Origin of the sequence: Proteus sp. G2675 (assembly GCF_963886535.1) — a bacterium.
GTDB classification, from domain to species: Bacteria; Pseudomonadota; Gammaproteobacteria; order Enterobacterales; family Enterobacteriaceae; genus Proteus; species Proteus mirabilis.
The window spans coordinates 1-109172 of the sequence record NZ_CAWPCB010000054.1 but is presented as its reverse complement, the minus strand read 5'-3'; the positions used below and the strand labels follow the sequence as shown (position 1 = coordinate 109172).

Genomic DNA, 109172 nt, shown 5'->3' with positions numbered 1-109172 from the left:
GCAAATGCTTGAACCAAAATGATCCAAGCACCCGCCTGTATACTAACAGAAAATAGCCGTGTGTCTCTGTTTATTTTGCCAAAATAAAGCTAAAAAGATTTATTAAATCAATAGGTTATTTTGTTTTATAAGTGGGGTTTATAATGCGTTGTTTGATTTATGATCTATTTAAAAACGTCCGTGATATATATTGAACGCAAGTGATATGATTGTTTAAAGTAGGGTGCTTGTGAACACAAGGCGCAACAACGTTGGGCGAGAAATTGTGGGGGAAAATTCCCCCACAAAGCTATTTATCGCAAGATAAATTCGCTTGAACTAGGGTGTTAGCACTGCTGATATTAAAAGAGCACAATCTTTCATGTCTCAGTAGGGTAAAACACAAAACTGTAATACATACAGTAATCAGCCCAATAAGGGCAAGCTTAGTCATTTCTCTTGACACTCCTTGTTAAAGGAGACAGAATCAAGTTGTTTGGGACTTGAGACTGCCTCGAATTTTATGTAAATAGAATTCGGGGCTTTCGTCTTTTTGGTCCTTGCAAATGCTTGAACCAAAATGATCCAAGCACCCGCTTGTATACTAACAGAAAATAGCCGTGTGTCTCTGTTTATTTTGCTAAAATAAAGCTAAAAAGATTATTAAATCAATGAGTTATTTTGTTTTATAAATGGGGTTTATAATGCGTTCTTTGATTTATCAACCATTATAAAAAAACGCCAGTGATAATCTGGCGTTTTTATAATTTATTGAAGTGAATTCAATAATTAGGCATTTTCTTGTTGGCTTGCTTGAATTGCAGTTAATGCAACAGTGTAGACGATATCATCGACTAACGCGCCACGAGAAAGGTCGTTAACAGGTTTACGCATACCTTGTAACATTGGTCCAATGGAAACCAAGTCTGCTGAACGTTGTACTGCTTTATAGGTAGTGTTACCGGTGTTTAGATCAGGGAAGATAAACACAGTTGCTTTACCCGCAACAGGTGAGTTTGGTGCTTTAGATTTAGCAACGTCAGCCATTACAGCCGCATCATATTGTAAAGGACCATCAATAATCAGATCTGGACGTTTTTCTTGTGCTAAACGAGTTGCTTCTCGCACTTTTTCAACGTCACTGCCAGCACCTGAGTTACCTGTAGAGTAAGAGATCATCGCAACGCGTGGGTCGATACCAAACGCTTTTGCTGAGTCTGCAGATTGAATAGCGATTTCAGCCAGTTGTTCTGCGGTTGGATCTGGGTTAATTGCGCAGTCACCATAAACATAGACTTGTTCTGGTAATAGCATAAAGAACACAGAAGACACTAATGAGCTACCGGGTGCAGTTTTAATTAACTGTAGTGGTGGGCGAATAGTGTTAGCGGTTGTATGAACAGCGCCAGAAACAAGACCATCAACGACGCCTTTTTCTAACATTAAGGTACCGAGAACAACGTTATCTTCTAACTGTTCACGAGCAACAACTTCTGTCATACCTTTGTTTTTACGCAGTTCAACTAAGCGAGGTACATAAATTTCACGTACTTCTTTAGGATTGACGAGTTCAATACCTGTACCTAATTCAACACCTTGTGCTGCAGCAACACGACGAATTTCTTCAGGATCACCTAACAGTACACAGGTTGCGATACCACGTTCAGCACAAATAGACGCGGCTTTAACGGTACGAGGTTCATCACCTTCAGGTAATACGATGCGTTTTTTCGCCTTACGAGCTAATTCCGTTAATTGATAACGGAATGCTGGTGGTGATAAACGATTAGGACGTTCAGAGTTTGCTGTCAGTGAATCAATCCATTGGTTATTGATATGTTGAGCAACATAGTTCTGAATTTTTTCGATACGCTCATGGTCATCTGCTGGCACTTCTAAGCTAAAGCTTTGCAGATTTAATGAAGTCTGCCAAGTGTTTGAATTAACCATAAAGATAGGTAGACCAGTTTCAAATGCACGCTCACACAATTGTTTAATTGGTGCATCGATTTGGTAACCACCTGTGAGTAAGATAGCACCGATTTCAACGCCATTCATTGCAGCAAGACATGCTGAAACTAACACATCTGGGCGATCGGCAGAAGTGACAAGCAATGAACCTGGGCGGAAATGCTCTAACATATGTGGAATACTACGAGCACAGAAAGTCACAGACTTAATACGACGAGTTTCAATATCACCCTTATTGATGATAGTCGCATTTAAGTGTTTTGCCATATCTGTAGCACGAGTAGCGATTAAATCGAAGTTCCATGGAATGCAACCCAATAAAGGAAGTGGGCTATTTTTTTCGATGGTATTTAAATCGATATTAGAGATAATCGCTTTGCTTGAGTCATCAAAAATTTCTGATAAATCAGGGCGAGTACGACCTTGATCATCCACAGGGGCATTTAATTTATTAACAATCACACCTGTGATATTTTGATTTTTTACACCACCAAATTCAGCACGAGCAAATTCAATGCGCTCTTTTAACTGCTCAGCGGTGTTGTTGCCTAATGCAGTAACGAAAACAATTTCAGCACCTAATGTTTTGGCAATCTCATAGTTTAAAGATTGTGCAAAAGGGTGCTTACGCATTGGCACTAAGCCTTCAATCAGTACAACTTCTGCATCAGCAGTATTTTCGTGATATCTAGCAACAATTTCTTCCATCAGAACATCTTTTTTATTGGAGCTGAGTAATGACTCAACGTAATCCATATTTAAAGGTTCTGCGGATTGAATTGTGGAGTGAGAGCGGATAATCGCAGTGGTTTGATCTAATGCGCCTTTAACACGAGGCTGTGCGATAGGTTTGAATACACTAAGGCGAACGCCTTTTTGTTCCATAGAACGGATTACACCCAAGCTGACGCTGGTTAAACCTACACGTGTATCAGTTGGGACTAGCATAATTGTACGGGACACGGAAACCTCTTTAAATATCGGTTGCTCGTTATGTGAAACAGTACTGCCAGCATAACACTGGCAGTACATCAAAAAACTTAAGCGGTCAGGCGGCTAGCATCCTGAGCGATAACTAACTCTTCGTTAGTTGGGATAACAACAGCAAGACGGCTGTTATCGGTAGTGATGGTGCCTGATTTACCGAAACGTGCATCTAAGTTACGCTGATGATCAACTTCAAAACCTAATAGAGCGAGTTTTTTCAGTGATAATTCACGAACCATTGCTGCATTTTCACCGATACCACCAGTGAAGATAATGGCATCTAAACGACCTTCCATCAGTGCACAATAAGAACCGATGTATTTCGCTAAGCGATGGCAGTAAACGTCCATTGCACGTTTAGCATCAGCTTTTGTTTCGTAGTTATCTTCAACATAACGGCAGTCACTAGTAACTTCCGTTAAACCTAATAAACCAGATTCTTTAGTGAGCAGTTTATTAATATCTTCAACGCTCATACCTAAAGTGTCATGTAAATGGAACACGATAGCAGGATCGATATCACCACTACGAGTACCCATGACTAAACCTTCTAATGGTGTTAAACCCATAGAAGTATCAACACATTTACCGTTAACAATAGCAGAAACAGAACCACCATTACCTAAATGGCAAGTGATTACGTTCAGTTCATCAACAGGTTTATTTAACATTTTAGCTGCTTCACGGGAAACAAAGAAATGGCTAGTTCCGTGAGCACCGTAACGGCGGATGCTGTGATCTTTATATAAGCTGTATGGCAGAGCATACAGATAAGCTTCTTCTGGCATTGTTTGGTGGAATGCAGTGTCAAATACTGCCACCATTTTATTAATTAAATGAGGGAAGGCTTTACGCGCTTCTTCAATACCAATAAGGTGAGCTGGGTTATGTAATGGGGCAAATGGAATAGCCGCCTCAATACCTTTGATGACTTCGTCAGTAATGACGACAGATTTAGTAAATTTCTCGCCACCGTGAACAATACGATGACCAATTGCTGCGATTTGTTGTGAAAGTTCTGGTTTTTCAGCCAGAATAGTATTAACAATAAAGTTTAATGCTTCGCTGTGGGCAGCACCAGCGCCTAAAGCCGCTTCATGTTTCTGACCATCCATTTTCCACTTCAGGCGGGCTTCAGGAAGGTTGAAGCACTCAGCCAAGCCTGAAAGGAATTCTTCACCATTTTCTGGGTTAATAATTGCAAACTTAAGAGAAGAACTACCGCAGTTCAGTACCAGCACCAGCTTACTTGACATGGAATTACCTATTTATCTTGTTGTCGTAGTGTCTTTTATATTATAAAGACGATGGTTAATAAAACGTCACTCATAAAAGCCTATCGCATTACTATGATGACATTAATGATACGCATCATGCTTAGGGTAAAAAACTTGATGCTAATTATAGTTGCCAATCATCAATTGGACGATTTTTATTCACCCCAAAATTTTTGCCCGAAAATCGGCGAAAAGGGTTGAAAATCACGCCGGCAAACAAAATATAGCGCTTTATTGCCACAAACCTTTAGAATGAGCACAGGATACAGAGTAAAGGCAACAAAGACAAAATATACTTAATTCTACTAAAAGATTTTTATTCTTTATAGATGTTTTTTAAAAGTTATAGAAAAAATTGATTGAGGTCATTATGAACGAACCGACAGTGACTCCCCCAGGTTTCTTCAAAAAGTTACGCCTAGGGAACGAGTATCTAAAAACCTGGCCGGTTGAGAAGCAATTAGCCCCAGTTTTTCCTGAAAATAGAATGATAAAAGCAACGCGTTTTGGCATACGTTATATGCCTCCTATCGCTATTTTTACATTAACCTGGCAAATTGCATTAGGTGGCGATTTGGGGCCGGCGATCACTACTGCACTTTTTGCCTGTAGCCTGCCAATGCAAGGATTATGGTGGTTAGGAAAACGCGCTGCAACGCCATTACCCGCTGTGTTACTCAATTGGTTTTATGAAATTCGTGAAAAATTTGAGCAAGCGGGTATTGCATTAGCCCCAGTAGAAAAGACGCCAACCTATCTCTCATTAGCGCATTTGCTTAAACGTGCTTTTAAGCAACTTGATCGCTCTTTTCTTGATGATGTGTAGAACATTTGTTCTACCTTCTTCATGGGTTATTTAATGGATTAAAATTACCCCTGTTTAGATCAAAAAACGTGTTGTTAGCACTACTCAAGTGTTTTGATTAATGCCATGCTCTCTCCAATAATTTCTTTGGAGAATTAATGATGGAAATGACACACGCACAACGCTTGATCCTCTCTAATCAATATAAAATGATGACCATGATGGATCCTGATAACGCTGAACGTTATCGTCGCTATCAGACAATTATTGAACGTGGTTATGGATTACAATTACGTGAATTAGACCGCGATTTTGATGAGATGTCAGAAGAGACCTGCCGAACCATTATTAACATCATGGAAATGTACCATGCATTGCAAGTTTCTCGAGAAAATTTAAAATCACCAGAAATGCCGGATGCTCGTCGAGTGGCATTTATGGGTTTTGATGCAGCAACAGAATCTCGTTATCTTAGCTATGTACGCTTTATGGTCAATACTGAAGGGCGATATACGCATTTTGATAGTGGTAGTCATGGTTTTAACTCTCAAACGCCTATGTGGGAGAAATACCAAAGAATGCTGGCTGTTTGGTTAGCCTGTCCACGTCAATATCACCTAAGCAGTGTTGAGATCCAACAAATACTGAATGCGTAATTATTAACGCATCACGATAAGGTAGGCATAAAATATGACAATCACCTGTAAAGGCTTTCTTTTTGATTTAGATGGTACATTAGTTGATTCATTGCCTGTTGTTGAATACTGTTGGGCACTATTTGGTGAGCGAGTAGGGGTATCAACACAAGAAATTAATAACTATATCCATGGAAAGCCGGCCATTGAGTCGATTCGCCATTTTATGCCTAATGCTACGCAAGCACAGATTGAAGAGACTTTTCGTTGGCTAGAAAAGTTAGAAGCGACACAAACAGAAGGATTAGCCCCTCTTCCGGGGGCTATCGAACTCATTAATCGCTTAAACGACTTAGCGATCCCTTGGGCAATTGTCACCTCAGGCACAGTACCAATTGCCTCTACTCGTCAGTCAGTTACAGGTATTCCTGAGCCTAAACATTGGGTGACGGCAGAATGTATCACTCAAGGGAAACCCAACCCTGAGCCTTATCTTTTAGGGGCAAAAAAATTAGGCTTAGCTCCCAAAGAGTGTGTGGTTTTTGAAGATGCTGCTGCAGGTATTTATTCTGGTTTAGATGCCGGGTGTCAGGTTATTGCCGTACATGCTCCGATTTCCCTTCCTCGTCGTAATGAAATTGATTTAATCATTGATTCATTAAATGATTTACAAATTGACAAAGAAAATCAGCAAGTCGTTATTAAGCATAAATGTTAATCATTTATTTGATCATATAACGAGATTTATATTGGTAAAAATGGTCTACTTATCAATGCAGTGAATTGACGTATTAATCTGTTTTCACTTATTGCTGATCGAGGCCATTTTGAATAGCGAATTATTATGGGTTTTAAGCCTGCTATTGATAGCTATTGTCCTTTTTACGACCAACAAAATCCGCATGGATGTGGTCGCTTTACTTGTCATCGTCGCTTTTGTTCTTAGCGGCACTCTCTCATTAAATGAAGCCACGGTAGGATTTAGCGATCCGAACGTATTACTGATTGCGGCCCTTTTTGTTATTGGGGAAGGATTAGTAAGAACAGGTGTGGCATATCAAATGGGAGATTGGCTAGTACGAGTTGCGGGTAGTAGTGAAGTAAAAATGCTGGTGCTATTAATGATCTGTGTTGCAAGTTTAGGGGCTTTTATGAGCTCGACAGGGGTGGTGGCTATTTTTATTCCTGTGGTGCTCAGTGTGGCGGCACGGATGAAAACTTCTCCCAGTCGATTAATGATGCCTCTTGGCTTTGCGGGGTTAATTAGTGGTTTAATGACCCTAGTTGCGACACCGCCTAATATGGTGGTTAATAGTGAATTAGTTAGGGAAGGGCTACCCAGTTTTCAGTTTTTCTCTATTACCCCAATAGGGATCGCTGTATTAGTTGCGGGTGTGTTATATATGCTGGTGGTACGTCGTTGGTTAGGTTCAAGTGAAGGGGGTAAGCAAAAAGAGGTTTATCGTCGTACTTTTCGTGATCTTATCCGTGATTACCAATTAGCAGGGCGTGCACGTCGCTTAGCCATACGTAAAGGTTCACCACTGATTGGTCACTCTCTAGATGAATTACATTTACGCTCTCGCTATGGAGCAAACGTTGTCGGTATTGAACGCTGGAGGCGTTTTCGGCGTGTTATGGTCAGTGCGACGGGAGGCACTGAATTAAGAGAGCGAGATGTCCTATTAGTGGATATGTCAGCAAGTGAGGTAGATTTACGAGAGTTCTGTCGTGAACAAATGTTAGAGCCGATGGTGTTACGTGGAGAGTATTTTTCTGAGCAATCTCGTGATGTGGGATTAGCAGAAGTCTCTATGAACCCTGACTCAGAATTATTAGGAAAATCATTAAGAGAAATCAAATTCCGTACACGTTATGGGCTAAACGTTGTGGCTATTCGCCGTGAAGGGAGTGCTTTACCGGGGAAAATTGTTGATGAGCCATTACGTCTAGGAGATGTGTTACTGGTTATTGGTGATTGGAAATTAATTCGTATACTTTCGACAAAACCGCGTAATTTTATTGTATTAAATTTAGCGGCTGAAATTGATACTGTTGCACCGGCCTCATCGCAAGCACCACATGCACTTTTTTCATTAGCATTAATGGTTGCATTAATGGTGACCAATGAAGTACCTAACTTTATTGCCGCGTTAATTGCTTGCTTATTGATGGGAAAATTTCGCTGTATAGATATGGAAAGTGCTTATCGTTCTATTCATTGGCCAAGTATTATCTTGATTGTCGGGATGATGCCTTTTGCGGCTGCATTGCAAAAAACTGGGGGTATCGAGCTTATCGTTAATGGACTTATGGATGTAGCAGGGAATGCTGGGCCACAGGTTATGTTAGTCTGTTTATTTGTACTTTGTGCCACTATTGGTTTATTTATCTCTAATACGGCAACGGCGGTGTTAATGGCACCGATTGCAATAGCAGCGGCCCATCAAATGGATGTCTCTCCGTTACCTTTTGCAATGGTCATTGGTGTTGCTGCATCGGCGGCGTTTATGACACCTGTATCATCCCCAGTTAATACCCTGATCCTTGAGCCTGGTGGTTATAAATTTGCTGATTTTATTAAAATAGGGGTGCCTTTTACCATTATTGTGATGTTGATTAGCGTTTTCTTAATACCGCTATTATTCCCATTTTAATCGGTTATCTTTTGCAAAAACGCCGTTTAGTTTCATTTATTATAAACGGCGTTTTTACTACTTACTCACTGATCTCATCTAGCGATAAACTAAAGCCTGGTACAAACACTTTCATAAAATAGTCCATCTCAGGGCTATGTCTTTCTGCTAACGTTTTTTCTAAACGATTTTTGGCCAAATTAAATTCGCTATTACCCGCAGCTAACTCTTCAAGGCATTTTAAATAGGCACATAAACTATCAGCTTGTTTGACAATAAAAGTTTCTTCCTCACTATGTAATTGCTCATCGATAAGAGGGCGAAAATCTTCTTGTAACTCTTCGGGTAACATTTCAATCAATTTTTGCTGAGCATATTTTTCTATTTTTTTATATTCATGAGCAATTTGTGGATTGTGGTATTTAATAGGAGTTGGCATATCACCGGTGATAACCTCACTGGCATCATGATACATTGCTTGTAGTGCAATACGCTCGGCGTTGACATTGCCATCAAATTTACGATTTTTAATCACCGCTAATGCATGGGCAACAAAAGCCACTTGTAAACTATGCTCAGAGACATTTTCTTGGCGAATATTACGCATCAGAGGCCAGCGTGTAATTAGCTTTAAACGAGAAAGGTGGGCAAAAAAGTAACTCATAATATCTCCCAATAGCGTGATTGAAGAGATTATTGTGAGTGGATAGACACTAGATGTAAACGGTGATCAGTAAGAAAATAAAAAAACGCAATATAACCTCAGTGATATTGCGTTTTATCTTTATTAATAATAACTATTGATGGTAGCCGACAATAAAACGACCAAATTTTTGAATCGCCATCTCTAAATCATTCTCACGAGGGAGTGTCACAATACGGAAATGATCAGGGTGGGGCCAGTTAAATGCAGTACCTTGCACTAATAAGACTTTTTCTTGTAATAGTAAATCGAGGATCATTTTTTGGTCATCTTTAATACTATAACGATTTAAGTCTATTTTAGGGAACATATACAACGCTCCCATTGGTTTAACGCAAGAAACCCCTGGGATTTGATTGATAAGCTCCCATGCGCGGTTGCGTTGCTCGTATAAACGGCCTCCAGGTAGAATAAATTCACTGATACTTTGATAGCCACCCAATGCCGTTTGGATCGCGTGTTGCATCGGCACGTTGGCACATAAGCGCATAGATGCCAGCATATTTAAGCCTTCAATATAGCCTTTTGCTTGTTTTTTCGGGCCATTAAGTACCATCCAACCTTGGCGGAATCCTGCAACACGATAGGTTTTTGATAAACCGTTAAAGGTAACAGTTAATAAATCAGGTGCCATTGCGGCAATAGAGTGATGTTGGGCATCATCATAAAGAATTTTGTCATAAATTTCGTCGGCAAAAATAATCAAATTGTGTTGACGGGCAATTTCAACAATTTCCAGCAAAATCTCTTTGCTATATACCGCGCCGGTTGGATTGTTAGGGTTTATAATCACAATACCGCGCGTTCTGGGGGAGATTTTACGACGGATATCATCTAAATCAGGAAACCAACCTTGTTGCTCATCACACATGTAATGAACAGCATTACCCCCAGAAAGAGAAACCGCAGCGGTCCATAATGGGTAATCAGGCGCTGGAACTAGCATTTCATCGCCATCATTTAATAATGCTTGCATAGCTTGTACGATAAGCTCTGAAACACCGTTACCAATATAGATATCTTCAACAGTTACATCACGCATATCACGGGCTTGGTAATGTTGCATGATGGCTTTACGTGCTGAAAAAAGCCCTTTAGAGTCGCTATAGCCTTGAGAGCTAGGTAGGTTACGAATAACATCTACTAAGATTTCATCTGGCGCTTCAAAACCGAAAGGTGCTGGGTTACCAATATTGAGTTTTAATACTTTATTACCTTCTTCTTCCAGACGTTTTGCTTCTTGCAAAACCGGTCCTCGAATGTCATAACAAACATGGTCGAGTTTACTTGATTTTTTTATTTGATTCATAGCACGTTTACCTAATCGGGTATGACTTTATCTACATAGCGACATTTATATTTCTCATACACATCTCGGGAAGATATAAATGAAAAGGCTGTCCCAGCAAATTAACTGTTCTATCACTCTACTCTTACACTACAAACTTTTGAAGATGCTAGATAATTTTTGGTGTAAAAGGTCAGTTTATTCTAAAGAACTTATTTTGATGACTGAAAGTATCACTTAATCTGGTGGTATGTTCTTATTTTGAATAAAAATAAAAAATATTATGCTGGTGAAGGGAGGGTTTTTAGTGCGTTTTTTAACAATAACCAGATGTGAGAGGGACGTTGATAAGATGTTGCATAATCAATTATTGAATAATTTTATCGGATTTGTATTATCTTACTTAATATATTAAATTTTCAAATAATATGGTTAAATCTATTTTTATTCATATCAATCAAATAGTTTTTATATAAATTAAATTGAAATCTTAAATATATTTTATAAGGGTGGATACTTAAAATAGCATACACAGTTAAGGTAATTTAAATTATTTTAAAAATGTTAAAATTTATGTATTCCTAGAGAGCATTGTATGATCTACATCTAACTTGTAATGATGGTATACAGTTCTTTCTTGTAGATCCTTAGAATGATAATAAAATTTAATTTGTTACAAAAAAATGCAGTTGCTTGCGAACTAGGAGGTGTAAACGACAACAAACAAATGTAAAGTATTCAGTATGTCTTTGCTCTCTTTTTCAGAGTAAGGTACTGTCTGAATCGGAAGTCCAATTTAGACTTTTGATAAAAAACACCAGGTATATGTAATTTAAAAATCAAAAATAAGTGAAGAATAAACAATGATTAATGCAAATCGTCCGATAATGAATCTCGACCTCGATCTGCTTAGAACGTTTGTTGCTGTAGCAGATTTGAATACTTTTGCAGCCGCTGCAGCCGCTGTATGTCGAACTCAATCTGCAGTCAGTCAGCAGATGCAACGTTTAGAGCAATTAGTCGGCAGAGAACTCTTTGCCCGTCATGGTCGTAATAAACTGTTAACAGAGCATGGCTTACAATTATTAGGCTATGCACGTCAAATTCTCCGTGCTAATGATGATGCAACTGCTTCATTAACATATAGTGATGCTGAAGGTGAGTTACGTATTGGTGCATCTGATGATTCCGTCGATACACTACTACCATTTTTGTTAAATCGTATCGCATCAGTATATCCACGTTTAGCGGTTGATGTGCGTATTAAGCGTTCTCAATTTATTGAGACTATGCTTGATAACCACGAAATCGACTTAGCATTAACCACTGCACGTATTGGACATCATCCACGCACAGCGTTACGTACAGCGCCTGTTTTGTGGCATTGTGCCCCTGATTTCCAATTACAAATGAATGAGCCTATTCCTTTAGTGGTCATGGACGAAACTAACCCATTCCGTCAGTTGGCAACAAATACACTAGATGACGCAGGTATTCAATGGCGTATTGCGTATGAAGCGGCTTCTTTATCTGCGGTTCGTGCTGCTGTAAATGCCGAAGTGGGGATCACAGCTCGTCCATTAGAAATGCAAAATGCTGATTTACGTATATTAGGCGAAAGCGAAGGGTTACCTCGTTTGCCTGAGACTCAGTACTGGTTATATCGTAATTTTGATGAGCAAAACGAAGCTGTATTAACGGTATTCAATGCCATCGAAAATAAGAAAACGCCTTATACTGTCACTTCAGTTGAAGAAGCGCATTCTTTAGATTTAGAGTAAGGCGCAGAGTGATATTGTTATCATGATTATTTGGATAACCCATATTAACGGTTAAAAATAGTCAAACGAAACAATAAAGTGATATATCACAATCAACGGAAACAGGTGCTATAAACGCATTTGTTTCCGTTTTTTTATGCTTTATTTTTAAATAGTCACATTGGTTTAATATTTATAGAGATTAATGTATATCACAGTGTGATCCACCTCTCTTTTCCCGCTCAGTCGCTTTGTTAAAAAATTGTATGCAGGTGTGATGGGTTACACGCTTGTAGAAATTGTTAACAAATAAAAGGTTTGTCTAGGTTTTCAGGGAATAAATAGTCAAATGAAAACGGATATTTGACCTTCTCCACATTATTGGAAAGTTAATTTGTTAAAATTTGGATAAAATTTAAACTGATTATGTATTTTTTCGACTATTTTGTGAGTTTGATCAAAAAAATAAGGCACATTTGCCTATATAGAGTCAGGTTTTTCCTGAGATACTGGTGTAGTAAAATCGAATTATCGGTTAGACTAAGCGTGTTAGCAGAAAATTTGTAGGTTGACTGACACGTTTTAGCATTGGCCAGTAATTGGGTGTTAAAAATGAGTGTTAAATTTGTTAAGAAGCGACGGAAAACTGAGTGAGTTATCACAATGTTTTCCTTAAAAGAAGAAAGGTTTAAATAGATTGTTATCATTTATTTAATTAGCAAGTCTGTTGTTTTACCTTTTTTTTCGTATTAATAAATGTGGTGTAAACCGCCGGATAAGAGTTGGTTAATTGACACCACCTTTGATGAGTAAGCAATGAGTATGTCTACGACCACCGAAGTTATCGCCCACTATTGGGCATTTGCTGTCTTCTTAATAGGCGCATTGGGGTTATGTTCGCTCATGTTGCTGGGTGCCCGCTATTTAGGCGGCCGTGCACAAGCAAGGGCTAAACATGTTCCTTATGAATCTGGCCTTGATTCCGTTGGCAGCGCTCGTCTGCGCATGTCAGCTAAATTCTATTTAGTTGCCATGTTTTTCGTAATTTTCGATGTTGAAGCACTGTTTCTTTATGCTTGGGCCGTTTCCGTACGTGAAGTGGGCTGGTTAGGCTTTATTGAAGCAGCTGTCTTTATCGCAATTTTATTAGCTGGATTATTCTATTTGGTTCGTATTGGTGCATTAAATTGGACACCAGTTCGCTCTCGCCGTGAAACCGCGGGTAAAAGCCATGTCAGATTAACCAGCGGCAAACATCCGCAGCAGTAATAAGCGAGGCATTAAAAATGGATTATACGCTCACCCGCATAGATCCGAACGGTGAGAATGACCGTTATCCCCTGCAATCACAGGAAATTGTCAGTGACCCGTTAGATGCTCACGTTCATCGCAGCGTGTATATGGGAAAACTGGAACATGCGTTACATGACGTTGTGAACTGGGGCAGAAAAAACTCTTTATGGCCATATAATTTTGGTCTTTCCTGTTGTTACGTTGAAATGGTGACGTCATTTACTGCGGTCCATGACGTAGCGCGTTTTGGTTCTGAAGTATTACGAGCTTCCCCTCGTCAAGCTGACTTTATGGTGGTTGCAGGAACCTGCTTTACAAAGATGGCGCCCGTTATTCAGCGTTTATACGATCAGATGCTAGAGCCTAAGTGGGTTATTTCCATGGGAGCTTGCGCTAACTCTGGTGGTATGTATGACATCTATTCGGTAGTGCAAGGTGTCGATAAATTCATCCCTGTTGATGTGTATATCCCAGGATGCCCACCTCGTCCAGAAGCTTATATGCAAGCATTGATGTTATTACAAGAGTCCATTGGTAAAGAACGTCGCCCATTATCTTGGGTGGTGGGCGACCAAGGCGTTTACCGTGCCAATATGCAGTCAGAACGAGAAAGAAAACACGGTGAGCGGATCGCAGTAAAAAATCTGCGTACTCCAGACGAAATTTAAAGGCTTTTGCCTAAGACGTAACCAGAGCAATGTGTTGCGATCATAGTAACCCTGATCAAAGTTGTGGTGAATAGAAATGACCGATCAGATAGCGCAAAATAGCGCACGGCCAGCGTGGGAAACCAGCGATCATATTGATGATCAGGTGGTTAACGAACTGCGTCAGAAATTTGGGCCAGATGCGTTTACATTCCAGCCGACTCGTACCGGCATGCCAGTGGTATGGGTTAAGCGGGAACAACTTATTGAGGTTATGCAATACCTCAAATCTTTACCAAAACCATATGTCATGCTGTACGACTTGCATGGCGTTGATGAGCGTGTACGCACGCATCGTCAAGGCTTGCCGGCAGCTGATTTTTCCGTTTTCTATCATCTGATATCACTCGATCGTAATAAAGATATCATGCTGAAAGTCGCATTAAGTGAAAAAGATCTTAATCTACCGACTCTCACTTCTATCTTTCCGAACTCGAATTGGTATGAGCGTGAAGTGTGGGATATGTTTGGGATCGTCTTTAACGGACACCCTAATCTACGCCGTATTATGATGTTGCCGAATTGGGAAGGTCATCCACTGCGTAAAGATTATCCCGCTCGTGCGACAGAATTTGATCCTTATGTGCTGACTAAGCAGAAAGAGGATCTGGAAATGGAATCACTGACCTTTAAACCAGAAGAGTGGGGAATGAAACGCGGTACTGAGAATGAGGACTTTATGTTCTTAAACCTTGGTCCTAATCACCCATCTTCTCACGGTGCATTCCGTATTATTTTGCAACTTGATGGCGAAGAAATCGTCAACTGTGTACCTGATGTTGGTTATCACCATCGTGGTGCAGAGAAAATGGGCGAGCGTCAATCATGGCATAGTTATATTCCTTATACCGACCGAATTGAATACCTTGGTGGTTGTGTTAACGAAATGCCTTATGTACTGGCGGTGGAAAAGCTTGCCGGTATTGAAGTACCTGAGCGCGTTAAAGTCATTCGTGTCATGCTGTCTGAGCTATTTCGTATTAATAGCCATTTACTGTATATCAGTACCTTTATCCAAGATGTTGGTGCGATGACACCGGTATTCTTTGCCTTTACTGATCGTCAAAAAGTTTACGATATTGTGGAAGCAATTACCGGTTTCCGTATGCATCCGGCATGGTTCCGTATCGGTGGTGTTGCCCACGATTTACCAAAAGGGTGGGAGCGCTTACTACGTGAATTCTTAGATTGGATGCCAAAACGTCTTGATTCTTACGTTAAAGCCGCCTTGCAAAACAGCATTTTAAAAGGCCGTACCATTGGTGTTGCCTCTTATAACGCTAAAGAAGCGTTAGATTGGGGGGTAACGGGTGCCGGGCTTCGTGCTACAGGGGTTGAGTTTGACGTGCGTAAATGGCGTCCATACTCAGGGTATGAAAACTTTGAGTTTGAAATTCCAGTAGCAAGCAATGGTGACTGTTACGATCGTGTCATGCTGAAAGTCGAAGAATTACGTCAAAGCTTACGTATTCTCGAGCAGTGTTATAAAAATATGCCAGCAGGGCCATTTAAAGCCGACCATCCACTGACGACTCCGCCACCAAAAGAGCGCACATTACAGCATATTGAAACCATGATTAACCACTTCTTACAGGTTTCATGGGGCCCTGTTATGCCTGCGAATGAATCATTCCAGATGGTGGAAGCCACTAAAGGGATCAACAGCTATTATTTAACCAGTGATGGCAGCACGATGAGCTATCGTACGCGTATTCGTACGCCAAGTTTTGCTCACCTGCAACAAATCCCAGCGGTTATCCGCGGTAGTCTGGTTTCTGACTTGATTGTCTATCTGGGAAGTATCGATTTTGTAATGTCGGATGTGGATCGTTAATCATGCAAAATGAATTAAACCATAAAGAGGATGCCGCGAAGATTGAAATCGTTGATGTAACTCATTCAAAGAAAAACACGTTTGTTTTAACGCAAGAAGAGCGTGCTGAAATTGAACAAGAAAAACATCACTATGAAGATCCCCGTGCTGCATCGATTGAAGCGCTGAAAATAGTGCAAAAAAATCGAGGTTGGGTTGAAGACGGTGCTATCTATGCTATTGCCGATGTGCTTGGTATACCGGCTAGCGATGTAGAAGGGGTAGCAACCTTTTATAGTCAAATTTTCCGCCAACCCGTCGGCCGTCACATTATTCGTTTTTGTGACAGTGTGGTTTGCCATATTACAGGTTATCAAGGCATTCAGGCAGCTATTGAGAAGCACCTCAATATCCTTCCTGGTCAAACAACACCAGATGGTCGTTTTACCTTACTGCCAACCTGTTGTTTAGGTAACTGTGACAAAGGTCCTACTATGATGGTAGATGACGATACTCACAGTTTTGTTAAACCTGAAGAGATTGAAACGTTACTGGAGCAGTATCCATGACAGCAATTTCAGGAGCAAAACCGATTATTCGTAGCGCAGAAACGCATCCGCTAACGTGGCGCTTACGTGATGATCGTCAGCCAGTATGGCTGGATGAATACCGTGCAAAAAACGGTTATAAAGCGGCAGAAAAAGCATTAAAAAGCATGGCACCTGATGAGGTGACCTCTGAAGTTAAAGATGCAGGCTTAAAAGGACGTGGTGGTGCTGGATTCTCAACAGGCTTGAAATGGAGCCTGATGCCAAAAGATGAAAGTATGAATATCCGTTACATCCTTTGTAATGCAGATGAAATGGAGCCGGGAACCTATAAAGACCGCCTGTTAATGGAAGAACTGCCACATCTGTTAATCGAAGGGATGATTATCGGTGCGCATGCATTGAAAGCTTATCGTGGTTATATTTTCCTACGCGGTGAATATATTGAAGCGGCTAAGCACCTGCGTCATGCTATTGAAGAAGCCAAAGCAGCGGGTTTTTTAGGCAAAAATATCTTCGGCTCTGGTATCGATTTTGAGCTATTTGTTCACACAGGAGCAGGTCGTTATATCTGTGGTGAAGAAACAGCACTGATCAACTCACTGGAAGGTCGTCGTGCTAACCCTCGCTCGAAACCGCCATTCCCTGCAACCTCCGGTGCTTGGGGAAAACCTACCTGCGTGAATAACGTTGAAACGCTGTGTAACGTACCCGCGATTATTGAGCATGGCAAAGATTGGTATATCGGTTTAAGCGCCGGTAAAAGTCCAGATGCAGGTACCAAATTAATGGGATTCTCTGGTCGCGTGAAATATCCAGGCTTATGGGAATTACCTTTTGGTACTACAGCTCGTGAAATCTTAGAAGATTATGCGGGGGGGATGCGTGATGGGCTGAAATTAAAAGCTTGGCAACCCGGTGGTGCAGGAACAGATTTCTTAACAGAAGATCATCTCGATCTCCCTATGGATTTTGGCACGATCGCCAAAGCTGGTAGCCGTTTAGGTACTGCGTTGGCGATGGCGGTAGATAATGAAATTAACATGGTTTCATTAACCCGTAACTTGGAAGAGTTCTTTGCGCGTGAATCTTGTGGCTGGTGTACACCTTGTCGTGATGGCTTGCCATGGAGTGTCGAAATCTTACGCGCGATAGAAAAAGGTCAAGGTCGTCCTGGTGATATTGAGACTCTTGAGCACCTCTGCCGCTCTTTAAGCCCAGGGCACACATTCTGTGCTCACGCACCAGGGGCAGTAGAGCCTTTACAAAGCGCAATCAAATATTTCCGTGAAGAATTTGAGGCTGGCATTATTCAAGAAGACTATACCAATGCCAATCTTATCCGTGGTATTCAGCCTAACTTGCTGAAAAGCCGCTGGTAGTTTTTCACGATACATTCTAGGTTTAACGCCTGCAATGCAGGCCTTTGGGAAGCATGCTGACTATGGCTACGATTCATGTAGACGGCAAAGAATATGAAGTTAACGGGGCTGATAACCTGTTAGAAGCCTGTCTTAATTTAGGCTTAGATATTCCTTATTTTTGCTGGCACCCAGCGCTGGGAAGCGTTGGCGCTTGCCGCCAGTGTGCGGTTAAGCAGTATCAAAATGCTGAGGATACCCGCGGTCGTTTGGTAATGTCTTGTATGACACCTGCGGCTGATGGCACGTTTATCTCCATTGATGACGAAGAAGCGAAAAAATTCCGCGAAAGCGTTGTTGAATGGTATATGACTAACCATCCTCACGATTGTCCTGTTTGTGAAGAAGGGGGGAACTGCCACCTTCAAGATATGACCGTTATGACAGGTCATACTATGCGTCGCTATCGCTTTACTAAGCGTACACATAGAAACCAAGAGTTAGGGCCGTTTATTTCTCATGAAATGAACCGCTGTATTGCTTGTTACCGCTGTGTTCGTTACTACAAAGATTATGCTGATGGCACTGATCTGGGGGTCTTTGGTGCACATAACAACGTGTTCTTTGGACGGATTGAAGATGGCACATTAGAGAGCGAATTCTCAGGTAACTTAGTTGAGATTTGTCCAACGGGTGTCTTTACTGACAAAACTCACTCATCACGTTATAACCGTAAGTGGGATATGCAGTTTGCCCCAAGTATTTGCCAAGGTTGTAGTATGGGTTGCAATATCAGCCCAGGTGAGCGCTATGGTGAATTGCGTCGTATTGAAAACCGTTATAACGGTACAGTAAACCGTTACTTCCTTTGTGATCGTGGTCGTTTTGGCTACGGTTATGTCAATTTAGCGAGTAGACCTCGTCAACCTAAAAAACGTTTAGGCAGTAACTGGCTTGAAATCAGTGCAGCACAAGCAACGCAAGCCGCTGCAGAAATGCTGAAGAAAGGGCAACGTGTTGTCGGTATCGGCTCACCACGAGCCAGTATTGAAAGCAACTTTGCTTTACGTGAAGTGGTTGGTGCTGAAAATTTCTATAGTGGTATTTCAGCTGCAGAGCAGGCTCGCTTGACCTTAATGCTGGATATTTTACAAAAAGGTGGCGTTTATACTCCATCTCTCCGTGAGATTGAAGACTATGACGCAGTACTGGTGTTAGGTGAAGACTTAACACAGACAGGTGCTCGTATGGCACTGTCAGTACGTCAAGCCGTAAAAGGTAAAGCACGTGAGATGGCAGCCGCACAAAAAGTGGCTGATTGGCAAATTGCCGCCATCATGAATATCGGTCAACGGGCGAAATATCCACTGTTTGTCACTCATGTTGATGAAACTCGTCTGGATGATGTTGCCGCTTGGAGTTATCGTGCGCCGGTGGTTGAACAAGCGCGTTTAGGTTTTGCCATTGCTCATCATATTAATGGTGAAGCCCCTGCGGTTGATGGCTTAGATGAAGCATTGAATAAACAGATTGACATGATTGTTCAAGCCTTATCGCAAGCGAAAAAACCGTTAATCATTAGTGGTAGTCATGCCGGTAGCGAAGAGGTTATCAAAGCGGCTGCTAATATCGCTTTTGCCTTAAAAGCCAAGGGGAGCGAAGTTGGTCTCTCTTATGTGGCAGATGATGCCAATAGCATGGGGCTGGCGATGATGAAAGCGAAACCACTGGATGACGCATTGAAAGTGATGCGTAGTGGTCAAGCAGATAGCGCTATTGTGATGGAAAACGACTTGTATCGCCATTTTGCCGCCGACGTCATTGATGACGCGATTGCTAAAGTGGATCACCTAATTGTGATTGACCATCAGCAAACTGAGATCATGGAAAAAGCACACCTTGTGTTACCTGCTTCCTCCTTTGCTGAAAGTGATGGCACTATGGTGAGTCAAGAGGGCAGAGCGCAACGTTACTTCCAAGTGTTTGAACCTTCTTTCTATAACAAAGAAGTGGTGATGCATGAAAGCTGGCGTTGGCTAAGTGCTGTTGATTCACAATGGCATGAAGGTAATCTTGACTGGACGCAATTAGATCATGTGATTGAGCTATGTGCAACGCGTCTACCGCAATTTGCCGGTATTGTGAATGCGGCACCTAATGCATCATTCCGTATTCGTGGTCAAAAATTAGCCCGTGAACCGCATCGTTATAGTGGTCGTACTTCCATGTTGGCAAATGTTTCAGTACATGAACAGCGTCAACCGAAAGATATCGATAGCCCATTTGCTTTCTCTATGGAAGGAAACAACAGCCCAACGGCTCCTCGCCAGCAAATTCCATTTGCATGGGCACCGGGTTGGAACTCACCACAAGCATGGAATAAGTTCCAGTCTGAAGTCGGGGGAAGCTTACGTTTTGGTGATCCGGGTGTACGCTTAATCGAATGTAGTGATAACACATTAGGTTATTTCACTGATATTCCACCAGCCTTTAACCTAGTTGAAAATCAATGGGTTGTAGCTCCTTACTATCGTCTGTTTGGTAGCGAAGAGTTATCGCAACGTTCACAAGTGATCCAACAACGTATGGACAACGCTTATTTAACCGTGAGTGAATCTGATGCCATCGCATTAGCATTATCTCAAGGTCAACAAGCGATGTTTACTTACGAAGGTCGTGAATTCACCTTACCTGTGAAAATCAGTGCTCACTTAACTCGAGGTCAAATTGGCCTTCCGTTAGGGATGGCTGGCATTTCGCCATCACTGGTGGGTGTATCGGTTCGTCAACTGCGGGGTATTGCATAATGAGCTGGTTATCTCCTGAAGTTACAGAGATTTTACTCACTGTTTTAAAAGCCGTGGTGATCTTGCTGGTGGTTGTCACTTGTGGTGCTTTTATGAGTATGGGGGAGCGTCGTCTACTGGGATTATTCCAAAACCGTTATGGGCCTAACCGTGTAGGTTATGCTGGTTCAGCACAGTTAATTGCGGATATGATCAAAATGTTCTTTAAAGAGGACTGGATCCCAAAATTTGCTGATCGCTTTATCTTTACCATAGCACCAGTGATTGCCTTTTCTTCCTTATTATTGTCATTTGCTATTGTGCCAGTTAGCTCAACCTGGGTTGTGGCTGATTTAAACATCGGTATTTTATTTTTCTTGATGGTAGCGGGTTTAGCGGTGTATGCCGTTTTATTTGCTGGCTGGTCAAGTAACAATAAATATTCGTTATTAGGTGCAATGCGTGCTTCAGCACAAACAGTTAGTTATGAGGTTTTCTTAGGACTTTCTATTTTAGGTGTTGTGGCACAAGCGGGTTCGTTTAACTTAACGGATATTGTCAATTCGCAAGCCCATATGTGGAACATTATCCCACAATTCTTTGGCTTTATTACCTTTGCGATTGCTGGCGTTGCCGTTTGTCACCGTCATCCTTTTGACCAACCCGAAGCAGAGCAAGAGTTGGCTGATGGTTATCACATTGAATATTCCGGTATGAAATTCGGTCTGTTCTTTGTCGGTGAATATATCGGTATCGTTGCCGTTTCTGGCTTAATAGTGACGTTATTCTTCGGTGGTTGGCAAGGTCCTTTCTTACCGTCATTCGTTTGGTTTGCACTGAAAACAGGATTCTTCATGATGATGTTTATTCTGATCCGTGCATCATTACCGCGTCCGCGTTATGACCAAGTGATGGCTTTTGGTTGGAAGATCTGCTTACCGTTAACTTTAATCAATCTGTTGGTCACTGCTGCAGTGATCCTCTACAACGCTCAATAAGGGGTGATTGAACCATGACTTTAAAAGAGTTAGTGACTGGTTTCGGCACCCAGGTACGCAGCATTTGGATGATTGGCTTACACGCCTTTGCCAAACGCGAAACGCAGATGTACCCGGAAGAACCTGTCAATGTTGCACCGCGTTATCGTGGACGTATTGTATTGACCCGTGATCCTGATGGTGAAGAGCGTTGTGTTGCTTGTAACTTGTGCGCAGCGGTGTGCCCTGTTGGTTGTATCTCATTACAAAAAGCAGAACATGAAGATGGGCGTTGGTATCCTGAGTTTTTCCGTATCAACTTTTCGCGTTGTATCTTTTGTGGCTTATGTGAAGAAGCATGTCCAACAACGGCTCTACAATTAACCCCTGATTTCGAAATGGGTGAATTTAAGCGTCAAGATCTGGTTTATGAAAAAGACGATTTATTAATTTCAGGGCCTGGTAAATATCCTGAATATAACTTTTACCGTAAAACAGGTATGGCGATTAATGGCAAAGATAAAGGTGAAGCAGATGATGAAGCGAAACCTATCGATGTCAAAAGCCTGTTACCGTAAGGAGCGATATTCATGGAATTTGCATTTTATATTGCAGGACTGATTTCAATCCTTGCCACTTTAAGAGTAATAACGCATACCAATCCGGTACACGCACTGCTGTATCTGATTGTTTCATTAATTGGCCTTTCAGTAGTGTTCTTCTCGTTAGGTGCCTATTTTGCAGGTGCTTTAGAGATCATCGTTTACGCCGGCGCGATTATGGTGCTATTCGTATTCGTTGTGATGATGCTTAACTTAGGAAAATCGGTCGTTGAGCAAGAGAGAAAATGGTTACAGCCTAGATTTTGGATAGGGCCAGCGATTTTGTCTCTGGTACTGTTAATTGTATTGGTTTATGCAATTAGTAGTGTCACTCATGGTGAGATTAGTGGTGAGATTATTGGGGCGAAAGAAGTCGGTATTAGCTTATTTGGGCCTTATATTCTGGCTGTTGAGTTAGCATCCGTTCTCTTATTGTCAGGATTAATTGTTGCTTATCACATCGGTCGTGATCAGAGCCATGACGATCTCGTCGAAAACGAAAAAGTAGGGGAGCCAAAATGATACCTCTTCAACATGGTTTGATCTTGGCTGCGGTACTATTTGTGTTAGGTTTTACTTGCTTAGTACTTCGCCGCAACCTGTTATTTATGTTGATCGGACTCGAAATTATGATTAATTCAGCTGCGCTAGCCTTTGTGGTTGGTGGTAGCTATTGGGGTCAAACAGATGGTCAGATTATGTATATTCTGGCAATCAGTTTGGCAGCGGCAGAGGCAAGTATTGGCTTGGCATTGTTATTACAACTTCATCGTCATCGCCAAAACCTCAATATTGATACAGTCAGTGAGATGCGCGGATGAATATACTCTATTTAACCTTTGTGCTACCACTGCTGGGATTTTTACTGCTCGCATTCTCAGGTGGTCGTTGGTCTGAAAATGTATCAGCATGGATTGGCACGGGCGCTGTTGGTTTATCAGCTTTAGTGACACTTTGGGTGGGGATAGATTTCTTTGCTCACGGACAAGAAACAGAAGTCTTAACACTCTGGACTTGGATGTCAGCGGGGAACTTTACTATCCCATTTACGTTGGTACTTGATGGCCTATCATTAACCATGCTAGGTGTTATCACTGGCGTTGGTTTTCTTATTCATATGTATGCATCTTGGTATATGCGTGGTGAAGAAGGATATTCTCGCTTCTTTGCTTATACCAACTTATTTATCGCGAGTATGGTTGTTTTAGTATTGGCTGATAATATGATGCTGATGTATATGGGTTGGGAAGGGGTTGGTTTATGTAGTTACTTATTAATTGGTTTCTACTATAACAACCCAGCTAATGGCGCGGCAGCAATGAAAGCATTTATTGTTACCCGTATTGGTGATGTCTTCTTAGCTATCGGTATGTTTATCCTGTTTGATCAATTAGGTACGCTAAGTTTCCGCGAAATGGCGGTACTGGCTCCTGAACAACTGACCGCAGGATCAAGCATCATTAACTGGGCAATGTTAATGGTCTTAGGGGGTGCGGTAGGTAAATCAGCACAACTGCCATTACAAACTTGGTTAGCGGATGCGATGGCCGGTCCAACACCTGTTTCTGCGTTGATCCACGCCGCCACCATGGTTACCGCTGGTGTGTACTTAGTTGCCCGTAGTAATGCGCTATTCTTAATGGCACCTGATATCTTAGAATTAGTCGGTATCGTTGGTGCAGTGACATTAGTATTAGCGGGTTTTGCGGCTTTAGTACAAACCGATATCAAGCGTATTCTTGCTTACTCAACCATGAGCCAAATTGGTTATATGTTCTTGGCGTTGGGTGCTCAAGCATGGGATGGCGCAATTTTCCACTTAATGACTCACGCGTTCTTTAAAGCATTACTGTTCTTATCTGCAGGTTCAGTGATTATTGCCTGCCATCATGAACAGAATATCTTTAAGATGGGCGGGTTACGTAAGAAGATCCCATTTGTTTATGCATGCTTTTTAATTGGCGGAGGTGCCTTAGCGGCATTACCACTGTTAACAGCAGGGTTCTTCAGTAAAGATGAAATCTTATGGGGTGCGTACGCAAACGGACATTTCAATTTAATGTTAGCAGGTTTAATTGGCGCATTCTTTACGTCACTTTATACCTTCCGTTTAATTTTCATCGTATTCCATGGTGAAACCAAAACCGAAGCACACCAAGTTAAAGGCTTCACTCATACTTTCCCATTAGCGGTATTAGCGTTGTTATCAACCTTTATTGGGGCGTTAATTACCCAACCGTTAGGCGATGTTTTCCCAGAAAGCACCGTTACTCATGAAGGTAAGTATGTATTAGAAATCCTTTCTGGTGTGGTAGCGATTGTAGGCGTTGCCATTGCAGCATGGTTATACCTGAAACAGCGTCAACTTGTTTCTCAGGTGGCAAATACCAAAACAGGGCGTTTCTTCTCAACATGGTGGTTCCACGCATGGGGATTTGATGCACTGTATGAGGTGCTGTTTGTCAAACCTTATAAAGGTGCGGCATGGCTTATCCAAAATGATCCTGTTAACCAATTCTTTAATCTCTTTGGTTGTCTCTTTAAAGGCGCCAATAAAGGCTTGAGTTTCAGTGAAAACGGATTAGCGCGTTGGTATGCGGCTTCTCTCGGTTTAGGTGCAGTGCTGGTTATCGCTCTGCTGCTTCTGGTTTAATTAAGGGACACATTGCGCCATGCTATTACCCTGGCTAATACTTATTCCCTTCATCGGTGGCCTGCTAAGTTGGCAGGCTGAACGAATCGGCTCGCAAGTTCCTCGCTGGGTTGCGTTGCTGACGATGGGATTAACACTCGTTATTTCTGTGCAACTGTGGTTGCAAGGTGACTATCAACTGATTAGTGTTGATGGTGCACCTCGCTGGACAGAGTTTTACTTTGTACCGTGGATCCCTGCTTTGGGGATTAATATTCAGTTTGCACTTGATGGCATGTCATTATTGATGGTGGTATTAACTGCTATTTTAGGTATTTTAGCGGTGCTCTCTTCATGGAGCGAAAATCAACCATCACAAGGGGCTTTCCATTTCAACCTGCTGTGGATCTTAGCAGGTGTTATGGGGGTATTCTTAGCGACTGACTTGTTCTTATTCTTCTTCTTTTGGGAAATGATGTTGATCCCAATGTATTTCCTTATCTCTCTTTGGGGACATAAAGGAAGTAGCGATGAAAAACATGTTAGTGCAGCAACTAAGTTCTTTATTTATACACAGGCGAGTGGCCTGTTAATGTTGCTGGCCATTATCGGTTTAGCTGTCGCTTTTTACAGCAAAACAGGTATTTGGACGTTTAATTATGACACCTTACTACAAGCGCACACCTTATTAGGTAGTGAACTGCAATTTATTCTGATGCTTGGCTTCTTTGCTGCATTCGCAGTAAAAATGCCAATTGTCCCCGTTCATGGCTGGCTAGCTGATGCACATGCAGAAGCACCAACGGCGGGCTCTGTTGACTTATCAGGTATTTTGCTAAAAACAGCCGCTTACGGTTTATTACGTTTTAACTTACCGTTATTCCCAGAAGCGTCTGCATTACTGGCACCTGTTGCGATGTGGCTAGGCTTAATCACCGTATTCTACGCTGCACTGTTAGCATTCCGTCAAACGGATATTAAACGTCTGGCCGCTTACAGTAGTATTTCTCACATGGGCTTTATCGTGATTGCGATTTATGCTGGCTCTGTTTTGGCTTACCAAGGTGCAATTATTCAAATGATCACCAATGGTTTGTCTGCTGCCGGTCTGTTTATCATGTGTGGCATGCTGTATGAGCGTTTAGGTACGCGTGATATGAATCAAATGGGTGGATTGTGGAAAAGTATCCGTTTCTTACCAGCATTTTCACTGTTCTTTGCGGTTGCCTCTTTAGGTATACCAGGAACAGGTAACTTTGTTGGTGAGTTTATGATCCTATTTGGTACTTATGGCCACTTTAAGCTGATCACTATTATTTCGGTCTTTGGGTTAGTTTTTGCTTCTGTCTACGCTTTGTGGATGATGCAACAGGCTTACTATGGTTCACCGAAAACAGCAGAAAGAACCTATAAAGGGTTAAATCTGAGAGAATTTTTGATCCTGTTTATCTTGGTGGTTTTATTGGTTATTTTGGGCTTCTTCCCACAACCAGTATTAGATACTTCGATATCAGCAATGGAAAATCTCCAGACTTGGTATTCCGCTTCTCTTTCAACAGTAAGGCTGTAATTCGCCATGACAATAACTCCTGAACAATTGATCGCAATGCTACCGCTGTTAGTCGTCATCTTGACGGTGGTGGTTGTGATGCTGTCCATTGCGTGGCGACGCGATCACTTTACTATTGCCACCTTGACAGCAACTGGTTTTATCATCGCTCTCGGATCACTTTACTACGTTAATGCATTAGGCGTAGTTGATGTGACCACCCTCTACCATGTAGATGGTTATTCCAGCTTTTTCACGGCATTAACTATTATTGCTGGTTTAGGTACGGTTGCTTTTGCTTATCCTTGGTTGGAAGGCTATCAAGATAATAAAGAAGAGTTTTATATGCTGGTGGCGATTGCTGTCATTGGCGGTATTTTACTCTCTTCTGCGCACCACTTGGCGTCAATGTTTATTGGTATTGAGTTACTAACATTGCCGTTATTTGGTCTGATTGGTTATGCTTTCCAACAACGTCCTTCACTGGAAGCGAGCATTAAATATATGCTGCTTTCTGCGGCGGCCTCTTCTTTCTTGTTATTTGGTATGGCACTACTTTATGCTGAAGCAGGAAATCTCTCCTTTACGGCGATGGGGCAAAGTTTAAGTGATAGCAATATCCATAAACCATTAGTACTTGCTGGGTTAGGCATGATGTTAGTGGGAATTGGTTTTAAGCTCTCTTTATTCCCATTCCAATTATGGACACCGGATGTATACCAAGGTGCACCAGCACCAACAGGTGCATTTTTAGCGACAGCGAGCAAGATTGGTATATTTGCGGTAGTGATGCGCTTATTCCTTGAAGCACCGGCGGCGGATAGCGAAACATTACGCATGATCTTAGGCTTTATGGCTATTGCCTCTATCCTGTTTGGTAATATCATGGCGCTGACTCAGAAGAACGTAAAACGTTTACTCGGTTACTCTTCTGTCTCTCACCTTGGTTATTTACTGGTTGCATTAATTGTCTTGCAATATAGCCCTATACTGGCACAAGAAACCGCTGAGATTTATTTAGCAGGTTATCTCTTTGCAAGTTTAGGTGCATTTGGTGCGATTGCTGTGGCTTCTAGCCCGTACAATAAAGGTGAATTAGAGTCTCTTGAAGATTATCGTGGGCTTTTCTGGCGTCGTCCTGTTGCTGCCGTCGTGATGTCATTAATGATGCTATCACTGGCAGGGGTGCCAATAACATTAGGCTTTATTGGTAAACTGTATGTTATTCTTGCTGGTATTGATTCAAGTTTGTGGTGGTTAACAGGCATGGTAGTGTTAGGTAGTGCGATAGGTTTATTCTACTATCTACGTGCTGCAGCTATCGTTTTCTTACGCAAACCAGATAACGATAATGCACCAGCGGTTACGACCACATCACAAAATATGGCAACATTAATTACTTTAGTTTGCGCCATTATCGTGATTGTATTAGGTGTATGGCCACAACCATTGATTGAGCTGACACGTTTTGCAATCATTGCACCTGCGATAAATTAATTTTTATCTGCCCGTTGTTATGATAAAGAGCCTGATATTTTATCAGGCTCTTCAAACTACGGAAAAGTCCTCGCTTTTAGTTAGAAGTTTGATCTACTCAGGTTAGTACAAATAGTGAGCTAACCGATATGTTAAAAGAATACCTTCCCCCAGCAATTTTTGTTCGCAACAATCCCCCTTGATAAACTTGTTCCTGAAGATGACCTTATTCATAAAGTCGATACCATTATGGACTTTGAATTTATTTATGATGTTGTTGCTTATACCGAGTGAATGCACCAGATTATATTGAACGGTTCTATATCTACTATACCAATCATACCCCCTGTTTTAAGGGGGTTATGATGTCTGGCTAGTGAAAATATTATTGATAATGGTGTGAAAAGTGATTAAGGAATACAAGATGAGGTGAGAGCACGGTTTTTGCCTCGGAAAGATTGCGTTTTAATTGTATCAGTTGCTCTATTAATGTATGCCAATACTGCTCTAATAGCGATAATTGTTGATTTAACATATCAATATATTGATTGATTTCTGTGACTGCATAATAACGACTTAGGGTAAATAAGAGAGCTTGTTTTTTCTGTTCTAGTTTGGTTAGATTTTTTATCTGTATCAAATAGTTATCAATAAGAGTATGACGTGTCTCTACCAGTTTTTGGTAAGAAAACCCTTTCTCCAGATGGGTAAAAAATTGCTTTAGCAGATCGATAAAAACAGAGAGAATATCTTTTTCTGAAGAAGCCAACTGCAGTTTAGAAATTGTCTGTTTACTTGGCAGGTGAGAGGTAAAAAAATCGAGGATATTTTTATTATAAATAATATCTTCACTTTTAGTAATTATATCGAGTTGTTCTTTAATTTCATTAATCGATAACTTTTGCTTGGCTATTTTCTCATTGATTTCAATAGATATTTCTTCTTTATTTCTAATTAATTTATCTATTTCACTAATAATAGTGGTGGTTGTTAAGAGCTGTTTTTTATCATTAATAAAACTGATGTGCTTTTCTATAATTTCTATAGATTCAGTTAATTCATCTTTAAATAACTGCTCAATAAACATTTTCTCTTGGAGCAGTTTTTCTGATAATTGCTGTGTCAACTCTCTATCAGCCATTGCATGATTAATTTCATTAATATTTTTAAATATCCCTGTTAACAATTTCTGGTTTAGCCGGCTTTTTAGCAGAATAGAGAAAATAATTATTTCATCGTAAATTTTATTATTGTTTATTGATATGGTAATAAGATTATGATTTAAGATATTATCATGTTCAAATAGTTCAGAAGTTATTTTTCTAATTGATTTAATAGTATGGAAAAATTGATTGCAATCAAATTCCTGTAATTGTGAAGTTACGCTATTCATAACATTTCCTTTTGTTATTTAGATGAATAAAAAGAGGATAAAGCTTCATCAAATACCGCCATCATTTCCTTTGAGTAACCGACCACCATATACCAAGGTGCAATGATTTTTTCTAAATAAATACTAAATCTAATTAACTCCATTGCATTATCAATTTTTTTAAAATTAATTAATGAAGCATTAATTTCAGTTAAAATTGTTTGCCACATATAAAGAAGATGCTCCACAGACATATCAGCATCTTCAATATATTGTTCTATTTCGTCTAAATCGACTTGAAAACGTTGTAAACACTCAGAAATAGTTGATTGTTGTTTTATTCCTTTATTGATATTATGTAGTTTCTCTATTGTTTCATTTCTTTTTTTACGGATTTTTTCAGCTTTTGAACCAAAGATCCCTCCAGTAATGATCACACCAATAATACCGAATGCTAACCCCGTAAAGGCGAGTTTCACGAAGTGTTGATACTCTTTTTTTAATATTTCAATTTCATTTTCTAATAAAATTCTCTGTTCATTTAGTGAGTCATCACTATTATCAAAAAAATCATTAATATATTTCTTTTTATTAATGATATCATAATAAATTGAATGACATATATTACCTTTACTATTTTCACCTCCCACAATTTCTATTCTAAAATCATAAATCATGTTTTTTATTTTTAAGGTATTATTATATTGCTCATTAATATCATTTTTCATGCTTTCTAAAATGGCAACAAGTTGCTTAGACACTTTTTTATCTTGTGTTGAATATTTTATTGAACTGAGTTCTTCTGGTGTGATATCTTCAATTTTCCTATTTATTTTTTTTATAATTGGCATTTTATTAATAAATGCCAATAGTTGCTCACCTGTACTCGTGATTTCTCTACCGGTGATCTCTAAATCAATAGCTTGCTGTTTTACTGAGTATTCAATTTTTTGCCATTCAAAGGCATGTGTTCTCATATTTAAGAAGAGGGTTTGAATAGTTTCAGCTGATATTTGGGAAATGTTAATATCTTCGTAGCCTAATAATTCAATAATAGTGTCTTTTTGATAAGGTAATTTTAATACTTTATCAATATAAGATTTGATTTTATTAAGATCATAAGGTGTAAAAATACCCGCACTACGTCCATGATCGATATTTTTACCTAGAATTAAGCTAAGAGTGACTTCGGGAAGTTGGTATTGTTCAATCACTTTATCTATATGATCAAGGGTGGTTGTATCCATATAACCTCTCTTATGTATAATTATTTGTTATGATTAAGGCATAATTTAGAAGTGATCTGTTTTCCATTTGCGATTATCTGGTCAATGCTTCTCCTTTGTAACATGAAAACAACAAAAGTTTGATAAATGACAAAGGTTATAATTAATCAGCACTTTGATAATTCTTATAGAGACGTATAATCTTTCTTTTCATTAGTAGTAGGTATTTAGAGTGGAAAAGGTTAATCCTGTGTTTTCGACACTGTACGAAAAAGTTAAAAATATAAATCTGACAGCACAAGATGATCTTTTACATTTGAAAGTTATCTTGCCATCAGAGGTGTCATTTTCCTTACTTTCATGGCTAGCAGCACAAACGTATTACCCGCAATTTTATTGGCAACATCGTGATGAAAGCGAAGAAGTAGCCGTTTGTGGACAAGTTAAGTGCTTTAATCATATCCGTGATGCTCATCGATTTTTAGCAACACATCGGCATTCATTGCATGCTGATGATGTGCGTATTTGGGGATTAAACGCGTGGGATACCATTATTCCAGGGCGTATTGATAAAGAAAGGGGGGATGATGCTTACCTTTTTTTACCTCGTATTGAAATAAGACGTCAGCAACAACTGTCGATCCATATTAATTTATTGGCAGAAGAAGATAAGCAAAGTGCGCTTGCTTTTATTCGCTCACTTAAAAATGCACTGAATATTGCACCTTTATCTGTCAAAGTAACATCTGTAGAGCACTCGTTAACGCAACAGCAATGGACTGACTATCTTAATATTGCTTTAGATGAAATCAATCAAGGCGTATTTGAAAAAGTAGTACCTGCACGGGCAACCTGCTTAAGCTTAGATAATCCGTTAAAAGCTATTCAATTTATGAAAGCAAGTCGAGATGTTAATCATCATTGCTATCATTATATGCTGGCTTTTTCACCTACTGATGCTTTTATGGGCTCATCACCAGAAAGATTGTATAAACGCGATGAATTTGTGCTTTATACCGAAGCGTTGGCGGGCACTGTGGCAAGTTCTGATAATGAACAACAGGCCAGAGCATTTGCTGATTGGCTAATGAACGATAAAAAAAATCAACATGAAAATCTGGTGGTAGTTGATGATATTTGTCAGCGATTACAAGGTGGGATAGAAGGGATTGATGTGTCGTCAGCAGATGTGATCCGCTTACGTAAAGTGCAACATCTGCGTCGCTATATCCACGGTAAACTTATCCATGCTGATGATGTGGATTGTTTACAGCGTTTACAACCTACCGCGGCTGTTTGTGGCTTACCGCGCTCTATTGCGCGCACTTTTATTCGTCAACATGAACCTTTTGAACGCCGTTGGTATGCTGGCTCTGCGGGCTATTTGTCTTTGCCTCATGCCGAATTTGCGGTTAGCCTGCGTTGCGGTGAATTGCATGATGATGCATTAACGCTTTATGCGGGCGCAGGGGTGGTTGCGGGATCTGATCCTTTGCAAGAGTGGGCTGAAATTGAAAATAAAGCAGCAGGTTTGCGCACTTTATTAGAAAAAGAGTGTTGAATTCTTTGCAGTTTATCCAGTGGCTCTCATAATATATAAACTGGGTGTTGATAAGTAGTACTGATTAGGATGCCATTTAGTGCTACTTTCAACTCGTCACTGCATCTTGTTAATAAATTAATGTTATTCTTGTGCTAGCTAGTGTTATTTCTATCTTTTTGTTAACGATAAAAATTAAGCCTAAAAAGATAAGTACTTTAGCTTAAATAATACACTCTTATCAGAGTTCTTTTTCACGATTTATTTAACGAAAACTTCTGTTCATTGAACTAGGCTAAGGAAAAGTATTTAGGAACAGATATTATAATAGTCATTGCAGGTTTTCGTTATTGGGATGATCAATGTCTAATAGTTCGTTTAATCGCCAATGGGCTAAAGTTATACTGGAAACTTTGACTCGTCATGGTTTACGTCATATCTGTATCGCACCCGGATCACGTTCAACGCCTTTAACGCTTGCGGCAGCCGCCAATCATAAACTTATTTGTCATACGCATTTCGATGAGCGTGGTTTAGGTCACTTAGCATTAGGTTTGGCGAAAGCCACCCAACAGCCTGTTGCTGTGATTGTCACCTCAGGTACCGCAGTGGCAAACTTATACCCCGCTTTAATTGAAGCGGGACTTACTGGTGAACGGGTGATCTTTCTCACGGCAGATAGACCGCCTGAACTAATTAATTGTGGCGCCAATCAGGCTATACGCCAACAAGGTATTTTTGCCAGCCATCCCTCAGAAACACTCTCTTTACCACGCCCTACAGCAGATATTCCTGCTCGTTGGCTGGTTTCTACATTAGATAATGCCATGAATAATCTTGTGCATGGTGCTTTGCATGTAAACTGCCCTTTTGCAGAGCCATTATATGGTGATGATATAGAGCATGACACACCATGGACACAAGCATTAGGAAAGTGGTGGCAAAGTGATAAACCTTGGTTACAAGAAACGCTTTCTCCCTCTGTGACTACACACCCTCAATGGGATCGACTACGTCAGAAAAAAGGGGTAGTTATTGCTGGACGTATCAGTGCGAAAGAGGGGATTGCCGTTGCCAAATGGGCCTCACAATTGGGATGGCCTCTGTTAGGTGATGTGTTATCACAAACAGGACAACCACTACCTTGTGCTGACTTATGGCTAAATAATCCACAAGTTAAGGCTGAATTAAACCAAGCAGAAATAGTGATCCAATTTGGCTCCAGTTTAACAGGCAAACGCTTATTACAATGGCAAGCGAATTGCTCACCGCAAATGTATTGGGTGATTGATGCTATTCCGGGACGTTTAGATCCGGGGCATCATCAAGGGGAGAAGTTTACCTTATCCCCGAGTCAATGGTTAACGGCACATCCTGCTATTGATAATTTACCTTGGGCGTTGTCATTAAGTCATATTGCTACACAAACTTATCAACATGTTACTGAAGTAACAGACTATTTTGGTGAAGCACAAGTTGCTCATCAGTTAGATCATTTACTTCCTCACAATGGGCAGCTTTTTGTTGGCAATAGTTTAATTGTGCGCTTAATTGATGCTTTTGCACAATTGCCACAGGGCTATCCTGTTATGAGTAATCGTGGTGCTAGTGGCATTGATGGATTACTTTCAACCTCAGCAGGTGTTCATCGAGCCACTCAAAAACCGACGTTAACTATCTTGGGTGATTTATCGGCATTATATGATTTAAATAGTTTGGCACTACATCAACAAGTCTATGCCCCAAATGTGGTGATTATCGTCAATAACAATGGTGGGCAGATATTCTCTATGTTACCGACGCCTATGGCAGAGCGGGAGCGTTTTTACTGTATGCCCCATGCTTTAAATTTTAAACATGCTGCTGCCATGTTTGGTTTAGATTATGTTGCACCAAACTGTTGGGATGATCTGTTTACTACAGTGACTGCATGTTGGCAGGGGGAAGCCAAAACAACATTAATTGAATTGATTGTCAATGAAACTGAGGGTGCTGAAACCTTAAATCAGTTGGTAAAACAGGTAACCGCTTATGACTTTAGCTTGTAGGCAATATAACACGCATAACGAAGGGCCATGGTTAGTTTGGTTGCATGGACTATTAGGAGACAGTCATGAGTGGGAGACCGTCATTAAGGCTTGCCATGAATATCCCTCACTCGTGATTGATTTGCCCCGTCATGGTAACTCTGCCTCTATTGGGGTAAATAATTTTGTCGAGATGAGTGCATTACTCCATGACACTTTAAAAGAATACGATATTAATCATTACTGGCTGATTGGTTACTCTTTAGGTGGCAGAATTGCGATGTATCACGCATGTTTTGGTGAAACATCGGGATTAATGGGATTGATTGTTGAAGGGGGAAACCCAGGTTTATATGATGCAATAGAAAGACAAAACCGTATTGCACATGATAAACGTTGGGCCGCGCGTTTTCGCAATGAACCTATTAATGATGTATTAACGCAATGGTATCAACAGCCTGTATTTGCTGATTTAAGCGATGAAATGCGTCAGTTATTAGTTGAAAAACGCAGTAGTAATGCAGGTTTTTGTATTGCGGAAAGTTTAGAAACACTCTCTTTAGGCCATCAGCCTTGGTTAGTTGCAGAATTACAACAACTCACCTTACCCTTTATTTGGTTGTGTGGTGAGCAAGATAAAAAATTTCAATCAATAGCGCAGCAATATTCGCTGCCATTAACGACTATCCCGCAAGCTGGTCATAATGCCCATCAGGCACAGCCTGATGCTTATGCTGCGGTGATAAACCATGTATTATCCCTCTTTGGTTAAAGGAACCTAATTATGCTTTATCCGAGCGAAGAAAAGCTATATGCACCGATTGAATGGCAGGATTGTTCTGAAGGTTTTGAAGATATCCTCTACCACAAATCTGTCGATGGCATTGCCAAAATTACGATTAACCGCCCGCAAGTGCGTAATGCTTTCCGTCCTTTGACTGTGAAAGAGATGATCCAAGCATTAGCCGATGCACGTTACGATGACTCAATTGGGACTATTATTCTTACTGGTGCTGGCGAAAAAGCGTTTTGTGCCGGTGGTGACCAAAAGATCCGTGGTGACTACGGTGGATACCGTGATGAAAGTGGCACTCACCACTTAAACGTATTAGATTTCCAACGCCAAATTCGTACTTGTCCTAAACCTGTTGTTGCTATGGTGGCTGGCTACTCCATTGGTGGTGGTCATGTCTTACATATGATGTGTGATTTAACCATTGCTGCAGACAATGCCATTTTTGGTCAAACTGGTCCTAAAGTAGGCTCATTTGATGGTGGATGGGGTGCTTCTTATATGGCACGTATTGTCGGGCAGAAGAAAGCTCGCGAAATCTGGTTCTTATGCCGCCAATATAATGCGCAAGAAGCATTAGATATGGGATTGGTAAATACCGTTGTTCCTTATGCTTCTCTTGAAAAAGAAACGGTACGTTGGTGTCGTGAAATGCTAGAAAATAGCCCAATGGCACTACGTTGCTTGAAAGCAGCATTAAATGCTGACTGTGATGGTCAAGCGGGTCTGCAAGAATTGGCTGGTAATGCAACCATGCTGTTTTATATGACAGATGAAGGTCAAGAAGGACGTAATGCTTTTAATGAAAAACGTCATCCTGATTTCACTAAATTTAAACGTAACCCATAATGCGAAACGCCAAACTCTATTCATTCAGCCTGCCAATGGAGGCAGGTGTTGTTCTGCGCTACCAAAGATTAAAAACGCGTGATGGTTTTCTTGTCTGTTTAGAGCAAAATGGCAAACAAGGTTGGGGTGAAATTTCACCTCTTCCTGAGTTTAGCCATGAAACGTTAGAACAAGCACAAGATGCCGCACAATCTTGGCTAGCAGCTTGGTGTCTAGGTGAAAATCCTACTGACAGTGAATTGCCAAGTGTCGCTTTTGGTATTAGTTGCGCATTAGCAGAGCTTGAAGGCACTTTACCAGAAGAAGCCAATTATCGTGCCGCACCTTTATGCAACGGTGATCCTGATGACTTAATTTTAAGTCTTAATGAAATGAGTGGGGAGAAAGTTGCTAAAGTTAAGGTCGGTCTGTATGAAGCGGTACGAGATGGTATTGTCGTCAACTTATTACTAGAGGCAATCCCCGACTTAAAACTAAGGCTTGATGCCAATCGCAGTTGGACGCCAGCTAAAGCAGAAGGTTTTGCCAAGTACGTGAACCCACAATGGCGCGACCGTATTGCATTTTTAGAAGAGCCATGCAAAACCCCAGAAGAGTCACTCGCCTTTTCACAAGCAACAGGTATCAATATTGCTTGGGATGAGACTGTGCGTGATGAAGGTTTTGAAGTGAAAGCTCAAGAGGGTGTTACGGCGATTGTTATCAAGCCTACGCTAGTAGGAAGTCTTGCTCGTTGCCAATCTATCGTTGAACAAGCGCATGCTTTAGGTCTAGAGGCGATTATTAGCTCGAGTATTGAAAGTAGCTTTGGATTGACACAACTGGCAAGAGTGGCTCAGTGGTTAACGCCAGATTCTATTCCCGGTTTAGATACCGTTGATCTTATCAAACAACAACTTATTCGTTGTTGGCCAGATGTAGATATTCCGCTTATCACGCTTGAACAGCTTAAGACAGTATGGCAACAGTAGTTAATTTTACACAATGGCCGTGGCATCACTGGGCGCAGCTTAACCCAAATGAAACGGCCATCATATTTGGTGATTCACCTATAACATGGCAACAATTAAGTTGTCATATTAATCAATTGGCGAACCATTTAGCGAAACAGGGTGTTAATACTAAAAGTACCGTGTTGCTACGTGGTAAAAATCATATCCATGTTGTTTTTACGCTACTTGCTGTTTTTCAATGCGGTGCAAAAGTATTACCGTTAGATCCTCAGCTCCCTAAGTCTCTACTTGATGATTTATTACCCCATTTAAACATCGATTTTTATGCTGATTTAAGTGGATCAACACTTGAGTTAGATGCGAGGTTACTCGATCTTTCTGGTGTCGAATTCAATAATAAATCACATCAAGATAAAAATAACATGGTAGGTGTCGCATGGGCATCTTCTCGTATGGCAACACTGATCTTAACCTCTGGATCATCAGGTCTACCTAAAGCCGCTGTGCATACTTTTCAAGCTCATCTTTGTAGTGCAGAAGGTGTTCTTGAATTGATACCCTTTGAAAAAAGCGACAGTTGGTTATTGTCTTTACCTCTCTTTCATGTATCTGGGCAAGGAATTCTTTGGCGTTGGTTATTACGAGGCGCTACCTTGGTAGTGCGTAATATGCACCCCTTTATTGCTGCTTTGCAAGGCTGTACTCATGCTTCTTTAGTGCCAACGCAACTTTGGCGTTTATTACAAAATACACAACAGGATAGTTCGCAGCCCATCACATTAAAAGCGGTTTTATTAGGGGGAGCGATGATCCCAACTGAATTAACCCAATGCGCCGAAAATAAAGGTATTCAGTGTTGGTGTGGTTATGGCATGACTGAAATGGCCTCTACTGTTTGTGCAAAACGCGCAGATGGTAAAGCGGGAGTTGGTACGCCATTAAAGGGTAAAGCGGTCAGATTAGTGGATAATGAAATCCAGATCAAATCTGATAGTGTTGCATTAGGATATTGGTTTGATGGTCAATTAAAGCCGTTATCACAGACTCAGGATGATTGGTATGCAACACGGGATAGAGGTTGTTTTAAAGAGGGGGAATGGTGCATTTTAGGGCGATTAGATAATCTGTTTTTTAGTGCGGGTGAAGGTATACAGCCAGAAGATATTGAAAAGGTGCTAAATAGTCACCCGAATGTTCGCCAAACATTTATTGTCCCGATTGACGATATTGAATTTGGTCAACGTCCCGTTGCTGTTGTTGATACTGATATTGAGACAATTAATCAATTACCACAATGGTATCATACGCGTTTAGCAGGCTTTCAACGTCCCATCGCTTGTTTACTATTACCAGAACAGCTAAAGAGTGGAGGGATCAAAATCTCTCGTAAACAAGTGCAACAGTGGGTGAAAGGGCAACAAGTAAATTGATATTGCGATTTTATCGAACGACTTTAAGAAAGGCGCCCAAACTACAGGCGCCTTATTATTTTGCCGAGTTGCTCACAGGGCTTCTTGTTATCAGGTTATTTAGCGTCTTTCCCTTCTAACACTTTAATCGCTTTTTCAACACCAGCGCCATATTCAGGATGAACTTTGGTAAATAAGTCGATTTGGCGTTGTTGTGTTTCTTTACTTGCTTGTGATAATTCGCCCGCAATACGCGCAAACATACGTTGATGCTCGTCATCGCTTAATAGCTCATACAGTGCACGAGGTTGGCTGAAATAATCTTCATCTTCACGATGGTTCCAGTGATCGGCTGCACCTTCAATAGAAAGTGGTGGCTCTTTAAAGTCAGGTTGCTCTTGGAACACACCACCACTATTTGGCTCATAAGTAATACCATTACCACTATTACCATCAACACGCATAGCACCATCACGATGATAATTATGGAATGGGCATTTTGGGGCATTAACAGGGATTTGATGATGGTTAACGCCTAAACGGTAACGATGCGCATCACCATAAGAGAATAGACGACCTTGTAACATCTTATCTGGTGAGAAGCTAATACCTGGAACAATATTCGCAGGGCTAAATGCAGCTTGTTCAACATCAGAGAAGTAGTTATCTGGATTACGGTTTAACTCAAAGTAACCGACATCCATGAGTGGATAATCAGCATGTGGCCAAACTTTGGTTAAATCAAATGGGTTATAAGGCACGGTTGATGCCTCTTTTTCTGGCATGATCTGAATTTGTAACTTCCAACGCGGATAATCACCACGTTCAATGGCTTCAAAAAGATCACGCTGAGAGCTTTCTCTATCTTTACCTACTAGAGCTTCCGCTTCATCATCCATTAAGTTCTTGATGCCTTGTTGGCAACGGAAATGGAATTTAACCCAGAAACGTTCATTATCTTTATTGATAAAGCTATAAGTATGGCTACCAAAACCATGCACAAAGCGATAGCTTAAAGGTAAACCACGATCGCTCATATCGATAGTTAATTGGTGTAGAGATTCTGGTAAATGAGAAAAGAAATCCCATTTATAAGCCATATTACGCATATTAGTGCGAGGGTCACGTTTTACGATATGGTTAAGATCAGGGAATTTAAGGGGATCACGTAGATAGAATACAGGAGTATTATTACCCACCATATCCCAGTTACCTTCTTCTGTATAAAATTTTAAGGCAAATCCACGAATATCGCGCTCAGCATCAGCTGCACCACGTTCACCCGCCACTGTTGAAAAACGAGCAAACATTTCTGTTTTTTTACCCACTTCAGAGAAAATTTTAGCTCGAGTATATTTCGTAATATCGTGAGTGACCGTAAATGTACCAAAGGCACCAGAGCCTTTTGCGTGCATACGTCTTTCAGGAATAACTTCACGATCAAAATGGGCGAGTTTTTCTAAAAACCAGACATCTTGTAGTAACATTGGGCCACGAGGTCCTGCTGTTATTACATTATTATTATCTACAACTGGTGCACCAGCCGCCGTTGTGAGCTTTTTCTTTTCCATCACATCTTCTCCAATTTGTGGAATAGTGAACATTAAAAAATAGTATGGGTGAATAAAACGAAGCGAACAGCCTTATATTTATTATGGTTAATTTTTACTGTAATTCCACTTTAGCAAGATTAAAATTATTAATAAAACCCATTAGACCGATAGTATTGATAGATGTAACTTATTTACATAGATTGAAAAATCTAAACATTGACTTTCAATTCTCAGTAAAATTGTTTAATAAATTTGCTGTATAATTATAAGTTGGGAAAATTATTTGCTGGGGTAATCATAATGAAAAAGTTTTTATTATTAGGAGCAATGAGCGCATTACTTATTTCTGCTAATGCCAATGCCATATCGATGAATGTGCAAGCGGGTAAACATTATACCGATGTACAAGCAGGTTTAGGTGATGCCGATTCTGGACTTTCTTTTAACGGTAATTGGGCACGTAGTGATCACGATGGTCAATTAGGTAGTTTAGGTGCAAAATTTGCGTTACCTCTTGGCCCATTCTCAGCAAGCGTTGGTGGTAAAGCACTTTACCTCTCCCCCAAAAATGGTGATGACGGCGCGGCATTAGCTGGTGGTGTTGGACTTAATTGGCGTGTTTTACCTTCACTGAGTGTTTATGGTGAAGCTTACGCTTCGCCGGAAGGATTAACCTCAGGAAGTAAATCCTATTATGAAGCTGATGTTGGTGCTAAATACACGGTATTTAAACCACTTCATGTTAATGCGGGTTATCGGGTGATTGAAATTGAAAACGCGCATAATCACAGTAACAATAAACTTGCTGATGGTTTCTATGTAGGAGCTGGTTTAAGTTTCTAATATCAATAACGGGAACATTAGGTTTTTCCCGTTTAGTTATTTATTTTTAGCAGGTGTTACAATTAACACCTGCTTTTTATTTGATTTTTATCAGCTAATGGTGATTAACCCACTTGTGGCAATATATTAAAGGTAATCGCTATTTGAATACCAATCACCACTAACCCGCAGATAAATACAATGGCTAAGGCTGGCTTACCGCCTTTAACTTTATAATGCTCTGTAGTCTGCTTTTGCTGTCTTACTTTCCATACCAGTAGTGCTGGTAATAATAGTGCGAGAATAGATAAAGCAATTGCGGCATAGGCTAAGGCTTGCACAAAGTTAGGGAAAAATAACGCACAGAATAGCGGTGGAACAAAGGTTAATAAACCAGATTGAAAACGACCAGATGCGCGATTACTGCGTTTAAACAAATCAGCTAGATAATCAAATAACCCTAATGCTACGCCTAAGAAAGAGGTGGCGAGTGCAAGGGCAGCGAAAAGGTTGACAGCAATATTGACTCGCGGTGTAGCAACCACATCACGGATAGCGGTGAGTAGACCATTTAAGCCAGATTCTTGGGCTAAAATCCCCATAAAGGTGGTGGTAGGAATAGCTCCTAATGTTGCTAATTGCCATAAAATATAAGCAATAAGAGGGATTGCGCTACCTACGATAAATATGAGGCGTAGTTTTTTGATATTGCCATCCATGTAACTGACAATACTGGGTACACTACCGTGGAAACCAAAAGAGGTAAAAATAACCGGGATCGCAGAAAGAACGAGTCCCTGAGCGATAGGCATAGAGGTTAAGTTGACTTTTTCCACATGGGGTAACATGACTACCAGCATAAAAATTAAGAAAATAACTTTTGCTGTAAAGAGTAAGCGGTTAATCATATCCACAGAAGTGGTACCAATACCGACTACCGCACCACCAATAACTGTAAAGATAATGATACCTTGTGTGATGGTTATCTTATGACCAATCCAAGAAGATAAAGTCGAAGCTAATAATTCACCCGCACCACTGATATAAGCCGTTGTTAAAGCATACATAAGAAGTAGCAAAGCTAAACCTGTAACGACTTGTCCTCCAATACCCAGATAACGTTTCGCAATAGAGCCAAGGCCTGTATGGGGATCGTTGTATTGATAGACTTCCACTAATAAAAGCGCGGTGTAACTCATTAATAGCCATAAGCCCACCAGCAATAACACCATGGTACTAAAGCCAATACCCACAGCAGCAAGTGGCATTGCCAACATTCCTGCACCAATTGTTGTTCCTGCAACAATAAATACACTGCCTATAGTGCGATTTTTCACAAAGTCCTCGTTTTTCCAAACTATTTTACCTAGTTAAAAGTAGGGTATAAGAATGGTAAATTTCTGTCAAATTTTAATTACGATAGGTGTAATGTTTTGTTTACAAAATAAAGGGGATATAAAAAAACGCCAACAAAATGTTGGCGCTATTTAACATGTCTTTGGTTGTTGAATGACAAAAAAAGATTAATTAATCATCAAGCTCAACCATTCTTCTTATTTGATCACGATTAATTTGTTTGATTGCACCGGTTTCAGCATCTTTATAAATAATTAATCCGGTAGACTCATCTTCTTGAGGTTTATCTGTGGTCAAAATAGTTTGCCCATCGACGGTTTCAATTTTTTGTGGCGATGAACAACCTGCTAATAGCAGTAAAGAGAAAGAGGCGGCACAAATCGGTAAAATAGTTTTTAGTTTCATAGTAACGATCCTTTTTATAACTCTGTTATTTAACTTTAGTTAAAAATACGCATTTGTGTTAGAAAAAGAACAATATAAGAAAACAGTGATCATTATAGTCAATGGTTTTACTTTGTGCAGATCTCGATTTCGATATCACTCACAGGGTGACAGCTACAAGGTAAAATTTCATCAGCTTGAATAAATGCCAAGGGCTCATTGCGATAACATACTTTGCCTTTTACTAAGCGTAATCGGCAAGAGCCACAATAACCTTCTCGGCATTGATATTCGATTTGAATTTTGCTGCGCTCTAACGTATCCAACAAGGAAGGATGCGTTTCAGAGCTAAATTCTAATGCGGTTGATAGACCCTGCTGGTGCAGGGTCACTTTATGAGATGCCATAATGTATAGCGCTAGTTCTCTGTTTTACAGTTCGAAGTTACTTAAATCATCAGTATCTACTTGTGAGTCGATTTGACCTACTAGATATGAGCTTACTTCAACTTCTTGTGGTGCAACTTGCACATTATCAGATACTAACCAAGCATTAATCCATGGAATAGGGTTTGAACGTGCTTTAAACGGCAATTTAAGTCCTACTGCCTGCATACGAATATTAGTAATATATTCAACATATTGGCAAAGGATCTCTTTATTTAAACCGATCATAGAGCCTTCTGAGAATAGGTATTCTGCCCACTCTTTTTCTTGCTCTGCTGCTTCAACAAATAGGTCATAACATTCTTGTTCGCATTCTGCGGCAATTTCGGCCATTTCAGGATCATCTTGACCTGAACGCAGTAAATTGAGCATATGCTGTGTGCCAGTTAAGTGTAATGCTTCATCACGGGCAATCAATTTAATGATTTTAGCGTTACCTTCCATCAGTTCGCGCTCTGCAAAGGCAAATGAACAGGCAAAGCTGACATAGAAACGAATCGCTTCTAAAGCATTAACACTCATTAAGCATAGGTAAAGCTGTTTTTTAAGCTTACGTAAAGTAACTTCAACAGTTTTACCTTTTATTTGGTGCGTACCTTCACCAAACATATGGTAAAGGTTAGTTAAATTGATTAACTCATCATAATAAGATGAGATATCACGAGCACGTTTTAAAATCTCTTCATTTTCAACAATATCATCAAAAACGACCGACGGATCGTTGACGATATTACGAATAATATGGGTATAAGAGCGTGAATGGATGGTTTCAGAGAACGACCATGTTTCTACCCAAGTTTCTAATTCTGGAATCGAAATTAAAGGTAAAAATGCCACGTTAGGGCTTCTACCTTGGATCGAATCAAGCAGAGTTTGATATTTTAAATTACTAATAAAAATGTGTTTTTCGTGATCGGGAAGCGCATTGTAGTCAATACGATCACGAGAAACATCAACTTCTTCTGGACGCCAGAAGAAAGAGAGTTGCTTTTCAATTAGTTTTTCAAAAATAGGGTACTTTTGCTGATCATAACGCGCTACGTTAACAGGTTGCCCAAAAAACATGGGCTCCTGAAGCTGATCATTTCTAACTTGTGAAAAAGTGGTATAAGACATAGCTTCCTCAATTAAATTTTACACGCGCCGCCTTCACAATCTGAATCTGCCGTTTCAACGACTTCTTCCAGATCACCTTGTACATCTTCTGCACCATCACGGGTATTGTGATAATAGAGTGTTTTCACACCATATTTATAGGCGAGCAGCAAATCTTTTAGCAGCTGGTTCATAGGAACCTTACCACTAGGGAAACGAGTAGGATCGTAGTTAGTGTTGGCAGAAATCGCTTGGTCGACAAACTTTTGCATAATACCGACTAACTGCAAATAACCTTCGATACTTGGCATTTGCCACAGTAATTCATAAGCCCCTTTTAGGCGCTCATACTCTGGAACCACTTGACGTAAGATGCCATCTTTAGAAGCTTTAATACTGATATAACCACGAGGTGGCTCGATACCATTGGTTGCATTTGATATTTGTGATGATGTTTCTGATGGCATCAATGCAGAGAGCGTTGAGTTACGTAAACCGTATTGTTTGATCTCTTTGCGTAAGCTTTCCCAGTCATAATGCAGAGGTTCATTAGTCAGTACATCTAATGATTTTTTATAAGTATCAATAGGTAAGATACCTTCTGCATAGGTGGTTTCATTAAACCATGGGCATGCCCCTTGCTCTTTTGCTAATTCATTTGATGCTTTTAATAAATAGTATTGAATAGCTTCAAAGGCACGGTGTGTTAAGTTGTTTGCACTACCATCTGAGTAGCGAACACCGTGTTTAGCCAGATAATAAGCAAAGTTGATCACACCAATACCCAGTGTACGACGACCCATAGCACCTTGTTTAGCTGCTAAAATTGGATAATCTTGGTAATCTAACAAAGCATCTAACGCGCGAACGGCTAAACGTGCTAGCTCTTCTAAATCGTCTAGATTTTCAATCGCCCCAAGATTAAAGGCCGAAAGTGTACACAGGGCAATTTCACCATTTGGATCTTTAATATCATTTAATGGTTTGGTTGGTAGTGCTATTTCTAAACATAAGTTTGATTGACGGATAGGTGCAATCGCCGGATCAAACGGACTGTGTGTATTACAGTGGTCAACATTTTGAATATAGATACGACCTGTAGAGGCACGCTCTTGCATCATGAGTGAGAATAATTCAACCGCTTTAACTTGTTTTTGGCGAATACTCTTATCTTTCTCATATTGTACATATAAACGTTCAAATTCGTCTTGATCAGCAAAGAATGCATCATAGAGACCCGGCACATCAGACGGGCTAAATAATGTAATATCCTGACCTTTGATTAAACGTTCATACATTAATTTGTTTAACTGCACACCATAATCGAGATGGCGTACACGGTTATCTTCAACACCACGGTTATTTTTTAATACCAGTAGGCTTTCAACTTCTAAATGCCATAAAGGATAAAATAGCGTTGCTGCACCACCACGTACCCCACCTTGTGAACAAGATTTTACCGCCGTTTGGAAGTGCTTATAGAATGGGATACAACCCGTGTGGAATGCTTCACCATTACGAATAGCACTACCTAATGCACGAATACGACCGGCATTAATCCCAATGCCTGCACGTTGAGATACATATTTAACAATAGCACTTGAGGTCGCATTGATAGAATCAAGGCTATCATCACACTCAATCAGAACACAGGAGCTAAATTGACGTGTCGGAGTTCTTACACCCGCCATAATAGGTGTTGGGAGTGAGATTTTAAATGTGGATACCGCGTTATAAAAGCGCTCAATATAATCCATACGCGTCTCTTTTGGATAACGCGAAAATAGGCAAGCGGCAACTAACACATAGAGAAATTGTGCACTTTCGTAAATATCACCGGTAATACGGTTTTGAACAAAATATTTACCTTCTAGCTGTTTCACTGCTGCATAAGAGAAATTCATATCACGTTGATGAACAATAAACTTATCCATCTGTTCGAACTCTTCTTTGGTGTAATCTTCGAGAAGATGACGGTCATATTTACCGAGTTCAACTAAATGTTTAACGTGATCATACAATGCCGGTGGCTCAAATTGACCATAGGCTTTTTTACGTAAATTAAAGACAGCAAGACGAGCAGCAAGATACTGATAATCAGGTGTTTCACCAGATATTAAGTCTGCAGCAGCTTTAACCAGTGTTTCATGGATATCGGCAGTTTTGATACCATCATAAAACTGAATCTGAGAACGTAACTCAACTTGAGAAACAGAGACATTTTCTAGACCTTCAGCGGCCCAAGTAATAACACGGTGAATTTTGTCTAAGTCAATGCGTTCTTTATGACCATCACGTTTTGTGACGAGCAGGCTGTGATTCATGAGCGATGCACCTTTCTGGCTTTAATGACCTATAAATGGGCAACCTGAAATTTTATACCGCAAAAAAGCGCTCCCGATGACAAACATTGCCAAGGAGTCTTGTGGTGTGAAATTTAAGGAAACACAATATATAGGGGTTTGTTCAAATGGTGATAACAAGATAATGGTAATTGAGGGATTGATCAAGTGTACAAATCTGAATGTTTCTGTGGATAAATAGGGGATAATTTTTTTAACAACTGCCTGTACCCTGCATAAATACAGGCAGTCAGAAACTTAAAACGACGCCAAAAAGAGGCAAAGTCAATTTTTAAAAATGTGATCGTTTGATGTTTTATTAAACCAAATCAATCTCTCTATTTCACAAATCCGAATTATCGGTCGCTTGAGTGTGCACCATGTAATTAACATCAACATTTGGCGCTAATCGGAATTTGTCTGTAATAGGATTGTAATGTAACCCAATCATATTTTTGCTACGTAAATTGGTTTCATCGACCCAGCTTAATAATTCTGAGGGACGAATAAATTTATTCGCATCATGGGTGCCTTTAGGAACCATATTCAGAATATACTCCGCGCCTACCACCAGCATAAACCACGCTTTTTTATTACGGTTGATGGTAGAAAAGAATACATGTCCACCTGGTTTCACCAGTTTGGCACATGATCTTACAATGGAGGAAGGGTCTGGAACGTGTTCTAACATCTCCATACAAGTGACCACATCATAGCGTTGTGGATATTCTGCGGCATGGTTTTCAACGGTATCTTGTATATAGGTGACAGGAATACCGGTTTCCAGTGAATGGAGACGTGCGACCTCTAATGGCTCTTTCCCCATATCGAGTCCGGTTACTTCTGCACCAACACGGGCCATACTTTCAGATAAAATACCGCCACCACACCCAACATCGAGTACTTTTTTACCAAATAAGCCATCAGCACGTTCTTGGATATAATTAAGTCTTAGTGGATTGATGCGATGTAGGGGTTTAAATTCACCTTCAAGATCCCACCATCTTGATGCGACACTCTCAAATTTGTCGATTTCATGCTGATCTACGTTAGCATGCAAAGAGGTTGTTTTATCATTCATCAGAAAGTATTACTCCTATTTTCATATTACCGATGATTCTACCAATGTTAGAGAGCGAAATCGAAGCTAAATCGAAGAGAATCGCGAAAGAGTGATTAATTTCATTGTTTCAGTTTTCCTAAAATTGGCGATTTGTGGTATAGTTCTACACCTTTGAATCCGTAGTATGAGGGACAGTGGCTCCATGAGCGACATTGCCAGAGAAATCACACCAGTTAATATCGAAGAAGAGCTGAAAAGCTCATATTTGGATTATGCGATGTCCGTTATTGTAGGACGCGCATTACCCGATGTTCGAGACGGACTGAAGCCAGTACACCGCCGAGTGCTATTTGCGATGAATGTACTGGGAAACGATTGGAATAAACCTTATAAAAAATCAGCCCGTGTTGTTGGGGATGTAATCGGTAAATATCACCCGCACGGTGACAGTGCTGTCTATGAAACGATCGTTCGTTTAGCACAGCCTTTTTCTATGCGCTACATGTTGGTTGACGGTCAGGGTAACTTCGGGTCAGTTGATGGTGACTCCGCGGCGGCTATGCGTTATACCGAAGTTCGTATGGCGAAGATCGCCCATGAACTGCTGGCGGATTTGGAAAAAGAGACGGTCGACTTTGTTCCTAACTATGATGGAACAGAAAATATACCGGCTGTTATGCCAACCCGTATTCCAAACTTGTTAGTTAATGGCTCTTCAGGTATTGCCGTTGGGATGGCAACGAATATCCCTCCGCATAACCTCGGTGAAGTTATCGACGGTTGTCTTGCCTATGTTGATAATGAAGACATCACCATAGAAGAATTAATGGAATATATTACCGGGCCTGATTTTCCGACTGCTGCGATTATTAATGGTCGCAGAGGAATATTAGATGCTTATCGTACAGGGCGTGGAAAGATTTATATCCGTGCTCAGGCTGATATTGAAACTGATGAGAAAACGGGTCGCGAAACCATTATCGTGACAGAAATTCCTTATCAGGTGAATAAAGCCCGTTTAATTGAAAAAATTGCGGAGCTTGTAAAAGATAAACGTATTGAAGGTATCAGCGGATTACGTGACGAGTCTGATAAAGACGGTATGCGTATTGTTGTTGAGATCAAACGTGATGCAGTCGGTGAAGTAGTATTAAATCACCTCTTTTCACAAACTCAAATGCAAGTCTCTTTTGGTATTAATATGGTTGCGCTTCATCAAGGCCAACCAAAATTATTGAACCTAAAAGAAATTATCGCAGCCTTTATTCGCCATCGTCGTGAAGTGGTGACTCGTCGTACCATTTTTGAATTACGTAAAGCGCGTGATCGTGCTCATATCTTAGAAGCACTTGCGGTCGCTTTGGCCAATATCGATCCTGTGATTGAATTAATTCGTCAAGCACCAACCCCAGCAGAAGCGAAAGCGGCATTAATTGCCCAACCTTGGGATCTCGGTAGCGTGTCTGCGATGTTAGAGCGTGCTGGTGATAGCAATGTTGCTCGCCCTGAGTGGTTAGAGCCACAATTTGGTGTGCATGACGGTAAATACTATCTAACAGAACAACAAGCACAAGCCATTTTAGATCTGCGTTTGCAGAAACTGACCGGACTTGAGCATGAAAAACTGCTAGATGAATATCGTGAATTACTGCTACAAATTGCTGAGTTATTGCATATTTTGAGAAGCCCTGAGCGTTTAATGGACGTTATTCGTGAAGAGCTAACAGCAATTAAAACACAATATAACGATCCTCGTCGTACTGAAATCACTGAAAATACCGCTGATATTAATATCGAAGATCTGATTAATGAAGAAAATGTGGTTGTGACACTATCTCACCAAGGTTACGTTAAATATCAGCCATTGACTGATTATGAAGCGCAACGTCGTGGAGGAAAAGGTAAGTCAGCCGCAAGGATCAAAGAAGAAGACTTTATCGATCGCCTACTGGTGGCTAATACACACGATACTATTTTGTGTTTCTCAAGTCGTGGTCGCCTGTACTGGATGAAAGTTTATCAGTTACCAGAAGCGAGCCGCGGTGCTCGTGGTCGCCCAATTATCAATTTATTACCTCTAGAGCAAGATGAGCGGATCACCGCTATTCTTCCAGTAAGAGAGTATGAAGAAGGTAAATTTGTCTTTATGGCAACGGCGAGCGGTACGGTTAAAAAGACACCATTACAAGACTTCAGTCGTCCTCGTAGTGCTGGTATTATTGCGGTTAATTTAAATGATGGCGATGAGCTTATCGGTGTTGATTTAACCGACGGTAGTAATGAAGCTATGCTGTTCTCAGCAGATGGTAAAGTGGTTCGTTTCGCAGAAGAGTGTGTTCGCCCAATGGGTCGTACTGCGACAGGTGTTCGTGGTATGAAACTGGTTGATGATGATAAAGTGGTTTCACTGATCATTCCTCGTGGCGAAGGTGATATCTTAACAGTGACTGAAAACGGTTATGGTAAACGTACCGTTCAAAGTGAATACCCAACCAAAAACCGTGCAACACAAGGCGTTATCTCGATTAAAGTGAGTGAGCGTAATGGTAAAGTGGTAGGCGCTATTCAAGTTGAAGAAACTGACCAGATTATGATGATCACCAATGCCGGAACGTTAGTGCGTACCCGAGTATCAGAAGTCAGCATTGTGGGACGTAATACACAAGGTGTTACCTTGATCCGTACTACAGAAGACGAGCTAGTCGTTGGCTTACAACGTGTTGAAGATGAAGATGATGCATTAGATGATGATGAAGTTGATGAAATGATCAGCGACAATATCTCTGATGTTCCAGAGTCTGAACCAACAGATGATGCGGATAGCGAAGAAGAATAATAGCTATTTTTCAGTAACTTAAAGCAAAAAAAGCAGGCGGAATGCCTGCTTTTTTATATTATAAGCATTTATTAGTCAAAAAATTTTATCAGTCATCAGAAAAAATTATCCTGATGATAAAGATCATCTCATTCAGACCTAGAGTAACTTCTGTTAGAATGAGAAAGTTGATTATCTGTATTACCGATTAGGGTGGTTATTTGCGATATCTTTCGTCATTTAAAACGTCATTAAAAATTTCCCGCTACCTTTTTCGTGCACTGGGTATCATGTTGTGGGCAATGGGCGCATTATTAACCATGTTTTATCTCATCAACATCTTTAATGATACTAAATCAGATATCCGACAAGAATATAGTAATAACTATACCGATTTATTGGGCTTCTTTCGCCAAACCTCGAGTACTATCCGCGATTTGCAATATTTAGCAGAGCGGCATCAAGAGCAACTCAATTTAAACCCTAAGATGAATAATTCTTTTTTTTATGAAGGGCCTTTTTCACTTCATAAATTAAGTGAAAGTGCCGATTGTGAATTATTCAAAGGGCAAACAAACAATTATTTTCGATCATTTAATAGTATTCTGTATTACTGGAAAGATAATACCCCTGCTTTACAAGGTATCAACCAAGTATTTATGGTTGGCTCTCATAGTATGTGTATGATTAATTTCCCATTGCGTGCATCACCTATTGATACTGAACTGTTGAAAAAAATGGTTTATGAAAATACACGTAATTACATTAATCAACGAGCTCAAGGGAAAGAGAGTAATCAATACTGGATAGTACCTGATGCCAAGGGGGATAGCGGTATCCTCTATGTCATGTCGCCAGTTTATGCGTCAGGGAAATTTATTGCACTCATTGGTATCGAAAGGGCGATCCGATTGGAGTATTTTTCACCTACGAAAGATCGCGTTATCTCTATTCATCTTTTAAACAATAAAAATAATCCAGTCTTAAGTTATCCTGAAGAGAATAATTATCGCAGTGTAAGGGATGTACCGGATGTTAGTGCTCCTTACTTTGGCTTTGATGATGATTTTAGTGATTTAGTTGCAAAACGTAAGCTACTTCCTTCTTCTTTTAGTGTGGTCTATTCACTACCATTAAAACAAATTTTAAATGAATTTAAGTTTACTATTTTTAATGCCATTATTTTAAATATCATTTCGGCGATTGTTATCTTTATTTTCGTTTGGATTTTTGAGCGAAAAATATTTTCACCTGCAGAAAATAATGCTTCACGCTTAGAGGAGCATGAGCAGTTTAATCATAAAATAGTCGCGTCAGCCCCTGTAGGAATAAGTATCTTAAGAATACGTGATGGCATGATTATTTTAAGTAATGAGCTCGCCCATAATTATTTTCGCTTATTAAGCCATAGTGATAAACAAAATATTCTCTCTATTATTGCTGAAAAAAGTAGCAATATAGTGGATGTGGTCACTAATAATCATAATCATTTGCAAATTAGTTTTGTGAATTCACGTTATCAGAATGAAGATGTGGCGATTTGCGTATTAGTAGATATCAGCGCTCGTGTTAAAATGGAACGCTCTCTACAAAATATGGCAACGGCCGCAGAACAAGCAAACCAAGCTAAATCAATGTTCTTAGCGACAGTCAGCCATGAATTGCGTACACCACTGTATGGCATTATTGGTAACTTAGAATTATTACAATCATTGACGCAAAATGAAGAGACTGCCAGATTATTAAAAACAATGGATAACTCTTCATCGCTGCTACTCAAAATTATCAGCGATATCCTCGATTTCTCGAAGATAGAATCGAAACAATTAAAAATTGACGTTAAGCCATTCAATTGTCGCCAAGTTGTCTCTTTTGTTATCTCTAACTATTTGCCGTTAATTGCTAAAAAAGATTTAGCTATTTACTGCTTTATTGAGCCGGATGTACCTAAAATCGTTAATAACGATCCGGTTCGTGTCCAACAAGTTATCTCTAATCTACTAAATAATAGTATTAAATTTACTACGACAGGATGTATTACTTTGCACCTGTATCGAGATGAATATTATCTCTATTTCGATATTCATGATACCGGCAGAGGGATAAATGAAAAAATGCTTCATCAGCTTTTTGAACCCTTCTTTCAGGTCTCGCAAAATACAGAAAGTGCTTCAGAAGGTACAGGATTAGGATTAGCGATTTGTGAAAAACTGATTAACTTGATGGATGGTGATATCAGTGTTGTTTCTCAAGAAAATGTAGGTAGTCGTTTTACTGTGCGGATCCCTTTATATGGCGCATTAAATTCGAGTGATGGACAAACCAAATATAATCTCTATAAAGAGAGTACTATTCGCTGCTTTATCAGTATTAAAAATCTTTATCTAGAAAGCTTTGTTGAACGATATTTAAGTTATGTGGGCTTACATTGTCAATTATTCACGGAAGTGACTCAGGTCTCTGAGAATGATTTTATTATCACCGATCATGATGAATGTTTAGATAACTCTTGCCAATTTATCCGTATTTATGAACACTATTTTGAGCCTGCAAAGAAAATCTCTGAGAATAATTGGTTATGTAGTACATATAAATTAAATGAATTAATTAAGATTATCCTACAATTACCACAAACAAAATTAGAGTCTGATGACTCAGAGAATAATGCGTTAATGACGGATCACGATCTACAATTATTGACAGTACTCATTGTTGATGATCACCCTATCAATCGTTTATTGTTGACCGATCAACTGAAAAAAATTGGTTTTAATACCGCAACGGCAGAAGATGGTTGTGATGCTTTAGCCTTTATGCAAGAAAATCATGTCGATATTATTTTAACCGATGTCAATATGCCAAATATGAATGGCTATCAATTAGCGACAACAGTGCGTGAATTGAGTCGCACTATTCCTATTATTGGCGTTACAGCAAATGCGATTGCCGAAGAAAAACAACGTTGTATTGATGCGGGAATGAATGATTGTGTTTCCAAGCCAGTCTCTCTTACTGTATTAAAAGACGTATTACTCACCTATGTGGCATAATCCAACGGTTAATCTCGGAAAAGCGATGTTTTTTCATGGTAGATTTGATTGAAAAATTTCGATATTACAGTGATAAATATTGTTGCTAGGTTGCCGGCTCAGGATGATAGGGGAAGAGAGGAAAACATTTTTTTGTTGCCAACGATGTGATGGCGGATAAAAAGTAATAAAAAAGCAGAGAAGCTCCCACAATGGGTATGAGCTTCCTGATTTTATCTATACAGCATAGAGAAGAAAAGTTAACGGGTTAGCTTTCTCCGTTAATTTCCTTATCAATAGTGACTGATGATAGGTAGTTAAGCAGAGCGATATCATTGTCGACACCGAGCTTCATCATGGCTGATTTTTTCTGACTACTGATAGTCTTGATACTACGATTGAGTTTTTTAGCAATCTCAGTGACAAGGAAACCTTCGGCAAATAAGCGCAACACTTCACTTTCTTTGGGAGATAAGCGTTTATCACCATAACCATTGGCATTCACTTTTTCTAACAGCTTAGCCACGCTTTCAGGCATAAATTTCTTGCCTTTTTGCAATGCTGCAAGTGCTTTAGGTAGATCAGCAGGCGCACCTTGTTTTAATACAATACCTTCGATTTCAAGGTCAAGAACAGCACTTAAGATAGCTGGGTTATTGTTCATAGTGAGTACAATAATAGACAAATTAGGATAATGTCTTTTGATGTACTTTATCAACGTAATACCATCACCATATTTATCACCAGGCATAGATAGGTCGGTGATAAGAGCATCTGCATTTAATTTAGATAAGTTATTGATAAGTGAAGTGGAATCTTCAAATTCACCAACAACATTAACCCATTCAATTTGTTCTAAAGATTTACGAATGCCGAATAAAACAATTGGATGATCATCGGCAATAATAATATTAAGGTTATTCATGTTTAATTGTTACCTTGCTACAGCAACTGTCGGATCCATTTATCCAGTTGATTGATACGTTCTTTTATCTCTAATTCATTATGATTTTTTATGTCATCTTCTAAATATTCGCAGTTCTCTCTGAGATATTCTAAATCTAACATAGCAAAAACCCCTTTCAGACGATGAGCTGTCTGAGCTAGAGAATGAAAGTCTTTATTAGTTGCTTCTAAGTGTAGTTTTTCAACATCAATGGGAACAGTATTGATAAATAGTTCCTTATAATCACTATCATTCAACTTCTTCCTATAATTATTAAGAATTACTTCGTGATGATCAAGGTTATTATTCTCATTACGAATACTCGTTTGAGTTGTTTCGAGAGAAAGTTGTTCATTTTCTTCAATCAAATAAGTAATAGCCTCAATTAATGGATCACCGAAGTTATAGTTACACTTTATTAAATTTCTTGCTATTTTTTCAAATCCGGTAATAGAGCTAACTAATAATACTGTTGCTGATTCAGGATTATTATCCGGAGTGTCTCTAAGTATGATATCGTATTCTGAGTAAAGATTCTCTTTATTTTTATCAAAGTATGTAGCGCCATATTTATCAAGCTGTTGGCAGATTATTTTTTCTATTTCAGGGTTTTTTATGGCGAGTTTTGCAGTTATACCCTCTAATAATATGTCAAAAGAGCGCTCTTCTGTATCTATATGCTGGTATGGAAGTACGATACGGAAATGAGAGCCAATACTTTCTTGGCTTGTAATGGTCAAAGTGCCTTGTATTTTGTTACACAACAAATGACATAAATAAAAAATAATACCCGAGTTGGAATAATATTTATCACCCATAGCTTGACCTAAAAATGGATATTTAATATTAGCCAGATCTTGAGCTGTTAACCCACTGCCACTATCAATAATATCAATTACTATTTCTTCTTTATCATTATTTTTTTCTAAATTTAGATTGACGGTTATTTTTCCATAATTAGTCGTACTAATGGCATAATTAATCAATGATAAAATAATCTTACTTAATGCTGGGCCATCATTAAATAAAAGTAAACTAGGTTTAATATTATTATGGAAATAAAGTGTTAATCCCTTTCTTATCATAAATGGTGATGCGGTTATTAGAATAGATTCAACTAGCGTTGAAAGTTCAAATTCATCTTGATGTATTTTCCATTCTTGATTTTCTAACTTATTAATTAGCGTAATGTTTTCTATCCACTCAGAAATATAATTCGTTTTTTCTAATAGCAGACTCAGTAATTGTTGGTGAGTATCGTTAGGAAGTAGATCTTTAAATTGATATACCATCTCATTAATATCTTTAATTGGTCGTATGAGTTCCAATGACATATTGGATAAGATCTTGCGGCGTGCAATCGTGTTTTTTTCATATTCTTGTTGTGCTAGCTGCAATTTCTTATTGATTAATGCTTCGTTGTCTTTATTCAGAAAAATGAATAGAGCAGTATTATCGATATTGCTGTTGCTACTGGTGCGGATCTCATAAATTTCGTTATCAATGGCCGTTTGGATTAAACCATTATGTTCAATCGCCATCTGGCGGATCTTAGATAAATCGATATGAGGTAATAGTTTCTCTGCGTGGCTATTACTAATAATCTTATGGTTAGATGAAAAATTATACACCAATAGACCAATCGGAAGATTAGAAATGATATCGTTAGTCATCTCTTCTTTGATGCGAAGATTACGCGTCATCGAAATATAAGGGAATACATATTTATTACGAATATAGATATGGCCAAACACTGAAATCGAGATAAAAATGAGTAGGCTGATAAGTAACCAGATATTTTTATACACAATCTCATTGAAAATCGATTTTAGTGGATACTCATAAGATAAAGAGTAGGGTATTCCTGCGATGGGCTGTGAGAAGATGAGTGAAGTCCCATCCGTTGATACCTCAATATTGTTTTTATCATAAACACTCTGCTGTCCTGTGGGTAATAATCTTAAATATTGAGGTGATAGCTCAGCAGGTAGAAAATTATTTATGGGTAAATCAAAGGCAATAACACTGGTCAGTTGCCCTGGCACATTAAACATGGTGCGGTAGGTATAGTAATAAATATTTTCTGTCGGCATTTTCCTAATGGGAGAAAGGCTCTCTTTTTCATCTAATGCCGTTGATTGCATTAATAGCTCAGAACGTTTGTTTTCAGCCGTTAGTGTTAAATAGCTTTCTTTATAGCGCAATTCTGGTTTTAGTATTGAGTGGGTAGTAATAAGGATAAGATCATTGCCTTTACCATTAAGATAATAGAGAGAGCTATAGTTATTACGTACCCCCCAAATAATTTCTAACGCGTTTGCAAAATAACCGGCTAACTGAAAGGTTTGTTCATTCGATTTACCAAAAACAATAGCGTCAACGGTCTGATCGCGTCCTTCAAGCCAATAAACATCAGAGCGTAGTTTGACCGGATTGATTTTTAAAGGCAGAAAGAGGGTTGGATCATTAATTTTGTTTGATAACTGGAATAGTTGGTTAGCGTGATAGCGGTAATCTTCAACTTGAGAAGCAAACTTATTAGTCGTGTTATTAATGGCATTTTTTTTACTTTCTAGCCAAGTATCAAAATAGCTATAAGCATATAGAAAAAGGGATATGGCCATAAACAGAAGAAACAGAGCATATAAGCGAGTTAATGTATTTGGCTTTAATTGGGTCAGTGTACGCATTCAGTTTGCGAGCCTTTAAGAAATGAAGTCAATAAAAAAGAAAAAATTGGCTAAACAACCATCAGTATTAAGTCATTATATTAACAGGTTATTACTTTAAAAGGGATATTCGGGTGAAGTTTGAGCAAATAAACAAAAAAAGTCATTTTTTTTACGCTGAATGCTAGACAGCAAGCTCAGAGATAGGCATAATTTCGCGCTATGGAAGGATGGCCGAGTGGCTGAAGGCAGCGGTCTTGAAAACCGCCGATGGGAAACCATCCTAGAGTTCGAATCTCTATCCTTCCGCCAGAATTCGCCGGCTTAGCTCAGTTGGTAGAGCAACTGACTTGTAATCAGTAGGTCACCAGTTCGACTCCGGTAGCCGGCACCATATAAGAGCCCGTTATCTCGTAAGAGATAGCGGGTTTTTTCTTATCTTTTTCTCGCCTTTATTCATCGCTTTTATCTGTAAAGCACCATCATCACAAAGCAAAAACTCACAAAATTTAACCACTAAATTAATAAGTTATCGTTTTTTAGGCAAAATTCGAATGAAGTTTAAGCAAACAAATAAAAAAAACATTTTTTTTATCATCAGGACTAGACAGCAAGCTCAGAGATAGGCATAATTGCGCGCCATGGAAGGATGGCCGAGTGGCTGAAGGCAGCGGTCTTGAAAACCGCCGATGGGAAACCATCCTAGAGTTCGAATCTCTATCCTTCCGCCAGAATTCGCCGGCTTAGCTCAGTTGGTAGAGCAACTGACTTGTAATCAGTAGGTCACCAGTTCGACTCCGGTAGCCGGCACCATATAAGAACCCGTTATCTCGTAAGAGGTAACGGGTTTTTTCTTATCTCCACTTGTTGGGATAATGATGATCTTAGGATAATTTTCCTTGATTGACTTATAGATAAAACTGCTATACAACTAAATAAGTTAATAAGGAAAGATTGTGAATACAAGACCTCGCTCATTAAGATCAATTCAAAATTGGTGGCGCTTTATTTAAGCGGCACCTAGTCCTATTTATCTTTGATTTATATAAATAACACTATTGCCGCCAGAGCGCGGTGATGTTGTTTATGGCATTTCTCTGGCGGTATTTATCCCAACTAAGGAAATGCAATGAACAAATATCTCACTGAAAATAAATCGATAGTTTTAACAGGGGATCGGATCACTGGACCTTTACATCTTGGTCATTATATTGGCTCTCTTCAGCAACGTGTCGAATTTCAGAATAAAGCGACACAATATATCTTAATGGCTGATATGCAAGGGTTAACCGATAATGGCTCAACACCTGAAAAGGTCAGTAAATTTCTTTTTGATGTGGTGGCTGATTATTTAGCTGTTGGTATTGATCCGAAACTTTCCACATTATGCTTACAATCCGCACTACCGGCTTTATCAGAACTGACTATGCTGTATTTAAATATTGTCACAGTATCTCGCTTAGAGCGTAATCCAACAGTAAAACATGAGATTTTGCAAAAAAATCTTTCTCGTTCATTGCCGGCGGGATTTTTAACCTATCCTGTCAGTCAAGCGGCGGATATTACTGCATTTAGTGCAGATATTGTGCCCGCAGGAGAAGATCAATTGCCTATGATTGAGCAAACCAATGAAATCGTCACCAAAATAAATAGCTTAATAGGACAACCCGTATTGACAAGCTGTAAGGTCGTGGTAGGGCAAGTCGGTCGTTTACCCGGTACAGATGGTAGTGGGAAAATGTCTAAATCCTTAGGTAATACGATTAATTTATCATCCACAGCCGATGAAATTAAAAAAGCGGTTTATTCGATGTATACCGATCCGCAACATATTGATGTTGCATCACCAGGTCATATTGAAGGTAATGTGGTGTTCACCTATTTAGATGCTTTTTGCCAAGATAAAGCCATGGTGACAGCAATGAAGGCTCATTACCAAAGAGGAGGACTTGGTGATATGAAATGCAAAGCTATGCTTAATGATATCTTACAAGAGCTTCTGCAACCAATACGTGAAAAAAGAGCGCAACTTATTAATGATAAAGCTTATTTATTACAAGTGATCAAAGAAGGGAGCGATAAAGCGAAAGAAGTGACTCAACAAAAGCTTGATGAAGTAAAACGTGGTCTAGGATTATTGATCTTGTGAGCTATTGTATTTAAAAAAGCTAACATTAGGCTTAACGGTGAATATCAGTAAGCCTAGTGTTAGCACTATTCACTTTTTCATTCACTTTTCCTAAAGCGATCACCAGCCCATCACCGACCAATTAAAAACACGCCCTAAGATTTTTACTTCTTCTAAGGTTGATTCTTCATCAGGATAATCAATCGTATTATAGCTACGAATAATGATTTTATTATTGGGTAAGCGGTGCAAGATTTTAACTCTTAACAAGTCACCTTGCTGAATAGCGTAAATACCACCATCAATAATCTTAGTATGCCCTGTACTGATGGTTACAATGGAGCTGTCAGGAATAACCGGTGACATACTGTCGCCATGCACTTTAAAAGCAACAGCATCACTTGGCTGTACACCATATTGATTAAATGTAGAACGAGAGAATCTCAATAATTCCACCTTTTGATTATCAGTGGTACAACTGCCAAAACCTGCAGCCAATTCAATTGTTGAATAAAAAGGGATCTCCACTTCATCTCGCTCTATAGGAGTACTATTATCCCAATCATTAACAGGCATTATTTCATTAACAGAAATGCCATCATTTTTCTTGGCGCCTCTGCCATATTCTAACCATTCAGCTCGAACATCTAGCCACTGACTTAAGGCTAAAATATTTGTTGAGTCAGGAACGGATTCACCATTTAACCATTTCCAGACAGCAGGCGCACTGACTTTTATTCCTTGTTTAGCCAATGCCTCTGTAATTCTTTTACCTAACCCTCTACCCGCAATCCCGGAGTCTAAGCAGGCTTCTTGTAGTCTTTTTGTGAATGCTAACTTATAGTCATTTTTAACCACTAGTTAATTTCCTTTTCTATCTTGACGTGACTTTAGTTACATACTAGCATTAACTAACAGTTAATAAAAGTATGTTAAATATGGTTTGTTAACTAAATTAACCATAACGGATAGGTTGAGTATAAAATAGCATTGAGTGCATCAATACGCTAATGGTGATTTAAGCAGGCATGTAAGTGCCCCTAACTTGTTGTGGGATATGGATAAGCAAATAAGTCGTGACAGTAAATCAAAGGGAATATTGTATGAGATTAGCTGACTTACCTAAGTATTTTTCTCCAAAAAGTGTTGTATTAAGTGATGTTAGGACGCCTAAAGCTGTTGATTCATTATCCATTACGGATGTAATGGCTTCAATAAGCTTAGCGACACGTAAAGGGCGAATGGGAATAGAGCTATTTTTAGCTAAGCACCACATTAACCGTCCCGAAGAAGCGATAGAAAGCCTGTATCAATGTGCATTAACTCAAGTTAACCAATATAAGATGATTGATAAGTTAGCTGAACATGATAAAGCTAAAGTTTTACATATTATCGCTGAATATGCTTTTCAGGATTATGCCAGAAGTGCAGCCAGCAAGAGAGCATGTCCTGATTGTGATGATGGCTTTATCGAAGTTGAAGTTTTTACCGCCAAATGCCATGGTCGAAAAACAACCCTGCAGGTTACTCAAAATGCCAAACCTCATCTAAAAACAACCTCATCAAATAAAGCTTCTTTTCGAGAGGTAAGGGAAGTAACACGCGTTATTTGCCCTACATGCAAAGGTAAAGCGGAAATTCGTTTAGCATGCCGTTGCCATGGACGAGGAAAAATTATTGATAAAAAACAGACTGAATTACAAGGAGTTGCCGTATTTAAACCTTGTCGCCAATGTGCTGGACGCGGTTATCCTCGCCTTAAGTTCAGCGAAGTCTTACAACAATTGCAACATGTGGTGAGTATTTCAAAAACGGCTGCTTATAGTCATTATAAACCGCTATTCGATTTTTTAGTGGCGGAATGCTTTAAAGAAGAGTCTTTATCAGATAAATTTCTACAAGAAGTTACTGTAAAATAATAATTTTCTATTTTTATTTATTTTCATGAAAAAATATTGTTGACTTAAAGGAAAAATAAGCATACTATAACTCCATAGTGAGAGATTTGTATCTAACAAGCTCTCAGCAAAATCTAAGAAGCCTCACTTTTGAAGTGGGGCTTTTTTGTTTTCAATATTTATCACTATCACACTGACCACTATATAAGCTTGGCGAGTTAATCGATCTCACTGCCAATAGGTTTATGTTATGGCATTTTTTATACTACGCTTTTATCTACATTTATTAGATAAATAAAACCGTCAATATATTCATATTAGCCTTGTGCTTAAAATTAGATATGAAGAATGAATATATTATTAATGACATTTCCTCTGATTGGAGGTAAGCCATAAGAAATAATGAAAGAAAATCCAGATCTATGGGAACAAATATGCATTGTTCTTTATTCAATGAAAGAGCAAGGTATATCAGCCTTACTCGCTGGGGGAATGGCTATTCTTCGAAGTTTATATAACGCAGGAGGATGGAAAAAAACTTTTTTAGATGGACTGATGTGTGCAATGTTTGCTTGGTTTATCAAAGATATTTTCCTTTTATTTAGTATTAATCATCAATTTGCTTACTTAGCCAGTGTCTTTATTGGTTATGTAGGCATTGAACCTGTAAGCAAACTTCTTATAAGGAAAAATAGGAGTTAAAAATGGCTAAAATAGCGCGGGGTGAACGTAATAATAACCCAGGTAATATACGCCATGGTGCAAAATGGCAAGGATTGGCAAGCACGCAAACAGATAAAGATTTTTGTCAATTTATTTCACCAGAATATGGCATCAGAGCAATTTATAAATTAATTCAAACCTATCAAAATAAATATGGTTTAAATACAATTAAATCTATTATTTATCGCTATGCACCACCTAATGAGAATAATACATTAGGTTATATTGAGCGCGTATCAAAAGAAATAGGGATTGAAAGTAATAAACCTATTGATACCCAAATAAAAAATGTTTGTATATCTTTATCTATAGCCATTATTAATATTGAACTGGGTTATCAACCCTATGCCAAAAAAGTATTTGAAGATGCTTGGTTGTTATTATGAACTATCTTACAAAAATCATAATAATCATTATGTTATGTTTAATTGCTGGACTTTTTTGGGTTATTGATAGAAATAAAATATTAAAACAAAAATATGTGAAAATTAATGAAACACTGACGCAACAGATTGTAGAAAACAAAAACTATCAATTAAGAATAAAGCAATTATATCAAATGGATACTCAACGTTTACAGGAGTTAGCCAGTGCCAAGAGTGAAATTAACCGGTTGCGTAGTTATGCTGAGCGTGATCCTGAGCGGGTGTACATCAGAGCCAGTTGTGCAAAAAACGACGCCAATTCCACCCCCCGCGTGGATGATGCAACCCGCGCCAGACCTACTGACGCCGCTATCCGAAATTATTGGATACTCAGAGAAAGAATTGCTCAGTCAGAGTCCATCATCTTAGGTCTACAAGATTATATTCGCCAAGAGTGTATTAATTAAAGTGATTAAAAAGGAGTGTAAAATAAAGGAGATGAAATGAATGATAATGATATTAATAAAGCTATTCGAGAGCAATTAATAAAACAATTAATAAAAACAGATATCAATGCTGAAGTTATTACAGGATATCAACCGGAAGAAATCACTGATAATAATATTATTATGTTTTTTCCTATTAAGGAGGTGAGCCAAGGTTGGCAGAAAAGAAGTTATGATGTTCAAGGTAATAATGCCAATCACACTGAACAACAACTTGTTGAGTTAACTTATCAAGTTCAGAGCTTTACTAAAAAACAATCTGATTTTACTGCAGGTGATTTAATTAGAACAACGCGAATGATCATTCATTCGCTGCCTTTTATTGAATCAATGAGAAAAAAAGGAATAGGAATACAACGTGCGACAGAAATTAGGCGTGCGCCAATAATTAATGAAGGAAATAGCTATGAACATAATCCTTCATTTGATTTTAATGTCACTTTTCCCTGCTCATTATCTCTAAACACTGCAGCTACACATTTACTTATATCTAATCTATCTCGTATTTAAGGATAAATATGTCTATTAAACAAACACGCTATGTTGATATTGCGAGTGCGGTGATTGGTGCCTCTACTGCACCAATGCGTAAACTGACCGCACGTATTTTTTCAACAAACCCTAAAATTCCAGCAGGGAAAGTACTCGAATTTACTTCTGGTCAAGTTGATGAGTTTCTGGGGGCTGATTCTCCAGAAGCGCAATTTGCCCGCCAATATTTTAGTTATGTGAGTCCGGCTCCCGTCAGCAAGCCTAAAGAGCTACAAATTGCCTCTTATGAGCCAATGGGGCGAGCGCCAACACTCTTTGGTGGGCCGGTTGCCACACTGGATAAATTAAAGCTGATTGAAGAGGGTGAGTTAACGCTGGTGATTGGCGATGTGACCAAAAAAATCAGCAAGCTCTCTCTTCAAGACGTGACGTCCTATAGTGATATTGCATCTGTAATTCAAGCAAAACTCAATGCTGAAAGTGAGCCACAATTTGCCAGTTGTTATGTGACTTTTAATGCTATGGATAGTGCTTTCTTAATCAGCGGCGGTGTGCAAGAAAAAGCGCAGATTAGCGTCAACAACTCACCTCTTGCTGATGCCTTAGGGTTAAGTCAGGGACAAACTTCTGAGGGTAATGCATCACAGACTGCCCTTGAAGCCTTTATGGCTGCAGAAGCTATTTCTGACTCATTTGGTAGTGCAACATTTTTAACCGAACTATCTATTGAGCAAAGTGTTGAACTGGCTGAATACGTAGCAGGTGAAAATGTCAAATACCAACTTTATTTATCGGTGCCAGATCAACAAGCTGAAATGTACAGCAAGGCATTAATGAATACCGCATCGACAGGGTTGAATTTAAAAACCGAGGAAAACTTTTTTGTGCAAGCGTTGCCTATGGCAATTATGGCAGCAACAGATTTTGAGCGTACTAATGCCACCACAAATTACATGTATCGACAATTTGGTATTACATTCCCATCGCAAGTTACCACAGATATGGCGGCCGATCGCTTAGATAAATTGCGCGTGAACTATTATGGTGAAACGGCGGTATCTGGCTCTGAGATCAGCTTCTATCAACGTGGCTTTTTATGTGGTAATGGTGCTAATCCAGTAGATATGAGCGTACATGCCAATGAGCAATGGTTAAAAGCGTATATTGCACAGCAGTGGCTTAGTTTACTACTGTCAACACGCGGTATTCCTGCGAATAAAGATGGTGAAGCAAGAGCGATGATGATCATTGCTGGGGCAGTAACCAAGGCATTAAATAACGGCACTATTCAAACGGGTAAGGCATTAACAGAAGTACAAAAAATCGCAATTACAGATGCGGCAGGTGATGATTTAGCGTGGCACGATGTACAAAACAAAGGTTATTGGTACAACGCTGAAATCGTTGAACAAACAGGGCCAGGGAATTTACCGGAATACACCATGAAATATGTATTGATTTACGGTAAAGGCGATTGGGTTCGTAAAGTTGAAGGCTCACATAATTTAGTTTAAGGAATAAACAATGAACGATATTTCAGCAACAGGCTTAAGCCTTATTATTCAAGCAAGTAAAACATTTCCAGCGGGTATTCCGATCACCACCTTTTCTGATGAAGGTGATCCTTTAGATTTACCGACAGTTAATATTACACAAACAGCGGTAGATATTAATGGTAATTTGGTCAGTTGGTCTTCACCAACACCTCAAACGGTCACCATTAATGTGTTAGCGGGAAGTGAAGAAGACGAAAATCTAGCTATTTTGTTTGATGCTAATACTGCAAGACGGGGACGACGTCCTGCCAGTGATGTGATTACTTTAGTCGCTTCTTATGGAGATGGCTCTATTACCACGGCACGTAATGGACGTATTACTGGCGGTTGCCGAGGTAATTCAGTCGCAGGGGTAGGGCGTCTTAAATCTAAGCAGTACACTTTTATTTTCCAAGATTTTGACCGTGTTAGAGCGCGTTAATTATTAATCTTACTTTTTATCATGGCGACTTCGGTCGCCTTTTTTTATGGAGTTTTTATATGTTGATTAAGCCAAAAGAGATCACGGTGATTGATAGTGATCGTCAACAGCATACCTTTATTATTAGCCGGTTACCCGCCACAATTGGACGAGAGATCTTGGCTAAATACCCATTATCAAATGCCCCTAAAATCGGTGATTATGAAGTCAGTAAAGAGGCCATGTTAAAGATGATGGCGTATGTTGCTGTAGAAAAAGAAGGCCAAGAAATTTATTTAAAAACCAGTACATTAATTGATAATCACGTCCCTGATGGGGAAGCGTTAATTCGTCTTGAATTAGAAATGTTAAAGTACAACACCAGTTTTTTCGGCAACGGCGGGAGCCAAAATTTCCTTCAATACCTATTAGGCAAGCTCAGCGGTTCTCTCCCGTCGATTATAAAAACGCTGATGGCTTCTTTGCCGTCATCATCTCAGCCGGCTTCGCCTCTTTCACAGAACTCAAAACAACCATAGATTTAGAGGAAGCTTTTGATCTGTGGGAAATTGCGATTACCAATCGTTATAACGAGGCGCTAGCGGCGTCCAAGGAGAGATAATGTCGCTATTACCCGTATTTAGTCAGGTACTGACGTTAGACGCGGAGGTATCTGATAACGCATTAAATAATATCAGGAAATCGACCAACGAAATTCTTGAGGAAATGAAGAAAATAGAGCAGGGCGCATCAGCAGGTATTAATCGCTTTTTTGCCTTTGTTCAAGAAATAGCCGCCAGTTTTAACGAATTATCACTGGAGCCTGAAATAAACCTTTCGGTGGACAACCAAGAAATTATTCAAGCCTCTGAAACTGTTGAAAATTCGATACAACAAATCGTTAAAACGGCACTTAGTAGTACTCAAGAATTTGATACTTTTTTGCAAAATATCTTAATGGGGCTGACGAGTTTATCGCTTGATGAGCCCATAAATATTGAAATAAATAGTGGTGAAACACAAGAGAAGATCCATTCAATTACGTCAAGCATTGACGCTCTAAAAGATGCGATGTCAGTATTAAATTACACGAGAAATTTGCTTAGCAATGATGTGGATAGTGATGCAAGTCATCTTGCGAATTTAAATGCTGAATATCAGGCAATGGAAGATCAGCTTGCTTCATTAAATAATGAATTAACTTTATTAACTGAGGCAGAAAAGAAAAATAAAGAAAATAAATTAGTTATTGATGAGGTGATTAAAAATCTAGGTGCCGATTACGATCAATTTATCAGCACCATGCAAACCCAAGGTATTAAAGCGGCAATAGAAGAAGCTCAAGCTCAACGTCGATTAAGCAGTAGTGTTGATGAAACCGGGAAAAGTTATCAGCAAACCGTCGATAAAATGAAAGATTTTATCCTAAACGCCATAGGTGCAACGGATATTATGGGGACGTTACAAAAGGTATTTTCTGCGTCACTTGAACGTTCTCAAGAAATCGAATCATTAGATAAACTCAGTAAAAAAATGGGTGTTGCGGCGATTGATATTGACGCTTTTTCAGGGGCGATGGCTGCAATTGGTGGCTCGAAAGAAGCTGCTCAAGCGGATTTAGCCGCTATGGCAACTGCGTTTGATGATATGCAAGATCCCATAGAGCAGCTTTTACAGATCGCTGATAACGTTAAAAATATGAGTTTTGATGATGCCCAAAAAGAGCTGGAAAAATTAGGTGTTGTTGATGATAAAACCATCGAATTAATGATGAAAGGTCGTCAAGAGCTAGAGCGTACGATGGGGGTACAAAAACAATTCTCAGGTATTAACGACGACAGTATTGAAAGTGCGATCCAACTCAATGCCACAATACATAAATTTAGTCAATTAGCGGCACAATTCAAAAATAACTTTTTAGATATGATTATTCCTACGCTGGCAAAAGGCATGGAATGGTTTGATAAATTAGTCGATTTTTGTGTGAAAAATAAAGATATTGTGATTAGCTTTTTCTCCGCCATCGGCGCCGCTGTTGCTATTTATTATTTACCCGTCATGATCTCTGCTGCCGCATCGACACTTGCCATGGCATTACCTATTATTGCTATTGCAACGGTGATTGGTTTATTAGGTGTCGCCTTTAAACTCGTCTATGACGATATTATGAATTTTATTAACGGTAACGATTCCATGATCGGCCGTATATTAGAAAAATACCCAGTATTAAAAAGTGTGATCATGACGATATGGCAGGCATGGCAATCATTCTTTGAATATTTAAAAGAGGCTGTCACTGTTGTTGCTGATTTTGTTATTGCTGCATGGGATCTAATATCTAACTCATTTAACCAATTTATACAGACTCTAGAAATAGGGATTAATAATCTTATTGCTTGGGGGCAATCCATTATTGATATCTTTATTTTTGTTTCTGATTCAGTGGTGAGCCTATTTGAATGGATGTGGGGCTGTGTTGAAAAGATATTGGATTTTGTCGATGAAAAAATCAACCTAATACAAGATATATGGCAATCAGCCAAAAGCTTTTTCGGTATGGACGACGAAGAAAAAGAAATTCGTGTGGTGCAAAAGGTAGAGCGGCGATTAACAAATGAGGGTGAGCTTGACTATATCTTGCCACAATCTCAAACAGCGACACGATATTATAGTCCTATGCAGGAGGTTAAATCGTTAAATAACGGATTAGCAATATCGTCAAATAACAGTTTAAACCCGATGACCAGTCAAATGATCAGTAATCAATCAAGTATTAAAAATGAAAGTAATGTGCAAATTGGTGAGATCAAAATTGAAACTCAAGCCACAAATGGTGCGGAGGTGGTTAAAGAAATCAAGAAATCTTATACAGAGCAAGAAGCTAAAAATATATCGCAGAATCACTCTAGTGGCTGGAGGGTGTAATTATGATAACGGAAGTTAGAATTTTTGATTTAGCCTCTTTTACCACATTGTTTGATAGTGTTAACCCAACTCAAGTCACCATAGACGATAGCCACCAAGCGATTACATTTACGGTAGAAAATGGGGAAAGCCGCAGTGACCATGTGGTGATCAACCCCATCAGTATCAGTATCAGCTTATTGTTAACGGGCGATATTGCCAATGCTTATGCCACTATAAAACAGTTATATGACGAAAATACGTTAGTGGGTATTCAAACACGTGTTAGTACCTATCAACCAATGCTATTAGAAAGTCTTAGCCATGATGAAGATCCGTCAAAAGTAGACGCTATTGAGTTAAAACTGAAGTTTATTGAATGGAAAAGCATTGAGCCTGAATACAATAAAAAATCAGCTAAATCGACTAAAAAACCTAAGCAATCCTCAACGATTAATCGAGGAAATGTGAAAAGTAAAAAATCCATACCAATAGGAAAAAAACAGGGCTAGGAGGTAGAAAAAATGCAAGAAATACCATTACAAGCCATTCCTAATCAACGATTTTCTGTAGCAATAGCCGGTGTGAATTGGCAATTAACGCTTAAAGTGGCTAATCAAACCATGTTTTGTGATATCGAGCGAGAAGGTGAAATACTTATTACAGGAATGCGCCTTGTTGCTAATACACCGATAATTCCTTATCGCTATTTAAATCAGGGAATTAATTTAATGTTTTTAACAGAGCATGATGCATTACCTTGGTATGAGGAATTTACCAAGACGCAATCATTAGTGTATTGGAGTGAGGAAGATGGATCTTCGACGAATAAGGCTCGGAATTGAAGTCGGAGAACGGCTTCAATGGTATGAAGGATTACGTATTTCAGCCAGTGGAACAAAGTATGCCAATCCATTACAAAATGAATGTAATGTCACTATCTCAGGGCTAAATGCACAAACAAGAGATTATCTGCTGACAGAAACCAGTCCCTATAATAACAATAAGCAAACGCGACGACTCTATTTGGAGGTCGGCCGAGTTAATACCGGATTACTCTCTTTATTTATTGGCGATATTGTCAGTGCTGAAATAGATTCACCTCCTGATGTGACGTTAACTTTATCGGCAAAAACCAGTCATCAAAGCGCGGGAAAAATTATTTCTTCCAGTGGCGGCACAATGCGCAGGCTGAGTGAAATAGCCTTGGCTATTGCTGATGATTGTGGGGTGAAACTAGATTTTCAAGCTACCGATAAGAATATTGCTAATTGGTATTATTGTGGCTCAGCATTGCATCAAATAGAACGTTTACAGGAAGCTGGGGACGTTAAAGCCTTTATTGATGATGATACGTTATTTGTAAAAGATGACGACAAAGCACTAAAAAGCCGTTTGCGTATTTTAAATATGAATTCAGGCATGATTGGCATTCCCAAAGCGACAGAAAGTGGGTTAACCGTAAGTTACTTGATTGATAGCACCTCTGAGCTTGGTGGAATGCTTCGCCTTGAGAGTAAATTAAACCCTTCATTAAATGGTGATTACATCATTGAGCAATTGGCGTTTAGTGTTGCCTCACATGAGGCTGATTTCAACTATACCGCAATTTGTAAACGAGCTTAATTATGAGTAAACCCAATAACGATATTGCGAGTGTTGGTTCACTGGCAGGGGCTTTCTCGTCCGCATTTCGCCATTTGATGATGAATACGGATGATATGTTGCCCGCAACAGTCATTGATTATGATGAAAAAAGCAATCGAGCCGTGATCAAACCACTGGTGATGATGTTAACCACGGATAATCAAACTATTTCACGAGCACCCGTTGCAAATATTCCCGTATTTCGCTTTGGTGGCGGAGGTTTTTTTATTAGAGCACCGATTAAAGCGGGAGATTTTGGTTGGTTAAAAGCTAATGATCGTGATATTAGCCTTATTTTTCAACGCGGTGGTCTAGAGGATAGACCTAATACCACCCGATTACATACCTTTAGTGATGCGATGTTTTTTCCTGACACCTTAAAAGGTTGGGTGATCGACGGAAAAAATATTGATGCTTTGGTTATTCAGTCAATGGATGGTTCTGTCTGCTTTTCTCTTCATAACGATAAAGTTGTACTGGAAACCCCCAAGTATGAAATCAATGCCCGAGAAACGATATTTACCGGCAATGTCACAGTAAATGGTAATTATGCGGTAAATGGAAATAGTGATTCTCAAGGGGGCGTGATGCGTCACAACGGGAAAGATATCGGTTCAACCCATCGTCATAGTGGCGTACAAGCAGGCAAAGATAACACAGGGAGTCCAATATGAGGACATTTGCTATAAACCAGCATAATGATCTGGTGATTGATGCTAAAGGTGATCTGCAAATTTGTGATAACGATGAAGCAGTAAAAAACCTTTGTCAGCATTTTATTAAAGCAGTTCGTGGTGAGATGTTGCATAAAAAAGATAAAGGTATTCCTTATTGGTCAGCAACATTTAGCCGTCAAGTTGATATTCCTTTATTTGAAATGGCTTTTCGACAACGTCTGGCTGAAATCGAGGAAGTTGTGGCTATCAGCCATTTTAATGCCTTTTTAGATAATGGCGTACTGAAATATCAGGCGGATATACGCACGATATATGGAGGATTTACATTACATGGCTGATTATCGATATATTAATAATAAAGGCGTTATTGTTCCTGATACGGCAGCGCTACGAAAGGAGGTAGAAGACGAATTTCGCACTGTCTTTGGGCAATCAATCAATTTATCGCCAGAAACGCCCCAAGGGGTTTTGGCAACAATGGAAATTGAAAATCGCGATGCCATTGTGCGTAATAATGCCGAACTTGCTAATCAAATTAATCCCGATATTGCTGGGGGGATTTTTCTTGATGCAATATGGGCGTTAATGGGAGGAGAGCGTATTAATGCCACACACTCCTATTTAAGTAATGTGGAATTTATGGGAGTGCCCGGCACCATTATCCCTAAAGGTTCACAAGCCCTAACGATAAATGGCGCAGTATTTGAAACATTAACCTCTCTTATTATCGCAGACACTGGAAAAATAACTGGGGATATGCGCGCTAAAGAGTACGGGCCTATCACTTGTGGTATTGGGCAATTAAATAAAGTGGCAAGTTCGGTATTAGGCTGGGAAAAAGTCAATAATACCACGCACGCTATTATTGGCCGTTATGCAGAATCTGATATTAAAGCTAGGCGTCGGCGTAAACAGACTCTCGCTAAAAATACCATCAGTGTTGCCCAAGCTATTACATCGTCCCTCTATGAATTAGCAGGGGTTAACTCTCTCTCTTTTCGAGAAAACTTCACTGATAAAACATTAACTATCGATGGTATTTCCTTATTGCCACATAGCATTTATGTCTGTGTTGAAGGGGGAGACAGCCATGAAATTGCCAATGTTTTATTAAGAACGAAAACAATAGGTGCGGCGTTTAATGGTGATATTGAAATAAATCTCTTAGAGCCAGCAAGCGGTCAAGCATATCCGATTAAATTTTCACGACCCAAAGAAGTGACGATTTTTTGCAAAGTTACCGTTAAAAAATCCTCTTTTGATGCACAAACCATTATTCCTGATGCACTAGAAAAATGGAGTCATGGAGAGATAGAGGGGGATAATGGGCTGGTGGTAGGGAGAGATGTCTCTCCTTTTGAGATCTCCGCTGCCGTCAATGCTGTGGAGCCACATTTATTTGTCACAAAAGTGGAGTTATCAACAGATGGAAAAAATTGGCATGTAGCATTAATTACCATTGCCATTAATCAAATTGCCCGCTTACCTAAAGGGGCGATACAAGTGGTGATGGTATGAATATTCAACAGTTTGATTATCATTCAGATCTTTTACAAGCGATACTTTGGCAATATGAAAATGCCGATAAATTAAAATCACTGGCTCATTTTAAGGCAGATTATTTTCACCAATCCACCGTGTTATTTTGGCAAAATTGGTATCGCGATATATTTAATATTGATACCGCCAACGACTTTGGGTTAGCAGTCTGGGCGCGTATTTTAGATGTGCCTTTAGGCATTGATATTTCCCCAAGTGAGAAAACAAAAATAGGTTTTGGCTTTGGTAAAAAGAAAGCTAATTTTAACGCAAATTTTCGACGCAATACCGATTACACCTTATCACTGACGTTAGATCAAAAAAGAATGTTGATAAGAATGCGTTATTTTAATCTCACCCAAAGTCCGACGGTCACCAATATTAATCAATTTTTAAAACGTTTTTTCTGGCGAGGTGAAAGTAAAGTATTTGTACTTGATCCCTTTGATATGACGTATATGTATTACGTTTTTAATTTTAATCCCGATGAACGCTTACGTTTATTATTAGAAAACTTCGATTTAATGCCACGTCCTTCTGGCGTAGGCGTCAAATATCGCATCATAACTAAAAAAGCATTTGGTTATGGTTCATATCGTAAAAATTTCTTAAAAAGTAATTTCGGAGAATAAATCCTATGACTAAAATATTTAAAATCCCCTTTGCCACGCAAGGGGATAAAACAGTTGTGCCTGTAGAGATCCAAACAGATGGCTCAGTATCTTATACTCAAGGTTACGGTTATGATTATGAGCGTGACCAAGTCACTGATCCGGCGGCAAAAGATATTGAACGTGAAAAAATGAACAGCCTATTTCACGATATCACCGAGTCTATTGGTGAAATGCAATTACAAGGTTTTGCTAAATGGTCAGAAGCGGGCAAGCCCTATGCCATTCGTAGTGTGGTTTATCATAACAATAAGGTATGGCAGTCTAAAATTGAGAATAATAATATTGAGCCTATTGCCGGTAATGCATGGGCTGAGTTAAAAGCTGATATCACCGCGAATGAAGTGGGCGCTTATAACAAAGCCGAGGCTGATAAGCGTTTTCAGCCGGTGGGTAAATATCAAGTGGAAGGTTATAGCTATGCAAAAGCGGAATCAGATACTAAATATCAACCCAAAGGCAATTATGCTCCTGCGGGAAATTATGCGAATAAAGGCGATAGCTATACCAAAGCAGAATCTGATGGGAAATATCAATCTAAAGGCAATTATCAAGCTTCAGGAGATTATGCCACTAATACCAATTTAAAAAATGAGCTTAATAAAAAATTTGATAAGGGTAATATTTCTCAAGCGACCGGAACCTCAACGGCTCATGTTATTAGCCAAAAAGCCGCTACTGATGCTTTTCAGCCAAAAGGGAATTATCAACCCAAAGGCAATTATGCATTAGTGGGTGCATCCTATACGAAAACGGAATCTGATAATAAATATCAACCTAAAGGCAATTATTTAGCGACAGGTTATAGTTATTCTAAATCAGAGTCAGATGGAAAGTATCAGCCAAAAGGAAAAGGATTGTTAGGAAACAATCAAAAATGGATAGATGTAACTAAGGAACGTAAAATTGGAGAGGTTTACACCAATAATTCAGAAGGACCTATTTATGTTCTTATATGGTCTGATGGCCGTGCAGTTGAATTTAAATTAGATGGTATTTTAATTAAAGGGTATAGCAGTTTGGATAATTGTAGTTTTGTTGTTCCTAAAGGGGGAACTTATCAACTTTTAAATGGAAGAATGGGAACTTGGATGGAGTTAAGATAATTATACTTATAAAGTAAATGTTATAATTATCAAAGAATTATTTAATAACTTAATTAGATAATAATATAAAGATTTATATAGAGAAATATAAAGCTATATATAACTAACCAAAAATAGAAAATATAATGGCCATTGGGAAACTCAATGGCCATGTTATTGCGATAAGAAAAGCACTCAGCAGGCGCATAGCTAAGCTGGGATCTTTAGTTAAAAAGAAGGTGATAATAAAAGAGAGTACAGCCCCAATTAGGTAGCCTATTCCAATAGTTGCGATAACAGACATAGTCGATCTTCAGTAAAAAAATTGCAGTAATTGTACGCTAATTTTGTTAAAGAAACAGACTAAGAAGAAAAAATTTTCAACAAATGTCATTAGCAATTGGTGTTTTTTTAGCATTTATTTCATTATTGATCGCATATTTTACTTAAGTAACATCCAACAAGCTTATAACAACTTTTCTTGTTTTACCGCAGCCTTTGCTACTGTAAGTCTTTTTAATACCCTAACACTATTTTTTAAGCTTTATCCCTTTTAGGCTTTTATCTATTCTATTAACGATCCCAAAGGGGGTTATAGTAACAACATCCTTATTATATTGATTACTAAGTTACATATATCATTAACAACATTGTTTAGAGTATAACTTGCTCATGGATGGGTAACACTTAAAGGAGCTAAGTGTTAACTAGGACGTGATTAAAATCCTCTTGTTGCCTTTAAAGAGGATTTATTTTTTTGTTTTTTTAAAGAAGCTCGATCCCTGTAACCTTTTTCATACTATTCATAGGTTAAAAATCTGTATACTTTAGAGATAATATTTCTTATCAATTTATATAAGGTGGTTATCGCTATGGTTCCTTACCAACCCGTATTAACCTTTTGGTTTGAAGAATGTACCCCAAAACAGTGGTTTCAAAAGGATAGCGCTTTTGATAAAGAAATTAAGGATAGATTTGGTGAGCTATGTATTAGCGCAAGTCGCGCAGAGCTTGCCTCTTGGCGCGAGAGCATTGAAGGGCGGTTAGGGGAAATTATTATTCTAGACCAGTTTTCACGTAATATTTGGCGTGATACACCAAAGGCTTTCGCCCAAGATAATATGGCGTTAATTCTTGCTCAAGAAGCCATTCGATTACCCGAATATCTCACCCTGACACCGGTAAAACGCAAATTTCTGATCATGCCATTTATGCACTCAGAATCACAAAAAATCCATCAAGATGCCATTGCGTTGTTTTCACAATTAAATGATGACGACACGTATCAATATGAATTACGCCATAAAGAGATTATCGATAAATATGGTCGTTATCCTCATCGTAATGAAATTTTAGGGCGTACTTCCACACCAGAAGAGTTAGCGTTTTTACAACAACCCGGCTCCTCATTCTAAAAAGAAAAAATGCATATCTAAAAAGATATGCATTTTGTTTTTCGTTTCTTGCCGATGACTATGCTTATGATGATAAATCAATAATGATAAAGCGTCATCGCACAGAAAACCCATATTACATGGTTATATGCCATAAGTTATAAAAGGCAATGCGACCGGATAATTCAGCAATCACGACCGCTGCGGCACAAGTGGCTAAGGTCACTTTTGAGGTTTGCGCTTTTAATGCACTAAACCCGACAACCACAATACCTAATGCTAATACTGCTAATTGGAAACCCCAAAACAGTGATTGCTCAGCACTTAATTCTGGGCCATTAAAGCTTAGGAAACTGACATAACCGGAGCGTGCTGCAAAGGTAATTATGGCACCGATAATAAAGGACAATGCCCCTAAACGTCTTGCACCACTGACCATTGCAAGTACTCCACCGCCAATTAATAGCGTCATCCAAAACTGTAATGTGGTGTAATCTGTGTTCCAGTTAGCAATTGTTGGAATATGGTAAACTTGCGGAATTGACCAAACAAAAGCTAAACCAAAAATAACGGTAAATAGATTACAAATTTCACGTAATCCCCGCCATTTTTTCATAATAGTGAGTGCCACTGTTGCAAAAGCAAAACCAGTAAATACACCACTTAGAAAAGCTTCGTTACTCATTGGAGAACGGCCTACGCCTAATAACATATTGAAAAAGCGTAGTGGCTGACCTACGTGTAATCCACCAATACCTAAGCCCACAAGCATTAATATCAGAGCAAGAATATTGGCATTACGCAGTTGTTGTTCATCAATTTGACCTAACTTTTTACTGATATAAGCGATCAGAAACAGACCTGCTGCGCTAGAGCCTAAAACAGTAAAAAAGACAAGAGGAAGTTCATGCATGGTTTATACCTCCGCCGCATTTTGAACTGAGCCGGTTTTATCACCAGAAGGTTTTGCATCTTTATGTGCTTTTATCACGATATTTGGGTTAGTTAAGCTTGGATCTGGCATTGGTGCGATACCACACTCTGTACCATGTTTCGCTCTGATCACTTCAATATCATCAAAATCCAGTGCACGTTGTGGACAAGATTCAACACAGACCGGTTTCATACCTTGGGCGACACGCTCATAGCAACCATCACATTTTGACATCAATTTTTTCTTTTCATCAAACTGTGGTGCGCCATAAGGGCAACGTAATTCACAATAACGGCATCCAACACAAACATCTTGATTAACAACCACTAAACCGTCTTCTTCACGTTTATGCATCGCGCCAGTAGGGCAACCTGCCACGCAAGTAGGGTTAGAGCAGTGGTTACAAGAAATTGATAAATAATAACTATAAATATTTTGTGTCCAGATACCGTCTTGTTTTGCCCAGCTACCACCGCCATATTCATAAACACGACGGAATTTAGGGCCTAAATCTAAATCTTTTTCGTCCTTGCAACTGACTTGACAGGTTTTACAGCCAGTGCATTTAGTGGAGTCAAAATAAAAACCATATTGCTTCATGAGTTAACTCCTTATGCACGTTTCACTTCAACAAGGTTAGTATGTTGTGGATTTCCTTTAGCAAATGGCGATGGGTGCCAGCTTGTTAATGTATTAATACATCCACCGGTATCTACACCTGTTGTATCAAGTGAACGCCATGCACCTTGTGGTACTGCAATCACACCAGGTAATACACGATCTGTCACTTTGACACGAATATGCAAGCGACCACGTTCGTTATAAATCTCAGCAATATCGCCAGATTTTAATCCACGCTGTGCCGCATCAACGGGGTTTAACCAAAATTGATGGGGAATAGCTTCACGTAACATTGCGACGTTAAAATAGGTAGAGTGGACGTGACCTTTATCGTGGAAGCCCGTCATTTGCAGTGGGAACTTCTCTTTTAAGGTAACGTTTTCAACACCTTCTTAATTTTTACAATATTCTGGAATTGCAGGAATACGATCACCTTCTGGTAAGATCCAACCTTCAGTGTCTTGCATTAATTTCTCAGAATAGATTTCAATTTTACCTGATGCTGTTTTTAGTGGGTTGGCGATAGGATCTTGGCGAAATGCTTCTAATGCCACATAAGCGCTACGAGGAGGAAGTTTTCTATCCACAATCCCCATATCGTTAGTTTCAGCAAAAGAAGGAAGCGCTGGGTTATTTGCTTTTACTTGGTTATAGCAATACTCAATCCACTCTTGGTAGGTTCTACCTTCAGTAAATTTCTCTTTAACACCTAATTTTTCAGCGATATCTGCCAATACATCATAGTTAGGACGATTTTCCCATAACGGCTCAATGGCATTTTGTAAACGCACCATATAATGATACGCACCACTAGCATAAGAGTTATTGATAAGATCGTTAGTTTCCACAGTAGTGACATCAGGCAGTAAAATATCGGCATATTTTGCTGATGGTGTCATGTGGTTATCCCACACTAAAATAAATTCACATTTTGATTCATCTTGCAGTAATTCATGTGTTTTATTGAGATCAGCATGCTGGTTACCAATCACATTACTGGAGTAACACCACATAAATTTAATGCCCGTATCCAGCTTATCTTTATTTCTGACACCGGCATTTTTACTGGTTAACTCTTCACCACGAGCAACCGCTTCAGACCACATAAACGTTGGGATCTGGGTTTTTACTGGATTTGGTATGGCAAAACTTGCGACAGGGTATTCAATGCTACCGCCCCAACATCCGGTATTAGTACCAGGACGACCAATATGACCAGACATTAATGGCAACATCATAATTGCACGGCAAGCTTGTTCACCATTACTGGTACGCTGAATACCCCAGCCTTGGGAGATCCACGCCGCTCTGGCATTACCAATTTCACGTGCCAATTGAATAATACGCGCAACGGAAATTCCGGTTAATTGACTTGCCCACTCAGGGGTTTTAGCAATTCCATCAGGACCATTACCGAGAATATAGTCTTTGTAAGAGCCATTTTCAGGTGCTGAGGCTGGCAGAGTTTGTTTATCCCAACCGATGCAATATTCACGTAAAAATGCCTCATCAGTGATACCCTCTTGGATCATCACATAACCTAACGCAGCCACTAATGCAGCATCAGTACCCGGATAGATAGGGATCCACTCTGCACCTAATGTTGTGACACTATCAGTACGACGCGGGTCGATAATAATTACTTTACTTTTACTCTTATCTAACGCATTCAGTGTTTCATAGAACTGACCACCGCCAGACATACGAGTTTCAGCAAGATTATGACCAAACATCACAACCAAATCTGAGTTTTCGATTTCTGTTAACAGAGATTCCAGCATATCACCATACACATAAGGGACGATACCGGTTAATTGTGAATAAGAGTAAGTACCGTAGTCACTTAAGAAGCCACCGACTGTACTTAATAGACGTTTACAGGCTGTTCTACCATGTAAATTCGCTCCGGTAGATCCAGTACCATATTGGTAATAAATAGCCTCATTACCATAGGTATCGATAGTATATTTTAGCTTATCAGCGATAATCGAAGTCGCTTCATCCCAAGAGATACGCTCGAATTTCCCTTCACCACGTTTACCGACACGTTTCATGGGGTATTTTAAGCGGTCTGGATTATAAGTTTTCCAACGAACGGAACGTCCACGTAAGCAAGGACGGATCTGATGAAGACCAAAGGTTGAGTCATCAAACATGGTTTCATTGGAAATACGGCGGATCACACCATCTTTAACATGAACTTTTAATGGGCAACGACTACCACAGTTCACTAAGCATGCACTGTATTTGATGGTTTCAGACGTCTCATCAGGACGAATACCCTGGGGTGTTTGAGCATTAGCAGAGAAAGGTAATGATACCGTTCCAGCTACAGCAGCAGCGCCAGAAAGAACAGCTGCAGACTGAATGAAGCCACGCCGGCTCATTTCAGTGATAGAAACATTATTTTTAATTTTTGACATTGACATTACCCTAACATTTTTCACAACAAATAAAGTTGTATATCTATGTTAAGTTATTACACCTATACCTATAATGATTTATATCAATATAAAAAATGTTAATAAGGTTATCTAAAAAAATAATTATTAAACAATTGGTTACATTTTGCGGTTAATACCACTTTAGTGGTAAATAAAATATCAAATATATAGGTGGAAACAGCGATTCGATATATAAAAAATAACATATCGATTTTAAAAAAATAGGCTAAAACAAGATTGTTAATATGATAACAAAGTCGATAGTTATAAATATTTGTTAATCTATTTAATAGAAAAAAGGGAGAATTAATCTCCCTTTTAAATAATGAACGCTAGGGCTATGGTGTGTCGATATTGGTAGGGAATTTTAATGCTCTGACATCGCTACCTGTTGGTGATTGATGTATTCGTAAACCAAACTGAGGAAGAATAGCGAATATATGATCAAAAATATCGGACTGAATAGCTTCATACTCTACCCACACGGTTGTATTGGTAAAGGCATAAATTTCGATAGGTAACCCTTCAGAGGTTGGGGCAAGCTGTCTTACCATAATGGTCATCTGTTTATGGATCTTCGGATGATTTTTTAGATAAGCTTCCACGTAAGCGCGAAATGTACCGACATTCGTCATACCACGTTGATTAAGTGGCATTTGATGCTCATGACAAAGGCTAGCGTTATAGCTGGAGATTTCACCTACTTTGCTTTTTATATAAGGTTCAAGAAGCTGTGCCTTTTCTAATTTATCAATATTCTCTTGATCTAAAAAGTAAATACTATTGATATCAAGAGATAAACTGCGCTTAATTCGACGCCCACCTGATTGTGTCATCGCTTGCCAGTTTTTAAACGAATCAGAAATTAAAGAATAAGTAGGAATGGTCGTAACGGTATTATCCCAATTACGTACTTTTACTGTGGTGAGGCTAATATCCACTACGGCACCATCAGCACCATATTTAGGCATTTCTAACCAATCACCCAAGCTAATCATATTATTGGCGGAGAGTTGAATACCGGCAACAAGTCCCATAATTGGATCTTTAAATACCAACATCAACACCGCAGTCATGGCACCTAAACCACTTAATAAAATAAGCGGTGATTTACCGATCAGTAATGAAACAATCATGATACCAATCAGCACGCTGGCGACTAATTTTAAACTTTGGAAAATACCTCTAAGGGGTAATCGGCCAAAAGAAGGGGAATTTCTCATGATCTGCAAACAGAGATCCATAATTGAGAAAATCATCAATAAACCGAAAAGTAAACACCATGCTTGAGCTGTAGTGGTTAATATCTCCTGTGTTTTACCGGGTCCCATCCATAATAAGGCTTGGATATTAATGACTACACCTTGGATAAGAAAGGCAAATCGACTGAATAACTTATTAATTTCAAAAGAGAGTTGCCACTTTTGATCGTATTTACTGATAGCTTTTGAAAGCTTAGGGAGCACAAGTTTGTGCAAAATAAAGTGGAGAACAAGAGCAACAACAAAAATGATCAATAAAACAAGTAACAGAGAAGTGATTTGAGCGTACTCTTCATTAAACTGACGTATCCATGTAAGCAGTTGCTGCTGCATAAACTATCCTCATCATAAAAGGTGATTTAATACTAGGGTACAAGAAGAGGGATTTTAGTTCAAACAAGTGAAATTTTTGTTACTAAAGATGCGCGAAGAGTAAGATAAGAAAAAATCAAAGAGATAGAAAATAAAAGCCAGATAGTGCCTCTTGCGATATAGAGTGCATTTTCTGGCTTTATGCGCTAGTTATTCTTTTTAATACAAAGAATTACAATAAACGAGTTGAAGATAATTTAACAACAACTTGGTGCAGATGAGTAATAAAAGAAGTCATTGATTTCATATTAAGTATCCTATTAATAAAATGTGATTCTCGTCACAAATATTTTCTGATACTGATTCTAATCACATTTTCATAACAGTCAATAGCTTTATACAAAAATATTTTAAATTTTAAATTATTTTTTATATTGAAAGCATTTTTTGTTGGTAACCATAGCTTAAGAAAGTTTGAATTTATATCTATCTTATTGTTTTAAAATTATTTTTCTGCTTATAGCGCTTAGTTGACTTTTTCTATTGCACCTTTCGCGATATTGTCTTTTTAAACTAACTATTGCAGTAGAGAAATGAGGAAGTAAAAGGAAGGGCATTTGACAAGTAGTCTCGGTTGGCTTTGTCGAATTGGGATAAAATATATACACCGCTACTGTTAGAGCCACATTAAGTGGCTCTAATATTCAACTACAGCTTATAAACTAAGACGCAATTAACGAGTCATCCGCTTGATTGCACTGGCTATTGATAGAATAGTTATAGAACTTAAAATAAGTTGTATACCAATCAATGCCATCACCAGTGTTATAGAAGTTTCAGGGCCAAAAGCTAGTAAGAAATAGGCTAAAACAAGATCTAAAAAGCCCACTAAAATATTAAACCAGCCATAAAAGCTATCTTTAATTTGCTTAAAGCCGAGGACTAAGCGGAGTATTCCTGCAAAGATAAATAAATAACCGATAATAAATGCAAGGCTTAACATGCCATTTAAAGGATCGGTAATAAAAATATAACCTAAAAATAGATAGATAAAATCAGCAAGTAAAGTAATTAACATCGACCAACCAGAAGAGATCCGGCTATTAAAGGCCGCCATTATGCTGGTTATTGCACAAGCAAAAAACACCACACCGAGGAAAACACTGACCACGACCCCTGAAGAAAAAGGGTTAATAATACAGATAATACCCGCAAGTAATCCCAGCATGGCAATGATACTCATTAAAGTACACTGCTTTTTAACGAGTTTCTCTGTTAGCTGAGATAAATTATTTTTATTAATGTCTAACATAACAACCTCTTAATTTGTAATCCTTATCGCAAATTATAGCAATTTTTAGCTATATAACAGGAATTCTTTAAAGAAAAAGGCCATTAAAGATTTGTATTAGAAAGTCAGTAGCATTTGAAATAGTAATGTGAAAGAGTAGTGTGGTGAAAAGTTATCAAGGTTAATACAATTTATCACGGAGGTAAAATGTCTGAGATTGTGTATTTAAATAACCAATTTGTACCTAAAGAACAAGCTAATATCTCTGTTTTTGATCGAGGTTTCTTATTTGCTGATGCCGTTTATGAAGTTACCGCTGTTATTAACGGACAATTAATTGATTTTGAAGGGCATTTTCAACGTTTACAGCGCTCTTGCAAAGCATTATCAATGTCTTTTTCATTAACCAAAGAGCAATTAAAAGAGATCCACGAGCAATTGATAGATAAGAACCATCTGCATGAAGGACTTATCTATTTACAAGTCACTCGTGGCGCCGATTCATCACGTTTTTTTGATTTCCCGTCTTCATCAGTCGCTCCTACATTGGTGCTATTTGTTCAACACTCAACGGTGGTAAATCATCCTAATGCAAGCAAAGGAATTTCTGTCGTAAGTGTTGAGGATATTCGTTGGCAACGCTGTGATATTAAAACGGTGGCATTACTTGCTGCATGTTTAGCTAAACATCATGCGCATCAGCAAGGTGCTGATGATGCTATTTTTATCAAAGAGGGTTATATCACCGAAGGGAGTTCAAGCAATTTCTTTATTGTTAATCAGCAAGATGAAATTATCACTCGCCCATTAAGCCAAGATATTTTACCGGGGATCACGCGACAAGCGATTATTCAGTTAGCCAAAGAACAAAAACTCACCATCATTGAGCGTTTATTTACACTCGAAGAAGCGAAACAAGCCAAAGAGGCTTTTATTAGTTCAGCGACTACCTTAATTTGGCCGGTGATCTCCATTGATAATGAAAAAATAAATCAAGGTAAGGTAGGGGCGTTATCACAACGCTTAAGAGAGATTTATCTTGAGAAAGCCGGTGTGAAACCATAGTAAATTTTTATCGCACTGATTTTGACTTTATCAGAAAAATCAGTGCGATAATACCATTGTCACTAATTGTGATGTTCAATGATCATGACAGCGGTAGTATCTGGCTCTAATGCACGTAGCACATGAGTAACGTCACCAGGGTAACAAATATAGTCACCGGGAGATAACTCTTGTTGATTATCTAAAGTACCGACAATGGCACGACCGCTAATTATAAGAATATGTTCTGTGACATTTTTACTATGAGGATCTGATACTCTATCTTTACCCGGTTGAGCAATAACCGTATAAATATCGCGCTTCGCACCATTGGGGCAAGATGACAATAAAAAGGCATGGTAATAGGCCTTTTCTGCACTAATTTTAAATCCATCCCCTTTGCGGATCACTTTAACTTCTGGTTTAGGTGAGGAAATCAGTTGTGAAAACGGAATATTGAGTGCGACGCAAATAGCCCATAAAGTTTCGATACTTGGATTACCTTGTCCCGCTTCTAATTGGGATAACGTTGACTTTGCGATCCCCGCTCGCCTTGCGATTTCTGCAAGTGAAAGACCTGCTTTTTTTCTTTCTCTAGCAATGGATTGAGAAATAATTTCAATGGGTGCCGAAGGTGATGACATCATAGTTTCCTTCAAAAATCAGCTTGCAAAAAAATACATCGTTCAACATAATGAACAAATTGTTCAATAAATAATACGTTTTTTTATGCATATTAACAGTCGTCTAGATAATAACGTACTTAGAGATATTCTGCTTGTTTCATTAGCGGATGGGATCGTTGGAATATCTTATGGTGCTTTAGCACATACTCAAGGTTTCGATTTTTGGGTACCCCTTTCGTTATCGATTTTTGTTTTGGCAGGGGCTTCTGAATTCCTATTTATCGGAGTGGTTGCGATGGGAGGAAGCGCCATCTATGCGGCACTCGCTGGCTTAATGGTCAATGCAAGGCACATCCCTTTTAGTATGGCGGTGAAAGAGTTACCCGGAAAAGGGATTAAATCACTATTAGGCTTTCATGTATTAAATGATGAAAGTGTGGTTTTTGGGTTATCTCAATCGACTGCTGAGCAAAATAGATTAGCATTTTGGGCTTGTGGATTAGGCATTTTACTGATGTGGCCGTTAGGTACTATGCTAGGTGTTTATTTAGGCTCTTTTATTGTTGATATAAAAATGCTTGGTTTAGATGCGATGTTCCCAGCGATTATTTTGGCACTAAGTTTACCGGCATTGAAAAATAAATTAACACGAAAAGCCGCTATTATTGGTAGTGTGATTGCCTTAGCAACGACACTGTTTCTCCCTGCGGGAATACCGGTTTTATTATCCTTGTTAGGCGTTTTATTTGTGGTGAGAAAAATATGATCTCAACAACTTCACTTATCGCAGGTATCGCTATTTTAGCCGTAGGAACTTATGCCATGCGCATCTCCGGTATCTTATTAAATAATAAAACGGGGATGTCTGAGCGGGTCAAAGAAATGTTTTCACTTTCGGCAATTGTGATCTTATTTTCGGTTGCAATGACATCTACTTTCTTTGATGGTGACCAACTCGCTGATATTGCCAAGATTATTGGTGTGGGTGTTGCAGGCGTTTTAACCTGGAAAAAGAAACCTTTTATTTTGGTGGTATTAAGTGCTGCTATTATTACCGCGATGCTACGTTGGATAGCCACTTTGTGGGGATAAGCATAACTAATAGTTTTAACTAAAATTATAGGAGGCAAAGGCCTCCTATAATTATATTTACTCGTTATCTAGTGGTTTAATTTTTAACGGTAAGGTAATAATAAAACCAATACCTTTATTGTGTAGCCCTTCAGTAATGGAAATGGTTGCTTGAATTTTTTCAGCGAGATTTTGTGCAATAGATAAGCCTAAACCACTGCCCGTCCCTTGTGATCCCGGAACACGATAAAAACGGGAAAATAGTGAGCTAATATACTCTGGTGCAATTCCAGGTCCATTATCACGCAGAATAATATTGAGATGATGGGTATCTTTATGTTCAATAGTCACTTCGACTTGACTATTATTGGGGCAATATTTGATTGCATTATCCAATAAGTTATTAAAAATAGACAGTAGTGCTTGTTTATCTGTTTCTATTTTAAGTGACATACCTTCATTTAAAGATAGCTCAATATTTTTTGTTAAGGCATAAGGCACTCGCTGAGCAATAGCATTACCAATAATATTATAAACATCAAAGGATTCTATTTTTATAGGGAAATCATCACACTCTAATCTCGCTAAATCAATAAGCTGGTGGGAAAGTGCGGCGGCTCTATCCAGAGATTGTTTCATATCTTCAATAATTTCTTCTCGCTCCTGCTTTTCATCGACTAAAGAGAGAATGTGCAATTGGGCAATCACTGCGGCAATCGGGGTTCTTAGCTCATGAGCCGCATCAGCCATAAATTGTTTTTCTCTAATATTAGCCGCATCTATTCTTGCCATTAATTGGTTAAGCTCTTTAAAGATAGGGCGGATCTCTTTAAATTGTTGTCCGACATTAATTGGCGTTAAATTGCGAGGTTTTCGGTTAGAAATCAGCTCTGCGGCTTGTCTTAAAGGGCGCAAACTAAAATAAGCAGTAATTAAGATAGCCAAGATCACCGTCGCTAAAATAAATAGGAAGGGCACAAAAGTACCGGAAATAGGGTTACCAATGACATGTCCTCTATCTTCGACGGATTCACCAATAAAAACTTTAATTTTATGTTGTTTTCCCCAACTATAAGATAAATACCATTTCTCCCCAGCCACAGAGATTTTTTCAGAGGCAAGCGACAGTACCCGTTTAGGCAGAGAAAGTTCCGGTCTATTGGTATAAATCAGATCATTATCTTTATTTAAGACAATAAACCAAGGTAAATAGTGTAAATCATCATCTTCACCATTAAGCATGGTATCGATATACATATTTTGTAAATGGTGAGCTATCTGTTTTACTGTCTCGGGTTGAGAGGAAACCGTTTCGAGTGTATTGGCAAATCCTTCAGCAATAATTTCTTGTTGCTTATTGTAGATAGTTTCAAAGTCAGCAAGATAATCAAATTCTATCCAAGCTAACCAAACGCCCCATAACATCACGATAGATATCGTTTGTAGAAAGATAGTATAAATAAAGAAAGAGCGGATCTTCATTTAGTTCACTTCTTTTTTTAAGAGATAACCGATACCGCGAACCGTAATAATACGCTCTTTGCCTATTTTACGGCGTAAGTTGTGCATATGAACTTCAAGTGAGTTACTTTCAATTTTGTCATCTAAGCCAAATAAGCGTTGTTCTAAATCAGATTTACGTACTACATTATCTGTATTGCGCATCAGCTCATATAATAGCTGGTACTCTTTACCTGATAATAACAATAGTTCACCATTTAAAGTGACTTGATGATTCGAGGGATTAAGCTGTAAATCACCAATAGACCAAATCTGTGAAGAGAAACCGGCCATACGGCGACTTACGGCTTTTACACGAGAAATTAATTCAGGCATAGCAAAAGGTTTTGGTAAGAAATCGTCAGCACCTGAATCTAATGTTTGTACTAGGTTATCTATTTGAGTACGAGCCGTCAAAATAATAATGGGTATTTTTTCACCACTTTTTCTTAGTGCGATAAGTTCATCTTGACCATCACCATCAGGAAGACCTAGATCAAGCAACATTAAATCAAAGGCTTTTTGGTTTAATTGAACACGTGCATCCGCAAGCAATCTTACCCAGCAGGGCTGAAAACCAGCAATTTCTAAACCGCGACAGAGTGCCTTTCCCAATTGCAGATCGTCTTCAACTAATAAAATATTCATAATAACACCTATCAAAATATGCTTTAAGAAAGTATAAAAGGCAAATAAAGTTTGAGCAATATAATAAAAGATAAAGCTAAGTGTGATTAATCAACTCTTAATATTAGATAATATATTATTAAATATGTATTTTTACTGAAAGTAAGGTGTTTAAGTAATAAAATAATCACTTTCTACATGAATCTTTTGTAGAGGTGATAAATAAATACTTGCTTTTATGATGATGATGACATTTATTGATGAACTGTATTGTTTTAAATTTCAATATAACCAAAGAGTTAACTCATAGAAAGTAATGCATTAACGTAAATTGATAATATTAATTCTATTAATAATAGAAAATAAAGGCATTAATTATAAATAAGCAGATAATAAATATGTTGTATGAAAATGGATAATATCGAAAATATAATTTTATCATATTGAATATGAGATAAGAGGCGATCTTTTCTTACTATTAGATAAAAAACAATATAGTAAGATAAGTGTGTTGTATCAGAGTTAATTAATTTATTTACCCTATACATTTCAATATTCTAAATAAAATTATGCAATTTAATTGGAATAAACACTGTTATTAAAAGGAATTAATATGCAATTAGATGATCACTTTTAATATTAATTAAATCGTTCTGTGTCAGAAATGCTCCCCTCCTCAGGGAGCATTTCACCGATAAAATGTATTGGGTAAAAAATTAACTCAAAATATGAGTAATAATGTTATACCCTTGGTGTAGTTCTGTTGAAAGATAAAGATTCACTTAAGTTATTCATGAATTCTATTGTTTTTATCAAATGATAATGATAATAGTTTACTTGACAAAAATACTTTCATTTATATACTAGCATCGGTCTAGTCTACAAGACTCGTAAGCGTTTACGTTAATCAACGCATATAACTTAATTTTTTTACCTTTATGGGTATTCGCCTGTTGTATTGGCGGTTATATGCCGTAGTACACGTTTTTATTGGGGTCTTTTCTATGTTTTTTCAAGATAAAAATAATATTTTGGGTATACCTAAATTGCCACCAAGAGCCATGATTTTTCTGGTTCCGTTTTTCCTATCTTTTGTGATGTGTGGCATTGTTTCTTTTATTAGTACAGCAAAAACAATGGGTTTAAATAGCCTTATGTTTGCACCTTGGTTCTCTTCATGGGGGGTATCTTGGATGATTGCGTTTCCAACCGTTTTATTCGTTTTACCCTTTGCAAGAAAGCTATCACTCTTATTAGTAAAACCACATTAATATTTCATATCCTATAATGCGTTATAACCTAATATGGCATCTAATACCGCTATTTTATTAGATGTTGTATTAGGATCAGCCATTGAAGTCTGTTTTTCTTAGCACTCTGTGAGATAGGTTATCGCGTTATGTCATTTAATGCGTTAGCCTTATTAAGTTATAGTGATGGTTCATTTAAAACCAGATAGAGGGCAAATAATTATTTTTAATCGTAACAATAAGATAAAAATGATTTTTGTCTCATTGCTTATATAGCAGGAGGCTTTGCATGAGTTTGTTATTTACGCCTAATAAATTAGGACCTCATCAATTAGACAACCGTATTATTGTTGCACCAATGTGCCAATATTCTGCGCAAGATGGAATACCCACATCTTGGCATACAATGCACTATGGGCAATTAGCATTATCAGGTGCCGCTTTAGTGATTATAGAAGCGACGGCGGTAGAGCCTCGAGGTAGAATTAGTTATAAAGATCTCGGATTATGGTCTGAGGAACATGGTCGCGCATTAAAACAGCTTATTAGCGATATAAAACAGCATACTAATGCTAAAATAGGTATACAGTTGGCTCATGCGGGGCGAAAAGCATCAACATCGTTGCCATGGGAAGGTGGAAAATCATTGGCTCCTGATGATGAGAATGGCTGGCAAAAAGTAGCGCCTTCTAGTATTGCTTTTGGTCAATATCATCAGCCTCAAGCATTAACAATTGATGAGATTGAAAAGATAAAAAACGCATTTGTTGAAGCAGCTAAAAGAGCTGAGTCAGCAGGTATTGATGTTATTGAGATACATGGTGCTCATGGTTATTTACTGCATGAATTCTTATCACCATTATCAAACCATCGCACCGATCAGTATGGCGGTGATTTTAATAATCGTAGTCGCTTGTTAATTGATGTTTTTACTGCAGTCAAAAAAGCAGTCTCTGACAAAATGTGTGTGGGAGTAAGAATATCGGCGACTGATTGGGTTGAGGGAGGATGGGATCTGGAAAGTTCTATCGCATTAACTCAACATCTTGAAGATCTCGGTTGCCACTATATTCATGTTTCTTCCGGTGGCTTATCAGACAAACAAGCCATCAAGCTAGGACCTAATTATCAGGTTCCTTTTGCTCAAGCCATCTATAATGAAACACAATTACCCGTGATTGCGGTTGGGTTAATTACAGAGCCAGAGCAAGCAGAAGCTATTTTACTGACGGAACAAGCTGATTTTATCGCATTAGGCAGAGGAATACTTTATGATCCTCGTTGGCCTTGGCATGCGGCTGAAAAGTTAAAGCAGACCATTAAAGTCGCTCCGCAATATTTGCGTTGTGCGCCACATGGTAGTAAAGATTTTTTTAAATAGCATAGTTGATAGCTAGAAGATAATGTATTTTTAAAACCACAGAGTTGCTGGAAAAATAGTTAACAAGTTGCAACTTTGTGGTTTTTCTATGTCACATTATTATAGATACTTATAATAATAGTGAAGGAGTGTAAGGAATGGATAAGGTTCAAAATCCGTTATTGTTACAACCACGGATTGCTTAGTCATGATGTGTTTTGGAATGCGGACACATCATCAAAGAATACAGCATTCTTTGATGGCTCATTAATTTATAGCGAGTCATAGTATGAACACGAAACATTGGTCACGTGTCGAATATTTACACGAAACAGTAAAAAATAAGAATATTATTATTAAAGGTCAACATAGCTATTACAGTGATTGTTGGGATAATGGCTTTGAAGCATCTGTAGTGCGTTACCTTTATGGCGATGAAATTAGCCTTCAGTGGGAACCCTTATGGGAAATCGATAAATTATATATCGGTGACTATGTTTGTATTGGTGCTGAAGCGGTTATTTTGATGGGGGGCAATCATACTCATCGTATGGATTGGTTTTCTCTTTATCCATTTTTAGACAATATTAAAGAAGCCTATATTGGTAAAGGTGATACTTATATTCACGATGGTGTATGGATAGGTATGCGGGCAATGATTATGCCTGGCGTTACTATTGGTGAAGGGGCTATTATCGCAGCAAATAGTGTAGTGACAAAAGATGTCGCTCCTTATAGTATCGTTGGTGGAATACCGGCTAAGCATGTTAAATACCGCTTTGAACCAAAAGTGATAGAGCAACTTTTATCTTTAAATATTTATAGTTGGTCAGAGAAAAAGTTTGCCGCATTAAAACCTTATTTATGCCAAGCTTCAATTGATAAGCTGTTAACTGCTCATACGCAATATAACCAAGATATGAAATAGAACTAAAGCCTTTAATAATATTGTTATTAAAGGCTTTTTGTTGACTACCATTGTCTTATCTAATTACATATAAACGGCCTTTATATCGACAGATATTGATGGGGTGTTTACATAGCAAAAATTAATTATTATTGATATTTTTATGAGGAAACGATGATCTATCTGCATTCTGGTGGCGGTGACTCCGCTAAACAACAAAGAGTTAATCAAGCCGCAACAGATAAAGCGCAACAAATTGCCCAAGATCAGCAATCTTTACTCTATACCATCTCCTCAGAGAGTGATTTTCCGACGACGGTTGAAAATATCGGCGCTATTTTATTAATTGAGCCCAGTATTGAATTAGCTCTAGAGGTGTGTCGCCGTTATCAATCATCAACAGAGATAGTGATGGCTGAAAGTGCAATCACGGGGGCAAAGTTGACTGTATGCCAAATTGAATTTGAAGTGATAAAAATTTGTGTTATTTAACGGCTAAAGTTGTTGCAAGGTCTTTCTTGTTATCCACATTAACTGTGGATAACTCTTGCTTTACATGTGAGTAATCAATTTACCCATTGATTTTATTTGATATTTTCATGTGATTGAAAAGTATCCACAAAGATTTATCTGATCAAATAAAATCGGACGATATTAATTAACCCACAGCATAATAAAATCTGTCGTTTTTAATTTGAAGAATAAAACGACAGATTAGCGGTTATAAAAGCGATGGTTTATCGAATAAAGGGGTTGGCTTACCATGCTCATCAACGGCAACAAAATTAAATTGGCCGTGGATCACTTCTTCTCGTCCTTCGGCATACATATCTTCGAGAAAAATAGAAACATTTACCGTTAGACTGGTACGCCCGACACGTATTACCTCACCAACTAATTCAATAATGGTGCCAGAGGGAATAGGGTGATTAAAATTAATTTTCTCTGTAGAAACTGTCACTAAACGTTTACGGCAAAAGCGCGTAGCGGTAATAAAAGAGACTTCATCCATCCATGCTAATGCCGTTCCGCCAAAGAGTGTGGAGTGATGATTGGTGGTGGTTGGAAAAATAACTTTAGAGACGCGGGTGATTGAGTGTTTAATTTTATCTTGCAACTCTAGAGATAAATCCGTTGTGGACATAATAAAACCTTATCTTTCTATACAGTAGGGATGATCCTAAAGTATAAAATAGAGAAAAATGAAAGCAAAGGAGAGGAATAGATGATATTCCTCTTTAATTTTAAAAGGTTATTTCACCGGTTAAAAATAGTACAGCATCACCAGTAAGCAATAAGCGCTCTTGTTTGAGTTCACACTGTATATTGCCTCCCCTCGCGGAAACTTGTCTGGCATTTAATTTATCTTTGTTTAATTTTTTTGCCCAAATTGGAGCTAATACACAATGTGAAGTGCCAGTTACCGGATCTTCATTAACCCCTTTACGTGGTGCAAAAAAGCGTGAAATAAAATCAAAAGGCGCATGACCTTTCGCGGTCAATATTACACCGGGAAGTGGTAGTTGTGTTATAGCATTAAAGTCAGGTTGATAATCAATAACCTTGTTAGGATCAGCCACAAAGCAGGTATATCTGTCGTGAGATTGCCAAACTTCTTCAATATCTATGTTTAGTGCCGTTTCTAATGATGGTTTTATAGTTGGATTTAATGATGCAGGTACTTGAGGAAAATCGAGAGTAAAACTTGAAGAATGACAAGATACCGTGAGCTCTCCAGACAAAGAATGGAATTTAAAGCTTGTCGCAGGTGCTTTGTTAATCGTTTTTAATACAAAAGCCGTGGCTAAAGTCGCATGTCCACATAGGGGAACTTCTACTTTAGGCGTAAACCAGCGAATATGATTGGCAACTAAAAAAGCCGTTTCAGGTAAACCAATCTCATTAGCTAATTTAAGTAGTGTGTCATCGGGTAGCCATTTATCTAACAAAATAACCGCAGCCGGATTTCCGGAAAAAGGTGTTGAAGTAAAAGCGTTAACATAATAAATGGGAAGCGTGTTCATAAAGTACCTTAATCGGAAAGAGGAAGAAGAAACAATTTAGCAGAGCAAAACAGTGATAAAAAGTGGCTGGAAGTAAAAATAAGAAGTAGGGGATTTAGAATAATATAATTAATGAATTATTAAAAATGGAGTATTTGTCAATAAGATCAAGAAAATATTTGAAGAATAAATATTTTTATAACAAAAATAGCTTAATTTATTTTTTAACTATAAATGATTGATGAAGTGCACAGAGCATTTATACCTGAAAAACAATCAATCTATATCAGGATTATTTATAAAATTAATAGGCTCTATAAAAATAGAGTAAAACTTCAACAATTGTAAAATGACAATAAATTACTTGAAGTGATTCAAATTTTTTAATCTCTAGTTAGTTTTAGTAAAATTTTGTGGTATTGTTAACAATAGTTTGACTATATTATTTATAAATTAAATGTTTTTACTTAGTATTGATATTGGTCGTATAATGATTTAATTTTATTAAACTAATATTGACTAACTTAAAAACTTGTAACATTAGGTATTATAAAGGATAAAGTATGGCAAATATCATCTATCTGTCAATAACAGGCAACAAACAAGGGTTGATTTCACGGGGAGCTTCAACGATTGATTCTATTGGTAATAAATACCAGATTGGTCATGAAGATGAAATACTAATATTTGAATTTTCCTCTAATATTTCTATCAGCCAAAATGTTAGTTTTCAACCAATAGATATTCGTAAGCCAATTGATAAATCATCCCCATTGCTTGCTCAGGCATTGACAAATAATGAAATATTAACTTGTAATTTTTCATTTTATCGTACCTCTATGTCTGGTGGAGTTGAATTATATTATAAAATAAAACTTACAGAAGCTTCTATTACTAACTTAAACTGTTTCTATCCTAATTCTGTGACACATAATGATTCTCAGCCAGAAGAAAGTCTTTCAATACGATTTAAATCAGTGGTGTGGGAACACGTAACGGCAGGAACAAGTTCTTATAGCATTTGGGATGAAAGGGGGTTCTGATGCCAACAGCTAGAGTATTATCAACTATACCAGCTTACAATCGTGAATTTGATGATTATTGTCGTAAATTGAAAACTCTTTCTGAGCGTGCGACAGTTTATCTTTTGCATGATCCCGAAATAAAAACAATTTATAGGGAGAATATTAGTAGGACGATAGCATATTTACGTGAAGAATTTTATCGAAAAATGAACAGTGGTGAAGATTATTTTACTTATAGAAATAGTCGCCAAAATATATTTAATGGTCTTATTTATTTATATCAAAATGAAGAGACGGATTATCAGAAGGGGAGAAGAAAAGACTGGTCTATTTATGAAAGTACAAAAAAATTTGAAGAGCAGGGATGGATTTTCTATACAAGAGAAGGGTTTCAAGTCCTTGGTGGTGGTGTTCAAATAGCGGGTGGATATTTGACATTTAAAACAGGAAAAATAGTGAGATCAAATAAATTAAAAGGAATAGGTACTTTGGCTATTGCAACAGGATTTAGTGATATCGCTGAACATAGTGCTATCATCCAATATGAGATAACTAAAGGTGAGTCTGGAGGGTATAATAATAATTACATACAAAATATTATGGCTGATATTTCTGAATATGCGGGATATAGTAGGAATAGCGGGGCGTTGACTTACAAGACAGTAGATTTTGGTGTTAGTTTGTTTCTTTCATTTGGTGCATTAGTTAAATTAAAAGATCCTAAAAGGTTACTAAATACTCCTTTTATTCCTATAAAAAATAGAAATAAAGCTATGTATCCTAGCTTAATTGATCGTTGGTTGAATGAAAAGGGGGGGCTTTTTTTATGGCATGCAATGCGTGCTGATTTTACATTTAAAGTAAAACAAATGTCACATCCTTATTTCTTATATACTTCTGCTATGGCAGCAAATAAGTTTAGGTTATTACTTTCGGAATATACTGATAACTAAATTTTTTATTTTTATTTTTATATATATAATTGTTAATTTTGTTGCTAGTTTTATATTTCGGAATGAATGCCATGAGCCAAATAAATATACAAATAGAACGATTAATAAGCTAATTGATATTTTACTTTGTAGTGTAAGAGTTATACTTTTACTAAAAATAAAGAAAAGAGAGAAAACTATTGTAAAAAAAGTGGTTTGTAAATTACACTTTATATTAAATTTTATATTTCTACATAAAACACTTTTTTCTATATTTCTCAATATGTTTTTTTCTTTTTTGTTTAGCATATGGCTTATCCTATACCCTTGAGTAGTTTTCAAGGTTAACATTTTAATTTATTTAATTAAAAGACTCAATTTTAAGCAGAACGAAAATTTTCTATTGAAGCATTATCTCGTAAATTTCTCTTCTATGATATCATTTTTTATTGTCACTTTCAGAACATAGTCTGTGAGACCTCTTTTCTTTATTTCTAATATCTGTGGTGTATCTCTATATAGAACTTTGCATTTATATTTTATTTTTATAAAAAAACTCCCCAAATTAGAGTAGAAGTGTCTAATTTGAGGAGCGTAGTTGAGTTATAGGGTAAAAAATGTTACCTAAAACTCATTATGCTTGCGCATTCTCTTTATCATCTGCACTTTGTAACAGTTTACGCACAGGAATAATTAATGCTGCAAGAACAACAGCACAAATAACCAATGCTATAGAGACGTGAGAGAAGAAATCAGGCATAACATCAAGTTTATCAGGACGAATATTTCCACCCATTAAACCTGCGGCTAAGTTACCTAATGCACTCGCACAGAACCATAAACCCATAACCTGTCCACGCATTCTTGCTGGCGCTAAAATGGTCATCGTCGCAAGTCCTATAGGGCTTAAACATAATTCACCTAGGGTCAGCAATAAAATACTGGAAATTAACCATAATGGTGAAACACCACTGCCTGTTGCAAGCACGCTTTCAGAGGCGTACATCATGACGGTAAAGCCACCTGCAGCGAATAAAATACCAATCACAAATTTGCTCATGCTACTTAAATTCATATTGTTGCGTGCTAGCATTGGCCATAACCAGCTAAATACAGGGGCAAGAATAATAATAAATAGCGCATTGACTGATTGGAACCAAACCGCTGGGATCTCAAAGCCCATAAAATTTAGATCAGTATAGTCGTTAGCAAATAAGTTAAATGAGGTTGGTTTTTGTTCGAATGCAGACCAAAACAGTGCCGCTGAAACTAATAATAGGAAGCAAACAAACAGGCGAGAACGGTCACTACTACTTAATCCTGCAAATAGGAATAAATAGATAAAATAGGCGATAACACTGCCGGAGATCACATAAACCATAAAATTGGCAACAATAACCGGATTAAATGGAATAGTGCCTGAAATAATTAAACCAACAATGGCAATTAATATCACAGCAAGTGCTAATACCCATTGTCCGACATTACGACGCACAACAGTAGGGCGATCCCAACTTGAATCTAAGCCAACTTCTTTATCAAAGCGACGCATTGTCGGTACGGCATAAAAGCGGAAGATCAGTAGTGCAACTAGCATACCAATACCACCAATACCAAAGCCCCAATGCCAGCCATAATCACGGACTAAGAAGCCGGTGATCAGTGGTGCGATAAATGAGCCCATATTGATCCCCATATAAAACAAGGAGAAACCACCATCGCGGCGTGTATCATCTTTTTTATACAGGGTTCCCACCATAACAGTGACACAGGTTTTAAATAGGCCTGTACCTAATACGATAAGCAATAAGCCGATAAAAAATAGGTTCTGAGACCAAAACGCTGAAAGTGCGATAGAAAGGTGCCCTAATGCAATAAAGATAGAGCCATACCAAACCGCAAGACGTTGTCCCAACCAATTATCAGCCAGCCAACCTCCTGGCAATGATGTTAAATAAACACCACCAGCAAAAATTCCCACAATAGCAGATGCCTGCTCTCGAGGAATATCCATACCACCTTCATAAACGGTTGCAGCCATAAATAGGATTAATAATGGGCGAATACCGTAGAAAGAAAATCTCTCCCACATTTCTGTGAAGAACAGAGAGCTTAAAGGGTATGGATGGCCAAAAAAGGTTCGGCTTGATTTTGAGTGAGTAGATTGCATCTTAAATTCCCAAAAAAAACCTTTGCAGGTCGTTTGCAAGTAAAAAGAACAAAATATCAGTAGGAGGCAATACAGAATTATTTCATTCTGTTATCAATTGCTACTACATTTAATTAATATATTTTTAACACACTTTTAGTGAACTTCAGTGACTAAAAGCATATTTAATACTTTATAAACCATTTTTTAGTGCAAAAGTCGATAAAAATCTCATTTTGCAATAGTTAACCTTGCAATTTTTTGAAAAAAAAGGACAAGAAAAAGTAAAGAGGTGTAAACGTGGTGTGTAAATATTTTTCTTATTAAACAATAAATTATGAAAAATAAAATAAAAAAATTAACAATTAGACCTTTAAGAGAGAAAGTGTAATTTTTTATTGAAAAAAAACTATTAACTAAATCTATTGGTGGATTTTTTGACTATTTTCTTTGCGGGGTACGAAAGCTTATCCATGAGTAAATAAGATTAAAAAATACCACCGCAGCGGTGAAATAAAAAACAGCTCTAAATCCATAATTGGCCGCAACAAACGCGCCCATTAACGGTCCAGTAACATTTCCTACATCTCGTAAGGCTTGATTATAGCTGAAAATTCGACCAGCAATTGCAGGGGTAATATTGTATAAAATAAGCGTTTGTACCGCAGGTAACATGGCAGCGTTTACTGCACCCAATAAAAAACGTAATGCGCCTAGTTCCCAATAATTACTGACGAGTGCCATCGGAATAAGCATAAAAATAGATAAACCCAATGTGAAAATAAGCACCTTATCAGGGCCTATGCGATCACCTAATTTACCAAAACGAGGGGCACTAATTAAAGCGGCAATACCGGGAACAGATGCAATCACACCACTAATAAAGGCAAGATTACTGATAGAGCCGGCTAGATCACGGATATAAAGTGTTAAAATAGGCGTAACAGAGCCTGTTGCCACTTGGATAATCATGGTGGTGAAAAACAGGCAAATGACTAATCTTTTATTTTTGAGTGATGAAAAAACTTGCTGGGTGGATAATGCATCTTTTTTAGAAACAGGGGTAAAATTTTCGCTAACAAAAAATAGGGTCACTATAAAACAGATAAATAAAACCGCGGCTGTAATAAAGAAAACCGGACGTAAACCGTAGAGATCGGCAAGTATTCCACCAATTAATGGCCCAATTAATGCACCACTTACCGCACCCGTAGAAAGAGTTCCTAATGCCCAACCACTTTTTTTAACGGGCACTTGTGTGGCGATAAGAGCATTAGCATTAGGCACAAAACCCCCTAATACCCCTAATAAAGCGCGTAAAATTAACAGTTGCCAAATATTTTGAGCAAAACCAATGAGTACCATGACGATCGCCATACCTAAGGCAGAACGTAATAGCATTAATTTGCGTCCTTTTCTATCTGACAATTTTCCCCAAAAAGGTGCCGCTATGGCAGAAAAGAGAAAAGTAATACTAAAAGCGACACCAGTCCATAGGTTTAAGGACTCATGATCTTTAATGCCAAGCTCTTCTACATACAATGGTAGAAAAGGCATAATCAAGCTAAAGCCGGCACCCGTTAAAAAACAACCAAACCAGACAATGTAGAGATTTCGTTTCCAAGAATTGTTGCGGGGCTTTAGGTTCATGTCACTCCTTTATCTAAGAATGTAAACGAAGCACATAAAGTGAGAATAATGGTGTTTGCGTTGTTTTTTTTATCTCAATGTTGGTTATCTATTCTTAAATAAGAATATCGCCATAATACAAAATAACAACGATAGGTAGTGCTTTATAATGTGTTTATTTGCAGGAAATAATAGTAGTGAGTATGGCTAATTTTATTATTTTAGTCTTGTATTTTAATCTTGGTTAAGAGAGTCAATCTGTTTGTCAGTGACTGTTTTTTTATTAAAACAGTCACTGATGGGGACTAGTGTACTTTCTTTATCTCATTATATAAAGAAGCTTCTCCAGGTGGGCGGGTTTTAAAACGACGGTGTAACCACATATATTGATCAGGAGCACGTAAAATTTCTTGTTCGACCACTTTATTCATTGCGATAGCGGTGTTTTCTTCACTATCGATGGGAAAATCAGCTACGGCAGGTGAAATAATTAGTTCATAACCTTTTGCTTCAGGTAAGCGCTTTGGTGTAAACGGGATCAGAGCCGGATGACTGGTTTTGACTAGAATATAGGTTCCTGTTGTTGTCGCTGCTTTATCTACGGCAAAAAGTGGGGCAAAGACACTCTTTCGTGGGCCGTAATCGTGGTCAGGGGCATACCAGAGGATCTCTCCTGCTTTTAAATTGCGGATCATACCTTTGACATCTTTTCTATCTAACATAAATTTGTTAGAACGCAAACGACCCCAAGTTTGTAACCAGTCCATAACTGGATTGTCATTAGGGCGATACACACCAATACCGGGGTTTAGCATGCCAAATATACGTGCACCTAACTCTAGAGTTAAAAAGTGTATACCAACGACAATAATACCTTGGCCAGTTTCTTGTACTTTTTGAATATTTTCTCTACCACTGATTTTAAACCAACGTTTCACACGCCAATCAGGCCAAAACCAAGCCATTCCTGTTTCAAATAGCCCCATACCTACGGATTCGAAGTTTTTATTCACTAACGCTTCACGTTCATTTTTAGGCATGTCAGGAAAACATAGCTCAAGATTACGTTCTGCTATTTGTACACGTTTTTTTAAAAAGACTTTAGATAAACGACCTAGCCGTGTACCCAACCAGTAGATAACGGGATAAGGGAGCAGAACGAGAAGATAGAGTAATCCTATCCCCAACCATGTCAGCCAATATTTGGGCTGTAAAAATGATGTTTTAAATGGAGGTGACTTTATCATAAGCCTATCTATTTACTATTTTTCCAATGAATATTCTATATTGTGACACTTTTTACCGCAGATCAGAAATTTTGTCATAAATTTGGCGCTACAATATCAATTCCTTGTAATGCGGTAACTAATTCTGCGATATTTTTAACGGCCATTTTATCCATCACTTTTGCTCGATGTACCTCAACTGTTCTGATAGAAACACAGGCAGTTTCAGCAATTTCTCGATTCATTAGGCCTTGAATAACATAATATGCAATATCTTTTTCTCTTGGTGTCAGTGAGGCATAACGGCGACGGATATCATCAGCCGTAAAGCGTGTTGCAGTTTCGGTAAAGGCGGATTTCAGTGCAGAGAGTAATGCATTGCTATCAACGGGTTTTTGTAAAAAATCAATGGCACCTTTTTTTATTTCTTCAACCGCCATCGGAATATCACCATGACCCGTTAAGAAAATCACTGCTAGCGTACTGTGTTTTTCAATTAAATATTGATGTACTTGTCTACCATCTGCTTTAGGCATTCTCATGTCTAACAGCACAACCCCTTGCTGATAAAGGTCAATATTATGGAGAAAATATTCGCTGTCATTCCAAACCTGCGCCGCATAACCTAAGCTTTCTAATAGAAATTGGCAAGCATCGGTGACGGCGAGATCGTCATCAACCAGATGAATTGTTGGCATTTTTCTTCCTCTAATTATTGTTATTGGGGAAAATAAGGGTGATTTTTAATCCAACATTATTTTGCTTATCTTTTTGATTTTCTATGTGAATATCAGCACCTTGTGAATTTAATAAGCGTTGGCAAATCACCAAACCTAAACCAAGACCTTCTGTTTTGGTGGTTTGAAAAGGGGAGAAAGGTTGTTCAAGCTGGCTATGGCTCATTCCTCCCGCATCATCTTTGATCACAATTAACAACCTATCTGGCGCTTTATGGGTGCTTATCTGTAGCACTTTAGTACCCGCCTGTAGGCTATTGGTGATCAAATTAGATAATATTTGCTCTAATAATGTTTCAGGTAAGTATAGGGTATCATGTTTATCAATCTTAGTGATCAGAGTCACTTGTGGATATTTTTCATCAATACGTAATAACCGCCAAATATGTTCAATACATTGGGCAATATTTTGTTCTGACAGTGGCACTGTATCACTATTTGCTGATTGCTTACCTACCCATAAACGTAGATTGCGAATAATATCTGCGCCACGTTGGGCTTGTTGGTCTATCTGTCGTAATGCGGGGAGTAATGGATGATTTTTGTTCTCTTTTTCTAGGCGGATAGCACTACCTTGGGCATAACTTTTGATCGCAGAAAGAGGTTGATTAAGCTCATGAGCAAAGCCTGACGCCATTTCACCTAAAATATTTAAACGCTGAGCTTGTTCTAATGCCTCTTTTTGCTCTCTTAAATGGATATGCGCTTGTTCTAATTGATGGCTACGTCTTCTGACCAAATAACTAATCCAGATTTGGTTGAAAACCAGTAAGATAATGGCACCCAATGATAATCCGATAATAAAACGGTGCTGGATAGCCCAAATTTTCGCATCTTGCCAAAGTTGTCGCTGCCTTGGGTGTTGGTTGACTTCTCGGAGTAAATTTTCCACTTGAGAATGAGAAGCGGGTGCCCCCCATTTCATGGCGTCGCTTTCATCATTGAGTAATGTTCGTGTTACTTTATCCACTAATGTGTCAGGAACAGTATCTAATGCAGCAAATGACCAATTAGGATAGAGCGGAGTACTGGTTAAACAAGAAGTATTGGTAGAATAATTTAATAATGGACGATAATCTTCTTTATTAATAAGACCTTCGTTATCCATATTTTCTAATAAACAAACTGGGATGATCGCTGCATTAATATCGCCATCACGTAATAAGTAAAGTAACGCATCAGCCGGAAAACCACTAAAACGTAATGTAAAATCCTGTTCAGGATCAATCCCTTCTTCACGCAGTGCTTTGTAACCTAACAGATATCCACCAAAGGCATCTGGTGCAATGGCGCCAACACGCTTTCCGACTAATTCATGAATCGATGTAATTGCGCTGTCTTTGCGCACCAAAATAAGGCTACCAATCACATTTCTTGTTGTGTTATCCGGCTCATAACCCGAGCGTAAAGAGAGTAACCAACGTAGCGGATATGCACTATCAAGCTGGACAAATTGCGCTGGATTCGTCAATAGAAAATCTACTCTCTTGTCTGCCACTGCTTGCTTCATTTCTGACAAGTTAAGTGGTAACAGCAGAAAGCTATCTGTGGGTATTTGTTGATCTAAGGTATCGATAAGCGGTTGCCAATGTCTTTGGGTTGAGGCGTCGCCTCGCAACGCTAACACACCAATAGTCCACTCTTTGGCAACCGCAGAAGAAGAGAGTAGAAAAAAGAGCAGTAATAAGCTCAAACTAGCGATTTTTTTTATCCCAATTGTCTGTTTTATCGTCATAACTATCTAATGTTAAATATTGTTTTGGATCAAGTTCGCACCGAGTATGTGGTAAACCACAATAGGTGGAGGACTCAGTAATTTTTACAATGCCATAAATACTTATTTTTTATTCCCTTCGCTCAATGTGGCAGGTATTTACTGAGTGATACTGGAGACAAATATGGATCTTGGTAAACGAAAATTCTTACAACAATTAGGGGTCCTTACCGCAGGTGCTTCACTGGTTCCTCTCTCTCAAGCAGGCATTAAACTATCCCCAGAGCGCCGTGAAGGCTCAGAGGATAAACGTTATGGCATGCTGATCGATCTGCGTCGTTGTGTTGGGTGTCAATCTTGTACAGTGAGCTGTACGATTGAAAACCAAACGCCACAAGGACAATTTAGGACGACAGTAAACCAATATCAAGTTGCTATCAAGGGACAAGAGGGGATAACGAACGTCTTACTCCCTAGATTATGTAACCATTGTGACGAGCCTCCGTGTGTACCTGTTTGCCCTGTTCAAGCAACATTTCAACGCAAAGACGGGATCGTCGTGATTGATAATGAACGTTGTGTAGGCTGTGCTTATTGTGTGCAAGCATGTCCTTATGATGCCCGTTTTATCAACCATTCCACTCAGACAGCCGATAAATGTACTTTTTGTGCTCATCGCCTAGAAGTTGGGTTATTACCTGCCTGTGTTGAATCTTGTGTGGGGGGCGCTCGTATTATCGGTGATATGAAAGATCCACACAGCACGATAAGTAAAATGATCCGCGAGCATGAACATGAATTAAAAGTACTTAAACCAGAAAGTGGCACCTTGCCACAAGTTTTTTATCTTGGTTTAGATGATGCATTTGTGCAGCCATTAGTTGGACAAGGGCAACCCGCATTATGGCAGGAGGTTCACTCATGATTTCATCCGTTTCGCAAATTCAAGAAGTGATAGCGATCCCCCAAGAATACTTTTGGTTACCTTGGGCAGTTCAATATTTCTTTTTTATCGGCATTGCGTGTTGCGCAACACTTTATGCATGCTGGCAATGTTGGAAAGGGCGTACAGGTAATCCTCGTTTAGAAGCTGTTGCGGTTTTTATTGCTGTTACGGCGGGGATCACCGCCCCTTTAGCATTAACCGCTGATCTCCATCAAACCGCACGTGTTTGGCATTTTTATGCTTATCCAACGCCTTGGTCGTGGATGGCATGGGGATCACTATTACTGCCACTCTTCTCTGCATTTAGTATTTTGTACTTTATTGCCATGGTCGTGCGTTTAGTGTGGAAACGTGAATATAAGTTAACGCGTTGGGTTGCTTTAGCCTGCGCCTTAACCTCGATAGGTTTATTGCTCTATACCGGCCGTGAAGCTTCTATTTTAAAAGCAAGACCGGTGCTTTATACCTACTGGCTGCCGATATTACTGTTTTTTAGTGCCATGCAAGTATTGCCTACGCTATTAGCATTAGGCACGCGACGAGAGCCTGTGTATCAGCGTGAACTGGCTATGTGGTTTATCGGATCTTTAATGTTACTTGCTGTATGTACAGGTTTTTGGATTGCGGGGGATACTATTTCAGGACAAGCCATTAGGCAACAATTGGCAATAGGAAGTTTAGGCTGGTGGAGTGCGATAGGGGTTATTGCCTTATGGATAGTGTCTGTTGCTATGGGCGGATTAATGGCAAAACAGGCACGCTCAGTGGCATTTATTACTGTAATGGCTTTTATTTCAATGGGATTAGCGTGGGTATTACGTTGGCTAATGTTAATGGGAAGCCAATATATTCCCAAATATAACATTATTACCAATCCTTATCAGTTCCCGCTGGGTAATGATGGATTATTAGCGATTGTTGGAACATTTGGGCTTTGGATAGCGTTAACCATTATATTCAGAGAAAGTATTCGTTGGGTTGTCAGGAGAGTACAGCATGGCTAAGTTTACAAGACGTCAATGGCTTAAAGGTGGATTGGTTATCGGTGGTATTGCCGCATTTGCTGCCAGTTATCGCGATGTTGCTAAGCGTGCTGTCGACGGTCTCGTTGATGGGACTTCTGGTAAGGTTACTTTGGATAGGATCAACGGTAACTCTTTATTACCAGAAGGTAAAATCACGGCGAAAGCGAATTGGCAACCTAATACCAATCAAGCTGTTTGTATGACTCAGTGCTTTGGTTGTTGGACTCAGTGCGGTGTGCGTGCGAGAGTCGATCGTAACAATAATCAAGTATTACGTATTGCAGGAAATCCTTATCACCCATTATCTCAGGATATCCATTTTGGTTATAACATGCCAATAAAAGAAGCCTTTGAAAAAATGGGGGGCGAAAGTGGTTTAGCTAACCGCTCTACGGCTTGTGCCCGTGGTGCGACAATGATGGAAAGCCTCGATAGTCCTACTCGTATTCTTGAACCCATGAAACGAGTGGGTAAACGAGGTGAGGGGAAATGGCAACGAATTAGCTTTGAGCAACTGATCAAAGAAGTGGTTGAGGGGGGCGATTTATTTGGTGAAGGGCATGTTGATGGCTTACGTGCTATCCGCGATTTAGCAACACCCATTGATCCTAAACAGCCAGCCCTAGGACCTAAAGCAAATCAGTTATTAGTTACTAATGCTGGGGATGATGGCCGAGATAGCTTTATTCGTCGCTTTGCACAAAATGCCTTTGGTAGTAAAAATTTTGGGGCTCATGGCTCTTATTGTGGATTAGCGTATCGTGCCGGCTCCGGTGCATTAATGAATGATCTGGATAAAAACGCTCATGTGAAGCCTGATTGGGATCATGTTGAATTTGCACTATTTTTAGGTACCTCACCTGCGCAATCAGGTAATCCATTTAAACGCCAAGGTCGCCAATTAGCGAATGCGCGTATTCGTGGCTCATTTAACTATGTGGTTGTGGCACCTGCTTTGCCATTAACCACCACGTTAGCTAATGATCATGGCCATTGGGTACCCGTGCAACCGGGAACAGATGCTGCTTTAGTGATGGGTATGATCCGCTGGATCATTGAAAACAAACGCTATAATGCTGAGTATTTATCGGTGCCCAGTGAAGTGTCGATGAATAATGTTGGAGAGCGAAGCTGGACTAATGCGACACATTTAGTCATTAGTGATGAAAATCATCCACTGTCAGGGCAGATGTTAACCGCCGCGCATCTTGAGGATATTGCCGATGATGGCGAAGCGCAAAATATGGTTATAGCCCTTAATGGACAGCTTACAGCAGCGACGCAAATAGACAGAGCACAGCTTTTTGTTACTCAAAAAGTGACATTAAAAACAGGTATTGAGGTTACAGTAAAATCAAGTTTCCAATTATTAACTGAAGCTGCAAGTCGCATGTCATTGGCGGAGTATAGTGAACGTTGTAAAGTACCTGAAAGCACTATTGTTGCCTTAGCGCGTGAATTTACTGACTACGGACGAAAAGCTGCGGTTATCTCACATGGTGGCATGATGGGGGGAAATGGTTTCTATACGGCGTGGAGTGTCATCATGCTAAACGCTTTAATTGGAAATCTAAACCTGAAAGGGGGAGTATCTGTCGGTGGAGGTAAATTTAATGGTGCGATAGATGGCCCTCGTTACAACATGGATAGCTTTAAAGGCAAAATTAAGCCTAAAGGAATGGTGCTATCGCGCAGTAAAGCGGCCTATGAACAATCTGATGAATATCGTGAACGGATCGCGAAAGGGGAGTCACCTTATCCTGCTAAAGCACCGTGGTATCCGTTTGCCGCAGGGCAATTAACAGAGCAACTGGGATCGGCATTAGCGGGTTATCCTTATTCATTAAAAGCATGGATAACCAATATGACGAACCCGCTATACGGTATTGCAGGTATTCGCCAAGTTATGGAAGCGCGTCTTAAAGATCCACAGCATCTACCATTGATTATTGGTATCGATGCTTTTATGAATGAGACCACTGCACTGGCGGACTATATTGTGCCTGATACGCATAACTTTGAAAGTTGGGGATTTAGTGCGCCGTGGTCTGGTGTACAAGTCAAAGCCAGTACGGCACGTTGGCCGATTGTAGAGCCTCGTGTGGCGAAAACAGCCGATGGTCAACCTATATCAATGGAAACTTTCTGCATTGCGGTTGCTAAAGCATTAGACTTACCCGGCTTTGGTGAAAATGCGCTAGAAGATAAAGATGGGCATTTCCACGCAATTAATAGTGCTGAAGATTATTATCTGCGTGTAGCGGCTAATATTGCCTTTATGGGCGAACAGCCTGTAGCACCTGCCAGCCATGAAGATATTTTATTAAGTGGTGTCGATCGTATTCTTCCTGCTATTACTGCCACTTTAAAAGAAGAAGAAGTCCTAAGGGTGGCGAATATTTATACTCGTGGTGGGCGTTTTGCTCCTTATGATAAAGCATGGAATGGTGATGCGACAGGCCCGCAATGGAAGAAACCATTACAGATCTGGAATGAAAATGTAGCGAAGAATCATCATGCTATTACCGGTGAGCGATATAGTGGTTGCCCAACTTATTATCCACCGCGTTTATCTGACGGTAGCGATATACATCAACATTTTCCACAAGAGCAATGGCCATTAAAACTGATGTCCTTTAAATCTCATGTGGTAAGTAGCTCAACGGGCATGATCCAACGTTTAAGAATGGTAAAACCAAGCAATTTAGTCGCGATTAATCCGCTAGATGGTAAAAAATGGGGGATCAAGCATGGTGATAAAGTGCGCATAGTGACCCCTGGTGGAGAGGTTGAGGCTGAAATTAGTTTATTAGAGGGGGTTATGCCTGGAGTGTTAGCGATTGAACATGGTTATGGGCATAAAGAGCTAGGCTCACGTCAACACTATTTAGATGGGCAACCATTAGCTATGGATAAAGCAATAGGTAGTGGTATTAACTTAAACGACTTAGGCTTTGCTGATCCAACACGAGAAATAACGAATACTTGGTTAGATTGGGTTTCTGGTGCCTCTGTACGTCAAGGATTACCGGCAAAGATTGAGCGTATCGCCTAATAGTATGTAGCAATAGTGTCTTTTTGTTGTTGATGACTCTATTGGTGCTCACTTCACTCTAGGATAGCTGTAAGAGTGAAGTGAGTCATTCTATGACATATTGTGCTTATTAATATGTTTAGTGTCATATTGAATATGAAGAAGATTTTTTATGTTATAAAACATTGCTCTTAGGTGATTAAATATTTTTAATTTTTGATATATTCACCCATATTTATAATCCTATTATAGAGTTCAATGTTAAGTAATAGGAATTTGTTATTCCTCCAATTAATTAAACTATTAGCTTCATAATTTCATTCCATAAAATATATCAATCATTAAACGATAAGTTTGTATTTATTTCTCATAGATATATTTTAATATATTATATATAAAGAAGAGTTCAATTCTATTTTTTACATTTATTTTTTCAGTAATATGTCTTTTATGCGAATAAACGGTGCTATTGCTAATTTTTAATTTTTTGGCAATTTGATAGTTAGGCAACTCTCCCATCCAGTAATTTATGATTTTTTGTTCTTGTATGCTAAATATTGAGCAAAGAGAATGTTTATAAGTGGGGAAAAAAACTTGGCAACGAGAAGTTAATGTTGATGTTCTCTCTAATACCCAAGGTAGTACTCGTTTAGCAAGGATAAAACAGTTATTTGTCAAGGCGATAGGTCTATCTTTGTCTGGATAGTTGGCATCAATATAGAGGTATAAACGACACTCTTGAGTCAGTGAAAAGAAATATTGTAAGTGCTGACAATGTGCCACTTCACGACAATATTTAGTGAGATCAATAAAAATAATATCAGGCATAGAGTTATTAATATAATGATTAGCTTCTTCAATAGAAGACATATCAATAATTTCATGCCTTACATTTTTTTTTAAGAAGAAATGCCGAATACCATTACGAGTAAAGTAACACTCATCAATAATTAATATTTTCACTAATAACTTCCTTGTGATATCTATTTTCAAGTTATTAAAATAAAGATAACATAGTTTTATGTCAATTCGGGTTATATATCATTTTGTGAAAGATATATCGAATAAAAAGAAAATTATAATAACTTAATTAAATATAAATTAATTTATAATAATAACTAATTAAAAAAAACAGTATGAAAAATTAAAATGTTAGGGATAGATAATAGAGATAAACGAAATAAAAATGAAAGGTGATTATAACAATAAAAACGAGACAGGAGTACGAAAGTACTCCTGCTTGGTGTCTTAATGCTTTTCTCGAACTTATCTTTTTATCAATGCTTGGTGTTGTCTGATACAAAATCTTCAGATGATTCAATTTTATCAATACCTGCTTGAAGAATATAAATCAACTGTTTTGCTACATCAGTAGTAAGCCAAAGTGTTTTATCAACCACTGCATTGTCTGGATGGTGTTCGTTTTCAGGAAGATAATGTAAACGTAGCATCATCGCATCATAGATATCTACAGTGCTAATATCCCAGCCTACAACAGGATGTGTTTGAATAACTTCATTTTTTCTACTCATAATACCTCCTAATCATACAACCGGTTTTGACTAAGAGAGAAGCCCCCACGAAGTGGTTACTTTCCAGTATACGAAATTTGGCGCAATAAAAAAGCTAAATTTTGATGAAAAATGGAAAAGTACAACGAGGAATAGCAAAAAATATGCACCATAACTATCCCAGATAAGGGGTTATATGGTGCATAAAGAGAAGATATCAAGTCACTAATTGATTAATCGACACTAATATCCCAATGAATATCTTCATTTGCTAAGAAGGGGATTAATGCTTCATCACCACTCATAATTTTTGCAGGTGCAGTAACAGATTTTTCCGTTAAGGTAATAGAGCCTTCATTAACCGGTAAACCATAAAAACGTGGGCCATTGAGTGAACAGAAGGCTTCAAAGTGAGAAAGGGCATTGAGCTCTTTAAATACGCTAGCATAAGCTGCTAAAGCGGTGGGGGCGTTAAACACGCCAGCGCATCCACAAGATGATTCTTTGCGATGTTGTAAATGAGGTGCGGAGTCAGTACCTAAGAAGAAACGCGAATGGCCTGATGCAACGGCTTGCCTTAATGCCTCTTGGTGTACATTACGCTTAAGGATAGGTAAACAGTACAAGTGCGGTTTCACACCACCGACAAGCATATGATTACGGTTAAACATTAAGTGTTGTGGTGTAATAGTTGCACCAAGAAATTCATTTCCCTCTAAGACATACTGTGCCGCTTCTTTGGTGGTGATATGTTCAAAAACAATTTTTAAGGCAGGAAATTGTTTGCGAACGGGAGCCATCACGTTATCAATAAAACGAGCTTCTCTATCAAAAATATCGATATCTGATGCAGTAACTTCCCCATGAATAAGCAATGGCATACCTATTTTTTCCATCACACTAAGAATAGGATAGATTTTATTGATATCGGAAACACCATGGCTAGAATTTGTCGTCGCATTGGCGGGATAAAGTTTACAAGCAGTAAATACGCCTTGTAGAAAACCTTGTTCAACTTCTGATGGCAGAGTGCTATCCGTTAAATAGCAGGTCATTAATGGTTCGAATTTATCGCCACTAGGAATAGCTGCTTTTATGCGATCACGATAACGACGGGCGGCTTCAATGGTGGTGATCGGGGGAACAAGATTTGGCATTACGATAGCTCTGCCAAAATAACGACTGGTATAAGGAACAACGGTTTTTAGCATGTCATCATCACGAAAGTGAACATGCCAATCATCAGGACGGCGAATAGTGAGGGTGATAGGTTGTGCAGTGGTCATATACCGGCTCCGTGTGTCTTAGGAAAATCGAAAGATCAACGATTGGATTGGACTGGATAGTCAAGCCGGAAATGAATAGTAATACGAAAACGATTAAATAGCTACCTTTTTAATGCTATTTTTTATTGTGTGAGGGAAAACAGAGAATAAAATCAAATAGTTACGAGGGTAATGCTAATAGAAATGGCTCCTCCAACTGGACTCGAACCAGTGACATACGGATTAACAGTCCGCCGTTCTACCGACT

93 protein-coding genes, 4 tRNA genes and 1 pseudogene are annotated in these 109172 nt (G+C 38.7%); 62 read left to right on the top strand and 36 right to left on the bottom strand.

Translation table 11 applies throughout. The features are described 5' to 3' along the window. Window positions 1–289: 289 nt before the first annotated feature. The 3 genes from AACQ49_RS17855 to ackA form a co-directional block, all read right to left on the bottom strand. A complete protein-coding gene (locus AACQ49_RS17855; RefSeq protein WP_161779199.1) occupies window positions 290–433 on the bottom strand; it encodes a Hok/Gef family protein in 144 nt (47 codons plus the stop codon). 335 nt (window positions 434–768) lie between these two features. Further along, on the bottom strand, window positions 769–2913 hold the full coding sequence (gene pta, locus AACQ49_RS17850) for a phosphate acetyltransferase (RefSeq protein WP_036895280.1): 2145 nt from the start codon (window positions 2911–2913) through the stop codon (window positions 769–771). A gap of 77 nt (window positions 2914–2990) precedes the next feature. After that, window positions 2991–4193: an acetate kinase gene (gene ackA, locus AACQ49_RS17845; protein ID WP_004243716.1), complete on the bottom strand. Its 1203-nt coding sequence runs from the start codon at window positions 4191–4193 to the stop codon at window positions 2991–2993. Window positions 4194–4584: 391 nt separating this feature from the next. On the opposite strand from ackA, the gene yfbV reads away from it, so the two are divergent. From yfbV to AACQ49_RS17825, 4 genes are all read left to right on the top strand, one after another. Beyond that, window positions 4585–5040 (top strand): terminus macrodomain insulation protein YfbV, encoded by a 456-nt coding sequence (gene yfbV, locus AACQ49_RS17840; protein ID WP_004243712.1) that lies wholly within the window; start codon window positions 4585–4587, stop codon window positions 5038–5040. Between the two features lie 140 nt (window positions 5041–5180). Continuing rightward, complete coding sequence (locus AACQ49_RS17835) at window positions 5181–5675, top strand: YfbU family protein (protein ID WP_023843594.1); 495 nt, start codon at window positions 5181–5183, stop codon at window positions 5673–5675. Between the two features lie 34 nt (window positions 5676–5709). After that, on the top strand, window positions 5710–6372 hold the full coding sequence (locus AACQ49_RS17830) for a sugar phosphatase (protein WP_004243707.1): 663 nt from the start codon (window positions 5710–5712) through the stop codon (window positions 6370–6372). 109 nt (window positions 6373–6481) lie between these two features. Then, the gene (locus tag AACQ49_RS17825) at window positions 6482–8311 is read left to right on the top strand and encodes an SLC13 family permease (protein ID WP_017627997.1); all 1830 of its coding nucleotides are present in this window, start codon (window positions 6482–6484) and stop codon (window positions 8309–8311) included. A gap of 61 nt (window positions 8312–8372) precedes the next feature. On the opposite strand, the gene yfbR is transcribed toward AACQ49_RS17825, so the two are convergent. Continuing rightward, window positions 8373–8954, bottom strand: coding sequence for a 5'-deoxynucleotidase (gene yfbR, locus AACQ49_RS17820; protein ID WP_004243705.1), 582 nt, complete (start codon window positions 8952–8954; stop codon window positions 8373–8375). A gap of 133 nt (window positions 8955–9087) precedes the next feature. Continuing rightward, window positions 9088–10302 (bottom strand): pyridoxal phosphate-dependent aminotransferase, encoded by a 1215-nt coding sequence (locus AACQ49_RS17815; protein ID WP_004243704.1) that lies wholly within the window; start codon window positions 10300–10302, stop codon window positions 9088–9090. Window positions 10303–11144: 842 nt separating this feature from the next. Between AACQ49_RS17815 and hexA the strand changes: the two genes are divergently transcribed. The 14 genes from hexA to nuoN all read left to right on the top strand — a co-directional run bounded on the left by hexA (window position 11145) and on the right by nuoN (window position 27806). Continuing rightward, window positions 11145–12062, top strand: a complete 918-nt coding sequence (gene hexA, locus AACQ49_RS17810) for a transcriptional regulator HexA (protein ID WP_004243703.1) — start codon at window positions 11145–11147, stop codon at window positions 12060–12062. 795 nt (window positions 12063–12857) lie between these two features. Then, window positions 12858–13310 (top strand): NADH-quinone oxidoreductase subunit A, encoded by a 453-nt coding sequence (locus AACQ49_RS17805; RefSeq protein WP_004243698.1) that lies wholly within the window; start codon window positions 12858–12860, stop codon window positions 13308–13310. A 17-nt stretch (window positions 13311–13327) separates the two neighbouring features. Next, the gene (locus AACQ49_RS17800; protein WP_004243697.1) at window positions 13328–14002 is read left to right on the top strand and encodes a NuoB/complex I 20 kDa subunit family protein; all 675 of its coding nucleotides are present in this window, start codon (window positions 13328–13330) and stop codon (window positions 14000–14002) included. Between the two features lie 76 nt (window positions 14003–14078). Beyond that, entirely contained in the window at window positions 14079–15875 is a 1797-nt protein-coding gene (gene nuoC, locus AACQ49_RS17795; protein ID WP_004243696.1) for an NADH-quinone oxidoreductase subunit C/D, read from the top strand. 2 nt (window positions 15876–15877) lie between these two features. Then, window positions 15878–16423 carry an NADH-quinone oxidoreductase subunit NuoE gene (gene nuoE, locus AACQ49_RS17790; RefSeq protein WP_004243693.1) on the top strand — a complete coding sequence of 182 codons (546 nt, stop codon included), beginning with the start codon at window positions 15878–15880 and terminating at the stop codon, window positions 16421–16423. Beyond that, window positions 16420–17784, top strand: a complete 1365-nt coding sequence (gene nuoF / locus AACQ49_RS17785; RefSeq protein WP_004243692.1) for an NADH-quinone oxidoreductase subunit NuoF — start codon at window positions 16420–16422, stop codon at window positions 17782–17784. Before nuoE ends, nuoF begins: the two co-directional genes overlap by 4 nt. 62 nt (window positions 17785–17846) lie before the next feature. Continuing rightward, complete coding sequence (nuoG, locus tag AACQ49_RS17780) at window positions 17847–20570, top strand: NADH-quinone oxidoreductase subunit NuoG (RefSeq protein WP_196731214.1); 2724 nt, start codon at window positions 17847–17849, stop codon at window positions 20568–20570. Further along, window positions 20570–21547 (top strand): NADH-quinone oxidoreductase subunit NuoH, encoded by a 978-nt coding sequence (gene nuoH, locus AACQ49_RS17775; RefSeq protein ID WP_004243690.1) that lies wholly within the window; start codon window positions 20570–20572, stop codon window positions 21545–21547. The genes nuoG and nuoH overlap by 1 nt, the downstream gene beginning before the upstream one ends. A 14-nt stretch (window positions 21548–21561) precedes the next feature. Continuing rightward, a complete protein-coding gene (nuoI, locus tag AACQ49_RS17770) occupies window positions 21562–22104 on the top strand; it encodes an NADH-quinone oxidoreductase subunit NuoI (protein WP_004243689.1) in 543 nt (180 codons plus the stop codon). Between the two features lie 12 nt (window positions 22105–22116). After that, window positions 22117–22650, top strand: coding sequence for an NADH-quinone oxidoreductase subunit J (gene nuoJ, locus AACQ49_RS17765; RefSeq protein ID WP_004243688.1), 534 nt, complete (start codon window positions 22117–22119; stop codon window positions 22648–22650). Then, window positions 22647–22949 (top strand): NADH-quinone oxidoreductase subunit NuoK, encoded by a 303-nt coding sequence (nuoK, locus tag AACQ49_RS17760; protein WP_004243687.1) that lies wholly within the window; start codon window positions 22647–22649, stop codon window positions 22947–22949. The genes nuoJ and nuoK overlap by 4 nt, the downstream gene beginning before the upstream one ends. Next, entirely contained in the window at window positions 22946–24781 is a 1836-nt protein-coding gene (gene nuoL, locus AACQ49_RS17755) for an NADH-quinone oxidoreductase subunit L (protein ID WP_004248388.1), read from the top strand. The genes nuoK and nuoL overlap by 4 nt, the downstream gene beginning before the upstream one ends. Before the next feature lie 19 nt (window positions 24782–24800). Further along, window positions 24801–26330, top strand: coding sequence for an NADH-quinone oxidoreductase subunit M (gene nuoM, locus AACQ49_RS17750; protein WP_161779197.1), 1530 nt, complete (start codon window positions 24801–24803; stop codon window positions 26328–26330). Between the two features lie 6 nt (window positions 26331–26336). Next, on the top strand, window positions 26337–27806 hold the full coding sequence (nuoN, locus tag AACQ49_RS17745) for an NADH-quinone oxidoreductase subunit NuoN (protein ID WP_012368100.1): 1470 nt from the start codon (window positions 26337–26339) through the stop codon (window positions 27804–27806). 364 nt (window positions 27807–28170) lie between these two features. Here the strand turns inward: nuoN and AACQ49_RS17740 are convergent, their stop codons facing one another. Together AACQ49_RS17740 and AACQ49_RS17735 are read right to left on the bottom strand one after the other, a co-directional pair. Then, a complete protein-coding gene (locus AACQ49_RS17740) occupies window positions 28171–29178 on the bottom strand; it encodes an alpha-xenorhabdolysin family binary toxin subunit B (protein ID WP_004243678.1) in 1008 nt (335 codons plus the stop codon). Window positions 29179–29192: 14 nt separating this feature from the next. Continuing rightward, a complete protein-coding gene (locus AACQ49_RS17735) occupies window positions 29193–30404 on the bottom strand; it encodes an alpha-xenorhabdolysin family binary toxin subunit A (RefSeq protein WP_004243675.1) in 1212 nt (403 codons plus the stop codon). A gap of 211 nt (window positions 30405–30615) precedes the next feature. Between AACQ49_RS17735 and AACQ49_RS17730 the strand changes: the two genes are divergently transcribed. The 6 genes from AACQ49_RS17730 (at window position 30616) to menE (ending at window position 37975) form a co-directional block, all read left to right on the top strand. Continuing rightward, window positions 30616–31944, top strand: a complete 1329-nt coding sequence (locus tag AACQ49_RS17730; RefSeq protein ID WP_049217634.1) for an isochorismate synthase — start codon at window positions 30616–30618, stop codon at window positions 31942–31944. Between the two features lie 341 nt (window positions 31945–32285). Further along, a complete protein-coding gene (gene menD / locus AACQ49_RS17725) occupies window positions 32286–33971 on the top strand; it encodes a 2-succinyl-5-enolpyruvyl-6-hydroxy-3-cyclohexene-1-carboxylic-acid synthase (protein WP_004243672.1) in 1686 nt (561 codons plus the stop codon). After that, window positions 33955–34722, top strand: coding sequence for a 2-succinyl-6-hydroxy-2,4-cyclohexadiene-1-carboxylate synthase (gene menH / locus AACQ49_RS17720; protein WP_004243671.1), 768 nt, complete (start codon window positions 33955–33957; stop codon window positions 34720–34722). Before menD ends, menH begins: the two co-directional genes overlap by 17 nt. 12 nt (window positions 34723–34734) lie before the next feature. Continuing rightward, a complete protein-coding gene (menB, locus tag AACQ49_RS17715) occupies window positions 34735–35592 on the top strand; it encodes a 1,4-dihydroxy-2-naphthoyl-CoA synthase (RefSeq protein WP_004243669.1) in 858 nt (285 codons plus the stop codon). Next, on the top strand, window positions 35592–36563 hold the full coding sequence (gene menC / locus AACQ49_RS17710) for an o-succinylbenzoate synthase (protein ID WP_004243667.1): 972 nt from the start codon (window positions 35592–35594) through the stop codon (window positions 36561–36563). The genes menB and menC overlap by 1 nt, the downstream gene beginning before the upstream one ends. Continuing rightward, window positions 36551–37975, top strand: a complete 1425-nt coding sequence (gene menE, locus AACQ49_RS17705) for an o-succinylbenzoate--CoA ligase (RefSeq protein ID WP_129623435.1) — start codon at window positions 36551–36553, stop codon at window positions 37973–37975. Before menC ends, menE begins: the two co-directional genes overlap by 13 nt. Before the next feature lie 95 nt (window positions 37976–38070). Here the strand turns inward: menE and AACQ49_RS17700 are convergent, their stop codons facing one another. Further along, window positions 38071–39525, bottom strand: a complete 1455-nt coding sequence (locus AACQ49_RS17700) for a catalase (RefSeq protein ID WP_004248382.1) — start codon at window positions 39523–39525, stop codon at window positions 38071–38073. Window positions 39526–39807: 282 nt separating this feature from the next. Here AACQ49_RS17700 and AACQ49_RS17695 point away from each other — a divergent pair, with 282 nt between their 5' ends. Then, window positions 39808–40350, top strand: coding sequence for a YfaZ family outer membrane protein (locus tag AACQ49_RS17695; RefSeq protein WP_004248380.1), 543 nt, complete (start codon window positions 39808–39810; stop codon window positions 40348–40350). Between the two features lie 104 nt (window positions 40351–40454). On the opposite strand, the gene tyrP is transcribed toward AACQ49_RS17695, so the two are convergent. The 6 genes from tyrP to ubiG all read right to left on the bottom strand — a co-directional run bounded on the left by tyrP (window position 40455) and on the right by ubiG (window position 47033). Continuing rightward, the gene (tyrP, locus tag AACQ49_RS17690) at window positions 40455–41666 is read right to left on the bottom strand and encodes a tyrosine transporter TyrP (protein WP_004248379.1); all 1212 of its coding nucleotides are present in this window, start codon (window positions 41664–41666) and stop codon (window positions 40455–40457) included. A 190-nt stretch (window positions 41667–41856) separates the two neighbouring features. Beyond that, complete coding sequence (locus tag AACQ49_RS17685; protein WP_004243656.1) at window positions 41857–42090, bottom strand: YgdI/YgdR family lipoprotein; 234 nt, start codon at window positions 42088–42090, stop codon at window positions 41857–41859. Between the two features lie 107 nt (window positions 42091–42197). Further along, the gene (yfaE, locus tag AACQ49_RS17680; protein WP_004248377.1) at window positions 42198–42476 is read right to left on the bottom strand and encodes a class I ribonucleotide reductase maintenance protein YfaE; all 279 of its coding nucleotides are present in this window, start codon (window positions 42474–42476) and stop codon (window positions 42198–42200) included. A 24-nt stretch (window positions 42477–42500) separates the two neighbouring features. Beyond that, window positions 42501–43631, bottom strand: a complete 1131-nt coding sequence (gene nrdB / locus AACQ49_RS17675) for a class Ia ribonucleoside-diphosphate reductase subunit beta (protein WP_004248376.1) — start codon at window positions 43629–43631, stop codon at window positions 42501–42503. Between the two features lie 11 nt (window positions 43632–43642). Beyond that, on the bottom strand, window positions 43643–45934 hold the full coding sequence (gene nrdA / locus AACQ49_RS17670; protein WP_004243653.1) for a class 1a ribonucleoside-diphosphate reductase subunit alpha: 2292 nt from the start codon (window positions 45932–45934) through the stop codon (window positions 43643–43645). Between the two features lie 361 nt (window positions 45935–46295). Next, the gene (ubiG, locus tag AACQ49_RS17665; protein ID WP_004243650.1) at window positions 46296–47033 is read right to left on the bottom strand and encodes a bifunctional 2-polyprenyl-6-hydroxyphenol methylase/3-demethylubiquinol 3-O-methyltransferase UbiG; all 738 of its coding nucleotides are present in this window, start codon (window positions 47031–47033) and stop codon (window positions 46296–46298) included. 184 nt (window positions 47034–47217) lie between these two features. Here ubiG and gyrA point away from each other — a divergent pair, with 184 nt between their 5' ends. Both gyrA and rcsC read left to right on the top strand, forming a co-directional pair. Beyond that, the gene (gene gyrA, locus AACQ49_RS17660; protein ID WP_004248375.1) at window positions 47218–49851 is read left to right on the top strand and encodes a DNA topoisomerase (ATP-hydrolyzing) subunit A; all 2634 of its coding nucleotides are present in this window, start codon (window positions 47218–47220) and stop codon (window positions 49849–49851) included. A 200-nt stretch (window positions 49852–50051) separates the two neighbouring features. Next, window positions 50052–52880, top strand: coding sequence for a two-component system sensor histidine kinase RcsC (gene rcsC, locus AACQ49_RS17655; RefSeq protein ID WP_012368095.1), 2829 nt, complete (start codon window positions 50052–50054; stop codon window positions 52878–52880). A gap of 247 nt (window positions 52881–53127) precedes the next feature. On the opposite strand, the gene rcsB is transcribed toward rcsC, so the two are convergent. Continuing rightward, the gene (gene rcsB, locus AACQ49_RS17650; protein WP_004243646.1) at window positions 53128–53784 is read right to left on the bottom strand and encodes a response regulator transcription factor RcsB; all 657 of its coding nucleotides are present in this window, start codon (window positions 53782–53784) and stop codon (window positions 53128–53130) included. 17 nt (window positions 53785–53801) lie between these two features. Then, entirely contained in the window at window positions 53802–56495 is a 2694-nt protein-coding gene (gene rcsD, locus AACQ49_RS17645; RefSeq protein ID WP_004243645.1) for a phosphotransferase RcsD, read from the bottom strand. A 203-nt stretch (window positions 56496–56698) separates the two neighbouring features. On the opposite strand from rcsD, the gene AACQ49_RS17640 reads away from it, so the two are divergent. The 5 genes from AACQ49_RS17640 to trpS all read left to right on the top strand — a co-directional run bounded on the left by AACQ49_RS17640 (window position 56699) and on the right by trpS (window position 58623). Further along, window positions 56699–56786: transfer RNA gene (locus AACQ49_RS17640), tRNA-Ser, on the top strand. Window positions 56787–56792: 6 nt separating this feature from the next. After that, window positions 56793–56868, top strand: a tRNA-Thr gene (locus tag AACQ49_RS17635). A 249-nt stretch (window positions 56869–57117) separates the two neighbouring features. Further along, a tRNA-Ser gene (locus tag AACQ49_RS17630) sits at window positions 57118–57205 on the top strand. Between the two features lie 6 nt (window positions 57206–57211). Further along, window positions 57212–57287 (top strand) — tRNA-Thr (locus AACQ49_RS17625). A gap of 316 nt (window positions 57288–57603) precedes the next feature. Beyond that, complete coding sequence (trpS, locus tag AACQ49_RS17620) at window positions 57604–58623, top strand: tryptophan--tRNA ligase (RefSeq protein WP_036907807.1); 1020 nt, start codon at window positions 57604–57606, stop codon at window positions 58621–58623. A gap of 99 nt (window positions 58624–58722) precedes the next feature. Here the strand turns inward: trpS and AACQ49_RS17615 are convergent, their stop codons facing one another. Further along, on the bottom strand, window positions 58723–59460 hold the full coding sequence (locus AACQ49_RS17615) for a LexA family transcriptional regulator (RefSeq protein ID WP_004248370.1): 738 nt from the start codon (window positions 59458–59460) through the stop codon (window positions 58723–58725). 245 nt (window positions 59461–59705) lie between these two features. Here AACQ49_RS17615 and AACQ49_RS17610 point away from each other — a divergent pair, with 245 nt between their 5' ends. The 17 genes from AACQ49_RS17610 (at window position 59706) to AACQ49_RS17530 (ending at window position 73086) form a co-directional block, all read left to right on the top strand. Next, window positions 59706–60521, top strand: coding sequence for an antitermination protein Q (locus AACQ49_RS17610; protein WP_161769413.1), 816 nt, complete (start codon window positions 59706–59708; stop codon window positions 60519–60521). 381 nt (window positions 60522–60902) lie between these two features. Beyond that, window positions 60903–61202, top strand: coding sequence for a phage holin, lambda family (locus AACQ49_RS17605; RefSeq protein ID WP_161779196.1), 300 nt, complete (start codon window positions 60903–60905; stop codon window positions 61200–61202). 2 nt (window positions 61203–61204) lie between these two features. After that, the gene (locus AACQ49_RS17600) at window positions 61205–61609 is read left to right on the top strand and encodes a hypothetical protein (RefSeq protein ID WP_004243635.1); all 405 of its coding nucleotides are present in this window, start codon (window positions 61205–61207) and stop codon (window positions 61607–61609) included. Beyond that, the gene (locus AACQ49_RS17595; protein ID WP_062814249.1) at window positions 61606–62055 is read left to right on the top strand and encodes a lysis system i-spanin subunit Rz; all 450 of its coding nucleotides are present in this window, start codon (window positions 61606–61608) and stop codon (window positions 62053–62055) included. The genes AACQ49_RS17600 and AACQ49_RS17595 overlap by 4 nt, the downstream gene beginning before the upstream one ends. 36 nt (window positions 62056–62091) lie before the next feature. Beyond that, complete coding sequence (locus AACQ49_RS17590; protein ID WP_012368090.1) at window positions 62092–62604, top strand: phage gateway protein; 513 nt, start codon at window positions 62092–62094, stop codon at window positions 62602–62604. 8 nt (window positions 62605–62612) lie between these two features. Beyond that, window positions 62613–64100, top strand: coding sequence for a DUF3383 domain-containing protein (locus tag AACQ49_RS17585; protein WP_161779195.1), 1488 nt, complete (start codon window positions 62613–62615; stop codon window positions 64098–64100). A 10-nt stretch (window positions 64101–64110) separates the two neighbouring features. Next, entirely contained in the window at window positions 64111–64563 is a 453-nt protein-coding gene (locus AACQ49_RS17580) for a phage tail fiber protein (RefSeq protein ID WP_004243628.1), read from the top strand. A gap of 59 nt (window positions 64564–64622) precedes the next feature. Further along, window positions 64623–65081: a hypothetical protein gene (locus tag AACQ49_RS17575; protein ID WP_004243627.1), complete on the top strand. Its 459-nt coding sequence runs from the start codon at window positions 64623–64625 to the stop codon at window positions 65079–65081. Between the two features lie 82 nt (window positions 65082–65163). Next, window positions 65164–67467: a hypothetical protein gene (locus AACQ49_RS17570; protein ID WP_036895254.1), complete on the top strand. Its 2304-nt coding sequence runs from the start codon at window positions 65164–65166 to the stop codon at window positions 67465–67467. A 2-nt stretch (window positions 67468–67469) separates the two neighbouring features. Then, window positions 67470–67958 (top strand): phage baseplate protein, encoded by a 489-nt coding sequence (locus AACQ49_RS17565; RefSeq protein ID WP_036895252.1) that lies wholly within the window; start codon window positions 67470–67472, stop codon window positions 67956–67958. A gap of 12 nt (window positions 67959–67970) precedes the next feature. Next, entirely contained in the window at window positions 67971–68291 is a 321-nt protein-coding gene (locus tag AACQ49_RS17560) for a phage baseplate plug family protein (RefSeq protein WP_004243623.1), read from the top strand. Beyond that, window positions 68260–69072: a baseplate hub protein gene (locus tag AACQ49_RS17555; protein ID WP_004243622.1), complete on the top strand. Its 813-nt coding sequence runs from the start codon at window positions 68260–68262 to the stop codon at window positions 69070–69072. The genes AACQ49_RS17560 and AACQ49_RS17555 overlap by 32 nt, the downstream gene beginning before the upstream one ends. A 2-nt stretch (window positions 69073–69074) precedes the next feature. Next, entirely contained in the window at window positions 69075–69767 is a 693-nt protein-coding gene (locus tag AACQ49_RS17550; protein WP_004243621.1) for a Gp138 family membrane-puncturing spike protein, read from the top strand. Continuing rightward, window positions 69764–70108: a hypothetical protein gene (locus AACQ49_RS17545; protein ID WP_004243617.1), complete on the top strand. Its 345-nt coding sequence runs from the start codon at window positions 69764–69766 to the stop codon at window positions 70106–70108. Before AACQ49_RS17550 ends, AACQ49_RS17545 begins: the two co-directional genes overlap by 4 nt. After that, on the top strand, window positions 70101–71288 hold the full coding sequence (locus AACQ49_RS17540) for a baseplate J/gp47 family protein (RefSeq protein WP_115286834.1): 1188 nt from the start codon (window positions 70101–70103) through the stop codon (window positions 71286–71288). The genes AACQ49_RS17545 and AACQ49_RS17540 overlap by 8 nt, the downstream gene beginning before the upstream one ends. After that, the gene (locus AACQ49_RS17535) at window positions 71285–71941 is read left to right on the top strand and encodes a DUF2612 domain-containing protein (protein WP_004243615.1); all 657 of its coding nucleotides are present in this window, start codon (window positions 71285–71287) and stop codon (window positions 71939–71941) included. The genes AACQ49_RS17540 and AACQ49_RS17535 overlap by 4 nt, the downstream gene beginning before the upstream one ends. Window positions 71942–71946: 5 nt before the next feature. After that, window positions 71947–73086, top strand: a complete 1140-nt coding sequence (locus tag AACQ49_RS17530) for a hypothetical protein (RefSeq protein ID WP_161779194.1) — start codon at window positions 71947–71949, stop codon at window positions 73084–73086. 103 nt (window positions 73087–73189) lie between these two features. On the opposite strand, the gene AACQ49_RS17525 is transcribed toward AACQ49_RS17530, so the two are convergent. Continuing rightward, complete coding sequence (locus tag AACQ49_RS17525) at window positions 73190–73369, bottom strand: GhoT/OrtT family toxin (protein WP_017628013.1); 180 nt, start codon at window positions 73367–73369, stop codon at window positions 73190–73192. 568 nt (window positions 73370–73937) lie between these two features. Here AACQ49_RS17525 and AACQ49_RS17520 point away from each other — a divergent pair. Beyond that, window positions 73938–74480, top strand: coding sequence for a DUF924 family protein (locus tag AACQ49_RS17520; RefSeq protein ID WP_004243612.1), 543 nt, complete (start codon window positions 73938–73940; stop codon window positions 74478–74480). 115 nt (window positions 74481–74595) lie between these two features. Here the strand turns inward: AACQ49_RS17520 and AACQ49_RS17515 are convergent, their stop codons facing one another. From AACQ49_RS17515 to AACQ49_RS17495, 5 genes and pseudogenes are all read right to left on the bottom strand, one after another. After that, complete coding sequence (locus AACQ49_RS17515) at window positions 74596–75372, bottom strand: dimethyl sulfoxide reductase anchor subunit family protein (protein ID WP_004243611.1); 777 nt, start codon at window positions 75370–75372, stop codon at window positions 74596–74598. 3 nt (window positions 75373–75375) lie between these two features. Continuing rightward, window positions 75376–75993 carry a DMSO/selenate family reductase complex B subunit gene (locus AACQ49_RS17510; RefSeq protein ID WP_004243609.1) on the bottom strand — a complete coding sequence of 206 codons (618 nt, stop codon included), beginning with the start codon at window positions 75991–75993 and terminating at the stop codon, window positions 75376–75378. An 11-nt stretch (window positions 75994–76004) separates the two neighbouring features. Continuing rightward, a pseudogene (locus tag AACQ49_RS17505) lies at window positions 76005–78443 on the bottom strand (DMSO/selenate family reductase complex A subunit). A gap of 353 nt (window positions 78444–78796) precedes the next feature. Then, window positions 78797–80053, bottom strand: coding sequence for a mechanosensitive ion channel family protein (locus tag AACQ49_RS17500; protein ID WP_004250735.1), 1257 nt, complete (start codon window positions 80051–80053; stop codon window positions 78797–78799). 712 nt (window positions 80054–80765) lie between these two features. Then, window positions 80766–81344, bottom strand: a complete 579-nt coding sequence (locus AACQ49_RS17495) for an HdeD family acid-resistance protein (protein WP_161779193.1) — start codon at window positions 81342–81344, stop codon at window positions 80766–80768. A 186-nt stretch (window positions 81345–81530) separates the two neighbouring features. Here AACQ49_RS17495 and AACQ49_RS17490 point away from each other — a divergent pair, with 186 nt between their 5' ends. Then, window positions 81531–82388: a D-amino-acid transaminase gene (locus AACQ49_RS17490; protein ID WP_161779192.1), complete on the top strand. Its 858-nt coding sequence runs from the start codon at window positions 81531–81533 to the stop codon at window positions 82386–82388. A gap of 62 nt (window positions 82389–82450) precedes the next feature. On the opposite strand, the gene AACQ49_RS17485 is transcribed toward AACQ49_RS17490, so the two are convergent. Then, a complete protein-coding gene (locus AACQ49_RS17485; protein WP_004250737.1) occupies window positions 82451–83011 on the bottom strand; it encodes a helix-turn-helix domain-containing protein in 561 nt (186 codons plus the stop codon). A gap of 85 nt (window positions 83012–83096) precedes the next feature. Between AACQ49_RS17485 and AACQ49_RS17480 the strand changes: the two genes are divergently transcribed. After that, window positions 83097–83759 carry an AzlC family ABC transporter permease gene (locus AACQ49_RS17480; protein ID WP_012368078.1) on the top strand — a complete coding sequence of 221 codons (663 nt, stop codon included), beginning with the start codon at window positions 83097–83099 and terminating at the stop codon, window positions 83757–83759. Beyond that, window positions 83756–84085: an AzlD domain-containing protein gene (locus tag AACQ49_RS17475; protein WP_004250741.1), complete on the top strand. Its 330-nt coding sequence runs from the start codon at window positions 83756–83758 to the stop codon at window positions 84083–84085. The genes AACQ49_RS17480 and AACQ49_RS17475 overlap by 4 nt, the downstream gene beginning before the upstream one ends. Before the next feature lie 57 nt (window positions 84086–84142). On the opposite strand, the gene AACQ49_RS17470 is transcribed toward AACQ49_RS17475, so the two are convergent. Continuing rightward, window positions 84143–85546, bottom strand: coding sequence for an ATP-binding protein (locus AACQ49_RS17470; protein WP_004243598.1), 1404 nt, complete (start codon window positions 85544–85546; stop codon window positions 84143–84145). Next, window positions 85547–86212, bottom strand: coding sequence for a response regulator (locus AACQ49_RS17465; protein WP_004243597.1), 666 nt, complete (start codon window positions 86210–86212; stop codon window positions 85547–85549). It abuts the gene before it with no gap. Between the two features lie 983 nt (window positions 86213–87195). On the opposite strand from AACQ49_RS17465, the gene AACQ49_RS17460 reads away from it, so the two are divergent. The 4 genes from AACQ49_RS17460 to AACQ49_RS17445 all read left to right on the top strand — a co-directional run bounded on the left by AACQ49_RS17460 (window position 87196) and on the right by AACQ49_RS17445 (window position 90200). After that, on the top strand, window positions 87196–87462 hold the full coding sequence (locus tag AACQ49_RS17460; RefSeq protein WP_012368076.1) for a DUF2798 domain-containing protein: 267 nt from the start codon (window positions 87196–87198) through the stop codon (window positions 87460–87462). A gap of 268 nt (window positions 87463–87730) precedes the next feature. Next, window positions 87731–88822 carry an NADH:flavin oxidoreductase/NADH oxidase gene (locus tag AACQ49_RS17455; protein WP_012368075.1) on the top strand — a complete coding sequence of 364 codons (1092 nt, stop codon included), beginning with the start codon at window positions 87731–87733 and terminating at the stop codon, window positions 88820–88822. Window positions 88823–89090: 268 nt separating this feature from the next. Then, window positions 89091–89729, top strand: a complete 639-nt coding sequence (locus AACQ49_RS17450; RefSeq protein WP_063108403.1) for a CatB-related O-acetyltransferase — start codon at window positions 89091–89093, stop codon at window positions 89727–89729. A gap of 153 nt (window positions 89730–89882) precedes the next feature. Beyond that, window positions 89883–90200 carry a hypothetical protein gene (locus AACQ49_RS17445; RefSeq protein WP_004243593.1) on the top strand — a complete coding sequence of 106 codons (318 nt, stop codon included), beginning with the start codon at window positions 89883–89885 and terminating at the stop codon, window positions 90198–90200. 229 nt (window positions 90201–90429) lie between these two features. On the opposite strand, the gene AACQ49_RS17440 is transcribed toward AACQ49_RS17445, so the two are convergent. Both AACQ49_RS17440 and AACQ49_RS17435 read right to left on the bottom strand, forming a co-directional pair. After that, complete coding sequence (locus tag AACQ49_RS17440; RefSeq protein ID WP_004243592.1) at window positions 90430–90852, bottom strand: acyl-CoA thioesterase; 423 nt, start codon at window positions 90850–90852, stop codon at window positions 90430–90432. A gap of 100 nt (window positions 90853–90952) precedes the next feature. Continuing rightward, window positions 90953–91732, bottom strand: a complete 780-nt coding sequence (locus tag AACQ49_RS17435) for a PhzF family phenazine biosynthesis protein (RefSeq protein WP_036895248.1) — start codon at window positions 91730–91732, stop codon at window positions 90953–90955. A gap of 542 nt (window positions 91733–92274) precedes the next feature. Here AACQ49_RS17435 and AACQ49_RS17430 point away from each other — a divergent pair. Both AACQ49_RS17430 and AACQ49_RS17425 read left to right on the top strand, forming a co-directional pair. Then, window positions 92275–92754, top strand: a complete 480-nt coding sequence (locus AACQ49_RS17430) for an Hcp family type VI secretion system effector (protein WP_004243590.1) — start codon at window positions 92275–92277, stop codon at window positions 92752–92754. Continuing rightward, on the top strand, window positions 92754–93689 hold the full coding sequence (locus tag AACQ49_RS17425; RefSeq protein WP_017827843.1) for a DUF4225 domain-containing protein: 936 nt from the start codon (window positions 92754–92756) through the stop codon (window positions 93687–93689). Before AACQ49_RS17430 ends, AACQ49_RS17425 begins: the two co-directional genes overlap by 1 nt. A gap of 613 nt (window positions 93690–94302) precedes the next feature. On the opposite strand, the gene AACQ49_RS17420 is transcribed toward AACQ49_RS17425, so the two are convergent. The 5 genes from AACQ49_RS17420 to ttrS form a co-directional block, all read right to left on the bottom strand. Continuing rightward, a complete protein-coding gene (locus AACQ49_RS17420; RefSeq protein ID WP_004250754.1) occupies window positions 94303–95838 on the bottom strand; it encodes a peptide MFS transporter in 1536 nt (511 codons plus the stop codon). Between the two features lie 420 nt (window positions 95839–96258). Then, window positions 96259–97467 carry a multidrug efflux MFS transporter MdtG gene (mdtG, locus tag AACQ49_RS17415; protein WP_004243586.1) on the bottom strand — a complete coding sequence of 403 codons (1209 nt, stop codon included), beginning with the start codon at window positions 97465–97467 and terminating at the stop codon, window positions 96259–96261. A gap of 284 nt (window positions 97468–97751) precedes the next feature. Next, window positions 97752–98693 (bottom strand): Kdo(2)-lipid IV(A) acyltransferase, encoded by a 942-nt coding sequence (locus tag AACQ49_RS17410; RefSeq protein WP_004243585.1) that lies wholly within the window; start codon window positions 98691–98693, stop codon window positions 97752–97754. A gap of 74 nt (window positions 98694–98767) precedes the next feature. Continuing rightward, complete coding sequence (gene ttrR / locus AACQ49_RS17405; RefSeq protein WP_004243584.1) at window positions 98768–99370, bottom strand: tetrathionate respiration response regulator TtrR; 603 nt, start codon at window positions 99368–99370, stop codon at window positions 98768–98770. 10 nt (window positions 99371–99380) lie between these two features. Next, window positions 99381–101144 (bottom strand): tetrathionate respiration histidine kinase TtrS, encoded by a 1764-nt coding sequence (ttrS, locus tag AACQ49_RS17400; RefSeq protein WP_017628017.1) that lies wholly within the window; start codon window positions 101142–101144, stop codon window positions 99381–99383. 163 nt (window positions 101145–101307) lie between these two features. Between ttrS and ttrB the strand changes: the two genes are divergently transcribed. The 3 genes from ttrB to ttrA are packed head-to-tail and all read left to right on the top strand — an operon-like array spanning window position 101308 to window position 106149. After that, window positions 101308–102048, top strand: coding sequence for a tetrathionate reductase subunit TtrB (gene ttrB, locus AACQ49_RS17395; protein ID WP_004243581.1), 741 nt, complete (start codon window positions 101308–101310; stop codon window positions 102046–102048). Further along, entirely contained in the window at window positions 102045–103073 is a 1029-nt protein-coding gene (gene ttrC, locus AACQ49_RS17390) for a tetrathionate reductase subunit TtrC (RefSeq protein ID WP_004243580.1), read from the top strand. Before ttrB ends, ttrC begins: the two co-directional genes overlap by 4 nt. Beyond that, window positions 103066–106149, top strand: a complete 3084-nt coding sequence (ttrA, locus tag AACQ49_RS17385) for a tetrathionate reductase subunit TtrA (RefSeq protein ID WP_036918565.1) — start codon at window positions 103066–103068, stop codon at window positions 106147–106149. The genes ttrC and ttrA overlap by 8 nt, the downstream gene beginning before the upstream one ends. A 339-nt stretch (window positions 106150–106488) precedes the next feature. Here the strand turns inward: ttrA and AACQ49_RS17380 are convergent, their stop codons facing one another. The 3 genes from AACQ49_RS17380 to pyrC all read right to left on the bottom strand — a co-directional run bounded on the left by AACQ49_RS17380 (window position 106489) and on the right by pyrC (window position 108925). Next, window positions 106489–107091: a response regulator transcription factor gene (locus AACQ49_RS17380; protein ID WP_004243578.1), complete on the bottom strand. Its 603-nt coding sequence runs from the start codon at window positions 107089–107091 to the stop codon at window positions 106489–106491. Window positions 107092–107405: 314 nt separating this feature from the next. After that, complete coding sequence (gene bssS / locus AACQ49_RS17375) at window positions 107406–107660, bottom strand: biofilm formation regulator BssS (protein ID WP_004248355.1); 255 nt, start codon at window positions 107658–107660, stop codon at window positions 107406–107408. Between the two features lie 212 nt (window positions 107661–107872). Then, window positions 107873–108925, bottom strand: coding sequence for a dihydroorotase (gene pyrC / locus AACQ49_RS17370; RefSeq protein ID WP_004248354.1), 1053 nt, complete (start codon window positions 108923–108925; stop codon window positions 107873–107875). Window positions 108926–109172 lie beyond the last annotated feature (247 nt).

Coding starts and splice junctions, on each gene's coding strand:
- rcsD (WP_004243645.1), bottom strand. CDS start 56,495: ATGCGTACACTGACCCAATTAAAGCCAAATACATTAACTCGCTTATAT.
- AACQ49_RS17455 (WP_012368075.1), top strand. CDS start 87,731: ATGAGTTTGTTATTTACGCCTAATAAATTAGGACCTCATCAATTAGAC.
- AACQ49_RS17510 (WP_004243609.1), bottom strand. CDS start 75,993: ATGAAGCAATATGGTTTTTATTTTGACTCCACTAAATGCACTGGCTGT.
- nuoN (WP_012368100.1), top strand. CDS start 26,337: ATGACAATAACTCCTGAACAATTGATCGCAATGCTACCGCTGTTAGTC.
- ttrR (WP_004243584.1), bottom strand. CDS start 99,370: ATGCCAACAATTCATCTGGTTGATGACGATCTCGCCGTCACCGATGCT.
- ttrC (WP_004243580.1), top strand. CDS start 102,045: ATGATTTCATCCGTTTCGCAAATTCAAGAAGTGATAGCGATCCCCCAA.
- AACQ49_RS17485 (WP_004250737.1), bottom strand. CDS start 83,011: ATGTCATCACCTTCGGCACCCATTGAAATTATTTCTCAATCCATTGCT.
- bssS (WP_004248355.1), bottom strand. CDS start 107,660: ATGAGTAGAAAAAATGAAGTTATTCAAACACATCCTGTTGTAGGCTGG.
- trpS (WP_036907807.1), top strand. CDS start 57,604: ATGAACAAATATCTCACTGAAAATAAATCGATAGTTTTAACAGGGGAT.
- AACQ49_RS17430 (WP_004243590.1), top strand. CDS start 92,275: ATGGCAAATATCATCTATCTGTCAATAACAGGCAACAAACAAGGGTTG.
- AACQ49_RS17540 (WP_115286834.1), top strand. CDS start 70,101: ATGGCTGATTATCGATATATTAATAATAAAGGCGTTATTGTTCCTGAT.
- AACQ49_RS17855 (WP_161779199.1), bottom strand. CDS start 433: ATGACTAAGCTTGCCCTTATTGGGCTGATTACTGTATGTATTACAGTT.
- AACQ49_RS17570 (WP_036895254.1), top strand. CDS start 65,164: ATGTCGCTATTACCCGTATTTAGTCAGGTACTGACGTTAGACGCGGAG.
- hexA (WP_004243703.1), top strand. CDS start 11,145: ATGATTAATGCAAATCGTCCGATAATGAATCTCGACCTCGATCTGCTT.
- AACQ49_RS17740 (WP_004243678.1), bottom strand. CDS start 29,178: ATGAATAGCGTAACTTCACAATTACAGGAATTTGATTGCAATCAATTT.
- ttrB (WP_004243581.1), top strand. CDS start 101,308: ATGGATCTTGGTAAACGAAAATTCTTACAACAATTAGGGGTCCTTACC.
- rcsB (WP_004243646.1), bottom strand. CDS start 53,784: ATGAATAACCTTAATATTATTATTGCCGATGATCATCCAATTGTTTTA.
- nrdA (WP_004243653.1), bottom strand. CDS start 45,934: ATGAATCACAGCCTGCTCGTCACAAAACGTGATGGTCATAAAGAACGC.
- AACQ49_RS17815 (WP_004243704.1), bottom strand. CDS start 10,302: ATGAATCAAATAAAAAAATCAAGTAAACTCGACCATGTTTGTTATGAC.
- menH (WP_004243671.1), top strand. CDS start 33,955: ATGACTTTAGCTTGTAGGCAATATAACACGCATAACGAAGGGCCATGG.
- menE (WP_129623435.1), top strand. CDS start 36,551: ATGGCAACAGTAGTTAATTTTACACAATGGCCGTGGCATCACTGGGCG.
- AACQ49_RS17435 (WP_036895248.1), bottom strand. CDS start 91,732: ATGAACACGCTTCCCATTTATTATGTTAACGCTTTTACTTCAACACCT.
- nuoI (WP_004243689.1), top strand. CDS start 21,562: ATGACTTTAAAAGAGTTAGTGACTGGTTTCGGCACCCAGGTACGCAGC.
- AACQ49_RS17440 (WP_004243592.1), bottom strand. CDS start 90,852: ATGTCCACAACGGATTTATCTCTAGAGTTGCAAGATAAAATTAAACAC.
- yfbR (WP_004243705.1), bottom strand. CDS start 8,954: ATGAGTTACTTTTTTGCCCACCTTTCTCGTTTAAAGCTAATTACACGC.
- AACQ49_RS17830 (WP_004243707.1), top strand. CDS start 5,710: ATGACAATCACCTGTAAAGGCTTTCTTTTTGATTTAGATGGTACATTA.
- nuoH (WP_004243690.1), top strand. CDS start 20,570: ATGAGCTGGTTATCTCCTGAAGTTACAGAGATTTTACTCACTGTTTTA.
- AACQ49_RS17530 (WP_161779194.1), top strand. CDS start 71,947: ATGACTAAAATATTTAAAATCCCCTTTGCCACGCAAGGGGATAAAACA.
- AACQ49_RS17685 (WP_004243656.1), bottom strand. CDS start 42,090: ATGAAACTAAAAACTATTTTACCGATTTGTGCCGCCTCTTTCTCTTTA.
- AACQ49_RS17490 (WP_161779192.1), top strand. CDS start 81,531: ATGTCTGAGATTGTGTATTTAAATAACCAATTTGTACCTAAAGAACAA.
- AACQ49_RS17450 (WP_063108403.1), top strand. CDS start 89,091: ATGAACACGAAACATTGGTCACGTGTCGAATATTTACACGAAACAGTA.
- nuoJ (WP_004243688.1), top strand. CDS start 22,117: ATGGAATTTGCATTTTATATTGCAGGACTGATTTCAATCCTTGCCACT.
- AACQ49_RS17605 (WP_161779196.1), top strand. CDS start 60,903: ATGAAAGAAAATCCAGATCTATGGGAACAAATATGCATTGTTCTTTAT.
- nuoM (WP_161779197.1), top strand. CDS start 24,801: ATGCTATTACCCTGGCTAATACTTATTCCCTTCATCGGTGGCCTGCTA.
- AACQ49_RS17565 (WP_036895252.1), top strand. CDS start 67,470: ATGATAACGGAAGTTAGAATTTTTGATTTAGCCTCTTTTACCACATTG.
- AACQ49_RS17560 (WP_004243623.1), top strand. CDS start 67,971: ATGCAAGAAATACCATTACAAGCCATTCCTAATCAACGATTTTCTGTA.
- AACQ49_RS17465 (WP_004243597.1), bottom strand. CDS start 86,212: ATGAATATTTTATTAGTTGAAGACGATCTGCAATTGGGAAAGGCACTC.
- nuoF (WP_004243692.1), top strand. CDS start 16,420: ATGACAGCAATTTCAGGAGCAAAACCGATTATTCGTAGCGCAGAAACG.
- pyrC (WP_004248354.1), bottom strand. CDS start 108,925: ATGACCACTGCACAACCTATCACCCTCACTATTCGCCGTCCTGATGAT.
- AACQ49_RS17460 (WP_012368076.1), top strand. CDS start 87,196: ATGTTTTTTCAAGATAAAAATAATATTTTGGGTATACCTAAATTGCCA.
- ttrA (WP_036918565.1), top strand. CDS start 103,066: ATGGCTAAGTTTACAAGACGTCAATGGCTTAAAGGTGGATTGGTTATC.
- AACQ49_RS17475 (WP_004250741.1), top strand. CDS start 83,756: ATGATCTCAACAACTTCACTTATCGCAGGTATCGCTATTTTAGCCGTA.
- AACQ49_RS17735 (WP_004243675.1), bottom strand. CDS start 30,404: ATGGATACAACCACCCTTGATCATATAGATAAAGTGATTGAACAATAC.
- yfbV (WP_004243712.1), top strand. CDS start 4,585: ATGAACGAACCGACAGTGACTCCCCCAGGTTTCTTCAAAAAGTTACGC.
- AACQ49_RS17585 (WP_161779195.1), top strand. CDS start 62,613: ATGTCTATTAAACAAACACGCTATGTTGATATTGCGAGTGCGGTGATT.
- AACQ49_RS17545 (WP_004243617.1), top strand. CDS start 69,764: ATGAGGACATTTGCTATAAACCAGCATAATGATCTGGTGATTGATGCT.
- AACQ49_RS17575 (WP_004243627.1), top strand. CDS start 64,623: ATGTTGATTAAGCCAAAAGAGATCACGGTGATTGATAGTGATCGTCAA.
- mdtG (WP_004243586.1), bottom strand. CDS start 97,467: ATGAACCTAAAGCCCCGCAACAATTCTTGGAAACGAAATCTCTACATT.
- AACQ49_RS17515 (WP_004243611.1), bottom strand. CDS start 75,372: ATGCATGAACTTCCTCTTGTCTTTTTTACTGTTTTAGGCTCTAGCGCA.
- AACQ49_RS17610 (WP_161769413.1), top strand. CDS start 59,706: ATGAGATTAGCTGACTTACCTAAGTATTTTTCTCCAAAAAGTGTTGTA.
- AACQ49_RS17495 (WP_161779193.1), bottom strand. CDS start 81,344: ATGTTAGACATTAATAAAAATAATTTATCTCAGCTAACAGAGAAACTC.
- AACQ49_RS17535 (WP_004243615.1), top strand. CDS start 71,285: ATGAATATTCAACAGTTTGATTATCATTCAGATCTTTTACAAGCGATA.
- AACQ49_RS17470 (WP_004243598.1), bottom strand. CDS start 85,546: ATGAAGATCCGCTCTTTCTTTATTTATACTATCTTTCTACAAACGATA.
- AACQ49_RS17420 (WP_004250754.1), bottom strand. CDS start 95,838: ATGCAATCTACTCACTCAAAATCAAGCCGAACCTTTTTTGGCCATCCA.
- nuoK (WP_004243687.1), top strand. CDS start 22,647: ATGATACCTCTTCAACATGGTTTGATCTTGGCTGCGGTACTATTTGTG.
- ackA (WP_004243716.1), bottom strand. CDS start 4,193: ATGTCAAGTAAGCTGGTGCTGGTACTGAACTGCGGTAGTTCTTCTCTT.
- AACQ49_RS17500 (WP_004250735.1), bottom strand. CDS start 80,053: ATGCAGCAGCAACTGCTTACATGGATACGTCAGTTTAATGAAGAGTAC.
- menC (WP_004243667.1), top strand. CDS start 35,592: ATGCGAAACGCCAAACTCTATTCATTCAGCCTGCCAATGGAGGCAGGT.
- AACQ49_RS17700 (WP_004248382.1), bottom strand. CDS start 39,525: ATGGAAAAGAAAAAGCTCACAACGGCGGCTGGTGCACCAGTTGTAGAT.
- nuoG (WP_196731214.1), top strand. CDS start 17,847: ATGGCTACGATTCATGTAGACGGCAAAGAATATGAAGTTAACGGGGCT.
- AACQ49_RS17425 (WP_017827843.1), top strand. CDS start 92,754: ATGCCAACAGCTAGAGTATTATCAACTATACCAGCTTACAATCGTGAA.
- AACQ49_RS17555 (WP_004243622.1), top strand. CDS start 68,260: ATGGATCTTCGACGAATAAGGCTCGGAATTGAAGTCGGAGAACGGCTT.
- AACQ49_RS17550 (WP_004243621.1), top strand. CDS start 69,075: ATGAGTAAACCCAATAACGATATTGCGAGTGTTGGTTCACTGGCAGGG.
- AACQ49_RS17590 (WP_012368090.1), top strand. CDS start 62,092: ATGAATGATAATGATATTAATAAAGCTATTCGAGAGCAATTAATAAAA.
- ubiG (WP_004243650.1), bottom strand. CDS start 47,033: ATGAATGATAAAACAACCTCTTTGCATGCTAACGTAGATCAGCATGAA.
- AACQ49_RS17835 (WP_023843594.1), top strand. CDS start 5,181: ATGGAAATGACACACGCACAACGCTTGATCCTCTCTAATCAATATAAA.
- gyrA (WP_004248375.1), top strand. CDS start 47,218: ATGAGCGACATTGCCAGAGAAATCACACCAGTTAATATCGAAGAAGAG.
- AACQ49_RS17520 (WP_004243612.1), top strand. CDS start 73,938: ATGGTTCCTTACCAACCCGTATTAACCTTTTGGTTTGAAGAATGTACC.
- ttrS (WP_017628017.1), bottom strand. CDS start 101,144: ATGACGATAAAACAGACAATTGGGATAAAAAAAATCGCTAGTTTGAGC.
- AACQ49_RS17595 (WP_062814249.1), top strand. CDS start 61,606: ATGAACTATCTTACAAAAATCATAATAATCATTATGTTATGTTTAATT.
- AACQ49_RS17805 (WP_004243698.1), top strand. CDS start 12,858: ATGAGTATGTCTACGACCACCGAAGTTATCGCCCACTATTGGGCATTT.
- AACQ49_RS17695 (WP_004248380.1), top strand. CDS start 39,808: ATGAAAAAGTTTTTATTATTAGGAGCAATGAGCGCATTACTTATTTCT.
- AACQ49_RS17800 (WP_004243697.1), top strand. CDS start 13,328: ATGGATTATACGCTCACCCGCATAGATCCGAACGGTGAGAATGACCGT.
- AACQ49_RS17445 (WP_004243593.1), top strand. CDS start 89,883: ATGATCTATCTGCATTCTGGTGGCGGTGACTCCGCTAAACAACAAAGA.
- nrdB (WP_004248376.1), bottom strand. CDS start 43,631: ATGTCTTATACCACTTTTTCACAAGTTAGAAATGATCAGCTTCAGGAG.
- menD (WP_004243672.1), top strand. CDS start 32,286: ATGTCTAATAGTTCGTTTAATCGCCAATGGGCTAAAGTTATACTGGAA.
- AACQ49_RS17525 (WP_017628013.1), bottom strand. CDS start 73,369: ATGTCTGTTATCGCAACTATTGGAATAGGCTACCTAATTGGGGCTGTA.
- AACQ49_RS17600 (WP_004243635.1), top strand. CDS start 61,205: ATGGCTAAAATAGCGCGGGGTGAACGTAATAATAACCCAGGTAATATA.
- nuoL (WP_004248388.1), top strand. CDS start 22,946: ATGAATATACTCTATTTAACCTTTGTGCTACCACTGCTGGGATTTTTA.
- AACQ49_RS17480 (WP_012368078.1), top strand. CDS start 83,097: ATGCATATTAACAGTCGTCTAGATAATAACGTACTTAGAGATATTCTG.
- nuoC (WP_004243696.1), top strand. CDS start 14,079: ATGACCGATCAGATAGCGCAAAATAGCGCACGGCCAGCGTGGGAAACC.
- AACQ49_RS17580 (WP_004243628.1), top strand. CDS start 64,111: ATGAACGATATTTCAGCAACAGGCTTAAGCCTTATTATTCAAGCAAGT.
- menB (WP_004243669.1), top strand. CDS start 34,735: ATGCTTTATCCGAGCGAAGAAAAGCTATATGCACCGATTGAATGGCAG.
- AACQ49_RS17410 (WP_004243585.1), bottom strand. CDS start 98,693: ATGATAAAGTCACCTCCATTTAAAACATCATTTTTACAGCCCAAATAT.
- yfaE (WP_004248377.1), bottom strand. CDS start 42,476: ATGGCATCTCATAAAGTGACCCTGCACCAGCAGGGTCTATCAACCGCA.
- nuoE (WP_004243693.1), top strand. CDS start 15,878: ATGCAAAATGAATTAAACCATAAAGAGGATGCCGCGAAGATTGAAATC.